Source organism: Microbulbifer mixtoriginis (SeqCode) (assembly GCF_052467705.1).
Genome location: NZ_CP174322.1, coordinates 1551572 through 1666914, shown reverse-complemented (window position 1 = coordinate 1666914; position 115343 = coordinate 1551572). Strand labels below are relative to the sequence as shown.

Sequence of the window (115343 nt, the reverse complement as noted above, 5' to 3'; positions counted from 1 at the left end):
CGAACGGGAAACCAATAACCAGGCATCCTCCAGTCCACCCGCAGCCATATTTTCGCTGGTCTCAGGCAAGTCGTTGCTGACCAGGGATTCCTCATTCACACTCAAGCCGTAACCCAAAGCAAACAGGGGATCGTAGTGCTCGTGGTATGGATTCAAAACCGTTTGATTGGTGTACATCGGCCAGCTAAAGGGCAACTTACCAGTGAAATCGTAGCGAATCACACCTTTGGCACCTCGGAATAATACATCGGCCACACCGGCACCCTCAGACCCCGGCAGCCAAGCGGCCACAAAAGCATCCGATGCATTTAATTCACTGTTCACCCAAAGCGGGCGACCGGACAGGAAAACACTGACAACTGGAATTTCCTGTTTACGCAATTTCTTCAACAGTGCCAGATCTTTCTTGTTACCGCGCTGGTATTCCAGATTTGTAATATCACCATGCCATTCCGCGTATGGTTCTTCACCATAAATGGCAATAGCCACCTGGGGTGCCTTGCCATTGGCAAAGCTGGCATCGGTAAAGCTACCATCCTCACTCAGTATGGCTTCACCACCCACGCTCTTTACGGCTGCGGCGATGCCCTCAAAGATGGAAGTAGCACCGGGAAAATCTTCACGGGTATTACCAGTGCCCTGCCAGGATATTGTCCAACCACCACTTTGTTTGGAGAGGTTGTCGGCCCCATCGCCGACGACTAGAACATTCTGCTTCGCGGTTAGCGGCAACAATTGATCATTGTTTTTCATTAACACCAAAGACTTCCGCACTGCCTCTCTGGCGATAGCGCGGTGCTCGGCATTGCCGAGAATACCAGCCTTGCCCGCTAGGGGCATATTACGCTCGAACAAGCCGGCGCGAAGTTTCACTCGCAGTATGCGGCGCACCGCATCATTCAAACGCTCAGTGGAGATTTCACCGCTCTTCGCCTGAGCCAAGGTATTGTTGTAGAGGGCCTTCCAATCCGCAGGCACCATAAACATGTCCAGACCGGCGTTAATTGCCGCGGCACAACTTTCCAGAGTGCAACCCGGTACGAAACTGTGACCATTCCAGTCCCCGACTACAAATCCATCGAAACCCAAACGCTCCTTCAAGACATCTGTCAGCAAGTATTGATGGCCATGCAGCTTCTCACCATTCCAACTATTAAAAGAAGCCATTACCGTTTGCACACCAGCGGGCAAAGCGGTCAGGTAACCTGCCGCATGTACTTCTGCCAGCTCCTTTTCAGGCACAGCGTTATCCCCGCGGTCGATTCCACGTGTAGTTCCACCGTCACCGACAAAATGCTTAGCCGTGGCGACCAGGTTTTCCCCGCGCAGAAAATCGGCTTCGTTCTTGCCACCCTGCAACCCTTTCACCATGGCTTCCGCATAGTCAGCCACTACAGCCGGATCTTCAGAATAACTTTCATAAGTGCGTCCCCAGCGGTCATCCCGCACTACCGCCACAGTGGGGGCAAAAGTCCAGTCGATACCGGTAACAGCGACCTCGCGGGCGGTCGCACGACCAATACGCTCGATCAGCTCAGCATCCTTCGCCGCCCCGAGGCCAATATTGTGGGGAAAAAGAGTTGCCCCAATAACATTATTGTGACCGTGCACCGCATCGGAGCCCCAAATCAGGGGAATAGCAACACCACCATCGGAAGTGTCCATGGAAGCCTTGAAAAAGGCATCGGAAAGCGCAAGCCAATCTTGAGGCGTGGCAAACTTATCGTTGTTTGGAAAAGCACCACCACCATTTAGCACAGAGCCCAGGTGATATTTCTTAACATCTTCAGGGGTGACGTGGCGGATCTCCGCCTGAATCATTTGCCCCACCTTCTCTTCCAAAGACATGCGCGACATAATTTCGGAAATACGCGCTTCCAATTTTTCGCTGCGCGGAAACGCGGGCTCGAGTAGCGGCCAGTTTTCCAGGCTACCGCCACTGCTTATCTGGGAGTTATCCTCTTTTGCCGGAACTTCTTCCCCCTGCGGCTGACAGCCAACAAGTGTCGAGACGCAGAGCATTAAGCTCAGTGAAAATCGTTTTTTAAATTTCAAGGATAACTCCCAAAGTTTTACCACGCTTGTCCTTCTGCCCTACCAATTCCATCGCTATCAGAATGAGTAGCACAGATATTATTATTTCAGTGTAAACCCCAAATTCCTGTCACAGCCAATAAGGCCTCGATTGGATTTCAGGTATTCCACGCAACGGTATCAACGGAGCAAATTGCAATACTTGCCGAGGAGCGCCAATAGAAATCCGATGGATTGGGCCAAATCACAGATAAGGCGGAAAACATTTTCTAGCCGGACTACTTAAAAAATAGCCTGGTGCAAAGTTTCAACTGATTTTGCCCACTACTCCATCGCAGCGCCACGCAGGGTCGGAGAAAAAGCACCGTAATAAGCGATATAGCAGTAGCACAGCAGCGGTACTAAAAAAGAAATCTGAATACCCGCTTCATCCGCGAGCATTCCCTGAAGCAATGGAATAACCGCACCGCCAACAATGGCCATGCACAGGATACCGCTGCCCTGACTGGTGTACTGACCCAAACCTCGCAGCGCCAGGCTGAATATGGTTGGAAACATAATGGAGTTGCAAATCCCCACAGCGACAATCGACCATACAGCCAGATAACCAGAGGAGAGCATCGCCACCAAGATAAGCACTACGGAACCTAGCGAACACACCGCCAGTGTTTTTCCCGCAGAGACATAGCGCAGCAATAAAGCCCCAGCAAAGCGGCCTACCATAGCGCCACCCCAGTAGTAGGAAACATACTTTGCCGCTTCAAATAACTGCATTTCAGCAACAGAGGATTCACTAAAGAAGCTAACCAGGAAACTTCCTATAGCCACCTCGGCACCTACATAGGCAAAAATACCAATTGCCCCCAGCGTCAACCTGGGAAAGCGCCAGATGGAAAAAGTCTCACTGCGGGGCGGACTTGTACTGTGTGAAAGGCAGTGTTCGGGGATCGCCGGCAGGCGAATCCAGGAGAAAAAAGCCACCATCATCAACAGCACTACCGCCAACCAGAAATAGGGCTTTTCCACCAGGGCTGCCTCCCTAGCGCGAAATTCATCGACACTAGTGGCCGTATCGGGATCGGCGCCCACTGAAATCGCGGCAAAAAAAACGGCACCACCGGCAACCGGCGCCAAGGTAGTTCCCAGAGAGTTAAATGCCTGGGTCAGGTTTAAACGACTTGGAGCCGTTTTGGCACTCCCCAAAGCGATAACGTAGGGATTTGCCGATACTTGTAATACTGTAATTCCAGAAGCCAGTACAAAAAGCCCCAATAGAAATACTTCATAGATTTGCAGGCGTGCCGCAGGAATAAAAACTAGGCAACCGGCACAAGCCACCAATAATCCAAAGACCAATCCCAACTGGTAACCAACTCTACGCAATAGCAACCCAGCTGGAACAGAAACCAGAAAATAGGCCGCAAAAAAGTAAAACTGTACCAGGACAGCGCGGGTATAGCTCAGCTCAAAAACATTTTTAAGATGTGGCACCAGGACATCATTCAGCCCGGTGATAAAACCCCACAGAAGGAAAAGAGAAGTCAACGCTGCAAGATTTAAATACCCGGGAGAGCGCCCCTCTTGGGCCTGGGCATCTGAATCACAAACAGCCATTTCGTTCGAGTGAAGACTCGACTCGGGCAACATCTGGCGCATTGGAAACCGATCCCCAAATTTCAAACTCGTTTCTCGGCGATTATACTGTTCTTCCTAAACGCTTTTGAGTCGCCAGTGGAAAATTAAGGACAAAATGTGCAAATTTTTAAAGCCCTTAATAAAAAACACTTTCACTCAATGAAAGTTGTCATATGGGTCCAGATTGCCGAAAGTAACTTGACTAATCACCCCGAAAAGCGACAAAAAGGTCCAAATAAGGGCTAAGCTGGAATCCCGGCGCACAGGCCCACTGGCGGACACCGGTAAGCCAAGGTAATATCTTCCGGATAATAATGAACGCGATGATGAGCGTCTATCCCGTCATTTTCACAAAATTAAATATACGGGACATCATGCAGTACTCTACCCGTCAATACTGGAATGCAACTGCGGAAATTCCTTCGACCCGCTGGTTTTGGAAATTACAGCTGGTCAGCTGGATTGGCATTTTGTTGGTGACATTCCTCTCCCTGACTCTCTGGCATTCACCCTCTGAGTGGCCAAGCTTCGAGCCAGCAAATACTATTTTCCAGTGTGCTGTGGCTTTTGTTCTCTCGGTATTCCTAAGACCCATTTTTGATATCGCCTGGGACTCTGAACTGGCCGTTCGCACAGTTATCTATCTACTCGCCGTTGCGGTGATTTCCGGCATCTGGACCCTGGTGCGCATGGAGGCCTATATCCGCTTGAGCGGGGAGCACTCCATCTGGTCTGAATTCGGCGGCTGGTATTATGCCTCCCTCTTTGTCTTTCTTTTTTGGAGTGCACTTTACTGTGGGGTTAAATACCACATACTGCTGCAAGGGGAACACAAAAAAATGCTTGAAGTGGCCGCGGACAACGAGCGCGAGCAACTTCGTAGACTCCAGGCAGAGGCTATCGCCAATGAGGCCCAGCTTAAAATGTTGCGCTATCAGCTCAATCCCCACTTTTTGTTCAATACACTAAATTCCATTAATGCTCTAATTCGCTTTCAACAGGCCGATGAGGCCCGCGAAATGGTTGTACGACTCAGTGATTTCCTGCGCCTCTCCCTAAAAGAGAGCCCTATGCAAAAAGTAGAACTTGAACAGGAAGTCAAAGCAGCACTCCTCTATCTGGAGATTGAAAAAACCCGCTTTGCTGACCGTTTGGCAGTAGATCTCAATGTCGATGAAACGGCCCGGCAAGCATTGGTGCCCAGTATGTTGCTACAACCACTGGTAGAGAATTCAGTAAAATATGCCATCGCCCCCAATGAAATGGGAGGCACCATCGGAATTCATGCGAAAAGTACCGGTGAGCGCCTACTGCTGGAAGTACAGGATTCAGGCTGTTCCGAAGACTGCGCCGGCGAAAGAAATTACCAAGCAAGTTCCACCGGTGTTGGACTGAAGAATGTACGGGAGCGACTTTCCAGCCTCTACCCACAAAATTACCGTATAGAGCAACAGGAAAAACCTGATTGCGGCATGTCGATACGAATCGATATACCGCTGGAAAAATCCACGCACCCCACCAATAAAACACAGGGAGAAGTCCAATGAACAAACTCACTGTCGTGCTGGTGGACGACGAACCCCTAGCCCTGCGCCTGCTGCAAAGCATGTTTGAGGAATTCCCGGATATAGAAATTGCCGCCTGCTGCCGCAATGGGCGCGAGGCGTTGCAAGCCGTATCTGAATACAGTCCAGACCTACTGGTTCTGGATGTACAAATGCCAGGCATGAACGGCTTTGATGTGGTCAGTCGTCTACAGGCCGACACCATACCATTGGTAATATTCGCCACCGCTTTCGACGAATATGCCCTCAAAGCTTTTGAGGTTCACGCTGTCGATTATGTTTTAAAGCCCCTGGATAACGCTCGCCTAGAAACCGCCCTTGATCGCGCTCGCCAGCGCTTGCAATTGGCACATGCCGGCAAAAAAGATACCCACCAGGAAGAAAAAAAACGGCTGCTGCGCTCTATTGAGGAAATGAGTACAACCAAGGAACAAGCCTCTGAGACTCGCACCCCAGTGATCAACAATCGCCTGGCGATTAAGGATCGCGGCAGTATCACTATGGTCAATCAGCAGGATATCGAGTGGATTGATGCCGCCGGTGATTATATGTGTGTGCATGTAAAAGGGGAAACCCATGTTATGCGCAGCACTATCAAAGACCTGCAAAAACAGTTGTGCCCGGATAATTTCAAGCGTATTCACCGCTCCACCCTGGTGAATCTCAACTATATCGTACACATCAAAGTACTAACTAAAGGAGAGTACTTTCTCACCTTAACGAGCGGCGCTAAAGTCAAAGTCAGCCGTAACTATCGCCTACCGATTAAGGAATTTCTCGAAGCCAACCGACGCATAGCTTCAGAAGCCTCCTAAACAGCTTGCCCTTCAACGCCACTCAATACCGGCAGGGACTCGCCGGTATACCAGCAAAATAACCAACCTAAGCAATATCTGATCCACGCCATCCAGTTAATACAGAGAGCCCCTATCTTTACAAAAAAAAGCCGGCAAAAAAATACCGGCTAAGCGAGCTCAGAAGAGAAGAAAAAAATTAAGCGCGTTTGTCTGGGCGGTGACCAATGGCACCGTAGTAAAGAATATAGAGGTAGCAGAAAATAGGCAGGACAAATGCCAACTGGATACCCACCTGGTCCGCCAATAATCCCTGCAATAACGGCACTATAGCGCCACCGACTATAGCCAAGCACAAGATACCAGAACCCTGGCTAGCCGCCTTGCCAAGTCTCGCAAGAGCCAAACTGAAAATTGTTGGGAACATAATGGAGTTACACAGCCCCACCGCCAAAACAGCATACATTGCCAGGTAGCCATCAGCCGCCACGGTAATAAGCAGAAGTAGACAGGAACCCAAGGAACAAATTGCCAGTACTTTCCCCGCGGAAATAAAGCGCATAATCAAGGCGCCGGCAAAGCGCCCAACCATGGCCCCACCCCAATAGAGTGAGATATAAAAAGCCGCCTCAGACTCCTCCAGACCTGCTATGGAGTCTTCGGCAATAAAATTCACCAGGAAACTTCCGATTGAAACTTCCGCGCCGACATAGACAAAAATCGCTACCGCTCCTAAAACGAGATGGCGATAACTCCAGGCTGAAGCTTCACCTACCTGCGATGATGTCTGTGAAGTATTACTGACAATAGATGGCAGATTCAAAAACGCAAAAACCAGGGCCAACACGGCTAGGGTAGCCGCCAGAATCAGGTAAGGCACCTCGATCACCGAGGCACTGACTGCGCCGGCGGCAACTCCCGCAGCTGGGAGAATTAATAATGCACCGAATTGTGGGGCTACAGTGGTACCTAGTGCATTAAAGCCCTGAGTCAAGGTTAGTCGGCTGGGTGCCGTTCGCTCATTTCCCAAGGCGGCAACATAGGGATTTGCCGACACCTGTAAGATAGTAATACCGGAAGCGAGAATAAACAGGGCCCCAAGGAAAAGCCCATAGACCTCCATGCGCTCCGCAGGAATAAATAGTAAGCAACCCAATACCGCGATAGTGAGGCCGGTGACGATACCTTTTTGGTAACCAATCTTACTCACCAGACTACCCGCCGGCAGGGAAACCAAAAAATAAGCCCCAAAAAAACAGAATTGCACCAGCATCGCCTGGGCATAGTTCAGCTCAAAAATCCCCTTCAGATAGGGAATCAGGATATCGTTCAAACAGGTAATAAATCCCCACATAAAAAACAGTGAGGTCAAAGCTACCAGCGCAAATTTTTGTCCCGCTTGATCACCAGCTTGCAACTGCACAGCATCCGTTGCCGTATTTCTCTGCAAAATTGCCATATTTGATTCCCAGAAACTTCTGCCGCAACTAAACCGTAAATGGCAAGCCAGCACTTAAACACTCGTTATTCTTTTTGCTTTCTACCATGGAGGCACAGATACGACGCAGCGGTTTTCGATAAGGGGGGCTAAAAATGGGGGCAGTAGGGACAGTGTAAAGTGCCTTGGGCACGCTCAACTAGCGAGGCAAACAAATAACAGAAGAGGAACAAGCAACCCAACAAATGGGGAATCGCCAAATATAGAGTAGATCTCGTAAAAAGAAACTGGACTCTAAAGAAAGAAAAAAGGGCAGCGCTATGATCGGGACTGCCCTTTTTAAGAATATTAAGAAACGATATTGCCGTAGCTCATCAGACGCTGGTAGCGCTTTTCCAGCAACTCATCAATAGGAATAGCACTCAACTGCTCCAGTTGTTCACCGAGGCGCTCCTTCAGGCTCTCAGCCATAGCATCCGGATCTCGGTGCGCACCGCCGAGGGGCTCGGGGATGGTTTCATCCACAATACCTAACTCCTCCAACACACTGGAAGTCACCCCCATAGCCTCGGCAGCCAGTGGAGCCTTCTCTACGGTTTTCCAAATAATATTGGCGCAGCCCTCCGGAGAAATCACAAAGTAGGTGGAGTACTGCAGCATATTGAGCTGATCACCAACACCTATTGCCAGAGCACCACCGGAAGAACCCTCACCAATCACGGTACAAATAATCGGCGTGCGCAAACGGGACATCACCGCTAGGTTCTGGGCAATGGCCTCACTGATGCCGCGCTCTTCACTGTCGATTCCAGGGTAAGCCCCTGGAGTATCGATCAAAGTCAGCACCGGCATTTTAAAGCGCTCGGCCATTTCCATAATGCGCAAAGCTTTGCGGTAGCCCTCCGGCTTAGGCATACCGAAGTTACGTGCAACCTTCTCGTTCACAGAGCGGCCTTTCTCTTCACCGATCACGGCTACTGGCTTGCCATTCAAGCGTGCGATCCCAGTAATAATCGCCTTGTCATCACCAAAATGACGATCGCCATGCAGCTCGTCCCAATCGGTGAATAGCCGCTCAATATAATCCTTGGAGTATGGACGCTGCGGGTGCCTGGCCACCTGGACCACTTGCCAGGGACTCAGGTCTGCGTAGATGGACTCGGTCAGAGTTCTGCTCTTATCCCGCAGCCGGGTCACTTCATCCGCGATATTCAGCTCATTGTCGTCCCCGACCAGCTGCAACTCTTTAATTTTGCTTTCCAGCTCTGCAATCGGCTGCTCAAACTCGAGAAAGTTGAAATTCATGAAATCTGCGCCTTAACTCTTTTCCATGCCTCTGGGCAATCACAGCGACATAGCTTAACTGTACAGAACCGACCAGTCGAGCCCAGTGGACTTTAACGCCGCTCAGCGTATTGAAGTGCCACCCGCTCACGCCCCAGCAACTCCCGCAGGGACTGAACCATCTGATCATTCGGCTCCACATTCCATTGTGGAGGCAGGCGGTAGAGACCTCGCGCATCGTGGCGCAACACTTCCAGACTGACCCCGCACTGGCCACCGGTATAGGGCTGCAAACACGAGGCCAGACGCTTGGCTAATCCAGGGGCCACAACACCGGTATCGACTTGCAGACGCACACCGGTCACCCGGCTCTGACGCAGCTCATCCAGGGTGGAAACCCCATTCACGGTCATTTTCAGACCGCCGCTGTAATCGTCATTGGCCACGGGGCCTTCGAGTACCAGCAGCGCATCCTTAGCCAGCTTATCGCGGTGTTCGCCAAATGCCTCGCTGAACATGGCCGCCTCAATACGGCCGCTGCGATCATCCAGGGTAACAATAGCCATGGAATCGCCACGCTTGGTCTTCATCACCCGCATGGCAACCACCAGGCCCGCCACTTTTTGCGCTTCGCGGCCAGGTTTTAAGTCGGCGATTCGCGCCTTCACCAGGTGTTGTAACTCACCGGCATATTCGTCAATGGGGTGGCCGGTGAGATACAGACCCAGGGTGTTTTTCTCACCCTCCAAGCGCTCGCGAATACTCCAGCAGCGAGTGCGACGGAAGTCCTCGTACACATCACCATCGGAAGATTGCGGCACCACCTCACCGAACAAATCCATCATGCCTGCATTGGCATTAGCCTTTTGCTGTTCCGCCGCCTTCACCGCTTCATCCAGCGCGTTAAACAGCACCGCGCGGGAATAATCCAAGCCATCACTGCCGCCAGTATCCGGCCCAATGCTGTCGAAGGCACCAGAGCGCACTAGCGCCTCTAGTGCGCGCTTATTCACCTTGCGCGGATCGACACGCGAGCAGAAATCGAACAGATCGGTAAAGGGACCGCCCTCTTCCCGCGCCGCAATAATATTTTCAATCGGCCCCTCACCCAGGCCCTTGATGGCACCGAGACCGTAAATAATGCGGTTATCGATGTCCACCGAGAACTGGAAGCTACCCAGATTCACATCCGGCGGCACCAGCACCAGCTCCATGGCGCGACACTCTTCGATAAAGGTCACCACCTTATCGGTCTTATCCATATCCGAAGACATGGTCGCCGCCATAAACTGGGCGGGATAGTGCGCTTTCAGCCAAGCGGTCTGATATGACACCAGTGCGTAAGCCGCAGAGTGCGACTTGTTAAAACCATAGCCTGCGAACTTCTCTACCAGGTCGAAGATCTTAATCGCAAGTTCGGGGTCAATTCCTTGCTCTTTTGCCCCATTTTCAAAAGTGGCCCTCTGTTTGGCCATTTCCTCCGGTTTCTTTTTACCCATCGCCCGGCGCAACAGGTCAGCGCCACCGAGGGTATAGCCCGCCAACTCCTGGGCGATCTGCATAACCTGTTCCTGGTAGACGATCACGCCGTATGTGGGCTCCAGGATCGGTTGCAGTTTCTCGTGCTGGTATTTGGCATCCGGGTAGGCCACCTGAGCGCGACCGTGCTTACGGTTAATAAAGTCATCAACCATGCCCGATTGCAGCGGACCCGGACGGAACAGAGCCACCAGGGCGATCATATCTTCCAGGTTGTCCGGCTGTAGGCGCTTGATCAGGTCCTTCATCCCCCGGGATTCCAGCTGGAATACCGCCGTGGTCTCTGCCCGCTTGAGCATCTTGAAGGTTTCATCATCGTCCAGTGGCAGCGCGGCGATATCCAGAGGTTCCAGCCCCTCGCGCGCACGGGTCTCATCCACCATGCGCTTGGCCCAGTCGATGATGGTCAGTGTCCGCAGGCCGAGAAAGTCGAACTTCACCAAGCCCGCATCTTCCACATCGTTTTTATCAAACTGGGTCACCAGGCCTGCACCGGTCTCATCACAATAGAGCGGTGCGAAGTCGGTGAGCTTGGTGGGGGCGATAACCACACCACCCGCGTGCTTGCCCACATTACGAGACACCCCTTCGAGCTGCAGGGCCATCTCCCAGATTTCCTGGCCCTCGTCATCGCTTTCGAGGAACTCGCGCAATATCTCTTCCTGGTCGAAGGCCTTCTGCAGGGTCATACCTACATCAGGGGGAATCATCTTCGACAGCTTGTCTGCGAGGCCGTAGGACTTGCCCTGCACCCGCGCCACATCTCGCACCACCGCCTTCGCGGCCATGGTTCCGAAAGTAATGATCTGGCTCACCGCTTGGCGGCCATAGTTATCCGCAACGTAGCCAATTACCCGATCGCGCTTCTCCATACAGAAGTCGATATCGAAGTCGGGCATCGACACCCGCTCCGGGTTCAGGAATCGTTCGAACAGCAGATCGTATTGCAGCGGGTCCAGATCGGTAATGTCCAGCGAGTAAGCCACCAGGGAGCCGGCACCGGAACCCCGCCCCGGGCCCACCGGTATATCGTGGTCTTTGGCCCACTGGATAAAGTCCATTACGATCAGGAAGTAACCGGGGAATCCCATCTGGATAATGATATCCAGCTCAAAGCGCAGCCGGTCTTCGTAGACCTGGCGGCGCTCGGCATAGTCCGCAGCGGATTTGTCGAGGATGGTGGCGAGGCGCCGCTCCATACCCTCGTAAGAGACCTTTTCGAAGAACTGGTCTTCGGTCATACCCTCGGGAATCGGGTATTCCGGCAGGAAGTATTTACCCAGCTGGATTGGCGCCGAACAGCGCTTGGCAATCTCCACGGTGTTTTGCAGGGCTTCGGGGATATCGCCAAACAGCTCCCACATCTCTTCCGGCGTGCGGAAATACTGTTCGGCGGAATAACGGCGCTCGCGGCGGGGGTCATCGAGGGCGCGGCCTTCGTGAATACACACGCGCACCTCATGGGCCTCGAACTCGCTCTCTTCCATAAAGCGCACATCGTTGGTGGCTACCACTGGCAAATTTAATGCCTGCGCCAAATCCACCGCCGAGTGCAGATAGTCCTCATCGCCGGCGCGACCGGTGCGCTGTAATTCCAGGTAGTAGCGGCCGGGGAATAACTCCGCCCACTCCCGTGCCAGCTCCTCTGCCTGGGCGCGGCGCCCCGCCACCAGGGCACGGCCCACATCGCCGTACTTGGCACCGGACAGCATCAGCACCCCTTCGCTGTACTCCTTAACCCATTCGCGTTTGATATAGGCGTTACCGTGGTACTGGCCTTCCATCCAGGCTCGGGAAATCAGCTCGGTAATATTGCGGTAACCATCGGCGTTCATCGCATAGAGCGTAATTAGCGTCGGCTTGCCCTCGCCGCCTTCGCTGAGCCAAAAATCCGCTGCGGTAATCGGCTTGATACCGGCGCCCAAACAGGCCCGGTAGAATTTGATCTGCCCGTAGAGGTTGCACTGGTCGGTAATCGCCAGGGCTGGCATTTCCAGCTCCTGGGCGCGGGCGATGGCCGGCTTGATTCTTACCAGGCCATCGATCAGGGAAAATTCTGAGTGAATTCTTAGGTGGACAAAGGGTTGGGTCATAGTCGCATTTAGTTCCGGGCCCTGCGAGGCCCGGCCCCGACAAAGCGCTATCGATTGTTTACCAGATTCGGCCCATTTGCCGCGCGCGCTCGGTGCAGAGCTTTAACACTGCACGGCGCTCATCGTTATCCATGGAGCCCCAGCGGCTGATTTCATTACCACTGCGAAAACAGCCCTCGCACAGGTCCTGCTCATTCAGGGCACATACGGAGATACAGGGGGATTTCACCGGGCGCTCTTTCGGCTCCACGGTTTTTACCGGTTGTTCAGACATCTTTAGCCTCAAGCGGGACCAGTTCACTGGCGAAATGTTTGCCGTTGGCCGCATAGTGATCGCTGCTGGCTTTGAGCAGCTCGTAGGTGGCGGGATCGAGAGATTTTACTACCTTGCCGGGAGAGCCCAGCACCATAGAGTAATCGGGAATTTCTGTGCCCTCGGTCACCAGCGCATTGGCGCCAATGATACAGCACTTGCCGATTTTGGCCCGGTTTAAGATCACGGCATTGATACCAATCAGGCTGTAATCTCCAATGTCACAGCCGTGCAGCATCACTTTATGGCCTACGGTGACACCGGTACCGATGGTTAATGGCACACCGACATCGGCATGCAGAACCGAGCCATCCTGTACGTTGCTGTATTCACCGATAGTAATAGGCGCACAGTCACCGCGCACCACCGCGTTAAACCATACGGAGCTGTGCGCAAACATACGCACATCTCCAATCACATGGGCACCGGGCGCAATATAGTGGCCCTCACCTTCCAGTTGTGGCTGTTTATCCCCCAATCTGTACAGCATTTGGCCTCCGGCTCGATATGATTATGAACCGCTTATTATCTCGCGCCAAAGAGGCCGTGGCTAGGGAGAGATGATTGCGCTTTTCACAATATGACCCGCTAGAGCAGCTCGCCCTGCTGGACAAAGTTGGCGCCCTCAAGGGTGAGCAAGCGCGCTTTCAAAGACAGGCCGCCGGCGTAGCCGGTAAGGCTGCCATTGGCTCCGATCACGCGGTGGCAGGGAATAACGATGGCAATCGGATTTGCACCATTGGCCCGCGCCACCGCGCGAATAGCCCGTGGCTGGCCCAACCACTGGGCTTGCTGGCTGTAACTGCGAGTTTCGCCAAAGGGAATTTGCAACAGCGCATCCCAAACCCGGCGCTGGAATTCAGTGCCTTTTGGCACCAGAGGCAGATCGAAGCTTTTGCGCTGGCCGGCGATATATTCCCGCAACTGCTGGGCGGCCAAATCCGTCAGCTCCGAGGCGCCCCGCTGCCAACCGCCCCCCAAACGCAATGGTCGTTCATCATCATAAAACTGGAGTGCAACTATACCTCTGGCGCCTCGGGAGAGCCCCTCTCCCTCCTGCTCGCAGGCCGCGATGGCAACATCCCCCAATTCCGTGGTGTAACTCTCATAGACAATCATTTTTTCTCTCCAGATTTCAGGGACTGCCACAACAAAATGGCTCCATATGCCCGCCAAGGCCGCCACTGCTCTGCCCGCTCCAGGACCTGCTTGGGTTTTGCCTTTTCACCATCACTGCCCAAGGCTTGTAGAATACCCAAATCCGACGCGGGGAAAGCGTCCGGCATCGACAGGCCACGCATAGCGATATAATGCGCCGTCCAATCGCCAATACCCGGCAGTGCTGTGGCCTGGCTGCACCAATCCTCCAGGGACTGATCGGCAAAACTCACACGGCCATCCAAAGTTGCGGCAACAAACTCCTGTAGGGTTTTCATCCGAGCCCGAGTCAAACCCAGATCCGCAAAGTCCGCCTCAGCGAGACGCTCGGCCGTTGGGAATAAAAACCGCTCTCTGCCAGCATCGTCTACAAACGACTCCCCGTAGCGGGCCACTATACGTCCGGCAATAGTGGTCGCCGCCGCGACACTGATCTGCTGACCGAGAATCGCCCGCAGTGCATATTCGAATGGGTCCCAGGCACCGGGCAAGCGCAGGCCCGGATTCTTCGCCAACTGATCTGCCAGCAATGGATCTTCGTTTAATACTGTCTGGATCTCCTCAATATCCGCATCCAGATCAAACAGCCGGCGCAGGCGCTGGTTCAGCAGATATAACCCTGCCCCACCTTCCTGACCAAAAACCTCCACTACCAGGCGATTGCGTTCCGGGTCGTGGGAGACCTCCATCACGCCACGACAAGCATCCAGTTCGAAACTGCGTGAATAGACCTCCCCCTCCACCTGCTCTACCCCCGCCAAAGCGCGAGTTCCCAAAAAAGCCAGGAGTTGCTGCCAATCTAATGGCGGGCGGTAATCCAGGTACAACCGCACCCGAGTCGCACTCGCCTTCTCCGCGCGCACTGCGTGCCCCTCCCTGCGCACCTCGGATGGAGTGCGTTGATAGATCTGTTTGAATACGCCGTTAAAGCGTCTCAAGCTGTTAAAACCTGACTCATAGGCAATTTCAGCAATAGGCAGGTCCGTATCTCGTAGTAAACGAAAAGCAAACAGTGCCCGCTCGGTTTGCCAAACCGCCAAGGGGCTTACCCCCAAGTGCTCAGAGAACAGACGGCGTAAATAGCGGCTGCTGACCCCGAGACGCTCTGCCAATCGCTCCACAGATTGAGGCTCGCGCTCACTGCGCATCAGTTTTAAAGCGCGCTGCACGGTGGTCGAAACCAATCCCCAAGCTGGACTGCCCGGCGCAGAATCGGGGCGACAGCGCAGGCAGGGCCTAAAGCCCGCATTGGCCGCCTCCGCCGCAGTTTCAAAATAAGTGACATTGCGCTCCAACGGTGGCCGAGCGGGGCAGATGGGTCGACAGAAGATACCTGTCGTCTTCACCGCCGTAAAAAAACGCCCATCAAAACGCCGATCACGGGCAAGCCGCGCACTGGAACAAATTGCCGCATCAATTTTCATTTACCCTCCCGAATCTGACCTACAGTGTATTTCCACGCTGCCTTGGAAACTAGTCAAAAACGGAACTGACCCAAAAGCCATAGACCCGATAGTCATAACAAGACTCAAGCCTTCGTTATCATGAGAAATAAATTCACATAACGAACGTTTGCCGCGGCAAGGACTATATCCGGTTACCCGATTAATTTACGCACCTGATTACTCTTTACAGCTCACAAGAAATTTTCAAAACTATCAACGTCTTTCCGCTTATTCCCCATCAAAAATACACACCGGCAACAAGTTGAAAATTTCTCAGCACAAATGTGCAGGCATTTTCACCTCCCTCACTGCCAACAAGAAAACTAAAAAATAAACTGCCATTATTTTTTCAATCATTACCTTTATTCAGAGAAATCACACATATTTATCCACATCGAAATTCGGTGGCCTATCTATTCTGATAAGAAATAAAAATCAGATATTTACTCCACCAATTACATCTATAGGGAAGCAACCTTCAAGAAGTGGGCACTTATTTTCACTTCTATTTTCTCGTAGCAAATGACAGTTCTTCCCCAACAGATAACAAAAAAGTATTTGTTTCCAGAGATTTCAAAGCATGTCAAAAATATCATTAATTGTATTTTTTCTTTCGCTACTGCTATTGAGTGCCTGCGGATCGGACAAAGGAAAAGCCCGAGCCGCCGATAACTTCCCCCCGGGCTCCAATGTGACAGACAGTGATGGAGATGGCGTTCGCAATTCCGACGATAACTGCCCCAGCATCAGTAATCCCTCCCAAGATGACCTCGACAGCGACGGTAGCGGTGATGCCTGTGACAACGATGATGACAATGATAATCACCTGGACTTAGAAGATAACTGCCCACAAATCGCCAATATCGATCAGGCAGATAGTGACGGCGATAAAGTTGGCAATGCCTGCGATGAAGATCTCGATGGTGATGAAGTAGTCAACGATTCGGATAACTGTCCTGCAAACGCCAACCATGAACAGAGTGACATGGATGGCGATGGTGTCGGTGACAGCTGCGATAACGACCTCGATGGCGATGACTTCACCAATAGCCTCGATAACTGCCCTACCGTCTCCAACCCAGACCAAACCGATCTAGACAATGACGGCATTGGCGATCTATGTGATAGCGACAGTGATACCGACAATGATGGCCTGGATGATGGTGTAGACAACTGCCCGCAAGTGCCCAACGAAGATCAAGTGGATACCGACAACGACGGCACGGGCAACGCCTGCGATAACGACGATGACGGTGATAGCATCGAAGATATCAGTGACAACTGTCCTGGCAAACCAAACCCAGCACAAGAGGATCAGGACAACGATGGATTAGGCAATGTCTGCGATCCGGACCTCGATAACGACGGCATTGATAATGAAGCTGATAATTGTCCTTCTATCGCCAATACCGACCAAAGTGATATCGACTCCGATGGAAAGGGCGATCTATGCGATAGCGATGATGATGCGGATGGCATTGAAGACCATGCCGATAATTGTCCCGTCGATGCCAATGCAGATCAAACCGACACCGATAGAGATGGCAGAGGCGACCTATGTGACTCCGACCGGGATGGCGATGGGGTAGACAACGATGCAGACAATTGCCCCCTCGTGGCCAATGAGGACCAGGTAGATACCGACGGTGACAGCTTCGGCGATGCCTGTGATAACAACTCTGATATCGACGGGGATTTAATTACTGACTATGTCGACAACTGTGTAAGCATTGCCAATACCAGCCAATTCGACCGAGACGGAGACGGTATTGGTGACGCCTGTGACAGCGATAAGGATGGTGACGGCAGTGCCAACACAGAAGATAACTGCCCTGCCATTCCCAATCGAGACCAAGCCAATAACGATAGTGACCAGATCGGCGATATCTGTGACAGCGACGATGATAACGACGGTATCATCGACCTGATCGATAACTGTCGCTTCGACCCCAATGCCCATCAAAAGGATAGCGACGCAGACTACCTCGGTGACGCCTGCGACCCCGATCTGGATAACGATGGCATCATAAATAGCAGTGACAATTGTCCCCATAACCCCAACACACTCCAGGAGGATCATGATGGGGACGGCGTCGGGGATGCCTGCGATACCAATACCGATGCAGATAACGATAGCTTCGACGATGGTGTGGACAATTGCCCCGCAGTAGCGAACCCGAATCAATCAGACCAGGACAACGATGGCCTGGGAGACATTTGTGACAATGACCGGGATGGCGATGGTACGACGAATGAACAAGATAACTGTCCCTTCGTTCCCAATGATCAAAGCGATAGTGACGGCGACGGAAGTGGTGATCATTGTGACAACGATGTCGATGGAGATAGTATCGAGGACACCTTAGACAACTGCCCGAATGTGCCAAACCCAGAGCAGGAAGACGGGGATGAAGATGGCAACGGCGACGCCTGCGATAGTGATATCGATAATGACACCCTGGATGACAGCGCAGATAACTGCCCAGCTATTTCCAATCCAACGCAAACGGATAGTGATGGAGACGGACAGGGCGACGCCTGCGACCCCGACGTAGATAACGATGGTGTGGAAAACACCTCAGATAACTGCCCTCAAACCTGGAACCCGAATGGAGAAGACTCGGATCAGGACGGCATTGGTGACGCCTGTGACTACGATACTGTCCTTTCATGCACTTCCTTCGAGGGGCTTGAAATAATGGATGGCGCTAGCACAGAGCTGGAACATGGTATCAATGCTCCCTGCGATGGCTGCTCAGTAGTTTCATTGGCCAAAGTAGGCAATGGAATACTCTCCGATGCCGCCAGAATGGAAGTTGCGAGTGGCGCTGGAGGCAGCACTTATATCCAGGTCAACCACAGTAACGTGAAAAGTGGTCGCTACCTGCTTAGCTTCCTGGTGGAAAATACGAGCTCAGTACTGGATCTTATCTACCTCAACAGCATTACCATCAGTACCTATCTGGACGGAACTGCTACAGGTGAAAGCATCAGCGGTTATAGGTTGGCTCCATTTAAGGTCAATGGTGCCCAGAATCACCGCCTGTTACTGGCAAATACTCAGGCAGACTTTAACCAGGTACGCCTGACGCTTGGCGGATTGGAGCTCACCAATAACAAGCTGGATATCTATCTCGCCTGTGCGGTTCCTTTAAGCCTGCCGTAGTAAAGCCCTTATAAAAACAATAAAGCCCCGAGTTCCGGGGCTTTATGTTTAAAAAGGTTTATTGAAACGATATTTGACCGCGCATATAGTCAACGGCTTGGCCGATAAGAATAACCTCATCACCTACAACCTCACAGGTGAGCACTCCGCGCCTCTTTGATAGCTGCATTGCATTGAGATGTGACTTACCCAAAACCTGACTCCAATAGGGTGCCAACTCGCAATGTGCAGATCCTGTTACGGGGTCTTCATTGACTCGCAGCTTGGGAAAAAAACAGCGACTGACAAAATCACAGTGATCTCCCGGTGCGGTAATCACCACCCCCCTCAAATCGAGCTCAGCTAGCAACATGAAATTAGGCTTAACGCTCTTTAGTTGAGTCTCGCTATCCAATACCACGATATAGTCAAAGGCAGCCAAAGTTTTCACAGGAACCACACTTAAAGCCTCAGCCAAACCTGAGGGACATTCCGTTGGGGCAGGGATACTGATAGGAAATCGCATTTTATAGCCGCCTTCGCAGAGCCCCACTTTTAACAAGCCACTGCGAGTTTCGAAGTTGATAACAGGCTTTGCGTACGATAAATGTTTAAACAAAACATGGGCTGCTGCCAGGGTGGCATGACCACAGAGATCCACCTCAGCTTCAGGTGTAAACCATCGCAGCCTATAACCCTCTCCCTCTGGAACAAAAAAAGCCGTTTCAGATAAGTTATTTTCTTCAGCAATATTCTGCATCTGTATATCTGTGAGCCACTCATCAAGTGGACAAACCGCGGCCGGATTACCAGAAAACATACTGGATGCAAAGGCATCTACCTGATAAATATTAATTTCCATGTTCTTCTAAACTTCCCACTTATAAAATAACAACTAGATTATTACTAGTAGCGCCTCTATTACAGGCAATATATACAACGCAGCACAAAATAAACAAATATAAAAAAGGGACAACTTAGTGCCCCTTTAAGTAGAAACCTGGCTTTAAATATTAAATTACATTTTCACCTTATCCATACCGCATACTCCAGAACTCTATCAATCCAAAGGGCAAACACTTGCCAGGGAGGTAGTAAAAGCCCGCTTCATAAACTCAAACTGCGCATTGGTTTCCATATGTGCACTCAAGGAATTCCTGGCCGAGAGAAAGCGCTTTTTCTCAAGCTCCGTCATGCCGTCATGATAGAGGTATAATTTTTCAATCGGCTTCATGGCCGACTTTTCACTTCTATAAAATTTATCCTTGGACATAGCAAGGTCAACCTTATCCCGTATTGATCCATCCGGCATTATCTGAACAGACACACTGGGCACATAGTTTGCAATTGGCCCCTTTAGATTTAACACCTCGGGGTTCAACTCACTAAGTTTCTTGGCGATATAGACTTTCAGTTTGTTATTTCTAACTTCCAACTTCACAAACGGCTTTATTATTTTGAATTTATCTTTATCTTCTTCAAACAACTGCACAGACGCCTCCAACATCACTAAACTCTGGGTGTTTAGAAAACGTTCATATTCCTCTAATTGACAAGACGCCTGTACATACTGACTAAAGAAGAAGGCAAGAACCAGGGCTGGTATTTTCATAGTTCTAATAATTATCCTTAATTTTTAGATATGGACCGCCCAATTCCACTGGGCAAATCTGACGTATATCACACCCTATTCTAGTCGTCTTTTTTTCTTGGATAATCTATAGGTTCACATTTGCGGATCTTCCCACATAAAATACGCAGCTTCCTTCATTTTTCAGGTTATATACGCCATTTGAGGACGACACAAAGAGGTAAAAGAACTAGTTCCTAAAGTACCCATTGAGTGAGGAAACCAGTAATGGAAGCCTCTCTCCTCTTTACCTTCGGTAGTCATCCAGAATTACCGGCGGCAAGCTTTTGGCTTCCGACATCCACTCTTCCACACTCTCTCTTGCCAGAAGCCTCATTACCCATTGATGAGCCCGGGGCCAATCGCACATTTCCGGGCTATGGGTATACAACCTGATAACCGTGGGCACCAGTACCAGATCTGCGAGGGAGAGATCACCACAAAGGTAAGGGCCACCACTATGGGCTAATTCTTGCTCCCAGCAGTGAAACAGTCGCTCCGCATCTGCCTGCTCAGACTGGGTCATCTGACGCTTATCCTGATAAAAAGCGCTTTCAAAAGAAAGTCGTGGACACAACCCTGAGAGACCCGCATGTTGCCAACTTAAGAAAGAACGTGCTCTAGCCTTGGCCAAAGGATCTGAGGGAAGTAAACTTCCGCCGCCAATATCGTTGGCATATTCCATAATGGCTAGGGAATCAAAAATAACACTCTGGTTTTCAACCAATACGGGTACTGAAACAGCGGGGGATATCTCACCAATCCGGCGAAGATTTTCAAAGCGCTGCGGCTTGCGAATATCAACAACCTGCTCTTCAAATTCAATACCCAGCTCCCTAAAAGGTAGCCATGCCCGAAAAGCCCAGCTGGAGGCATTTTTAGTACCAGTGTATAAAATACGTTCCATGTTTTTCCCTTAAAATTTTTAGATACGGTCTTTAAAACAGATAACAGGGTAATTAAATAGACTCAACTATAAATCCAAAATGATGATCAACCTACTTTAGTGTTTCTTCAATGTAAACCTCCTCATTTTTTGTGATTAATCACTTAGCTTTTTCTATCAACCGATAAAAGAGTCTCCGTAAAAGCAATATCTGATACTCAATATATGTTGCATCTAAACTTTCCCCTACTTTTTCCCTAAGAGTTTATTCCAGGTAAAAATAAAAAACCCGGCAAATGCCGGGTTTTTAAGATGAAAATTTGCTTAGCTTTACTTCAAGCCAAGAACTTCTTTACCCTGGATGAAAGTAACATCCACGGGTATATCCGCCTCTGCCAATCGATCCAGGTCAGCCTGCAACTCAGGACCGATAACCCCTTTTTCAGCGAGCAGAGTTTTGGCCTGCTCGTAGTTACCATCACCCTGAATAGTCAGGATCAGGCGCGACAGGTTGGTCATGGCCTGCTGCATTTTTTCGAAATCCACACTGTATTGACCGGTTTTCGGATCGCGGGTAAAGGCGCCCTGCTCTTTGAAGAAGTTAAAGCGCATCATATTGGCCTTACCGTGGGCACTGGCTGCACCGAAGCGCACGCTGCGGAAAATACCAGCGAGGAAGGTAACGTAGTTATCCATCAGCTCGCCCTCTTGGATCTCGCCTTTCTCATGCAAGCGGGTCACCATATAAAGGCCGAGAATATCGGCTTTGCCTTCTTCCAGAGAGGAAGAAGTCTCCTTCAACACCTGGCGTACATTTGCTCCGCCGGTCACAGTCTTCTTAATACCCAGGCCGTGCGCCACCTCGTGGAACATGGTATTGGCAAAGAAAGCGGGGAATGTGATGTGCTTGCGCTGATCTGGAGCAATCAATACATCGCTGATGGGCACCAGGATCTTGTCAAACTTGGCACGCATAGCGTTTTTCAGCTGCAGCCGACGAGTGCCTTTCGCCAGCTGAACTTCTTCATCGTTAGGCAGGTTAATGGCAATCGTCTTGGAACCCGCATTGCTGTGACCTGCGTAGAAAAGTACATCGTACGCATTCAGATCAGAATCGGTACCTGGCTCTTCGGCCTTGTACTTTTCTTCTACCGGCAAGCCTTCCTGTAATTCAGGCAACAGTGCAGCAAACTTGGCCAGCTTCTTACTCCACTCTTTATCTTTGAGGAGTACGTAAGACTCGTAAGCCGTGCGATAGGCGAACATTTGATCTTCGTAGTTTTCAATGGGGCCGATCACTACGTCGATATCATTTTCCTTCATGTCCATCCATGCCATATCGCTGGGACGGAAATTATCATTGAGCAGCGCGTCGGCACGCATGCCCAGATAGTTGGCGAATTCTTTACTTTCCGCCAGCGCGGCTGCCTGGCGCAGGATATCCGCTGCCTTCTTCAGGTCAGCATTGTAGGCTTTGCTGTAGGGGATCAGCTCCAGCTTACCGGCATCGTTGCGGCGCACCAGAGAGTAGAGGCCATCTTTTCCAGGTTGGTCCCAGTTCTCAAACTCTTCGCGAGTCATATCTGCCGGATAGAAGTTGGCACCCAGGGGTTTGAGACCGTAGCCAGTGATAAACGGCTTATTGTCATTGAGGCGATCCCAAGGACCGTAATTAATCTCGGCAAACTTGCGCGCGCGGTTGTCTTCGATATCAGGCAGCAGCACTTCTGCTGGGCCGTAGGACTGCAACCAGAACAGTCGATCCATAATCCGGCTGGCATCAATCAACAGGCCGATCATCTTACGCTGATTCTCGCTAAGATTACTCATATCAGCGGTAAGTTCTACCGGTACATAAATATTAAAACGCTTATCAGCGTTTTCTATGGCTTGGCCTGCGGGCGGTGTGACCGTCTCAGATTCTACAATCTGTGCCTCCGCTTCATCTTTACGGATTTCCTCGGCCTGTTTGTCTTTGCTACAGCCGCCCACCAGCGCCATGGCCAGCAGTGCGGCAGCGATCTTGGTAGTGTGAAAGGGAATGGTCATATCGCTCTGCCTATCATTTTTTTGTTTCGGCGCCACATTAGTCTGGCTAAACACAATTATCAAGACAGGCTTTTATGGCTCCGCCACCTGAGAAGCCACAGGAGTTTCCTCTCCTATTCCAGCCGTACGCTCCTGCTGCTGCATGCGCCACAGGGTCGCATAGTGCCCGCCTTCCTCCAGAAGCTGGCTGTGGGAACCCTGCTCAACGATCTGGCCTTGATCCATGACCAAAATCTTATCGGCATCCACAATTGTCGAAAGACGGTGGGCGATCACCAGTGTGGTCTGTTCGCGGGCAATTTCTTTCAGAGAGGCGACAATACTGCGTTCCGAACGACTGTCCAGAGAGGAGGTGGCTTCATCAAAAATCATAATCGGTGGTTTTTTGAGCAGCGCCCGCGCTATGGCAACCCGCTGTTTTTCACCACCGGATAGCTTAAGGCCGCGCTCACCAACCAGAGTATCCACCCCCTGGGGCAGCTGGCGGACAAAATCCGACAGGTGAGCATGATGAATTGCAGCCATCACTTCCTCATCAGTGGCATCCACCCGCCCATAACGCACATTTTCTTTGATTGATTGGTTGAATAACACCGCATCCTGGGGCACCACACCAATAGCGCGACGCAAGGATTCCTGACTGACCGTACGAATATCCTGGCCATCAATGCGAATCGACCCATCACTTACATCATAAAAGCGGAACAACAACTTAAACAGGGTCGACTTACCGGCCCCGCTGGCTCCCACAATCGCCACTTTCTGGCGTGGCAGCACGGAGAAGCTAACTTGGCGTAGAATTTCACGATTGTCTTTGTAGCCAAAGCGCACTGCATCAAATTCAATTCGCCCTTCCTGCACTTGCAAATCTGAGGCCTCGGACTGATCGGCCACCGCTGGCTTAACCCTGAGCAAAGAGAACATCTTTTCAATATTGGCCAGGGCACCTTTCATTTCCCGATAGACAAAACCGAGAAAATTCAGCGGGATAAAAATTTGCATCATAAAGGCGTTAACCAGGACAAAATCTCCGATGGTCATCTGCCCTTTGGTCACGCCTACCGCCGCCAAAACCATCGCTGCGCACATGGCAGAGGCAATAATCAGTGCCTGGCCAGTGTTCAGGCTAAATAGCGATAGGCGGTTTTTACGCCGGGCCCGCTCCCATACCGCCAGCTCACGATCGTAGTGATTCGCTTCATGCCGCTCATTGGCAAAATATTTCACCGTCTCATAGTTGAGCAAGCTGTCTACCGAACGACTGCTGGCCTGGGATTCGGCTTCATTCAGGGCGCGTACAAAACGGGTGCGCCACTCTGTGGCCACGACAGAGAAGCCGATATAAACAATAACGGCGACCAGCACTACCAGAGCAAACACGCCGCTGTAATTCCACCAGAGCAAGCCCGCTACCATGGCGATCTCAAGCAGAGTGGGTACGATATTGAACACCATAAAGCGCATCAAAAAGCCGATGCCGCTATTGCCCCTTTCAATATCCCGAGAGAGCCCCCCGGTACGCCGATCCAAGTGAAAGTCCATATCCAACTTGTGTAGGTGCCGAAATACCTCCAGGCCAACTCGACGCTGAGCCCGTTCCGTCACCCGGCCAAAGATGGTATCCCGCAACTCACCAAACAGAGTGCTGGAGAATCGCACCGCACCATAAGCCAATAACAGCCCCAGTGGCAGAGCTATGGCTTGGGCAACACCACCGGTTTTATCCAGATTGTCGACGATATGCTTGAGGATAAAGGGTAAAGTGACCCCCGCAATTTTTGCCCCAATCAGGCACAAAATTGCCAGGGCGACAGCCCGGCGAAACTCCAATAAGTAGGGGAACAGGGTTTTCAGCGCACCCCAGTGCACCTCGTCCAGAGAAACAGTGGACTTGGGTCTCGGCATAATCAGTTCCGGAAGGAAAAATAGCCGCCTATTATAAATAGACTTAAAGGGTTATATAGACGCTCAATCGCAGAAACCGATTGGATGCAGCACCCCTAAACCAAAAGTTGAGCAGCAAATCTCAAACCTTGGCTACCAAGCCTCCATCCACATTAATCGTTTCTGCCGTGATAAAGCGAGAGTCATCTGACGCCAAAAACACAGCAGCATTAGCAACATCGAGCGGGTATCCCGGCCCCTTCAGCATCTGCGCGGGCTCTAAGAAGTTAGTAAAGACATGCTTGCCCTCTGGAGAGGTAACCGCCTCGGTCAGTATCTGCCCAGGCCGCAAGCAATTGGCTCTGATATTGTGACGTGCCCCAATTCCGGCAATATAACGAGTAAAGGCTTCCACCCCTGCTTTCGAGGCATAGTAAGAAGCTGATGGCAGGAAACTAACCTGCTCCAATTGCGTATCGGTTGGCGCACTCTGCGCAGCAAGCGAAGACACATTAATAATGGCACCACCCCCTGCGCCAATCAGGTAGGGCCAAACCGCTTTACACATCAGAAAACAGCCAGTCAAGTTGACTTTAAAAACCTCCTCCCACTCCTGTAAGCTCTCGTAGGGAAACATATTCGGCGCACCCGTCCCTGCACCGTAAAACAGGATATTTATTGCCCCGTAGCAACTGATTGTCTCCATCACTGCTTGACTGACTAACTTGTTATCGGTGACATCGCAGGGGATATAAGTAGCTTCTCCGCCGGAAGAACGAATGGACTGCTCGACCTTTCGCCCCTCCAAAGCGCGGCGCGCCAAAATAGCCACCTTGGCGCCCTCCTCCGCAAAGCGATGAGTAGTCCCATCACCGATACCTTCATTACCGCCAACAACAATGGCGACTTTGTTGCTTAGTTTTCCCATAGTCGGCACTGCCAAAGTCGATAATTACTGTATTGATGAAGAGAGTACTTATAGTTAAGGAGTCTCTGGAAAATTCCTTAATACTATTGTGGCCCCCTAAAGCTGTAGAGGTTAGACAAAACTCCTGGCCAATGGCCTTTACAAGAGCTGAAACCCAGCAGTTGTAACCTTCAACATCAGCCTTCTAGCTTTCAAAGCAGCCTAAAGAATTATGAAGAAATTCCTTAATTTTAGGTTAGTTATATAAAAGCCTAGTATCACCGTGCGATATGCCAACCAACAAATCGACCAAAGAATATTTTCATGCCTCCATAAAGAGCATATGAAAGACATGCAAATATACGACCGCAAGAAAACTAAGCCTCGTTAAAAGTGTGATTTCAGGAAAATAGATTAGATGCCATCGACAGAAATCAAAAGAGAAAGCTCAATGCAAAAATTAAAGGAAAAGCCTTACCGCAACTCCGCTGATTTACAACTAGCGCTGATACGTATTTATATTGGGCTTAACTTTACTCACCATTTTGCTGAAAAGTTCGGACTTCTAGGCGCCAAGACTTACGAAGAAGTCGTTCAATATTTCACAGCTATAGGTTTTTCCAGCATCATGGTGGTTATATCTGGGCTTTGCGCATTTGCCGCATTTATTGGTTTCACTTTTGGCCTATTCACTCGTTTCGCAGCAATAGGAACGTCACTTTACTTGCTCATCGCCTTGTTTTCAGGGCGTCACTATCTCGCCGGCTTCTCCTGGGCTGACCATACTAGCGGCATTGTTATTAATGGTGTAGAGCAAACCGTTTATGGTGGATGGGAATACCCCTTATTTTGGTCATTTATCTGCCTATCGTTCGTGTTAACGGGTGGTAGAAAGTGGTCCTTAGATGCACATTTAAGAAAATCCAGCTCTGCTATTATTAGATTTTTAAGCCAGTGAGTTACTGCGAAGAAAAAATTATCGGTTTGGAAAATTACAAGCGTCTAGGCGATAGGCCTCTTTAGCAATGAACAACAAACTTAAAGGGTAAATCTATGCAATATAGCCTTCACCCACTAATTGAAACCGATGCACATGAAGGCCTCGTATGGGTCGATTGGCAAAAGAGATTATATTTCACCTCCAAACCTTCAAGTGATTATCGAACTCCATCGGCCATTCGTTATTTTGATTTTAAAGACAGGTCTATACATACGGTAATTGAGCGAAGCAATATGGCTAATGGTATGTGCCTGGCAGCTGATAAAAATCACCTGCTAGTGGCTGAGCAGGGATTCCATGATAGTCCTGGATGTATTAGCCGCATAAATTTAAATAGCTTTTGCCGAGAGATTATTGTTGATAACTTTAAAGGACTACCCTTTAACTCACCTAACAAGATTGTCCAAGCAAACTCCCACTTTTTCTTTACCGACCCCGATTATGGTTACTACCAGGGGTTTAAACCACAAAGCGAATTACCCACCGGATTATACTCCTATGATGTACAAGCATCGCAATTATTTTGCCTGGGCGATGAATTTATTGTTCCTCACGGGCTTGCACTCTCCCGCAATCAAGAAACTTTGTTTCTAGTTGATAACTGCAGTATCACAAAAGAAAAGCCTTTTTACGCCCCCAACCATGAACAAATTATATTCACCCTCCAGCTCAGCTGTGGGTCAAGCAATGTTCAAACAGAAACAATCATCAAAATACCCCCACAGGGTTTTATCGATGGAATAATTATTGAAGAGAACAAACAGCTAGTATTTACCTGCTTAAATAAGTTGATGACCTGTTCAGCACAAGGAGAAAACTTGCAGTGCCTCTACGAAAGTTCTGAGAATATTAACTTTGTAAACATAGCAATGGCAGAAGGAAGGCTATACGCCACTTCAGATAATGCCATTTACTATCTTGAAACTTAATGAAAAACATGAAAACAAACCATGAAACCCAGCAAAAGTACTACCACCTTTGGACTGACAAAAGTCATATTTCCAGGACAACAGAGCACTATTTAACTGGCTTTACATTAATCCAATATTCCAACCCCAATCCAGAATATCACTACAAAGATTTGCCAGAGGTAATAAACAGTGAGTTTGCCATCTTACCTCCCAGCTGGGAAAGTGATTTTCACCCAACCCCCAGTCCACAATGGGTCATTACCTTATCCGGCCGATGGAGAACAACAACAAAAGATGGGGTTTGTGTAACCTACCAACCAGGTGATGTGCACTTTGGTGGAGATTTACCACTGGAGGGAGTGCCGTTAAATCAACAGGGTCACAAAGCGCTTAACCCATCCTCCAAAGAATCGACAAAGGTATTGATACTTTCTGTCAACACCCCTCTTTCAATTCCTGAAAGCCAGTTCTGCCCCTAAATACCATAGCTATATAGAAAGAACATATAAATTATTATGGAGGATGAGAATATTATTTATGAGAAACTGGCAATTTTCGATTTGCTGTCAAAGTTTACTCTCACTATAGATAATCACGACGCCAAGGCCTGTGCCTCGCTATTTACCGAAAATGGTCGCTTTGAAAACGGTAGTTTGATGATTAAAGGGCGGCAAAAACTTTATGAATACCTGCTTGTCCACAGCCGTTTGGGTACCCAACATATCACGTCTTCATATCTTTATGTTGTTTCTCTCGATAGGGCGACCGCCAAGGGAAAAGCAACCACAGTGGTTATTGCAGCAAATCGCACGGGTTATTGCGTGGTAATGGCGGGCCAGTATGACGATGAACTTGTGAAGGTTAATGGTGAGCGGCTATTCCTGCGCCGAAGTGCCATCGCTTCTGGTTTACCGGAAGATCCAGAATTTTCATTACTCAATGCAGATCATCAAACTGCACATGTAATAAAACCCTTATTAGATGCATGGCAGCAACTGGGCGAACCCATCAGGCATTGATGGCACCAATTGTCGAAGCCCCTATGACAGTTACACGAGCACTAGCCATACTGCAAGAATATGGAAAATCAACAAGAAAACAATGATTCAGCACCTGACCAAAACATAAATAAGATTTGCTGTATTCTATGTTTGCCCTGTGGAGAGATAATCACTTCAATCAGTATCTATCCAGGCTTAACGCAATTGGCTCTGATATTGTAATCTGCCTAAATTCAGTGAATATAATAAATAAAGCCTCCCACTCCAGCCTCAGAGGTCTAATCATTGACTAGAAATAGGGCTTCAATTGCGCATCCGTCAGTACACTTAGTGCAGCGAGTAGAAACACATTGATGACCTGCCCCCACTCACTACGCTAAGCTGCAATGTCTCGATAACGAAATAATAGAATTAATATGCTTTAGCCCCAGCTCTGGCTATCCATGCCTTACATGCACCGCAAGGAGGCCTTCTATCCGATTTCCCTTTGTGCTTATTGGGCTGACGAGCCGCAAAAATACTATTTTTGATAGATTGACTGTTTTCTCCTGATTTACGCCGCTGACTGAATGCCCTTCTCAGGCAGTCTACCTCAGCACAGGTTCGACCAAAGATATATCGGTCTACATCCAATTCTGCCGGAATAGTGTTCCAAATCGTATTCGGGATATATCCTCGACTGGTTCCATTCCCTGTTGATCCTTCAAACCACTGTTCTAATACACTGTCGTACATAACTGCTACCATACTCGGTGTGTTCGAACCATTTCCGCCACGGTCCCTGGCTAGTGTTCTAACTTTATTGACGGCCTGATTTCCCAAATTTTGGGCAGAACCAGCCTTAGGTACCGTCTGAATATATTTAACATATTTTTGGCAGTGCAACATTGGCCGGCGCTTAGGGGCTATCCCCTTATAGATAGGACCAAACTGACTGATAACATTATGGGCATGGTAATAGGCATGTTCCATCACCGGAGGAGGCAACGGAGAACCGTTTTCAACCACAAAAATACCACACTTATTACACTGAAACTTATGATGATATTCTGGCATCTTGTATATCCTTTACGTTAACCCAATTTAATTAAAAAATTAAAAACTGCTCTTTTTATTTCTCAAAGAAATCTACACACCCTTTAATTGAAAAGGCACCGTTTAGTCGAGGGTGGATCTGTTTTTGTTACATTAAATATCTATAAAATAACTATCATTAAAACTGGCCAAAAATTCTTGGCCAGCGAGCGTTGGCGATACTGCTAGTTAGCAGCGAAAATCAGAAGTATTTATACTGTTACCTTCAGCTTGGTTCTATAGCTTCAAAGTCATCCTCGCACAGGCGCATGGTTCCATCCTCTTGCAGGACCCATAGTTCCCGAGTGATAACTCCTTGCGCATTGTTCATCTTCCACTTACTGGTAAGAACTGTTGAGGAACCATCAACTACCTCAATCTCGGTATCCTGATAAGCCACATCAGAGAATCCCTGAGCCACTAGGTTTTGCCAGAAAGCTTTTATCTGCTCCCGACCTAGAAATACACCAAACGGCCTGGCATTTATTTGAGCATTCTGTTCATACATTGAAGCGCAGCCCTCAGCATTCCCTTGATTAAAAAACGACTTCCACTGTTCGCTGGCCACAATAGTTTTCTCAATAAGTACTTTGTTCATATCCAACTCCTCTTGATAAAGGCTTGATCTTTAACTTCCATAAGCATATTGCCCTAACGCACCGCCTGTGATAAATACACATTCAATCAAATTAGTGTTTAGTGAAATTAAACTATGAAACCCAGTCTAGAGGACATGCAGATATTTTTAGCCGTAGTTGAGGCCCGCAGCTTTACTGCCGCAGCAGACAAGCTGGTACGTACCAAGTCGGCAATTAGCCAGGCAGTGACTAGATTGGAAGAAGATCTCGGTACAAGGTTGCTTTACCGGAGCACCCGCTCGCTTTCATTGACGGAGACAGGAACCCAATTCTACGCTCACTGTCGCGAGATCCGGGATATCTACAACAACGCCCTGGCCGATTTAAAAAGTAATAACAAGGAACTCTCGGGCACACTAACAATCACAGCTCCCCACGCGCTCTGCGAGCCGGTTATAGTCCCTGCAATTAGACAGCTTAACGAGCAGCATCCACAGCTGGGGGTTCGATTACTGGCGGATGATGCCCCAATGAATTTGATTGATTCCCAAGTAGACCTGGCAATTCGTGTAGGCAGCCTGGATATGCAATCCGCCAAAGTGTCAAAGCTGGGAATACTCCGGGAAAGCCTCTATGCGAGTAGAGGATATATAGAGCAACAGGGAGGAATACCTGACGATCTTACCGAATTACGCAACTGGCAACATATCATCAATGATTGGCAAGGCACCCCGGTGAAATATCAGCTGGGTAGTAAAAAAGAGATTCGAGTTATTCCCAAGATACGCTGCAACTCACTACATAACATTTTACAAATGACAACAATGAGTTTAGGGGTTGCAAGACTACCAGACATTGTTGCAGAAAAATTGGTTAGAGAAGATTCCTTAAGGCATCTAGTCACAATAGCTTCAACTCCCGTTCACTATATGCACCTTTTTTCTAAAAGGCCTCCGCCAAAGGTTCAACATTTCGTCAAGATTTTGAGAAGATTAATATCATCTTAACACTAGCCTCCGAGTTATCTTCGACTGAGGGGCTATTGAACACAGGTAGGACCTTAGCCTTAGTATCCGATAAAATTCATTATAAATGAAAAGAAAAACCCCTAAAGATAGGGTCAATTTTCAAGTGCCAGAGTTCTTTCCCGCTCCACAAAAGAGCGCTTTACAAACTCAGAAGCGCTAAGACCCAGCTCCTCTTTGAATGCCCGGGAAAACTGGCTGGTGCCGTTAAATCCACAATTGAACGCCACCTGTAAAATACTTGCATTTTTCCCGGCAGCCAATAACTGTGCGGATGCGGCCTCCACCCTGGCACGTCTCACCAAGTTAATATAAGAGGTATTATGAAAACGCAGCGCTCTATGCAAATAGGAGGTTGAGATATCCAATGACGCTGCCAGCTGTGGCGCGGACAAATCCGAGTCACAACAGTGTTTTTGAATCAGCCTGCAAGCCTGTTGAAAAATAGACTTTAAGCGACTCGGAGTTTCCGACTCCGCCTGCAAATTGCCACGACTCTCCTGGATACAGGCAATAATTAATTCGGCTATCGGATTAAAGAGAAAGCTGGAAGAAGCAAAGGTGCACCTCTGTTTGGCCTGGGGAAACAGCAAAAGATAATTGCGTAATAAGAGGCCGGGACCACTGCTACCATCTATGGTCAGAGGACAGTTATCCTTGGGACCTGAACGAAACCCCTCGAGCTTCTCACGGGGAATGCGACACAATAGCGAGCGACTTTCATGAACCAAATCATGAGTAATTGTCTGCGCCAGATCAACCAAGTAGAGTCCACCGGGATTCATCGGGGTAAAATAACTCCCACGCTGTATAGCACCACGGCCAGATAAAAGATATATCAATGTATAATTGGCATAGCCATCACTCAAGTGATTGCTTGCTCGATGGAAAGAATTCCCAGAGAAGCAGGCTCGAGCAAATGAATCTCCCGTTTCAGGATTGGAAGATACTGCAAATTCCCCATAATACGTGCTGTTATGATGAGACTTGAGCAACAATTCACAGCGGTAGGGTAGACCAGCCTCCATCAGCTCCTTCCAGCGGCGCCAGCGTTCATTAACTACAAAATCATCTGTCCTGGCCACCCAGTCAAAAAATGGAGTTTTATCGCAATCCATCGAAACATCTGTCTGCATGACATGCTTATCCTTAAGCTGCCCATTTATGGTATTAAGCAAGAATAATAGATTTTTGAAAGCCTCTTTGTACCCCAAAGTTATTTCGGCGGCATCCTAATTTTTTCTACACCAGGGTACAGGCTGGAGAAGCTGCACCTGTAAGTGATCTCCAGAAACACGGCTTAGGAGCTATTTTCATAAATAGTGAAACGAAATAATCAGTGGATAAAATGATGAGTGAACTTCAGCTATTCAGAGACCGATTCGCAATTAGCGACCTACTTGCTCGCTACACTTTAACTATCGATAATTGTGATGCCCGAGGTTGGGCGTCACTTTTTACACTTGACGGTCGCTTCGAGCATGGCAATCGAGTAATCCGAGGAAGGGAAAAACTAGAGCGCTATGCAGTCATCCACAACAAACTGGGTAGCCGGCATATTACCTGTTCGCCATTACATCATATTTCAGAAGATGGGCAATCTGCCTCAGGCAAAGCCACTACAGTATTTATTTTAGTGACTCGCTCTGGTTATCGCGTTGCCGTAGCCGCAGAATACCATGATGAATTAGTCAAGGTAGACGGCAGCTGGCTATTTCAATGCCGCCGTGGCGTTATTGCTAAGCTACCGAATGATCCTGATTTTCCCATACTTACTGCTGATCCCAATACTCGTGACCAGTTAAGTCTTTTAGAGGATGCCTGGAAAGACTTGGGTGAACTGATATTAGATTAAAGCTACCAATATAACGAGTATCAAAAAATCCGAATCCGTGAAATATTCCTCTGGAGCAGGGCTAATTCAATGTACGTAATGGCACATCATCCCTGCGCCCAATAGAAGCGCCCAGTATTCTTACCAGGAACTCGGTTAATACTCCGGCAGTAAAACCCCAGATTTCATAGTCGCCAAACTGGTAGGCGGGTAGATAAATAGCTTGATTATCGATAGTGATTCGGTCAGTGCGGATACGGGGATCGTCAAGAAAAAACGACAAAGGCACACGAAAAATTGCATCCAGCTCACCAGGGTTGGGCCTGAGATGGGTATCCGGTGAGATCACCCCCACCCAGGGAGTGACATGTACCTGCCAGCGAGTAGTGCGCGGCCACAGAGGGCCGAGCATCCGCACCTGATTCATAGGCAGGTCCACTTCCTCTTGAGCTTCGCGCAGGGCGGTATATTGCAGGGAGGGGTCAGTGGCATCCCAACGCCCGCCCGGTAGGGAAACTTCTCCGGAATGGGTAGATAGTGTATCGGCGCGCTTAGTCAGCACTACATGGGGGTCTGGCTCTTCGGTAAGTGCAATCAACACTGCGGCATGGCCATACAATTCTGGCCCTGTTGGTACGCCAGCCTCCAGCTCTTCTATTTGCTGGGAAATTTTCTTTTCGATAATCGATAACATATCCACTTATCCCGCCTCATACAACAAAGGCTCCCTAAAGTTCATCATACTGATTCCCGGTGATAACACCGAGCTGTATACCGCAATCTCCATTTGCGGCTCCCAGCCAGTTACTGCCGCTCAGCCGAAGCTGCATCCAGCTGGGACTGGGGCGTATAGCCCCCTTTGAGCTTCTCACGAAGCGCCTGCACCAACGCGTAGTACACAGGCACCAGTAAAGTGGCGAACAGGCTGGCTGCGAGCATACCGCCAAACACGACCAACCCCAGGGAAATACGGCTTACGGCACCCGCGCCTGTGGCTACCAGCAACGGTATCACTCCGAGAATAAACGACATAGCCGTCATCAATACTGCCCGGAAACGCAGGCGGGTGGCTGAAATCGCAGACTCGGCAATAGACTTGCCTTTATCCCGTTCCACACAGGCGAATTCAACAATCAAAATTGCGCTCTTCGCCGCCATACCAATTAACAATACCAAACCGATCTGGGTATAGAGATTATTGATAGATCCTGCCAGCCACACCACCAACATGGCACCGCAAATCGCAATAGGCACGCACAAGAGCACCGCAATAGGGATACTCCAGCTCTCATACTGGGCCACCAAAAACAGGTACACAAATATTATGGCCAAACTGAACAGGATGGGAGCCAGATTGCCTGAGGTAACCTCCTGTAAACTGATCCCGGTCCATTCATAGCCGTAGCCTTCCGGCAGCCTGGAGGCCAGCTCCTCCATGGCATCCATGGCCTGACCACTGGAGTAACCCGGTGCTGGAGCGCCATTAATCGTCACGCTGTTATAGAGGTTGTAGCGGGTGATAGTTTGTGGTGCCACAACCGGCTCAATAGTGGAGACCGAGGTAATCGGCACCAGACCACCACTGTTGGCGCGCACATAGAAGCCCGCCAGATTTTGTTCGTCATCGCGAAACTGCGCATCTGCCTGGGCGATCACTCGGAATACTTTGCCATATAAATTAAAGTCGTTTATGTAATATCCGCCCAGAAAAGTCTGCAGTGTCGAATAAACCTCTGGCAACGGCACACCGAGTACGTGCGCTTTTTCTTTATCGATCTTTAATTCCAACTGGGGGGTAGCCGCCTGGAAACTGGTGAAGGCCTGGGAAATTTCCGATCGCTGATTGGCCGCACCCAGCAGATCAATCATTACTTGTGATAATTCTGTAATACTGCGCCCCTGCAAATCCTCCAGCACAAATTCAAACCCTCCCACGGTACCGATACCCGGCAGGGGTGGTATGACAAAAGGCATAATCTGTGCGTTGGGTATCTGCGCCAGTTTTTTCTGTGCCCGCTGCATAATGGCGAACTGGTGATCCTCTTCACTGGTGCGGTCATCCCAGGGTTTTAACACCGCAAACATCATTGCGGTATTAGATGAGACACTGTTGGTAAGCAGGTTATAGCCGGGCACACCCACCACATGGGCCATACCGGGTTCTTCCAATAATATGTCTGTAACCTGATTCACCACCGGGCCAGTGCGCTCCAGGGAGGAACCATCCGGCAATTGCACATGTAGCATAAACGTGCCCTGATCCTCATCAGGGATAAAGCCAGTGGGGATACTACTAAACAACCAAAAGGCCAACAGGAAAATACCGATAACGGAGATAATTCCGATTAGCGGAATCTTTACGCAGGCTTTTACCATGCCCACATAAAAATTGGTGGAGCGATGCAGCCCTCGGTTGAAAAAACCAAATACCCCGGTCTCTTTCACTCCGGCAACTTCGCCTTCCTTACCCACTTTTAAAATACTGGCGCAAAGTGCCGGGCTCAGGGTAAGCGCATTAAGGGAGGAAATCGCGACCGACATAGAAATAGTAACCGCAAATTGCTGATACATTTTTCCGGTGATACCCGGCATCAACATGACCGGTACAAACACCGCAAACAACACCAGCGTAGTGGCAATGACCGGCCCAGTAACCTCACGCATAGACTGCAACGCAGCCTCCTTTGGCGTTAGGCCGTCACTCATCAGTCGCTGGGTGTTTTCCACCACAATAATCGCATCATCAACCACTATGCCAATGGCCAGAATCAGCGCAAACAAGGTGATGGTATTAATAGTCATACCAAACGCCAGCATCAATGCAAAAGTGCCCACCAGTGAAACAGGGATGGCAATAGCGGGGATCAGGGTGGAGCGCCAATCCTGTAAAAACAGGAAGACCACCGCGATCACCAAGATCAGGGCAATAAATAGTGTCTGCACCACCTCTTTGATAGAGGCCTGAACAAACAGAGTGGTGTCGTAGAGGATCTCTGCCTTTAGGCCATCTGGAAAACGCTGGGAAAGCTCTTTGACCTTGGCCTTGATGCCGTCAGCCACTTCAATGGCATTGGCTTCCGGCAACTGATAAACGCCGATCACTGCCGAAGCCTGGTTATCCAATTGCCCATAGGAGGAATAGGACTCACTGCCCAATTCCACCCGCGCCACATCTTTCACTTTTACCATGGCGCCATCGGGTTTGGCGCGAATAGTAATTTCCTCAAATTCCTTGGGATTCACCAGGCGCCCCTGCACCAGGATGTTGTATTGAAATTGCTGGTCCTTGCGAATGGGCGGCGAGCCAATCTGCCCAGCCGCTACCTGCACATTTTGTGCCCGTACCGCGCTGATAACATCCTCGGTGGTAACGTCCAGGGACGCCATCCTATTCGGGTCCAGCCACAGGCGCATGGCGTAATTGCGCGAGCCAAAAATAACTACGCTGCTCACACCCAATACGCGCGCCAGCTCATCCTTCAAATAAATTTCTGCGTAATTGGCTAGGAAAAGTTCATCGAATTTCTGCTCAGGAGAAAATAAGTTCACGACCAATAGCAAAGTGGTGCTTTGCTTGGAAACCACCACACCATCGCGCTTTACATCCTCTGGCAATTGCGGCGTGGCCTGCTCCACACGGTTCTGTACATTGACCTGAGCGATATCATCGTCATAACCAGATTTAAAAGTTACCGTGAGACTGTAAGAGCCATCGTTGCCACTGGTGGAGGACATATAATCCATGCCTTCCACGCCATTCACTTGCGATTCGATGGGCACAGCAACACTATCGCGCACAACTTCAGCACTGGCCCCGGCGTAATTGGCTGCGACGTTTATTGTGGCTGGAGTAATTTCTGGAAATTGCGCCACCGGTAATAATGGCAACGAGAGAATACCCGCAAGAGAGATCAGTATGGAGATGACAAAGGCGAAACGGGGCCGCCGTATGCAAAAGGCACTGATCATAAATTCGCTAAGCCCCCCCCATTTCAGGCGGGCTATTTATAATCATGCTCTTGTCCCTCGTATCGGTGGCGTTCGCCCTCCTCCACACCTTCAGGAAGTTCCATGTCATCGGGGAGCAGTGTCCCCTGCCCGAAGCCTATAGGCTGTTTGGTACTTTGCTTACCTACGGGAGAAGCGCCACCGCTTGCGGGCTCTGCCGGCTTTTCTGATGCGTCGTAGGGGTTCCGCGGCGTGTTTTGAGGGGTCACTGGCTTGCCCGCAACAACCCGCTGCAAACCGTTAACGATGACCGACTCCCCAGCAACCAACCCATGGTTGACCGCCCAAAGCTCCCCCTCCCGCTGCCCCAAAGTGACATAGCGTTTTTCAGCAATATTTTTCTTACCCAGCACAAAGAGGTAACGCCCCTGCATGTCCTCCAGCACTGCAGATTGCGGCACCAGCGGTTTAAGTGCCTCACTGCCGGTATACAAACGGATTGAGACCCGAGCAAATTGCCCTTGCACCAGTAGGCTGCCCGGATTGGGAAAGAGTGCGCGTACCGCTACGGAGCCGGTGTTGGGGTCTATCTGGTTATCGATAAATACAATCCGGCCCTGATAGGGGTAAAAATTACCATCCGGCAGCTCTATACGCACATCCAGCCTCGTTGGCGGCAACCCCTCCCGGCGGCGGCGCTCGGCATCCACCTGTACGGCATAGAGTTGGTTTTCAGGAACCTCAAACAACACATAGATTGGGTCCATCTTGACGATGGTAGTGAGCGGGTCCGAATCAGGTCCCACCAGGGAACCCTCAGTGAACTGGGTACGACCAATGCGGCCGGTAAGTGGCGCGTAAATCTTTGTGTAGGAGAGGTCTAGGCGAGCACTTTCCACTTTGGCCCGATCTGCATCGACCTGTGACTTGGCCTCTTCAAAAGTGCCCAGTAATTCATCCATCTGCACCTGGCTGATAGCACCTGTAGCGACCAACTTTCGACCACGTCGATAATTGCGCTCAGCGATCCGCAGAGTTGCCTCGGCGCGCTCCAAATTGGCGCTTTGGTTATCCAATTCAGCGATAAATGGGCGCGGATCTATTTCAAATAGCAGGCGCCCTTTCTTAACCGTTTCCCCCTCTCTAAAATCACGACTCTGGATATAACCTTGCACGCGGGGGCGCACCTTATACTCATCGGTGGCCTCCACCCGGCCGACAAATTCAAAGCGCGGAATCACTGGCTGTTCTCGCACCACCAGCACCTCTACAGGAGGCGGTGGCGGTGCCTTTTGCTTATCGTCTTTGCCGCCACAGGCCGCCAAGGCGATCAGCACAAGCCAAAAAAATAAAATACGCGCCATAGTAAAGCTGGCACCGCCCTATGAACTTCAACACCTTTAACAACTATAGGCGTCAAAAAGCTGGAAGCTGGCGCTGGAATCTTGCATGGGTATACTGACGCCATGAAATTTTGTAGCCAATGCGGCAGTAATGCCGTCACATTTTCCATCCCCCAAGGCGATGACCGCCCTCGCCACCTCTGTGGCAATTGCGGCACCATCCACTACATCAACCCGCGTGTGATTGTCGGTGTTTTACCCTACCTGGAAGACCGGGTCTTACTGTGTAAACGCGCCATTGAGCCACGCCTGGGACTCTGGACCCTGCCCGCCGGCTTTATGGAAAACGGTGAAACCAGTGAAGAAGGTGCTTTGCGCGAGTCCTGGGAAGAAGCACGTGCCAGCATTCGTGTGGACGAGCTTTATTCAATTTATGACATTCCGCATATCAATCAGGTTTACCTGATGTATCGCGGAGAGCTCACCGATACGAATTTTGGCCCCGGGCCGGAGTCACTAGAAGTGTCACTATTTCGCCAGGAAGAAATCCCCTGGACTGAAATTGCCTTCCCGATCATGCATAAAACTCTCAAGCACTATTTCACCGACACGGAACAGGGGCAATACCAGCTGCACCGGGGCGTTATTTCGCGGAAGCTATAGTGGTAGCTACAGCGCGAGCCAAGCTGAAGATAGTGCACTGGAAGAGGACTCTGGGTGGGAGAAGCACTCACCCACCTGAGTACATTTAAAAAGGATGTTCCAATGAAATACGCCTATATGCTTGCGGTACTGTTATTAGTGGGCGTGGGCTTACCCATGTTGATTCCCGGCCCCGATGGCAAACCGATTATGTCTCCCCAAGACTGGCTTCCCGATCAGCAGACTCTGGACACAGTTCGCCAGCAAGGCCAACGCGCCATTCAAGCGGTGAGCGACAGTACTCAGAAATCTGCCGAGCAACTGGAAACCCTGGTGGAATCCAGTGGCCTTTTGCCAGAAGAGCAACATAAACAGACCAGGGAGGTATTTAGCTGGCGGGACAGTGAGGGCAATTGGCACTTCTCTGATTCGATACCCGAGGGCCTGGATACTCATGTACGTATACATCGGATAAAACCCATCAATACCCTGCCCGCCACACCCAGCAACGATGCTCAGCCACAAGGCCCCCAGGCACAGCTATTGCAGGAGAACCGTGAGGGCGATAGCCGGATTTCACAGATTTTGAAAGAGGTTCAAGCGTTAAAAGAAAACAGTCAGCAGCGCCAGCAGGCACTGGATAACCTTTAAAACCCTCTCTCGCGAATGGCAGGATACTGTTTATTTCCTGCCACTAGCGAATTTTGCCGCCACAACGCTCATCCAGGCGCCAAAGGTCAAAGGCCGGCTCCTCGTAAGGATGTGCCTGGTAGAGGGCTTCAAGTGCTGCATCCACAGACTCATCGGCACACGCCATCTCAACCCGATATTCCTCTACCTGCTCTATCTGCCCGGACTCACCAATAAACGGCTGACTGCCCGCTAGTGGCCGGAACTGACCGGCACCCAATACCTGCCAGCAACAACTGTCGTAGTCGCCGATTCTGCCAGCTCCGGCGTTAAACAGAGCTTGCTTGACAACTTCCAGATGACTTGAGGGTATATAGATACAGAGCTTATGCATTCTACTGATTCACTATTCAACGGTGTATAAAGTAAAGGGGCCTTCAAGGCCCCTTTACAGTGCAATACGATTGAAACGTCTAGAACATCAACGTCATCAGCTTACGCTGATATTGGGTGGCGATGGGGTCGCCGGCACCCAAGCTTTTCACCATATCGAGAAATGCCTGCTTGGCCGCGCCATCGGCAAAATTCATATCCTTGCGCAGGATATCCAACAACAGCTCCAGGGCTTCCTCGTGACGATTGGCCTGACTGTACTGTACCGCCAGCTTATAGGCGGAATCATAATCCTGCGGGTTCTGCTCCAGGGCCTTCTGCAGCGCCTGAATCTCGGGGGTATCCGCCGCCTGTTGTTTTAGCTCCAACTGGGCCATCAGGCGCTGGTATTCCGCATCCTGATCCGCCAGCAGAATTTTGCTGAGCACGGTTTCTGCTTCCGCAGCACGGTTTTGATCGAGCAGCAACGCCGCCAGGTGTTTGGCAATATCCACCCGCTCGGAGGATTCAGCGTAAGCCTGGCGCAGCAACGGCAGAGCTTCATCCACCTTGTCCTCACCAATCAGCGCCTGGGCCTGCTGCAATTTGATGTCCCAGGGTTTGGGCAGATATTTATCGAGCATTTCACGAATCTGGCTTTCCGGCTGCACCCCGGCAAAGCCATCTACCGGCTGCCCCTCTTTGAGCAGCATAACTGTAGGTAAGCTGCGTACCCCCAGCTGGCCGGCGATCATCTGCTCGGTGTCGGCATTCACTTTTGCCAGGAGGAACTGGCCTGCATATTCATTCGCGAGCTTTTCCAAAACCGGCATCAGCTGTTTGCACGGCTCGCACCAATCGGCCCAGAAATCCACCAGAACCGGGCGATTCATGGATTCTTCAATGAGTACCTGCTGGGCGTTTTCTGCCGTTACATCGACAATAAAATCGTTCACAAACTCTCCTGAGTAATGTCTTGCTAATCTGCTGAGGTTCTAGCGGTAGAGGGTATCCATGCCATAAGCCAGCTCAAGGGATTGCCGCTCAATTTTACGCAGCCCCTTAACCACCAGGCCATAGGAGCGATCCGCCATCCGCTCAATTTCATAATCCGGCACTGTGCCATCGAGCAATACAGTATTCCAGTGCTTCTTGTTCATATGGTAACCCGGCAGCACGCCAGGGAAGATATCCCGCAGGGCCTGAGCTTCGTCGGGATCACACTTTAAATTGGTCGCATCTACCTCGCGATAACGGCTGAGAGTCGCGAACATACGCCCCTTAATCTTGTACACCGCAACATCGGGACCAAAGGGGAAGTCCTCAATCGCCTCTGGTCGCGCAAGTAAATAACTCCGCAGTTCCGCCTTGTGCATTGTTAGCGCCTACCAGTCTAGCGAAGAAGGTAAGCGTGGCGACGACAACAGCTTGGCGAAACGCTGCCAGCGCTCTTGTGCACTGTTTGTATCTCGCTCCACATAATCAGCTACCAGTTTTTTGCCCCAGTTGTAATTAATTACATAGGCACCGTAGGCATCGACAAAATCCTTGCGCTGCTTTGCCTTGGCCGGGCTCATCAGAGTGTATTTCTCAAACAGTACTGCAACTTGGTCTGGGGCAATTTCACCATCGATATACTGCCGAGCAATTTCATTGCCGGCAAAACTGAGCTTATCCACAAGTCCCATCACCCGCTCATACTTTTGCGCACTTTGTGGGTCCAACCCGGCGAGGGGATAAAGTACCTCCATCTCGAAGCGGTTTTTTTCCTCCCCAGGAAAGGCCAGATCGATACCGTAATTGGCACTGCCCTCGGCAATCAGAGATTGGGGACTGAACAGCGGATACACGCTGTATTCCACCCAGCCACGGTCTTCCACCAGCGTTTGCTCCAACAGCGCGTTATAGGTGTGATGGCCCGGGTAGCCTTCATGGCAGCCAAGGTCGATCGCTCGATCAATGGTAATCGGCAAGCCACTGTTCACCTGTATCAGGCTATGCGCCCCTCCCTGATACCAGTTGTAACCGCTCCAGGGTTTGTCACTGACATATTCAAGGGCAAAATTTTCATCCTGTGGCAGCGGAATATACTGCTTGGTGCGCTTGCGACACTCCGCAATGGCTGCATCAAAAACCTCTTGGAGCTTGCCCACTGGGATTTCATACTGCTGCCGAAACGCCTGCACTCGCGCACTTAGGGGCTCATTGCCGGGCAACAGCTCATCCAACTCCTGCAAGAGTGGATCGAAACTAGTGAAATTTTGCCTGGGGGGCTCGGTGTCATAAAGCTCGCGCGCTTCTTTGGCAAAGTTGCGCTCGCTTTCGCCAGCAAGGCTGCGGGCATGAGCCACCAGCGCAGCCAGTTGAGTTCGCAGGTAGTGTAGACGCAGGCCGTCAAGGGAACCATCCGCCACGCCCTCTTCGGGTAGCAGAGCGATGAGGGCGTTACCGCGTTTGGCAATATCCGCCGGGCTGGCCTGGCTCTGCTCCGCCTGCTCTCGCCACTGAGCCGGGCCATAATAGGCATCGACATAACTCTTGTCGTGATTACCCAATTCCAACACCAGGGCAACATAGTCCCTGGCCACTGTATCCATGGACATATCCCCTTTCCCTTCTATTGCAGTTTTTTGCCCTTTAACCTCTACTGCTTCTCGTAACTTATCCTCTGATCGCGCTTTACCCTCGCAGGCGACAAGAAATAGAGGTGCAGCCAGAATTGGCAACAGACCCACCGCCTTTACTACTTGTTTCATTATTATTTCTCTTGAAATTTATTTCACATCTGGAAGTTTACTCAGCCGGGAAAACCCCAAAACGGCCTGCTATGGCAGGACCAGGCCGGGAAGCCCCTCAACGTTGACGACCGGGATTTTCCTGAGCGGAACTATCTTGCTTCTCTAAGCCTTCTTGCTGAGCTTCACTGCCCCCCGCAGGCTCAGGTTCCCGGCCATCGGTCTGTACATCAAACTCTTCAGTAACCGGCGCAGTGCGCAGTACCAGGAAACCGGCGATACCGGCAATTACAGAAGCCAGTAAGATACCTGCCTTGGCCTGATTCAACAGGTTATTCTGGTAACTGAACGCCAGTTCGGCAATAAAGATCGACATAGTAAAGCCGATACCGCCGAGTAATGCCACGCCAATGATATGCTGAAAATTAGCCAACTTAGGTAAGCTGCCCAAGCCTAATTTCCAACCGATCCAAGTAGCCCCCACAATCCCAATCAGCTTTCCGAATACCAGCCCTGCGATTACCCCGAGAGTTACCGGGTTGAAAACTGCACTAGAGCTAGTAAAGCTATCGAAGGGAATGCCTGCATTAGCGAGCGCAAAGATGGGAATCACCAGAAAGCCAACCGGAGTGTGCAGGCGGGTTTCCATACGCTGCAGAGGAGACTGCGCCAGGTTAACGCCACTGCCAAGGGCCATAACCCGTGCGCGTAAGGCATCGTTGGCAATGATTTTATCGCCGGGCCGGAAACAGCGATCAAAGCTGCGGATAATATCTTTAACGAAGGTACTAAACGCCACTGGATCGTACTTGGGCTTCGCCGGCAGCGCCATTGCAGTTATGACCCCCGCAATGGTGGCGTGAACTCCGGCCAGATAAAATTCATACCACAGCAGAATGCCCACAAATACATAGGGCGGGGAGTTACGCACGCCAGCCGCCTTCAGCAACCACATAATCACAACCAGGCAACCCGCAGCGATCAGCGCGGTCATATTTACCTGCTCTGTATACCAGATAGCGATCACCAGAATGGCGCCCAAGTCATCAACAATAGCCAGGGCCACTAAGAAAGTCACAACCGCGCGAGGCACACGATTACCCAATAAGGCAATACAGCCCACGGCAAAAGCAATGTCCGTGGCCATGGGGATTCCCCAACCACGCTCCGCCTCACCGCCAGCATTGAATGCCGCATAAATCAATGCCGGCACCACCATGCCACCGATTGCCGCCATCACAGGTAGTACCGCATGGCGTAAATCGGACAGCTCCCCTACCATAAATTCCCGCTTGAGCTCCAAGCCCACTAAAAAAAAGAAGATCGTCATTAGACCTTCATTAATCCAGTGGTGTAGCGATAAAGAAAACTCCCAATTTCCCACAGTGAAACTGATGGGCATATGCAAAAGGGTTATGTAGACATCTTCCAGGGGGGAATTTGCGATAATGAGCGCCGCCAGCGCAGAAAGCATCAGTAAAATACCACTGCTGCTCTGCCGGTGGATAAACTCTTCAAAAGGTGTCACCAGGCGCCCAAAAGCCTGTTCTAAAGGCGCCTCAAAAACCTTTCCTTTGCGGATCTTGAACTTATTCAGAACGCTTTTTGCCATCGACAACCCCCTCTTTAGTAAAGAGTAGCCCGACTAGAAACGGAGCCGCACTTCTACCTATGGGAGCCAGAGGTTAGCATGGCCACACTATTCTTAACCATTTGACAGGACCCAGTAGCAAAACATGACCCGCTTGGACCAACTGCTAGTACAGAGAAAACTCGCCAATTCCCGCACCCACGCCAAAAAACTGGTTGAAGCCGGCAGGGTCACGCTGTCCGAGGGCGGCCCCATGGAGCTGGCGCGCAAAGCTGGGCAATCCGTCAGTGAAAACTGCGCCTTAGAAGTCACTGCACTACCCGAAGATCAATATGTTTCCCGCGCCGGCCTAAAACTTGCCGCAATACTCGATCACACAGGATTAAACCCTATGGGCTGGCACGCCCTGGATGTAGGCTGCTCTACGGGAGGCTTTAGTGACTGCCTGTTGCAGAGAGGCGCCACTTCCGTAGTAGGGGTAGATGTAGGGCGAGATCAGCTAGCACAAAAACTAATAGATGATCCACGTATGCACCTCTTCGAAGGAATTAATGCCCGTTATTTAGAGGCATCACAGCTTTCTCCTTTCGCAGATACTGGCTTTGATGCCATCGTCATGGATGTATCCTTTATTTCCCAAACGTTGATACTGCCGCAGCTGCCTTCTTTACTAAAACCCGAAGGCCAGCTGTTGACCCTGGTAAAGCCACAATTCGAGGTGGGACCTGAGGGCATTGGTAAAGGGGGGGTGGTGCGTGATGCAAACCTCTACCCACAAGTACGCCAGAAAATTGCATATTTATGTGATGAACTAGGACTTGAGATTAAAGAATATATTGACAGCCCAATTAAAGGTGGCGATGGCAACCGGGAATTCTTACTCTGGGCTGCACATAGAGAAGCATGAGCTAAGAGAACAAAAAAAGTTTAATATTACACCACTGAATCCACTTGAACGCTCTATCCTGACATAATTTTAATTTACGCTAGGGTCATCATATTTCGAGGGCCCTATCGATTACGTTTCAAAATAAAAATTTCCAGACAGATCTTAGATACCTACCGCTTAGAATTAAGAAACATCCTCATGTTCGTCTCTCAAAACACTCTCACCCTTTAACAAAAATTATTTATTACTATCACAATCTATAAATAAACACGTAATAAATACTCCCTATCCTGCGCGCATAAAACAACGACGCAGATAACCCCAATGAAAAGATTAATTTTGCTGTGTGCGCTCTCCACTTCATTACAAGCGGCTCCACTGACTAACTACAGGATAATAGACGGTGACACAGTTCACGGATATGTTTCTGGTGAATATGTTGAAATACGCCTTCAGTGCATTGATGCACCAGAAACCTATCCCAGCACGCAAATATATGGCCCAGAAGCTACTCAAACCCTGAATCATTTATTGTCATTTGGCACTGTGGATTTCCAATCGACAGGAAGGGATCAATACGGCAGAGAAACTGGCTATCTATTTGCAAATGGGTACAACATCAATCAAGAAATGGTTGCAAGAGGAGCCGCTTGGAATTACGCCTACTATTGCGGAGATAAATTCAAGATTGAGCAAGACTTTGCATACTACTCCAATCTAGGGTTATGGGGCGAAATGGAAGCAAAAGATCCCTACTGCTTTCGCAAGAACCTTGATCACGATTTTTGCTATTACAATCCGGAAAACAACTTCTTTTTAGATGATTAAAAACTAAATTTTCTGAACATGAATTTTACCCACTAAGCAAACAGGTCCCATAAAGCCCAAAATAAAAAATCATTAGAGCTACCAAACTGGTCTATAACTTATACCATACAGGAGTATATGGGACTGTTTGCTGATATTTTAAGAGGAGATTCCTTGGGTTTTACCTTTGCGAGGTTGGGTAAGATTCTATTGCCTGTCCACCCTTTTTATAGAGGACTCCTCCTTTCATAACCAATGAGACATTGGATAGAAGGTTAATATGCCTCAGCACATCCCCTCTTACTGCGATGATATCGGCAAATTTTCCTTTAGATACAGTCCCTGATTGGTCCGAAACCCCCATCATTACTGCGGGCCAGTAGGTAGCTGCTCGAATTGCATCCATAGCGGAAAAATTCATCTCTTCAACCAAAACGGCCAATTCGTTCCAAGTGCTTTGGCAATGAAATTTAGTTGGGATACCACTATCTGTCCCCACAAGAAACACCACACCAGCATCTTTAAGCTGGGAGATTTTCTTTTTCAAAGTTGGTTTACGTAAGGGAGTTAACTGCATGTACTGCAATTGCCCAGGGTTTCTCAATGACTGTTTAATATCGTCAATAGTGTCTGGCTTTAGTCCTTTATGCCAGCATGTATCATCCAGCCTTTCCGGGTTATCCACAGTGTTACTATAGTTCCAGAGACCTTCTACGGTTGGAGTCCAGAAAAGCGGGCCTCCAGCAACGCGGCCCTTAGCAGTGCGCTCTTTTAATAACTGGATGATATCTTCAGGGTACTCAGGTGCTGTTGTCAGCCCTGTATGTTCAAAGTTATCGACACCTATGGCCAGCCCTCTGCGGATCTCATCTGGGCGGTGCGAATGAGCTACAACTTTTAAACCATGCTTATGGGCCTCATCCACGACCGTTTGAGCAACTTCTATAGTCATCTTGTCATGGTCAATCAGCTTAATTATATCGACACCAGCTGTTGCCAGTAAGTTTACTTTCTTTTTTGCTTCTGGGGCACTAGAGACTGACCAACGAAAAGCTTCGGTGCCAGGATAAACTTCATGTTGGATAAATGGACCGGAAACAAATAGCCTTGGCCCGGCAATTTCACCAGAAATGATTTTGCGCTTTATCTCTAAAGATGCTTCTAGCGGAGCACCCAAATCACGAACACTAGTAACCCCGGCTAGCAGTAATTGTATTGCACTAGCAGGCATTATTTCATTGGTCAGGCGATGTAGGTAGTGTTTATCCCAATGCACATAGTCCGAGTGTCCACTGAGCATTAGGTGAGCATGATTTTCCCAAAGTCCAGGTAAGACATCCATCCCCTCAGTAGAAATAATTTGATACCCGTCGGGGACGGGAAGCGTTTCAACCGTGCCAACTTCCTCAATTTTGTCGCCCCGAATTAAAATCACACTGTTTGCGATTGGCCGATTACCAAAACCATCGATCAGCCGCCCCCCCACAAGCGCACTTCTCGTCTCCGCCTGAATTGACAAGCTGAACAGCAACATAATACCAAGAGATGATGCCTTAATTATTTTTTTTATCATTAAAATTTCCTTCTATTAGCTGGCGATAAATTCAAATCAACAAAACAGGATAAAAAGCCCCCCACTCAACTAAAAGCGCTTAACATGCATTATCTAAATAGACATACCCAATAGCGCTTCATAGCTTTTCAACCAACATCGAATCGCATAGCTAGTTTTGACCTATATACACCCTACTAACTTAACGAGCAACACTGCAAAGACCATAAATCAGACAATACATTCATCTCTCACATAGTCTAAACAGTTATCTTATTTCTGAGTATAAACATATTGCAGCATCGCTCACCATCAAGCCCATATTTCATAACGCATAATCAAATCCCGACATAATAGAGACAACATTAATTTTTCACGACAAACCATCATTATATATCGCACTGAACAACAAAATATACAGACCAAAATACAATCAAGAATACATAATGAGAAGATAAAAATATTCCGGTCAAAGAACTGGGGCTGTAACATTAATTTTTTATGGATTTATAACTCAGTGGCTATCCTACCCACACGCAGTCGTTCACCTCCATTAATAAAGCATTAGAAAGAATAAAAATTACACAAATCAAAAAAATAAGTATCTAGAGAACTTACCGCAGCATCTATTGAAATTCTTGCAATCTACTTAACACAATTAACAAATAAACAACTTAGAATAAAACTCCTAAGAAGGAAATGATGACTACACCTAAAGGCGACGTAATATCAACTTACCAACCCTACAACAAATTGCTCAAAACCATAAGCTCTCACGTACCTACATAAATTCCTAGCACATTGCTCAGAAACTTTTATCTTTCGGCAGAGATAGATAAGACCAACCTCACGAAACGCAAAAAAATCCCTTAAAAATTTGGAATCTACAAGCTTATCATGTATTTAATATTGGCTCTCTTGAAGCCAAGATAGACAGATATTCTTAGAAAAGACAACTAAACTACATGCTTTTAATCACCCTAAATATACGAGTTATGAAGTGATCAAAACGGCTATAAATAAAATGTCGTTGATTATAACGTTGCTCCTATTTTCCTGGCCTTCGATACTCTATGCATGCTCCCGGGTTGCCTGGAATACTGAGCAAGGTGTTTTTGCCGCCAGATCAATAGATTGGGGACATTCTTTATATAAATCCTCGAGGTATGAAGATGGTTGGTGAGGATGGTCATAACCCCGCCAAATGTACTTCAAAATATGGAAGTGTTGTACAAAGTATTATTCCTTATGCCCGCCAATATGGCTTCTCAAAAAATGACGGTGCTACCGACGGAATTAACGAGAAAGGTCTAACGGCACATATTCTATATCTTGGAGCAACCCGCTACGCCAAACCAAATAATACGCCAGGAGTATCCTATATGCGCTGGCTGCGTTTTATTCTCGATAACCATGCTACAGTTGCAGATACTGTCATTGGGATGAAAAATATACGCATATCGCCAGTGAAAGTTGGTAGCGAAGTACTTGGTGCACATATGGCAATAGAGGACCCAAGTGGTGATTCAGCTATCTTCGAAATAATCGATGGTAAATTAGTTGTACATCACGGTAAGAAATTTTCGGTCATGACAAATGACCCACCATATGGATGGCAGCTTCAAAACCTGCCTTTTTACCAAGGCTTTGGAGGGCTTAAATCTGTTCCTGGAGGGATTGATGGCGCTGACCGTTTTGTAAGATTATCTTACTATCAACACAATCTACCAAAACCTACGAATGATATTCAGGCAGTCTCTTACCTCCTAAGTGCTATCCGCACTGTGGCCGTTCCTTTTGGCGCACCTTATAGCCGTCCCAGTCAGGAAGAAGGAACTAAAGAATCAGCTACTTATCCCACTTGGTGGCTTTCGGTGATTGATTTAAACCGCCGAATTTACTATTTCAATTGGGTTAAAAATCCAAATATTGTTTGGGTAGATTTACATGGAATCGATTTTTCAAAGGGCACAGGAAAGCGGGTTGCCGACCCAAAGAACCCCAAATTGGTTGGAGATATCACGGATGTGTTTAAGCCACTAAAAAAGTGAACAGAAAGAAACACAAGGTGTACAAGTTACTCTAAAAACATCGCTGAATATAAAACACTCTGCCCGATACCCAATATGGCCTTAATTACAGGCAAGAATTTACATTCTTTGAAATAAATCTATTTCAATATGTACATCCCTTCACTTTCAGGGCTGCTTAACTTAAAACCAAACTTCTCGTACAGCTCCGGTACATCCGCCATAAGGGTAATATAAGCAGAAGGAAGCGCTTCACGATCCAAATAAGACATAATGTGTTCCATCACAACCCTTCCCAACCCTCGACCTTGAAAAGTTGGGGCGACAGCGACATCCACAATCTCAAAATTTAAGGCTCCATCACCAACCACCCGCCCCATGGCAATGGTGGTTGAACGAATTTGAATGTGAATGCCATAGAGACTATTTGGCAACCCCTTCTCTGCGGCCTCCCGACTTCTTGGGGATAGCCCACTAATCTGCCTGAGGCGAAGAAAATCCTCAACTGAAGCCACAGTTTCAATAACTTTAAACATACTGCCGTCTACATGAGTATTTATGAAACCTACTCACTTCAATGAGTAGTTATACCTCCCGAATCTCAGTAACCACTTCTGTTTTTACGGAGTTAGCAATAAAGCACTGCTTGTGGGAAAGATGGTGGATTTTTTCCAATTGCTCGCGACTAGGTTTCTTTTCGCCAGAAAAGCGGATCAAAGGTCTCAGGGTGACCTTAGTCATGGCCAACTTACCCCCCTCTATTGTATCCATCACGCCTATCGCTTCATCGCGATACTCATCAATGACGAAACCCCTTTTTGCGGCAATTGCAAGGAAAAACAACATATGACAACTAGATAGCGACGCCACGAAAGCTTCTTCTGGGTCGACATTTTCCGGGTGTGAGTAGGGGATTGGGACAATATGGGGAGATGAAGAGGCTGGAACTGACAAACCGCCATCAAACTGCCAAGTATGAGCGCGGCTGTATTGATTGTCGGTAAAAATCTGGTCGTCACGTTGCCAGACCACTGTAGAAGTATACTCAGACAAAATCTCTCTCCTTCTATCCAGGGCACACACTTTCAACTATTGATATACAGGGGCTACCGAACGACTCCGGAACCAGGAGGTATTTAGCGGAGTGAATAGAGCCGAAGGGTTCCTTCTAGGGCAACCTCAGTTTAGAAATGACGCGAGATGGCAGAAAATTGGGCGCTAGATGCGCCCTTGGGAGATGCTTAGTCTGCATCTACTTGCTGGTCGGTGCGCGCAGCCATAATAAAATCATTCTTGTGCAACCCCTTGGCCTCATGGCTCCACCAGGTCACGGTTACCTTACCCCACTCGGTAAGCAGTGCCGGGTGGTGGCCCACTTCTTCTGCGATGGCGCCTACACGGTTAGTAAACGCCAAGGCCTGCTTGAAATTCCGGAACTTGAACACGCGCTCCAGCTGCATAATGCCGTCGCGGGTCATTGGCGTCCAATCGGGAATTTGGCGCAGCAATCCTGGCAGCTCGTCATCGCTGACGAGAGGGGCATCGGCGCGGCAGGCTTCACACTGTTGTTGGGCTAGCTCAGTCATGAATAAATCCTCAAAACCTTGTTTATTATCGGTTATTTCACGTGGGGCTCACTCTAACCGGGGCTCTTCCACGACACAAGCGCAGACGTTAAAAACGCATTATCTACGGTTTTCACTCGCCAATATGGGACAGTGTGCTAAATGCTTGGATATCAATTCACGGTGTAAACAACCATTGTCAGGCTGATCAAGGGTCCTCCGGCCGATATGATAATTTTTAAGCAGATACACAAGCGTTTATAAACCCCTTTTGGCAAGGATCGCCATGAAAGCCCCTCTTAAATTGTTGATTTTGACGTCACTCACTCTTGTTTGTGCCTGTGGCCCCCAAGGTACCGATAGGAAGCGCATAGTGCCCCCTCAAGTTGAAACGATGATTGAAATGCGTGCCGAGATGGAACTGGCCTTTCAGCAGCTGAGCCAACAGTTCGTTAACGGTCTGTGGAAACTGTTTCCTTCCTGGGCAGTCCGCGAAGGCTATTATGAGGCTGCCATACATTTACAAGTGCCTGACAAGGCCTTCCGCGCCTATCTACTGGACTTCGCTCAAACTTATGAACGCAAGTTCGCCGCTCTGGATAGTGAATTACTCAGTATTTCTTCCCTTACCGATATGGCGCTTATTATGAATTTCCTACAGCGCCTGCAGTGGGAATATACCACCTTCAAATCCTACCAGTGGGACCCCTCCATATATAACGTATCCCATCCTTTTGCTCTGATTTTAAATACCGAGTACGCCCCCCTCAAGAACCGACTGCGCACTTTCAATACGCGCATGCGCTTGGTTCCCGATTACTACCAAGCCGCAAAACAGGCCATCCGTAGGCCCGCCGCGCCACAATTAATGTTGGCTATTCAACAGAACGAAGGTGCCCTGGAAGTTTTTGGGACTAGGGTAGAAAACCTGGTAGAAAGCAGCCAGATGTTTGATGATGAAAAAGAAGTATTCCGGCAGCGTCTGCACGCCTCCCGTGAAGCGATAAAAGACTATGTAAACTTTTTAAAAAATTTACAAACCCGCCTGGAAAAATCTGCAAGGTTTCGCGATTTCCGTATTGGAGAAAAACTATATGAAGAAAAATTTCGCTTTGATATTCAGATTGATACCAGCGCCAGCGCCCTCTACCTGCGTGCTTTGGAAGAAAAAAAACAGGTCCACAGTAAAATGGCGGCGCTCACCGAGCAACTTTGGCCGAAACATTTTCCCGATACCCAGTCACCATCAAATCAAATGGAAAAGATCCGGCGCCTACTCGAAAAACTATCCCTTAATCATGCCAGTAAAGATACATTCAAAGAGGTGATAGAAAAGCAAATACCACAGCTGGCAAACTTTGTCATACAGCACAATCTACTCGACCTGGACAAAGAAAAGCCACTAATAGTACGCACTACCCCCCCCTATCTACGCGGCTTTGCTGTTGCCTCTATCAATGCGCCTGGTCCCTACGATAAGGATGCCAATACCTATTACAATGTGTTGCCCATAGAAAATTACAGTGATGAGCAAGCGAATAGCCTGCTGCGGGAATATAACCATTACACTTTGCAAATACTGAACATTCACGAAGCCATCCCCGGTCACTATACCCAGTTGGTTTATGCCAACCAGTCTCCGAGTATTATTAAAACCATCTTCGGTAACAGCGCCATGATTGAAGGCTGGGCGGTCTATGCCGAACGTATGATGCTGGAGGCTGGATACGGTGATTTTTCGCCGGAACTCTGGCTGATGTACTACAAGTGGAATTTACGCGTAATTACCAACACCATTTTGGATTACGGTGTACAAGTCAAGGGCATGACAGAAGCCGAAGCAATGAATTTAATGGTTGATGGGGCTTTTCAACAACGGGCTGAGGCGGAGGGAAAGTGGCGTAGAGCAACTCTCAGCCAGGTTCAACTCACCAGCTATTTTGCCGGATTTACAGATATCCTTGCCTTGCGCGAAGAAGTAAAGAATAAGCTCGGAGATAAATTCAACTTAAAGGAATTCCATGAAAGCTTTCTAAGCTTTGGCAGTGCGCCAGTGCCGATTATTCGAGAACTAATGTTGACCCAACTGGAGAAGACGGGTTCTATTTGAACCAAGCACTCTGTAGAGCTCTAACTCTCACTCTTCTGACAAGATCCAATAGATTTCCAGTGAAAAGTGCCCAGCAAAAGATCAAACAGAGGGATGGTCAAATTAAAATTACATTTATTCATCCACTTACGTTGATGATGTATGCGATGCAATTGAGCCAACTCACGCAGAACGGGAACTCGATGAAACCAATGATCTTGAGGCTGGTGGTATCCCAAGTGCAACAATTCATAACCCAAATGATTTCCCACCATAGTCACAATCAAGAGGTAACCAGCATTCATCGAAAAAAGTATGGAGAAAAAGTATCCTATAATTGGCGCAATCACTAAAGCAAGAGTCGCAGTTAAATAAGTGGGGAAAAGTACTATTCTCCAGTCTCTGGTAGAGTCAATTGAAAATAGGGGTGGAGAAAAAAAACTATGATGATCCCCGGTATGTCTGCGATAAAACAGCCCTGCAATCCGAATCTTTTTATGACCAGCCCAACGGTGACTAGCGTATTCAGAAAAATTATATATAACAGTCCCTGCGGGGATCACTAACAACTCCCAAGTTTTTAACAAATCCAATTGAAATATGCAGTAGATACAAACTCCGGCACCAATAGCTAGAATACCCATCAGATGAAGCCATCCATGGTAACGGCCTTTCACTCGCGCCCTGTATCCAGCCCTGAAAGGGGCCGCATCGTGATTGATCGACATATTTGCTCCTTTTTATTAGCGTTGGAATTCCGTAAAACTATATAAACAATCAAAACCCGGCAGTTTGATTACATCCATCTAATAGCGATGTACAGAGTGCCCCTCATCATTTGCACTAGAAAATTTAAGAATTTGATTGACCAGAAATATAATCAGGCGGATGATTGAATTCTAATAAATAATAATTAACAGCATTATTTGTGAGATTGATAATGTCGAATCATCTCAGATCAATGGACTTGAATTTACTGCCTGTATTTGATGCCCTGATGGTCGAACGCAACCTGACTAGGGCTGCAGTAAAGCTACACATGAGCCAACCTGCAGTAAGTGCTGCCTTAAAGCGTTTGAGATCCACCTATAACGATGCACTTTTTATCCGCACCGCAAAAGGCCTACGCCCTACCGAGCGTGCGCTGGCACTACACCCTTCCATTCACACGGCTCTTGGGGCAGTGAGATCAAGCTTCCGGCAGCTCGACTTTGAACATCGCGAGGCAGAACGGGATTTTTCGATTGTTCTACCAGATGTGGTGGAAACCCTTATGATTCCAGGGCTCAGTGCCTGGCTACGAGAGCATGCACCAGGGATAAAGCTCACAATATTACCTGACGAATCAGAGATGACTTCCAGAATGGTAAGCAATGGTGAAGTCGACTTAATTATCGATTATTTACCATTAGAATCTCCCAATTACAGCAGCCTGATTATTGCCGAAGAAGAATTGGTGGTGATCGCAGGGGAGCATAATGAGAAGGTAGGAAAATCCATCTCTGAGGCGGATTTTCAATCAATACCACAAATATCATTGCTGAGAGGAAACCCCGTAGGCTCACCGATGGAGAGGCTGGCCAGACCGAATAAATTGCAGCGCAATATTTGCCTGCGTGTCCCTCACCTATCCTCCTTTCCTCATATAGCCGCCACCACCGATTTAATTGCCGTTGTACCCGCAAGGATGATGAAGTCCTCTCATTACCGAGCATTACCTGTTCGTACAATTGAACTGCCTATGGATTTCCCCAAGGTCAGCCTGCAGCTGATTTGGCATAAGTCACAAACCAACAACCCCGCCCATCGCTGGTTAAGAGAAACCATTTTGCAGCTTTACCCAGAGCTGGGGATGTAGAGGCTTTTGGAGTGGGCTGTACCAGGATGAATCTAATTGAGGCATCAGGTTAGGCTTTTACTATGCCTGTTTTACCGTGACTAGCTGAGAAGACAACCTAGTCCCGCCAAACTTAATCCCTAAAAGCTTGAAGACAAAAAAAAGCCGGGAACTTCGCGGACCCGGCTTGTTTAAATTGGGGCAACCCTTAGGCGATACCCTCCTCAATTTTTGCCTTCCAGATCAATGGTCCCGTGGTATGCACAGACTCACCTTGGCTATCGACTGCTACGGTTACTGGCATGTCCTCCACCTCAAACTCGTAGATGGCTTCCATACCCAGCTCCGGAAAGGCAATTACCTTGGAGGCTTTAATCGCCTGAGCCACCAAGTACGCAGCGCCACCCACAGCCATTAGGTACACTGCTTTATTGTCACGAATAGCTTCAATTGCCATTGGGCCACGCTCTGCCTTACCGATCATCCCTTGCAGGCCGGTCTCTTCAAGCATGGTGCGCGTAAATTTATCCATACGGGTGGCGGTAGTTGGGCCTGCGGGGCCAACTACTTCATCGCGCACAGGATCTACCGGCCCTACGTAATAGATAAAGCGGCCAGTCAGGTCCACTGGCAGCTTCTCCCCTTTCGCTAGGATATCCACCATTTTCTTGTGAGCGGCGTCGCGACCAGTAAGCATCTTGCCATTCAGCAGCAAGGTTTCACCGGGCTGCCAGCTCTGCACATCCTCTGCAGTAACGGTATCCAGGTTGACACGGCGAGTATTGCTGCCAGCTTCTCGAGTAATTTCCGGCCAGTCTTCCAGCTTCGGCGGAGTCTGGCGCGCGGGGCCAGAGCCATCAAGAGTGAAGTGGGTATGACGAGTGGCGGCGCAGTTGGGAATAATTGCTACGGCCTTATTTGCTGCATGAGTGGGATAATCCTTCACTTTCACGTCCAAGACAGTGGTCAAGCCACCCAGGCCCTGGGCACCAATACCCAGCTTGTTGACGGAATCGTATAGTTCCAGGCGCAACTCTTCGGCACGGTTGGAGGCACCGCGCTCCTGCAACTCCTGGATATCGATAGGGTCGAGCAGGGATTCTTTGGCCAGCAACATAGCTTTCTCAGCAGTACCGCCAATGCCAATACCCAGCATGCCCGGCGGACACCAGCCCGCCCCCATCTGAGGCACCATCTTCAGAACCCAATCCACTACAGAATCAGAAGGGTTGAGCATGGCAAATTTGGTTTTGGCTTCACTGCCACCACCTTTGGCTGCCACATACACTTCCACAGTTTCACCAGGAACGATTTCATAGTGAATCACTGCCGGAGTGTTATCGCCGGTATTCTTACGGGCGCCATCTGGGTCGGCAAGAATAGAAGCGCGCAACACGTTGCTGGCATTTTGATAAGCGCGGCGCACACCTTCGTTGACCATGTCGGTAACGCTCATGTCCGCTTCCCAACGCACATTCATACCCACTTTCAACTTCACGGTGACAATGCCGGTATCCTGGCAGATAGGGCGGTGGCCCTCGGCACACATCCGTGAATTGATCAGGATCTGGGCCATGGCGTCTTTGGCCGCCGGGTTGACCTCTTTCTCATAAGCCTTGTTCAGGGCCTGAATGAAGTCCTGTGGGTGGTAGTAAGAGATAAATTGCAGCGCATCAGCAACGCTGTCGATCAGATCATCCTGGCGGATAGTGGTCATGCCCAACTCCGATTAACGTCTCAAGGCCGGCGATTCTACACGAAATGTAGGGTTATTGGCCTGTTATTAAAATGGCGATAAATTTTCCACAGGCAATAAAAAAGGCGAACCCAAGGTTCGCCTTTTCTAGCCCCTGAAAAACTACATTGAGGAGGCTGTAGGCTCACTGGACTGCAGAGAGCGAATCGCATCGCGCAGTTGTACCAGATCTTTGTTCACCGAGCGACGGTAGGCATCAATAGACTCCACTGCCTCTTCATTGGCTCCGACACGCATAGTCAGATCACTGCGCACAGAGGCCAGCTGACGCTCCAGGCGTGAAATTTTGTCGGTCATCTCACGCTTGCTCTCGATACTGCCTTTACGTAATTCCGCCAGGGCAGATTCAACCGCAGCAATCTTTTTCACACTGGCATCGAGGCTACCGAGCTTGCTGTTGAGTGAAGCAACCTGTTTCTTGTTGGCTTCGTTTGCGGCCTTATTGGCTGCAATACTCTTGCGGTTGGTATCGTAAGCCACCCCCCAAAGCTTGCGGATCTCGGAGGAGTTCTCCTTGGCCTTGGCGCTCAGCACCTCAACGGAAGCTGTAGACTCCTCATCAGAGAGACTAAAGCGCTTCTCCAGCTCAGCAATCCGGTTCTCGGCATCGGCTATGCGATTCTCCGCGTTGACCAGCTGGGTACGGCTTTCCTGCCACTGCTGGTAGAGGAAACCAGAAGCAGCAAGTCCCCCCATGGCTAAGACCAAGGCACAGAGGCCTAGGAAGGAGAAGCCACCGCGGCGCTCCTCAACGATCACTTGTGGTTCCTGGGCCTGCTCGCTGCGCTCAGGAGAGCTGGGCTCCAGTGCGGGTTCGATGGCGGCGCTGCCGTCCAGTGTGGGCTCTCTACGTTGCATGTATCAATACACCCGGTAACTAATCTGGTGGGTTCGGTACTGGTCAGTTCGGGATTGTCCCGCCCGGCACCGCTAAATTCATTACTTAGAGACAATCAAGCCGGGACAGATTCGTCGAATTATGCGGCAGTTATACCAAAAATTGACGAAAAAGTAATCGGCCACAAGTAAGAATAGACGACAGCAAAACATTGGTGTCATCAAACACCACCCCTTGAGTTCGAGGAAAACGTCCCAAAATCCCCTATTCTACTGCGCCGGCTTAATTCTGGCATACGGCGCGTGTAGAATGCTCTCACCAATAACCCTAAACAAAGGAAGGAAGACACCATGGCTTTCGAATTGCCCGAACTCCCCTACGCGATGAATGCCCTGGCCCCCCATATCTCTGAAGAGACTCTGGAGTACCACTACGGTAAACACCACAAGACTTACGTTGACAAGCTGAATGGTCTGCTGGAAGGCACTGCTGACGCCGATAAATCCCTGGAAGAAGTGATCAAATCCTCTTCCGGTGGCGTATTTAACAATGCCGCACAAGTATGGAACCACACTTTCTACTGGAACTGCCTGAGCCCCAACGGCGGCGGCGAAGCCACTGGCGCTGTTGCAGAAGCTATCACCGCAGCATTCGGCAGCTTTGACAAGTTCAAGGAAGAGTTCACCACCAGCGCGGTAAACAACTTTGGCTCTGGCTGGACCTGGCTGGTGAAAAAAGCCGATGGTTCAGTAGCTATCGTCAACACTTCCAACGCAGCCACTCCGTTGACTGATGAAGGCGTTACCCCACTGCTGACCTGCGACGTATGGGAACACGCTTACTACATCGATTACCGCAACCTGCGTCCTAAGTACATGGAAGCTTTCTGGGCGCTGGTGAACTGGGAATTTGTAAACCAGAATTTCGCCTAATCGCGGAATTACCTAAAAAGCGGGCACTGCCCGCTTTTTTTATGGGAGGAAATCACTCCCGACATGGCTCCAGAATACTGCCCCTAGTCAAAGACCCATCTAGTGCGCACAATACCCTCTGGAGTGCGCTGTTCTCGCCACGTTAAGCGCGGCCAGAATTGGCTCAAAAACCTAAAGAATGCCACCCAAGTGGCACAATATAGCAATGATTATCCGAACACTGGGAATATGCTTATGAAGTTGAAACCAACCCTGATCGCAGCTGCCATTAGCGCGCTGGTTATCAGTGGCTGTGACCGCGGCGCCCCCGAAGCTACACAGCAGAATGCTGCCTCCGTCACCGCGGAAAGCAAGTCCATTCAAGACAGCACTGCCAAGGTGAGCCAAGAGGCCATCAAGCAGGTAAACCAGATGTTCGAGGACTTCTTCCAGGAGCATCTGTCTCGCAGTCCGGAGTTCAAAACCTTCCTGGGCAAAAAAGAAGATTACGATAAGTGGGATAATCTCTCCCCAGAATTCGCCAAAGAAACACTGGAAATTAACAAGCGCCAGCTCGCCGAGCTTAATAAGGTTGACCCCAATACTTTGGATGAAGCCACTCGCCTGAGCCTGCGTCTTGCCAAGCGCAATCTTGAGCAAGACATTGAAGGCTACAAGTGGCGTAACCACTACTACCCGGTTAACCAGATGTATGCCACCCATACCAGTGCGGCATCCCTGCTGATCAGCCAGCATCGTATCGATGCAGTGAGTGATGCCGAGGCTTACATCGCCCGACTGAACGGCATGCCCCAATACTTTGCCCAACTGGAAGAGAACCTGAAAGCCAACGCCAAGGCCGGTACTATTGTGCCGAAGTTTGTCTTCCCCTATGTGATCAGCGACTCACAAAACCTGATCAGCGGCGCACCTTTTGAAGGTGAGAAAGACAGTCCGCTTTTTGCTGACTTCAAAGGTAAAGTCGAAAAGCTGGAAATCAGCGCCGAACAGAAAAAAGCGCTGATCGATAAAGCCAGCACCGCCCTGCAAGAGAGCGCTGGCCCAGCGTACAAAAAACTGATCAGCTACTTACAGGAACTGGAAAAGAAAGCCACTACCGATGACGGCGCCTGGAAGCTGGCCAACGGTGATGACTTCTACAAGTTCCGCCTCGGTGTATACACCACCACCGATATGACAGCCGATGAGATCCACCAGACTGGCCTCAAGGAAGTTGCGCGGATTCACGATGAAATGCGCGAGATTATGCGCAAAGTGAAGTTTGAGGGTAACCTGCAAGAATTCTTCGAGTTCATGCGTACCGACAAGCAGTTCTACTACCCCACTTCTGAGGAAGGTAAAGCGGAATACCTGGAGAAAGCTACCGCCATTATCGACACTATGAAGGGCCGCCTGGACGAGCTGTTTATCACTAAGCCCAAAGCCGACCTGGATGTACGAGCTGTGGAACCTTTCCGCGAAAAATCCGCAGGTAAAGCTTTCTATCAGCGCCCGGCGCCGGATGGCTCGCGCCCAGGTATTTACTACGCCAACCTGTATAACATGGAAGATATGCCCACTTACCAAATGGAAGCACTGGCTTACCACGAGGGCATTCCAGGTCACCATATGCAGCTCTCTATCGCACAAGAGCTTCAGGATATCCCCAAATTCCGTAAGTACGGCGGTTACACCGCCTACACCGAAGGCTGGGGCCTCTATTCAGAGCTAGTACCGAAAGAGCTGGGCTTCTATGAAGACCCCTACTCAGACTTTGGCCGCCTGGCAATGGAGCTGTGGCGTGCCGGCCGCCTGGTAGTAGACACCGGACTTCATGCCAAAAAGTGGACTCGCGAACAGGCTATCGATTATCTGGTTGAAAATACACCAAACCCGAAAGGCGATGTGGTTAAAGCCATCGAGCGTTACATTGTGTTGCCTGGTCAGGCGACGGCTTACAAAATCGGTATGCTGAAAATTATTGAGCTGCGAGAGAAAGCCAAAGCCGAGCTGGGTGATCAATTTGATGTGCGCGGCTTCCACGACACCATTTTAGCTAACGGTGCGGTACCTCTAAATGTTCTCGAAGAACTGGTAGACGGCTGGGTTGCAAGCGTTAAAGCTAAGAGCTAACTTCACCGGGTAAATAGCACCCAATAAAAAAGGCCACTCTCAGAGTGGCCTTTTTTGCAACTATCTAAAGGAGTTAAAAACTACCTTATCCTTTTTTAATTGCAATCCAGTCATCCACTTGGCGCTCCAAGATTGCCAATGGCAAGGCCCCATTGGTCAGCACCACATTGTGGAACTGGCGAATATCAAACGCCTCGCCCAGCTCCGCCTGGGCCCGATCACGCAACTGCAGAATTTTTAACATTCCAGCCTTGTAGGCCAGTGCCTGCCCAGGCATTACCAGGTAACGCTCGATTTCTGTGGTCACTTCGGTTTCGGTCATGCCAGTTTTTTCCACCATATATTCGATGGCTTCTTCGCGACTCCAGCGCTTGTAGTGCATACCGGTATCCACCACCAAACGCACCGCACGGAACATCTCGGCCTGCAAACGGCCAAGATCATCGTAGGGGTTTTCCTGAAAGCCCGCTTCCTTGGCAACCTGCTCAGAATAAAGTGCCCACCCCTCAGCGTAAGCCGTAAACAAACCCAATTTGCGGAAAGTGGGCACACCCTCTAGCTCCTGAGCAATCGCCAACTGGAAGTGGTGGCCGGGAACCGCTTCGTGATAGGCCAGCGTGCGCATACCAAATTTCTTGGTTTCATGAACATCACGCAGGTTTGCATAGAAAACTCCCGGACGGGAGCCATCCATTGCCGGAGGGTTGTAGTAAGCCCCCGGTGCGCCCTGCTCTTTAAATTCTGGTACCCGTCGTACTTCAACCCCCATCGCCGGCTTCACATCGAAATAATCTCCTAGCCCAGAATTAATCTCATTGATCATCGCTTGGTAGTCGGCAACTATGCGCTCGCGCCCTTCATCCGAATCTTCGTATAAAAACTGGGGATCATTGTTAATCACAGAAAAGCGGGCGCTGATACTGCCGCTATCTTGCCCAATTGAAGAGAAAATACGATTCATTTCCCCCTCTATTCTTGCCACCTCTTCAATACCAACTTGGTGCAACTCCTCGGGGGACAAATTCGTTGTGGTGTGGCTACGAACCTGGTACGCGTAAAACGCCTCCCCATCAGGAAGCGCCCAAACACCATTATTTTCGAAAACCTTGGGCTGTAACTCACGATAGTAAGCAATCAGACTCTTATATGCAGGATATACCTCTGCATCAATCAAGGCCTCTCCCTGAGCGAGGATACGCACCCGCTCCCCATCGGCCAGATCTTCAACTTTATTTAGGCGTTCTTCAAGGGAGGTATAAAGAATATTCTCATGGGCCGGTACCGCTATAAACTCTTGCATCTCTTCCAGCACGCTGTCGATAACAAAGCGGGGAGGCAGGATGTTTTTTTGCTCACGGATTTTTAGACCATCAAGCACCTGTGAAAATTTGCGGTCAACCTCACTCAGGCGGGAAAGGTAATAATCCGCTTCTTTGACATTATGAATCTGGTGCACTTCCGCAAGAAACTCCGGCAGGCTGTTTTGCACTCCAAACATTTGGTTAAGCGGATAATTGTGGTGTTTCCAGCGCTCCCCCTCCACCATATTGCCAAGAAAGTAGGCAAATACATCGTAAGAGATCGCTTGCTGGCCATCCATGCCTGCACGATCGTACTCCTGCAGAACGGCAAGCTCATCCTTAATCATCTGCATCTGGCGCTGCTGTTCAGCCTCAGAAGCGTCATCAAGATGGGCATTGTGTCCATCGATTCCAAACTGCTCGAGCAATCGCAACTGGGAGAGAATTTCTGGACTGGTGCTGCCGAGCTTGAAAAAGGCCCGCTCAAAGTACACATCTATTGACCAGGGTTTAAAATAGATCGCGTTGACCGCAACAACAGAAACCGCCGCCACCCCCAATAACAAAATACCGCCAAGCCATTTGGCCAACGTTTTAATCATTTTTTATTCTCCTAATATAGATATTGCGGTTCTAACTCCTCTCCGCCCCATGACGGCCCTACCCTGAGTGAGCCATGGCCAGCTAGATCATAGAAAAAACTATACTGCCGACACACCGCATGCCCATATTAAGCGCTATATCTTGATGGGAGAAACAAAATCACTGGGCTTTAACGCAAGCAGAGAGCAACTCACCTTTTGCAGAATATTCTCGGCAGTGTTTCCCATAATAAAACCGGGTATACCCGCACGACCCACAGTACCCATGATGAGGAGATCCAGCTCCTCCTCATCGATCAGCAGGGGAATATAGCTATCTGGGTGAGCAATGACATGGTGAACTTGAATATCCCCGCCGATACCCGCAGCCCGAATAAGTACATCCAATTTTGAGCGGTGTTGAGCTCGAGCCGCTTCTGTAGCCTGGTCCAACTCCTCTTCAGAGGCGCTGATAGGGAAGTGACGACGCAAGAACTCATCAACGTCATAATCCCAGCAGGAAACAACGTGTAAAATACCGTTACAACTATCCGCCAACACCCGCGCCCAGCGTAGTAAGCGGATCGCCAGATCGTAAGTACTCCCCTCATCACACTCGGGGTCAATCGCCACGGCCACCCTTATCTCAGTGTGCACACGCTCTATGGGACGACACAGCCACACTGGGCAGGGACACTTGCGTAATAACTCCATATCAATGGCTTTGAAGCCCTTGAGCTGGCTCAGCCCCTCCACATTTTTAATTACCAGGTCGTAACCTTCGCTAAGTACGCGGCGAATAACTCTCTCTGCGGGGCGTGGACCACAGTCAGATTCGATCTCTATATTCACCTGCTCTTTCGACAGCTTCATACGCTCTCGAGCTGCGGCAATTCCTTCATTTACACGTTCCAGCATTGCCTTAACACAGAAGCTACTAAAGTCCTCAAACCCCGCCGGTACCGCTGGGCAAACCAGCAGCACCTTAATTTCTGCATGATTATTGCGGGCTATGGCAAAAGCCTGTAACAACCCACTGGACTCATCTTCAGCAGCATGGCTCACATAGAGGACTTTATGAATATTCGGCATAACAATTTTCTCTAACTGTGGGCATTGGAGGTAAAAGCAGACGGAGACCACCATGCAGCCCCTGCGGCCACCACCATTTAATATGGTCGATGAAAGCCAATTCACAGAAGAAGAATAGAAGTGCAGCTCTAGTCACCACCAGATGGAATACAAAACTGGGAACAAAAGAGGAAGCAAAGGGAGATTTTTATAGGGGGGCGGCGGCAGATGACCCAGAACTCTTTGACAGTCTCCTAGGTCAACTACTGAGTTAGGCTTAGGGGCAAATTGGATACCCTAGATATCCAGCACCTGTTTTACAAAGGGGATGGTAATTTTACGCTGTGCCATCAGGGAGGCCCTATCTAACTGCTCTAACAGCAGGAACAGTGCGCGAGTATCCCTAGGCGCGCGGTGCAAAATGTACTGTGCCACGTCTTCGGGCAGATCGAAGCCGCGCAGGCGACTGCGCCTGCGCAAGGCAGCCACTTTGTCGCGATCATTCATTGGCTGTAACTGGAATACCAGCGACCACTGCAGGCGCGACAACAAGTCAGCCAAGGAGATATCCATCCCCCGCGGAGATTTTCGCGCCCCTAATAATAACTGCCTACCGCTGTCTCTGACCCGATTGTATAAATGGAACATCGCCGTCTGCCACTCGGGCTGTCCCTCTAACAAGTGCAGGTCATCAATACACACCAGATCCAACTGCTCGAGGCCGTCGAGCAGTACAACCGGGTCCATGGCCATCAATTCAGCCATAGGAATATATTGGAAACTGCGACCATTGGCCTCGGCACTCTGACAAGCAGATTGCAGCAAGTGGCTAACACCACTTCCTGCATCCCCCCAGATGTAAATCACCGCTTCGGGATTTTGCCCACTGGCAAATGACTGCAGCAGAGCTACAACTTGGCGGTTGGGGTCCGACTCCGACAGATAAAAGTTATCGAAGGTAGCATCGTCTCGCAGGGATACTCCCAGCGGCAACTGTTGCGGAATACTCATCTCAATCCCAACGATAGCGCAACGGATTATCAGCGCTGCCCAAAGGTGCACGGTGCCCATTCAACTCAATGGCATCCTCGTCCCCATGTGCTCGCAACTTATGATTTAACGCCAGGGTATCGCGCAAATTGCGTAGTCCTACGGTGGCACTCAATGCCAAGCGCATCCGATCTCCCTCCACAGAAAGGAGATTTGCACTGCTCACCTGCGCCAGTCCCTGTAAATAGGCCGAGGCCTCTGCGTAATCGGCAAAGCTATCCACGCCAGATAACTCCACAAAAATTGAGCCCTGTTGGGCATCCTCAATACCGGGGCGCACGGCATAGCGTTGGGCAAGCAAGTTAGCCATCTGATTAACACCGCGCAGTGCAACCTCTTCCAAAGAGCCACCATTGCTATCAAAGGCATAACTGCGACCACCGTGCAGTAATAACCAATCAGCCTGCCAGCGGCGCCCCGACGCCTGAAGCAAGCGCCCCATCAAAGTGGCATCCGGCCTGTAGCGTAAACCAGCGCGCTCTGCGGCCTGTTCACTCTGAGCCCAAAGGTCACCAAGAGGCATATTGTGCTGGTCATTGAGGTCCATCACCGGGAAATCCAATGGCACACCGCGCTCCACAGCCATAGCGTCCAATACCGAAAAGAGCTCCGGGGCATCTTCTTCCCTGAGGATACTGCGCCCTTCCTTTAGGGTATCCACAGCCAGCCACACCAGAGTACCGGGGCGATTATTGGGCCACATCGGCAAACCCAACTGATGGACTTGCCTGGAAATAGCTTGGGGATCAAAAGAGAGATGAAGGTAGAGCTGGTTATCTTCGCTGGTGTAGCGGTAACCTTCTAGGAAATGCTGGGCTTTCTTCAGGATAGGCTGCAAATTTGGATTACTGCCAATTGCGGCGTCTCCGGTGACACGCACAAATATCCGCTCCAGCCCCCGGCTGCCAGCACTCGCGCGGTCAGTAGCCCCACGGCTCGGTACAGCCTCGACCACTTCATACAGGTCCGAGATAACTCGAGCCTGGACTGGCAGAATTAGGGCACCGAACAACAGGACCAAAAACTGCAACACCAATCCCTGCCGGAGCAGCTTGTGCATAGGATTCTTCTCCAAACCTCATTCCAACCCGTGAGCTTGCACGAAATCGTTGTTATTGCGCAAGACGCCAAAATCCACGGCTGGGATAAAAATTGGGGCTATTGTATCAGCGTCGGCGACTTCTCTCAGCCCCGAGTTCTCACTATTAGAGGGTTTCTAGCCGTTTAACTGAAGATAAATACCAGATTCCTTCATTGAGATGCCCACTGGGCGTGGCTACCGGACCAAGACCCGGCTAGAATACGCGCCCTTCGAAGACCCACTGCAGGAAGAATCATGAGCGATTCCAAGCCGCAATCCGCTGAAACATCCCTCTCTTATAAAGACGCCGGTGTCGATATCGACGCGGGTAACGCCCTGGTAGAGCGTATCAAGCATGTCGCCAAACGCACTTCCCGTCCGGAAGTCATGGGAGGCCTGGGCGGTTTTGGCGCTCTCTGCCAACTCCCCAGCGGCTATAAAGAGCCAGTCTTGGTTTCCGGCACCGATGGCGTGGGTACCAAATTACGCCTGGCGATGGACCTGGGCATCCACGACACCATTGGTATCGACCTGGTTGCTATGTGTGTCAATGACTTGGTGGTAGCAGGTGCCGAACCACTTTTCTTCCTCGACTACTATGCCACTGGCAAGCTGAATGTGGATATCGCCGCTGAGGTTGTCTCCGGTATTGGTAAAGGCTGTGAGTTGGCAGGCTGTGCACTGGTCGGTGGCGAAACCGCCGAAATGCCCGGCATGTATGAAGGCGACGACTACGATCTGGCCGGTTTCTGCACCGGGGTCGTGGAGAAATCCGAGATTATTGATGGCAAAAAAGTAAAGAGTGGTGATGTGCTCATTGGACTCGCTTCCAGCGGCCCCCACTCCAATGGCTACTCTTTAATCCGAAAGGTACTCGAAGTCAGTGACGCCGATTTACAACAGGAATGCGGTAGTGAAACGCTGGCCAAGGCATTGATGGCTCCCACCCGCATCTATGTTAAGAATCTGCTGCAACTGATGAAGAGCGTCCAGGTAAATGCCCTCAGCCACATCACCGGCGGCGGCCTGCTGGAAAACCTGCCCCGCGTACTCCCGGAAGGCTGTCTTGCTCGTGTAGACGTCACTAGCTGGGAGATGCCCGAAGTGTTCCGCTGGCTCCAACAGGCAGGCAACATCGACGCCCGCGAAATGTACCGCACCTTCAACTGTGGTGTCGGTATGGTAATTTGCGTACCTGCGGAACAAGCCGACCAAGCACTGCAAACCCTGAAGCAAGCAGGTGAAGACGCCTTCGTCGTGGGCAAAATCGAAGATGCTGTGGCAGGCGCAGATGCCGTAGAGCTGGCGGGCCTGTAATGTCACAGGGAGTATGCAAAGTTGCCGTGCTGATTTCCGGTAGCGGCAGCAACTTGCAGGCGCTCCTGGATGCCTCGGCAAATGCCGGGGCAGACTTTTCCGTCTGCACAGTAATCAGCAATAAGCCCGAGGCCTTCGGCCTCAAGCGCGCCACCGAGGCCGGAGTCCCCACATCAGTGGTCGACCATCGCAACTTCTCCGGCAGAGAAAGCTTCGACCAGGCGCTAATCGCAGAAATCGACAGCCATCAGCCGGATTTGGTTGTCCTGGCCGGGTTTATGCGTATCCTCACTCCCGAGTTTGTTCGCCACTACAGCGGTCGCCTGCTCAATATTCACCCCTCTTTACTGCCAAAATATCAAGGGCTCCATACCCATCAGCGTGCTCTGGAAGCCGGTGATAGTGAGCACGGTGTTACCGTTCATTTTGTCACCGAAGAGCTCGATGGCGGACCACCCATCGTTCAAGCCGCCGTACCTATAAAGGAAGGGGACACTCCCGAATCTTTGGCAAAGCGGGTTCAGGTACAGGAACACGTCATTTACCCCATGGCTGTTACCTGGTTTGCCCAGGGGCGCCTAAAAATGCTGGCAGACCGCTCGCAACTGGACGGCGAGCTTCTACCTCTTAGTGGCGCCAGAATCGATAGTTAAGCAAAGCCAAGCTGGCGGGATCAGCATTGCAATGTACTTTGCGGGTCGCGCCAGCTAGTATTCAAAGAGGTTCAGATTTTGCGAGGCTCTGTCGTGCGCATTTTTATCTCCTCTCTGTTTTTTCTCCTTCTCTCCACTCAATCACTCGCCAGCCAATTGGAGCCCTTTAAGGCGACTTATACCGCAAGGTACAACGGCATTAGTGTTACAGCCACTCGTGAGCTTACTGGGCAAGAAGGGAGTTGGCGGCTGGACTTTAATACCTTTGCGCTTTTTGCCAGTATTAAAGAATATTCCCGCTTTATCAGCCAGGACGGCAATATTACCCCCTACCACTATGAGTATCGCCGCAAAGGACTCGGCCGCGATCGCGGTACAGTTCTCAGCTTCGAACCCGACAAAGGCATGGTGTTCAACGTCTCCAACCCAGAACGGGATATGGAAAACGTATCGCCAAACATCCTGGATAAATTGAGCTACCAAATGCAGCTAACACTGGATGTCGCCGCAGGCAAAGAAAATCTCCAATATGAGGTCGCCGATGGTAAGAAGATTCGCAAGTACACTTTCGCCAAAGAGGGCACCGAAGTAGTAAAAACACCAATGGGAAAAGTAGAAGCAATAAAGGTACGCCGGGTTAGAGATGCGGACTCAGAAAGAGAGACGACCGTCTGGATTGCGCCTCAATGGAACTACGCCCTAGTGAAGCTGGTACAACGTGAGGAGAATGGCAAAAAGTACCAAATTACTTTGAAAAAGCTATCTATCAATGGCAAAAGTGTCGGTGCTGGCCAATAAATTACCATTTTTTTACAGAGGCAAAAAAAATGTTCACATTTGATGGATTTTTGCCTCCTTTCTCTTTATAAAGTGACTCCTTTCCCTTGCACAGGCAATTCCTTGTTGCCTAACCTGTTTAAAAGCGAGGGATTTGCTACGAAAACGGAAGGCATCTATATAAATCTAATGGCCTTCCTTCCATATCCCAGCATTTCCAATGCTACTTATGGTTTTCAGTAATCAGCAGACTTAGAGATGGGCTCTCATGAATAAGAAATACCTGCGACATGCAGTTTTAGCCGCAGCAATCGGCTCCGTTTCCCAAGGCGCTATGGCCGCGGGCTTCTACCTACAGGAAACCAGCGCATCCGGCCTTGGCCGTGCCTTCGCTGCCGAAAACACTATCGGTGATAATGCCTCCATCCTAGCCCGTAACCCGGCTGGTTCTGCACTATTTGATACTTATACTTTGACTGGCGGCCTCACCTACGTCGACCCCGAAATCGACGTGGCCGGAACAGTTACTAACTACGCTTTTGTCCCTGAACTTGGCAGATATGTTGCCGTTAGCTCTTCTGTGGCTGACGCTAGTGACTATGCCACCAGCGCCTTTATCCCCAATGGGTATCTGGCAGCACCAATCAATGACGATTGGTCCTGGGGCTTAGCTATGTACACAGATTTCGGTCTTGAGACTGATTTCCCCGACAGCTTCCCCGGCACCATCATCGCCAACAAAACCAACTTGTTGACCCTTAATATCCAGCCCTCTGTTGCTTACGATATTAATGACACCTTTAGTATCGGCGCATCTATTAACTTCCTCTACGCCGAAGCAGAATTATTAACCACCTTCCCCACAGATTACGATGTTGTTCCTGCTCTGGCCGATGCAACTATCTTGGATGTTAAAGGGGATGGCTGGGATGTAAGCTGGACAGTCGGCGCCCTGTGGCGCATTAGTGACAACACCCGCGCAGGTATTTCTTACCACGCAAAGTACGACCCCAAGCTAAAGGGTGATGTTAATTCGGATGTTACCCCCGCAGAAGATCCCTTTGATGATGCCAGCGGCAGCCTGACCCTGAACCTACCCGACACCCTGGAGCTGGGTCTATACCATCGTTACGATAACAACTGGGCTATCGCTGTTGGCTATATGTACACGAACTGGGATCGCTTCGAGCGCCTAGCCGCATTTGTTCCAGCGGGCGGCGCCGAGTGGGACCCTAAAGTACTTAAAGAGGAAAACTTTAAGAGCGGCTCCCGCTTCAGCCTTGCCGCCGAATACTTCTTTAATGACAATGTAACCGTACGCTTTGGTTACGCCCATGACGAAGGTGCAGCTCGTGACGGCTTCAATCGCCACGAAGAGGAAGTTATTAGAGAAGAGACAGGCTTCGATTTACCAATTACTTGGCGCACACTGTCTATCCCCGATACCGACCGTCAATGGCTGACCCTGGGCGGCACCTACACTCACAATGATCGCCTGAGTGTTGATGCTGGCTTCGCTTTCATCTGGGGTGATGATGAGCGAATCCAGGAAGTTTCAGAGCCTGGAGCTGTTTTCGCATACTACGATGGCGGCACCACCAAGACCGAGGCCTGGCTATTCAGTGCAGGTGTAAACTATAGCTTCTAAGTAGTTCGCCCTCTCGACAAACAAAAGGCTCTACCCCGGTAGGGCCTTTTTTAATTCTCCTATCGACCTCTCACCCTAGCGCCTCCAAACCCACCAACACCTCACCCCCATCAGCATCAGCATCAATACCACTTAATAGCAATATTAAGAATTAGTGGTTAGATATCTATCGAAAGTAATTTGTTATATAGCCACCTCAACAATTAAGAAAAACAACACAACATCGAAAATCGAAAATCGAAAATCGACTCATTATTGAAAATATACAAATTAATAACACTCACTTAAAAGAAAACCAAATGACTTTATCGAGAACACCAGCTTTCTAGATAATTTTTGTAACATGCCATAGTGAGTGACAACAGTGGCTCTAAAACAGAAAGGTAATCCTCTCATTAATAAGTCTGAAATGGGGTAGCAGAAAAACTAGCAGGCAGGCCCAAAACCTCAAACTTAAAAAGTCAAACCAAAAGAGTAAAACATGAAACTAACCGTGGTATTTCTCCTATTAATAGCAAGCCTTGATGTTGCAGCATTATCCATGGGAGAGGCAATTAATATAGCCGGGCGTCAACGAATGCTATCTCAAAGAATCACGCAAGCATTTATCCTAAACGGTATACAACCCGAAGCACAACGCCACCAGAAAGTATTGAAACGGTCAGTGCAGGAATTCGAGCGTAACAATCAGAAACTTAATACGTTCCCAGCTGCAGAAAAAATCAAAGATCAGCTAAAAAAAGTACAGAGCGAATGGCAACCCTTTAAGCAACTCAGTCTGCAACCGGTAACCAGGGAAGGAGCAACCGACTTATTCCTGCGCAGCAATAAACTATTAACAGAAACGCACAGCTACGTGGTTAAATTACAGCAACTTGCCAATCACAATTCTGCCGAACTAATCAACATTGCCGGTCGGCAGCGAATGCTTTCTCAAAGAATTTGCAAGAATTATGCTGCTAAACTTTGGAACATCTCACCAGCTGAAGCGGAGCAAGGGCTACAACAAGACCTTACAGAGTACTCCAGTCGCCTAACCCGCCTTCTGGAAAGCACACTCAACACCCCTGAAATCAGCAGCAACCTTCTCAAAGCCAAAGATCATCTCAGTTATGCCAGCCGAGGCTTTGAAGGGGAAATGAAACTATCTGAACAGCGTCAGATTCAAGTAATTACTGGCACTACAGACTTGATGCTGCGCGATATGGATGTCGTTACCAAGCAATATGCCAGCTTGCTGGACTCAAGAGAATAGCCATGAAAACAGATGTTGAATTTAGGCCCAGTATGGAGGAGCTTCTGGAAAAGCTGGCAACGCCAAAATTCCGAGGCCTAAATCAACAAGCTAATGACGAAACCATAAAACGTATGAAGCAGTCCGTGCCGATTTTAATCGGGATTGGCAAAGCTGGGGATCACATACCCGGCATGCGCAAAAATCTGATTTTACACGCCGGCCCACCAATCACATGGAACCAGGCCTCTGGCCCTTTAAAGGGGGCAATTATTGCCGGCCTCCTATTTGAAGGGCTCGCAAAAAACAAAGAAGCCGCCATAGAGATGATGAAAAAAGGGGAGGTGGATTTAGAGCCCTGCCATGATCACAATGCCGTTGGGCCAATGGCCGGCATTATTACCTCTTCAATGTCAGTGTATATTGTTGAGGACCAACTCTCTGGCTATAGAACTTACTCCAACCTCAGTGATGACAGAGGTGATTTTCGTGGAAGCTCCATTCGCTTTGGTGTTTACGAAAAAAGTGCTATCGATTACCTCCACTGGGTTGAGAACAATGTGGCCCCAGTTCTCAATCAAGCCATTGCCGATGTCGATGGGATTGACTTCCTGCCAATCATCGGCAGAAGCCTACTTATGGGCGATGACTGCCATGTAATGACCAATGCTGCCACTTTAATATTTTCCAGAATTCTCCTCCCTGGTGTTATCAAGGCCAGCCCTAAAAAAGAGTGGGATAGAGAAAATTGCCTCACAGATTTACCAAGATGAATCATTTTCCCTGAATGCCATCATGGCCACCTGTAAAGCGATTGCGGATGCGGGTAATGGCATACCACACAGCAGTATTATCACAACCATGGCGCGTAATGGTACCGAGTTCGGCATCAAGATATCAGGACTCGGTGAAAAATGGTTTACCGGCTTGGCCGGTGTTGGACGCGGTTTTTTGATGCCCGGAATTACGCCTGCGGATGTCAACCGCGATATGGGTGACAGCGCAATAACCGAAACCGTAGGGCTTGGTGGTACCGTGAAATCGCTATCCGGTTCAAACCTGGATACGATCGACAACACACTCAAGATGTATAGCATTGCACACTCAGAGAGTGACTCATTCCTAACTCCAGGTATTGATGATCGGGGGCCACCACTCGGGTTCGACCTATTAAAGATCGTCAAGACCAATACAACCCCAACAATCAACTCCGGCCTGGCTCACAAAAATATGAATCGCTATATGGCCGGTACTGGATCACTTCACCCTCCAATGGAGGCTTTTATTAAAGCCGCTGTAGAGTTTTCTGAAGTTGAAGTCCCCTTAACTCAAATGCAGTCCTGACATTTTTTAAACAAAAAAAGGGGAGTAACACTCCCCTTTTTTGGCCACTTCTCGCAAAGCTAGCAGATTACCAGCCGCACTGACGACCCTTGTTCTGCTCTTCCAAGTATGCCATCAAAGGCTGGAAGTAATCGATAATTGCAGATGCATCCAGATCGCGCTGGCCTGTCAAAGCTTCCATCGCATCCGGCCAAGGCTTACTAGCACCCATAGCCAACATGGTACGCAATTTCTTGCCCGCTTCATCATTTTGATAAATAGAGCAGCGATGCAGTGGCCCGGTCTCACCAGCAGCTTCACACAATGCACGGTGGAACTGGAACTGCTGAATGCGAGCAAGGAAATAGCGGGCATAAGGAGTGTTGCCGGGAATATGGTACTTGGCACCCGGATCGAAGTCCGCTTCTGTGCGCTCTACCGGGGCCTGGATACCCTGATATTCCTCGCGCAGCTTCCACCAAGCCTTATTGTAATCAGCCGGCTGAACCTCACCATTGAAAACCTGCCAGCGCCACTTATCTACCAGCAAACCAAAAGGCAGGAAAGCAATTTTATCCAGCGCCTGCTGCATCAGATAACCGATATCTTTGCTCTCATCCGGCACCTCATCCATCAGGCCAATTTCCTTCAGGTACTTAGGTGTGATAGACAGGGCAATGGTATCGCCGACAGCTTCGTGGAAACCATCGTTGGCCCCCTCTTTATAGAGGAAGGGCTGCTCCTTATAAATGCGCTGATAGAAGTTGTGCCCCAGTTCATGATGGATAGTAACCAGATCTTCTCCGGTCTTGTTAATACACATCTTGATTCGGATATCATCCTGGCCGTCCATATTCCAGGCGCTGGCGTGACAGACAACATCGCGATCACGGGGCTGCGTGAACTGAGAACGCTCCCAGAAAGTTTTGGGCAATGGTTTGAAGCCGAGAGAAGTAAAGAACTTCTCACCCGCCTTGACCATATCCTGCTCACTCATACCCGAGTCAACAACGAGCTGGGTCAGGTCATAGGGTGCCTGCATGTCATCGTCTTTGACCAGGTCATAGACATTGCCCCACTCCTGAGCCCACATATTACCAAGCAGATGTGCGGGGATTTTACCCTGAGCAGGTACTACCTCATCACCGTAGTGATCATTTAGTTTGGCGCGTACATGGCAATGCAACGCCTCATACAAAGGCTTCACTTTGCCCCACTGAGCATCCATATCGGCAGCGAAGGCATCTGGCTCCATATCGTACTTGGAGCGCCAGAAAACACTCAGGTTATCGTAACCCAGCTCCTCAGTGCCGGCATTGCCGATCTCCACTTGACGCTCATACAGAGGCTTCATTGGAGGGGAAACTTTACGCCAGCCCACCCACAAATCCTTGAGCAGCTCTGGGTCGCGGTTGGTAGCCATAACCTGACCCATCTCGGTCAGGGTGTAACACTTTTCAGCCCCTTCCTCTTCCCGACAGTACTTACCGGCACCATACATACCCTGCATTTTCGAGCCGATCTGGGCCAGCTCAGCGGTCAAAGCGGGATCTTTCGGCGCCGGGAACACCAATCCCTGCTTCAGCATGGTCAATTGGCGACGGGTATCTGGATCGAGCTCCAAGTCATTAAACTTTGCCGCTTCAGAAGCGAGCTCCACAGCCATCGTTGTATAGCGCTCGGAGGCGAGGGCTTCTACATACTGTGAATCAAGATTGATATAAGTGGATGCCAACCAAGCAGCGTGGCTCATTTCCTGAGCCATTTTCTCCAGGCGGGCCTGGGCATCATTGAGGAATGCCTTGGCATCCTCAGCAGTCAGCGGGCCATTTTTGGCCGCTGGGCTTTCTGCGGTGGCCTGAGCCACCCCCATGGATTTAGGTGACTGCTGATTGCTGTCACAGGCAGACAGCGCTACTGCAGCGGCAATGGCAAGAGCAACTTTCTTCATCTTCCCCTCAAATAATCGTTATTGGGCCTAGCTATAACTGTCGCCGTTTATAGCATAAGCAAGCTGCTAGCAGCGACGGTAAGCTTATGAGTTAGCTACAGATCGACACAAAATCTCACGTATTCGGCGGTTTCTGGGGAAAAATACGGCGTGATCGGGTACGGCTGCCAACAGACAGAGGGACGATTAGCCTCAGAGGCCATCTGGCGAAGAATCAGGGAAAGCTTTAAAAAGGAAGGCGTTTAAGGAGGCAGCCCAACCAGCAACACCCTCGGCACATGATACCACTGCTACCGTTGCTCCCTTCCGGGCCTGGCGGGGTTCGCAGCTGCTCATTGCGAGGGGACCGGAAGGGCCACCACAACGATCTTCGGTGCATCCGAAGAGGGCGCGATTATAGAGGGTTAAAGGCGCAAGTTCCAGCCCTATTAACAGGTTATAATAGGCGACTACTACTTTATCCCGTTCTGAAGAGTTAACCATGCATCTGTTTGTCGATAATTTGACCAATGTTGATTTCAGCTACCTGGACCACCAGCGTGGTTTAGTGGGCGAAACCTGGCTAGCGAATGCCGCCCTGGATGGGGCTCTCGATCACCAGGGCATGGTTTGCGATTTTGGTATCGTTAAAAAGACATTGCGCCACTGGCTAGATGATCAGCTGGATCACCGCCTCCTGGTTCCGATCCTCGCCCCTGGCCTGGCACTAGCCCATCAAGACGGCAATATCTCTCTCAAGTGGCAACTCGCAAGCGGCGAGCAGATTTCAGTATCTGGACCAGAACAGGCATTCGCCCTAGTAGAGAGTGGTAGCATCAATGCTGAAAGTGTTGCCCGCTGGAGTGTTCAGCAACTGGCTAACTCCTTCCCTGCCAGTGTTGAGCAGCTCAAGCTATCTTTTGAAGACGAGCAAATTCAGGATGCCTTTTACCACTACAGCCACGGACTGAAAAAACATCAGGGCAATTGCCAACGTATTGCCCACGGCCACCGCTCTCGCATCCAAATTTTTGTTAATGGAAAGAGAGACAAATCGCTAGAAGAAAAGTGGTCTCAACGTTGGAAAGATATTTACCTGGGTACCCGTGAAGACCTGCGTGAAGAAAATAAAGAGAATGGACATAGCCTGGTCTTCGCCTACAGAGCCCAACAGGGAGATTTCACTTTGCAGTTGCCCGCAAGCGCCTGTGAAATTTTGGATTGCGATACCACTGTTGAGCAGCTGGCTCAATATATCGCCACGACTCTTGCCGAACAGTACCCCGGCAGTGAAGTCAGAGTGCGCGCCTATGAGGGGCTCGGCAAAGGAGCCATTGCCAGTGCTAAGCTCTAGCCTCTGTAAAAGCCACTAAAACCAACAATTCTCCATAGTCTCAAGAGACTTGATTTTGAATCTGATTCTTTTGCAAGAAGCGGACTTTATCAGCCCTGATGTCGTCCGCCTCTCTGGCCGTCGGCTAGAACATATTGTCAATGTCCACCGGGCCGAGCCCGGTCAGCAACTGCGCGTAGGTCTGCTGGACGGAAATATCGGCTATGGGCAAATCACTACTCTCGCCGATCAGCAAGTAGAGCTCCGGGTGGAGCTAAGTAAAAACGCTCCACCACCTCCTCCCATCACCCTGATCCTGGCGCTGCCACGCCCCAAAATGCTGAAGCGCATTATCCAGCATGTCACCGCACTGGGAGTTAAAAAGCTGGTCTTGATCAATAGCTACCGGGTGGAAAAGTCTTATTGGCAAACCCCATGGCTAGAAGAGGAAAAGCTTTTTGAACAATGCCTGCTTGGGCTCGAGCAAGCCGTCGACACACAAATGCCAGAAATTCTATTGCGCAAACGCTTTAAACCTTTTGTGGAAGATGAGCTACCTGAGCTGTGTCAGGGCTCTCAAAAACTGGTTGCTCACCCGGTCGGTGGCACTGCTTGCCCAGTAGACATCGGAGAGGCCTGCACCCTGGCAATTGGTCCTGAAGGGGGGTTTATTGCCTACGAAGTTGAGAAGTTAAAAGAAGCGGGGTTTCACTCTGTACACCTGGGTCCACGAATTCTCCGAGTAGAAACAGCCCTACCAGTTCTGGTTAGCCGACTTTTCCCCTCCTGTTAAGTGTAAGTCTCGAATCGTGGTCACATGCCAATTTCACAGTGCATGTGACCCATACTTCTCATATTTATTTCACAAGCCATTAATATCGCTCGCCCCAAGCTTTCAAAAAGCTACGGCAATATGGTCTTGTTTACCGCAAATTGTCCTGGACTCAAATTTGAGACTTTTGCACGCTTCCTTCATGAATATTTCATCATTTTGTCACAATTAAGACATATTTTGCGGCCTCGTTTTACTTCCCTAGGCTCTGAGATCACATGTACCTTTTTCTTCAACGACTGTGCCGCTCATTAATACTATTAATACTGCTTGCTACTAACCTTCTAAGCCCTTTCGCCACCGCTGAACTTCCTCCTTTTCCTTCAGACAGCAATGGAAAGCTATTTAGCCTACACGGCTCCAATACTATTGGCGCACAACTGGCACCCAACTTGGTTCAAGACTATTTCACTGCGAAAGGGGCGAGTGACATTAGTGTCCAGCCACTAGACGCTCCCAACGAAATCCGTATTCAGGCAAAAGTTGGCAACAATTCTGTATTTGTCGATATTGCTGCACATGGTTCCAGTACGGGTTTTACTGGGTTAAAACTGGCAAAGGCCGATATCGCCATGGCTTCGCGCCCAATCAAAGACGGTGAATTCACAGAGCTGAGCACGCTGGGCGATATGCGCAGCCGCAATGCGGAGCATGTCATTGCCATAGATGGACTGGCCATAATAGTGCATCCACGCAACCCACTTCACCAACTGACCCTACAGCAAATAAGTGCTATTTTTTCTGGTCAAATTAAAGACTGGTCGGAACTCGGTAAAGGCAAAGGGCGAATTAACGTTTATGCCCGAGACGACCAATCAGGCACCTGGGATACTTTTAAGAGCCTGGTACTTGGCAAGCGTTACGCTCTCACCAGCAGGGCCAAGCGCTTCGAGTCCAACGATCAACTTTCCGACCGTGTTACCTCTGACCCCCGCGGAATCGGTTTTGTTGGGCTAGCATCCATCCGTCAGGCAAAGGCTGTAGCCGTTTCTGACCAAAATACACTGCCGCAGGCTCCAGAGCACCTAACCATTGCTACGGAAGACTACCCACTGTCCCGCCGCCTTTTCCTATACACTCCGATTTATTCCTCCAACTCTACAGCGAAAGAATTTCTGCGTTTTGTACAGAGTGAGCTGGGACAGGAACAGGTGAAATCCTCTGGATTCGTCGCGCAAACTCCCATCGGCTTTAAACCAGAGGATTCTCGAGAAGGACCAAGCGAATATTTGAAGCTTACCCGAAATGCTGAGCGACTCAGTATCAATTTCCGTTTCTCCGAGGGCAGTGCTTCCCTGGATAACAAGGCTCAGCAGGATTTTGAAAGGCTGGCAAAGTACATGGAAAAGCCACAGAACCAAAGTCGAAAACTATTACTTGTCGGGTTTGGCGATGAGAAAGTCAGCCCTGAACGTTCGGTTATCCTATCCAAACTTCGCGCAGTTACCGTACGTTCAGCTCTGCGCGATTATAAAATTAGTACCGCGCCAGTGCAGGGTTTTGGTGCTTACCTCCCAATCGCCTCGAATAACTCCAGCGCAAAAATTAAAAATCGTCGAGTTGAAGTTTGGCTACTCTAGCCATTAAAGTCCGGCCAGAATCAGGGAAGAAGAAGCGAATAAGGCTGGATAAATAGACATCTAAAGGGAGGCTACCGCGGTCTCCTGTTTTACGACACAAATCATTGTATTTGTTGAGAAATGAAAAATAGTTAAGGAGCAAAACTATTTTTTCTTAGGGGAAGCGGAGCTATCGTTCAAGGGTAACGATAAATTAGCAATAAAAAAGCCGCGTTTAAACGCGGCTACAATGGTGGCACAAGCCACCAGGTCTCACAGAGAGGAACGCCAAAGAGCGCTCCGGGGAAAATTTCCCTTCAAAACAAGCGCGTTACCGCTTTCTTGTTCAAGGTGCGGCTGACGCAGCCGCATCCCATTAAGCTACGGCGCCTTCCGCCTCAGCTACTTTTTGCAAAGCCAGCTTCGGATCTACAAACTCATATCCCAGTACATCGGCAACTGCCTTGTAAGTCACCATACCGGCGTGAACATTCAGACCTTCCAGCAGGTTGGCATCATCCAGCAACGCCTGCTTAGCGCCTTTGTTTGCCAAGGCTACAGCGTAAGGCAGGGTAGCGTTGTTCAGAGCCATAGTGGAGGTACGCGCTACACCACCGGGCATGTTGGCCACACAGTAGTGCACTACACCATCGACAACGTAAGTGGGCTCCTGATGAGTGGTCGCTTTGGAGGTTTCGAAACAGCCACCTTGGTCGATAGCTACATCCACTACCACTGCACCCTTCTTCATACGGCTGATGATATCGCGGGTCAGCAGCTTGGGAGCTGCGGCGCCAGGAATCAGCACCGCACCTACGACCAGGTCTGCTTCCAGGGCGTGCTTTTCAATCGCATCATTCGTGGAGTACTCGGTGCGTACAGCACCACCAAAAATGTCATCCAGCTGACGCAGACGTGGCAGTGAACGGTCCAAGATAGTGACGTCAGCACCCATACCCAGCGCCATCTTGGCGGCATTGGTACCAACAACACCACCACCGATAATGAGCACTTTGGCAGGTGCTACACCGGGAACACCACCCAGCAATACACCGAGGCCGCCCTGAGCTTTTTCCAGGTGATGCGCACCACATTGTACAGACATACGGCCGGCAACTTCGGACATGGGGGCCAGCAGAGGCAGGCCGCCAAAGCGGTCAGTCACAGTTTCATAGGCGATGCAGGTTGCACCAGATTTTACCAATAGCTCGGTTTGCTTGGGGTCTGGAGCAAGATGGAGATAAGTGTAGAGAACCTGCCCTGGGCGCAGCATTTCGCACTCATTGGGCTGCGGTTCTTTCACCTTGACGATCATATCGGCAGTAGCAAAGATCTCTTCCGGAGTCTCGATGATTTTGGCTCCGGCCTGCTCGTACATTTCATCAGTAAAACCGATAGCGGCACCGCCATCTTTCTGTACGATTACTTGGTGACCATGGCCGATCAGTTCGCGAACACTAGACGGCGTCAGGCCAATACGGTACTCGTGGTTTTTGATCTCTTTCGGGACGCCAATCAACATTTTCTGCTCCTTAATCTCTGCGTTTGGCGTAGTCTCCGCAAAAAGCTTGGAGCTACACCTACTTTCTGTGTTTTACCCAGTATAGGGCCACTCTAAAAGTGGATTTCTACAAGAATTTTTAACAAACTAGTGGAATCAACTGCTTACAATAGTAACAAGACTGTTTTTTGATCTGATCGCCCACAAAGGAAACAAGATATGCGCAAGCGCGCGGGAGAGCTGAATACCGTAGACCGCAATATCTTGCGGGTTCTGCAAAAAAATGGCCGTACCAGCTATGCAGAGCTAGCTCGTCAAGTGGGATTGACTGCTACGCCATGTGTCGAGCGGGTGAAACGGCTGGAAAATGATGGGGTTATTCAGGGCTATACCGCGCTGATCAATCCAGAGTTCCTCGACGCAGCCCTGGTGGTTTTTGTGCAGATTCGCCTAAACCGTTCCGCCCAGGACGCCTTCGAAGAGTTCCGCAATGCTGTAGCAGCCCTGCCGGAAGTACAGGAGTGTTACCTGGTATCAGGCAACTTCGATTACCTGATCAAGGCACGAGTTGCCGATATGAGCGCCTACCGTAAGTTTTATGGTGAAACCCTTCTGACCCTACCGGAGGTACAGGAGTGCACCAGCTATGTGGTAATGGAGGAAGTGAAAGAGACTTTAGAGGTGCCGGTCCATTACAACCGCTAGCCCCAATTTGCGGAGTTAGATCACAAGAGAGACGACTGATCCATCGCCTCTCTTGCTTGCTAACAGTAAATGAAATCAGTACTGAATTCCGAGCTTTCGATAGATGAAGCCTATCACCCAGGCGGGGCCGATAAGCAGGAATTGAATATCCTTGAAGAAGGAAGGTTTTTTCCCTTCGATATGGTGACCGATAAACTGAAAAATCCACATCAGCACAAACAGTCCCAGCGCGGTTTGCCAGACGGGTATTCCCAGCCGCTCTACCACAGACCAGGCCCACAGGCACACCAGCGTTAGTGCAGTCATCCCCAGGCCAATGGAGAATGACAGGGCGAAATAGAACAACATCACCGGCACTGTGATCACTACGGCCCAATTTAACCAGGGTATTGATGCCATAAATTGCGGCTGGGGTATGGCCCATAAGAGGCCAGCGACGGTGGCGTAAATCACTGGTACCGCAATCCAGTGAATCGATTTATTGACGGGGTTCTGATGGCTTTCACCATATTCGGCAAACCACTGTTGGGCACTGCGCATGACAATCTCCTTTTCTTATTTTTTATTGTCAGACGCTCATCTTGCTAAACAGCTGCAACGCAATCAATGGCCGAATGTATCAGGCAAAAGCGCAAAGTAATCAGCTAACGCCGTACATAGGCATCCAGTTGGGTGTGATAGAGCTCTGCCATTTCCTCGTCGAAACAACAAAAAACAATACTCACTGGCGCCCCTTCCCTCTCCTGGTGTTGCTGTACCTGCTCTACAGCAATTTCCACAGCCTGCCTGGGAGGGTAATCGTAAACACCGCAGCTAATCGCGGGGAAGGCTATAGAGTACATGCTCTCTCGCCGCGCTAAGGCCAGACACTGGCGATAGCAGCTCGATAGCAGCTCTGGCTCACCCAGGCGGCCCCCGCGCCAAACGGGTCCGACCGTGTGATAAATACGTTTAACGGGGATTGAGAAAGCGCTGGTAGCACGGACCTCGCCAACTGGACAGCCGCCGATACTTCGACAAGCTTCCAGTAGCTTAGGACCTGCGGCACGGTGAATGGCCCCGTCCACACCACCACCGCCGAGCAGGCGTGTATTGGCGGCGTTGACGATGACATCGACGTTCAATCGTGTGATATCACCGAGATGAACTTTGATCACTCAGTATCTCCAACCGCTATTTGAATAATCGCTGCGGATGGAAATCCTTTTCGCTTCACAACAGTCGCGCCCATGAGTAGGACGCGTCCTCTGCACTGCAGACAAGTGGCCGGGCCAATGCAACAGGGCCCCGCAGCCCCCGGGCTTATCCCAGCAGTTTCTTGTGTTGGGAGGCCACAGTTTCCGGGCATTTCGTCAGCGCGCTAACTATGACGATAGCAGCTGCTGAGAAAATGAAACCTGGCAGCAACTCATAGATATCGAAGATTCCCCCAGACAGCTGCTCCCAAATCACTACGGTAAGCCCACCGACAAGAACCCCCGCAATGGCTCCACTGCCCGTCATACGGGACCAGTAAAGGCTGATCAACAGTGCCGGGCCGAACGCGGCACCGAGTCCTGCCCAGGCATAGCTCACCACATCCAAAACCTTGGAATCCGGATCCATCGCGATCCACACGGCGATCAGGGAGAGCCCAACAACAGCCCAGCGCCCCACTTTAACCATGGCCTCCGGACTGGTCTTGCGACCAAACCAAACATGATAGATATCTTCCGCCAGTGCCGCAGATGACACTAACAGCTGGGAATCTGCTGTACTCATGATGGCTGAGAGAATTGCTGCCAACAGCACACCGGCAACAATCGGGTGGAACAACACCTGAACCAGCTCCATAAAGACAGTCTCGCCATCGGGAAGCCCTTGTTGCATTTGCAGGTGGGCGAAGAGACCCACCGCCATGGCACCGAGAAAACCGATCAGGGACCACACCGCGGCAACGGTTGCCGCTGCCGGCACATCATCAGGGCTGCGCACTGCCATAAAGCGCGCCAGGATATGGGGCTGACCAAAGTAACCCAGCCCCCAGGCCAAAGAGCTGAGAATCGCCACTAAGCCCAATGCCTGGCCGCTGCCATCTGTGAGCCAATGCGTTAATTGCGGTTGCTGCGCTTGCAACTGGGCCCAACTGGCGGAGAAACCACCCTGGTCAGAAATCACAACCAGTGGTACGGCAATCAGAGCAGCGCTCATTAATAAGCCCTGAAACACATCAGTCCAGGATACCGCCAGGAACCCACCAAACAGCGTGTAGGAAATGACAGCTATAGCACCAACAATTACCGCCCAGTGGTAATCCCAACCGAATACTGTTTCAAATAGCTTACCGCCGGCAATCAGACCAGAAGCCACATAGAAGAGGAAAAACAGCAGGATAAAGACCGCGCATACCGTGCGCAGGTAGGGGTGCCCCATTTTGAAGCGACGATCCAGGTAAGCGGGAACTGTGAGGGAGTCATCCAACTCATAGGTATAAATACGCAGGCGACGTCCCATGCTAACCCAACTCAACACAATTCCCGAGAACAGGCCTATAGCGATCCAGCCTGCGGAGAGACCGGCAGCATAAGCAGCTCCGGGCAAACCCAGCAGTAACCAACCGCTCATATCCGAAGCGCCAGCCGACAAGGCTGCTACAGCTGGAGGCAGCGAACGGCCACCGAGGAAATAGTCACTGGCATTTTTGGTACGCAAATAGGCGTAAATACCGATCACCAGAATCAGCGCCAGGTAGGCGATAAAAGTTAGGGCGACGAGCCACTGTGCGGACATGGGAATTCCTTCTGCTCAAAAACGGAATGGCACCGAAAGAAGGCAATGACTGCGACACTTGCTCGCTTTTTGAGCAAAATGCACTACAGAACCGGAGCCACTTCAAAAATAATTATGTTTATTGCGCGTAAATCTACTTAACGGCTGGCGCCAACTCAATCCACAAACTAAATATTCAGAACAACCACAGAAAAAAGACAATACTATGGGCATCTGTCTGGACGAACTGCGCCTCCAGGTTATCCGTCCAACCCTCAAGCACTTGAGAGCCTGGAGCCAGGGCATGGAAAACCTTTTGCTGGGCACTGCTGCACAGGAGTCACAGCTGGGCTTTCATCTCAAGCAGGGACGGCGCCACGGGTTGGGGATCTATCAAATCCAGCCACATACACACCGGGAAATCTGGGATAACTACCTGATTGATCACCCCGCACTGGCCTCAAAAATTCGAGGGCTCGCCAGCCAACGGGATTTTCTCGACCACCCCCACAGCGAACTGACCACCAACCTGCGCTATGCCACCGCTATCGCCTGGCTGGTTTACCGCTCGGCAGAAGTGCACAAAATACCCGAATCAGACACCCACGATGTGGCCAAAATGGCGCGATTGTGGCACCAGCACTTCCATCACGGACCCAGTGCCACTACGCGGGATTTTGAATGCAGCTATGCCCAGCTGGTGAGCGGTGCCGATCCTACAAATTCAGCGCCGAGATATACTGGGGCTCAACCTCCTGGGCATCGTCCGGCTCCCACGAATTCACCTGGCGCTGAATTAAATGGTCAGGGCGCTCGGCAGCCGACGGCTTAGAGCGATCCAATTCCAGACTTTCAAAATCGTAGAGATCCCTGTCCGCCAATTGCGACGGGGATATACGTGTTAATGCGGCAAAGATATTTTCACTGCGCCCTGGGAATTTATTGTCCCACTCCCGCAACATCTGCTTGATCGCCTGGCGCTGCAAGTTTTCCTGACTACCACACAAATTACAGGGAATAATGGGGAATTCCTTGAACTCCGCGTAACGGGCAATATCCTCTTCTCGGCAATAAGCCAGCGGGCGAATCACAATATTGCGCCCATCATCGGCACGCAGCTTGGGCGGCATTGCCTTCAGGCGACCACCGTAAAACATATTCAGGAACAAGGTCTCGACGATATCGTCCTTATGGTGACCAAGGGCCACTTTGGTAGCACCGATTTCCTCGGCAAAGCCGTAAAGGGTACCGCGACGCAGTCGTGAACAAAGGCTACAGGTGGTCTTGCCCTCAGGCACCACTTCCTGCACCACCGAATAGGTATCTTTCTCTACGATATGGTGTGGCACGCCAAGGGAGCGAAGATACTCCGGCAGGATATGTTCAGGGAAACCAGGCTGCTTCTGGTCCATATTCACCGCCACCAACTCAAAGTTCACCGGGGCGGTTTTTTGCAGGTTCAGCAGAATATCCAGCATGGCGTAAGAATCCTTACCACCGGATAAGCAAACCATGATTTTGTCGTCCTCTTCAATCATGTTGAAGTCGGCAATAGCGCGACCCACATGGCGGCGTAGGCGTTTCTGCAGTTTGTTGAATTCGAGTCGCTCGCGGCGATTTTCCACTTCGGACATGGTGTCTCTCTAACTATTTCGGTACCGGTGACCGGGGCTGGGGGTCACAGCCATCGCCTATCAGTGTGGAGCGAGGCTTTCATATTGCTAGGAGGCGCGATTGTACGCATTTCGATCACGGAGTACACGACTCCCCATCCGACTTATCCGCTAATAAGAACTCAACACAGGGCCAAACATGCTCCAGCAAGGCAGGCTGTGCTTTGGCGGTTGGGTGGATACCATCGGATTGCATGGCGCCGTCTTCAAGAGCGACAGTTTCCAGGAAGAAGGGCACCAACCCGACCTGTTCGGATTTGGCCACCTTGGGGTAAACGGCGGCAAAAGCATTGGTATAGGCGCGGCCGTAGTTGGGCGGGATACGCATGCCAAGCAGCAATACCTCTACACCAGAATTCTTCGCCAGTTTCACCATCTCCATCAGGTTGCGCTGTAAAGACTGGGGAGGGTATCCCCGCAGACCATCATTGCCGCCCAGCTCTACAATCAGCCAACGCGGATTGTGCTCCTGCATCAGGCGCGGCAGACGCGTCAATCCACCAGAAGTCGTCTCTCCGCTGATACTGGCATTGATCACCCGAACTTTTTTGCCCTTTTCCTGCAAACGCTCCTGCAGTAATTGCACCCACCCCTGCTCTTCATTGATACCGTAGGCCGCGCTGATACTGTCACCCAAGACCAACAAGGTATCTGCCTTACTTGCCTGGGCAGCTCCAATGGGGATAAACAGCAACAGTACCAAGCTGAATTGAGCCGCCATCTGCCGAAAAATGGCTGTCGTCATGTCATACTCTCCAAAAATTCGCGCATCCGTATAGGGAACACAGTATGTCCGCCATTCTTACGGCAGAAAACCTGTATCACAGAGTCTCCACCAGCGAAGGGCCATTGACCCTATTAAACAATATCTCCCTGCAGCTGGCGCGTGGAGAGAGTCTGGCTGTGACCGGTACCTCAGGTTCCGGCAAGTCCACCTTGCTCGGTCTATTAGCTGGATTGGACAAGCCCAGTGAGGGAAAAATCTGGCTGGCCGGCGAAGAAATTACCGCCATGGATGAAGAACAACGTGCGGCGGTACGCGCCCGCTGTGTGGGGTTTGTCTTCCAAACCTTCCAGCTACTACCCGGTCTCACCGCTCGCGAGAATGTCATGCTGCCCAGTGAGCTGCGCGGTGAACGCGGCGCCGCCAAGCGCGCGGAGGAATTCCTGGCCAAGGTCGGACTCGAACATCGCCTGGGCCATTACCCGCGCCAACTCTCCGGCGGGGAGCAGCAAAGGGTCGCCATTGCCAGGGCATTCGCCAGCTTCAGCGGCGAGGATGCTATCCTTTTTGCCGACGAACCCACCGGCAGCCTGGATGCCGGCAACGGCGCCAAGATCATCGATTTACTCTTTAAGCTCAATGCCGAATCCTGCACCACTTTGGTGTTGGTAACCCACGAGCAGCGCCTGGCTGAACGCTGCGCCACTCACTTGCGTATGTCTGCAGGTGCCGTGGAGTCTTACGAGCCCCTCGCCGGTGACGACAACTTCTCGGAGGTATCCGCCTGATGCTGCCACTCAGACTGCTGTTCAGGGACTGGCGCGGTGGCGAGTTGGCGCTAATTGCCTCAGCCCTGATTTTGGCGGTTACCTGTGTCACTGCGATCGCCCATTTCACCGACCGCCTTACCCGGGCCATGGAGCAGCAATCCCTCACCTTCCTGGCTGCAGAACGGGTGCTGCGCAGCAGTAAGCCTGTGGATAGCGCATGGCTGGAAGAGGCCAATAAAAAAGGGTTAGAACAGGGCCAGATAGTCCAGTTTTCATCCATGATCTCCGCCAACGATCAGTTCCAGTTTGTCTCGGTCAAGGCCGTCGACAAAGGCTATCCGCTGGTGGGGCAACTGGAAATCAGCAAGTCCCAGGGAGGCCCTGGAGAAATTGCACCACAAGGACCTCCCCCGGGAGAAGCCTGGGTGGAGTCCCGCCTTCTACCTTTGATGGGAATCCAGCTCGGCGATCCTATCGCCCTCGGCGACACCCAATTAAAAGTGACAGCCATACTGGAACGGGAACCCGACCGGGGCACCAGTCTGTTTGATATGGGTGCGCGACTGCTAGCCAATACCGCCGACCTGCCCGCCGCAGGTGTAATCCAGCCCGGTAGCCGAGTGCGCTACCGCTACCTGTTTGCCGGTGATGACCAAGCCCTAAAGGATTACTTTGACTGGCTCAAACCTCAACTGACTGAACACCAGCGGATCTTGGACCTGCGCGAAGGCCAGCCCCGGGTTGCCTCTGCCCTGGATAGAGCCGAGTCCTTCCTGTTTCTCGCCGCCAGCCTGGCCGTTCTCCTCGCCAGCGTCGCCGTTGGCCTGGCTGCCAGACGCTACGGACTGCGCCACGGCGCCTACGTAGCCGTAATGAAAAGTCTCGGCGCCGGGCGTAACAAAATTCTCGGTATCTACCTGGGACAGCTGGCCGCCCTCACCCTGATTGCCACCGCTATCGGGCTGGCACTGGGCACCTTTATCCAGAGCCAGGCAGTCAACCTGATGGAAGGGTTCTTCCCGGTACAACCCCCGGCTACCAGCTGGAGCCCACTGCTGATTGGACTCGCCACCGGCCTCGCTTGCGCCCTGGGCTTTGCCCTGCCGCCACTTTTCCGTTTGGCGCGTACAGACCCGATGCAAACCCTGCGGCACGACTGGAGCAATCCAGACCGACGCGAATGGCTCGGGCTGATTCTCGGCCCCAGCGCCATGCTGCTCCTGATCTGGTGGCTTTCCGGCAGCCTGCTTATGACGCTCGCCCTGTTTGTCGGCATGCTCCTGTTGGTAGCGGGCAGCGCCCTGGTTAACCGACTCCTGGTGCGCGGCAAATTGGCTTCCCTGGGGGGCGCCTGGCGCATTGCCCTGGGTAGCCTGCAACGCCGAGCCGCGTTCAACACTTTATTGATTGCCGCTTTTGGCACCGGATTATTGGCCATGCTGTCCATGGTCTTTGCCCGCACCGCCCTGGTGGACGAATGGCGGATGCAATTGCCGGAAAAAGCCCCCAATCACTTCCTCCTGAATATCGCCCCTCACGATGTTCCAACCATGGAAAATATGCTGGCAGAGGGCGAGGTAAGCAGCACCGAGTTTTACCCCATGGTGCGCGGCCGCTTGGTAGCGATTAACGGCGTCTCGATTAAAGAGAAAAAAGATCGTCCCGGTGGCGTTCGCCGGGAGTTGAACCTGAGCTACACCGATACCCTGGCGCCGGATAACCGTATTTTGGAAGGCGAGTGGTGGGACAAGGCCAGCGAAGGTGTTTCCGTAGAAGTGGAGCTGGCAGCCCAGCTGGAGCTATCACTGGGAGATCAGTTGCGCTTTTCCATCGGTGGCCTCGAAGTAGAAGCCCCGGTAGCCAGCTTCCGCTCGCTGGACTGGAACAGCATGCGCCCCAACTTCTATATGATATTTGCACCGGGCACTATCGATGATTTCCCGGCTACTTATATCACCAGTTTTTACCTCCCACCGGAGGACAAGCTGCTGGTCAACGATCTGGTTCGCGCCTTCCCCAGCGTCAGCGTGATAGAGCTGGATAAGATTATCCAGCGTATCCGCGACACCATTAACCAGGTGTCCTTCGCTATCGAATCAGTTATGGCCCTGATGCTGGTTGCCGGGGTCCTGGTATTAATTGCCGGGGTCCGCGCCAGTATCGCCGAACGATTGCAGGAAGCGGCAATTATCCGCACACTGGGAGGCCGCAGGCGCTTGTTACTGAGAAGCCTGATACTGGAATTTGGCCTACTGGGTTTTGCCGCTGGTTTGCTCGCGGCTATCGGTGCTGAAGCCACCTTGGCTGTGCTGTCTTATTGGGTCTTTGAACTGCCGGTGATATTGCACCCAGTCCTTTGGCTAACCGGACCACTCACCGGTGCAGTACTGGTTGGCACCGCCGGTACCCTGGCCTGTTACAGCTCGATCAGCCAGCCCCCGCTCAGAGTACTGCGCGAACTGGCCTAACTGATGATTGTCTGCTCTTGAGAATAAAGATGTAGTTTTTATGGACCTGGATTTCGATCGCAAACATATTTGGCATCCCTACTCCTCCCTGATCGACCCGCCCCCGGTATACCCGGTGGCACGGGCCGAAGGGGTAAGACTTTACCTTGAAGACGGGCGCGGCCTGATCGACGGTATGTCCTCCTGGTGGAGTGCCCTGCACGGATACAATGTGCCCGAGCTAAACCAGGCCATGCGCGATCAGATGGACAAAATGTCCCATGTGATGTTCGGAGGGTTAACTCACGAGCCCGCAATCGAGCTGTGCAAGAAATTAGTGGAAATCACTCCACCCGGCCTCAACCGGGTATTTCTGGCTGACTCCGGTTCAGTGTCTGTGGAAGTGGCCATCAAAATGGCTCTGCAGTTTTGGCACTCCCAGGGCAAACCGGGAAAGAGTAAATTGCTGGCCCTGCGTAATGGCTACCATGGCGATACCTTTGGGGCCATGGCCACCTGTGATCCAGTCACCGGAATGCATCATTTGTTCTCCGAGCATCTGAACCAGCACCAGTTTGCCCCCGCCCCACAAACCCCTTTCGGCGAAACCTGCCCGGATGAAGATATCCGTGAACTGGAACAACTGATTGCGCAAAACAGCGAGCAACTGGCTGCGGTAATTCTCGAACCCATAGTGCAGGGTGCCGGCGGTATGCGCTTTTATTCCGCAGATTACCTGCGCCGGGTACGAGCACTCTGTGACGAATACAACCTGCTGCTGATTGCCGATGAAATCGCCACCGGCTTTGGCCGCAGTGGCAAGATGTTCGCCTGCGACCACGCCGGTATCAGCCCGGATATTCTTACCCTCGGCAAGGCCCTCACCGGCGGCACCATGACTTTAGCGGCTGCGCTTTGTAGCGACCGAATTGCCGAAGGTATTTGCAATGGCGAGGCCGGAGTCTTTATGCACGGCCCCACTTTTATGGGTAACCCCCTGGCTTGTGCCGTCGCCGATGCCAGTATTCAACTGCTACTCAGCGGACCCTGGCAGGAGCGAGTAACCGCAATCGAACAGCAGCTGACCGAACAGCTAGCCCCATTAAAATCCGCACCGGGTGTCGCCGATGTTCGAGCCCTTGGAGCGATTGGCGTGGTGGAAATGCGCGAGCCGGTCAATACGGCCAAAGTGCAGGAAGCCCTAATCGAACGCGGAGTTTGGCTGCGCCCCTTCGGCAAGCTGGTCTATGCCATGCCGCCCTATGTGATATCTAAAGAAGACCTCAGCCAATTAACTTCGGCGATGGTTAATGTACTGGGAGAGATTTCCTAGCTTCCGAACCAGGTAATTTGTGAAGCCGGTCTCAATAATACCGGGTTAACCGGCTCCTCCTGAAAATAACCCTCTCTCTGTTACCGCGAAGAGAGGGTTAATAGATCAAATTCCATAAAACGTGGCGCCTCTTCCTGGCTAAAAACCTCCGTTGACCCCTCCCGTACTCGCCGTTCTCAGATTCCATTTTCTTGACCTGTACAAGCATCGATCAGCCAGAACGCAATTTCTGTCAGAAATGTTTTGAGCCCCTAAAAATTCCTGTATCATAAATCTTAATGATAGTTATCCTCATTTACGATAGCGATCAAAATGATTACTGTTAAATGTTAGGCATTCACCTCGCCCGATCAATGCCTACCAACCCTTAAAGTTTGGGCGTCAGAGAGGAAAGATGAGAATTTTAATTGCACTACTTTTTGCGGTTACTTTTGCTACCACAGCGCAAGCTAGCGATACTTCTGGAGAAAAGCCCATTCAGCACCTTAAAGTAGCGGATGTTACTTCGATGAAGGATGCCAAGAAGATTTTCGTTGAGAAAACCGCAGAAATTAAGAGCAAGCAAAAGCTTGATGCTGCTGAGCTTCACCAGATACATGTCATCACCTACACGCTTGAGAAAAGTGTTGAGTTTTTCGCAGAGAACCTAAAGGGTGACAAGCAAGAGTTGGCAAAAGAAATTGCCGTTGTTGTGGAGAATATCCATCTTAACTCCGAGAACAACCGCACAGAAAAGACCCGTAAGGACCTTAAGGAATACTTTAAATTAGCAGACAAATTTGCCGCTGGGTTTAAGCATCACTAATAAAGCTTAATCCTGAGCTTAAACAGCAGCTCTAGTCGCAGCGCTAGACTCGTCTGGTTCGATTGAAAATTGAAGGGCTAACAATCATTAGTTAGCCCTTCAATGGCAACACAACCCATTCATCGCTACACGCCACCATCTCGATCAAATTCTCAGCGATTCCCATTGTCCATATTTCCTCCTCTTTTGATCCGCCTATAAATCTCCTCACGGTGTACGGGCAAGGATTTTGGAGCAAGTATGCCTATCTTTACCTGATTACCCTTAACGCCTAATACTGTGATTGAGACATTCGCTCCAATCCGTAAGTTTTCGCCTGTACGGCGCTTTAAGATCAACATATTTATTTCCTACTGATACTCAAGCCATAGATAGACCTTCCCCGCTGAGGAAGCTTGGATAGTAACGTTTTGAGGAAATACGGGGTGGTGCGCGAGAACGGTAGGCGTAGAAAAAGAAAAGGCAGACGCAACGCCCCCAAGGCTTAGAGAATCTCTCCAAGCCGCTGATTGTGCTCCACTTTATTGAAGACGAGCGGGCTTCTAGCGTACTATGCATATAGCCATCTTGATACTGTCTTTATCAATTTGGTTAGCTGGCCCCAGGTGTTCCAGCACCTTGGGTCAGCGCCTTTTACTTATTCTTACTTCACGCGACCGTTCTCCTTTAAGGGGGTGATTTTTAAGAGAAATCTTGGTTTCTTGATTCTCTCGGCTCTCTTGAATCGAGCTGCTTTGATTATTGGCTTCAGATGGATTCTTAATCGCGGCCAAAATATCAATAAATATCTACCGATTTTACGTGGCTCTGACACTAAAACAATCCTAATAAAATCTAATAAGATTATTTTTGTGCCTATATTTTTTGTTACTCACTCATTAAAAATTTCGGTTGCATATAAAAATGGCCGTTTAGATTAATATACCCACCGCTCCCACGCTGGAGTTCAGACAACATTAGATCATCAATGCTTCGACTTAATACGTACTCCACATATCTACAGAAAAAATCTCTCCATAGACCAAAGTAACTTGCAGACTTTTAGAATATTACTGCGAGACTTAAGAGCCTCTGAATAACCCAGTGATGCCTCTACTTACAGAGTGGTTTCAATAAAAGCGCAGTTCCACAGGAATGACTAGACCTTAGAAGAAGTCTCAACATGGTGCATAAATCGCTATGAAAGCCCCTCAGGCCGACCCTTGAAGACCACATCTGCTGCTTTGCAACGCTTGCAAAGGGCTACGTCCATTCGCGGCGAACTGCACCTAACATCTTTAGCCTTCAAGATCCGCAGAGATATTACAGAGTGATTCAGAGGAACCCTGGATACCTTAACCACTCCCCAACTAATACCAGCCTGTAAAAGTTGGCGAGTGCTAGCTTAGGGATTTGCGATCATATTGACCGTGATATTGGAGAACAAGAAGATAAACCCAAAAAAAAATCATGAAATCAATGGGTTACGGGCTAACGTTAAAATTAGGATAGTAGTCAAAGTGATCGTTTTTCCAGTTTGTACGGATGTATCAGGATACTTTAAGTCTATGGTCTTAAATAAAAATTTAGGCCTTAGCGTAGAAATTGATTCTGAGATAACAATCAGGATAATAGTGGTCAGAATGATTACTATATAGCTGTTAGCCTCATACAATAAGGATTGAGTGCAATGGATGAAAGTTCATCAATGATTTTAAGAGAGATACTAGCAGTACTGTGTTTCGTGGCAGCTGTTGTCTTTGCTCTTATATCAATGAAAAAAGATGGTCGAGAACACTTCTTGAGAGTTTGTGCGCTATTTCTTGTTGGGGTCGTGACGCTTTTTGCTAATAGCCCTTATACGTATTTTGCATCCGTATTTATTATTGCTACCGCAGTTACCCAGTTGGAATTTCTTCAAAACCTTGCAGCAATTATTCGTGGCAGCAAAGAATACTTTGATTATCAGAAAGAGACACAGTCACGCAGCGATGTGAAAAGGAAAATTGATCAAGAACTCATCGAAGAAGAAGTTGCAGCTGCTGAATCCGATGAGGATGACACTGACGTGGCCGAGGATAATAGAGTTCAAGCAACAGCTGAGAATGTAATGCTAAATCTCTCCGCAAAGCAAATGGACTATAGAACCTTTGCAATGGTAGCTTATGAATATGCGTTCAATACACTTGAGGACAAACTCGGAAATTCAATTGATAAGTATCCTAGGTACATCAGCGAGAAAGGGAGACCAATTGAGTTTGATGGCGTAATGGAAACGAACTCCAGAATTATTGTATTCGAGTTAAAAACCACGTTAAGGCTTGTTATGCCGGCAAGACAGCTCATAAAGCCGATATCAAGAGTTGTCGAAGAAGCCTTGGAGCTCGGTAGACACAAGAAAAAGCCGGTAGAAGTTAGGTTGATTTATGTTGCATTTGAACAATACCTATTTAAGAACAAAGAAAGGCTACAGTCACTCGAGCAGGATTTACGTTCTGAATTCGGAAGCAAACATTTCAGTGCTGACGTAATGTCGTACAGTGATATTGGGTTGGGAGCTTTCGCGAATGAAATGCGATCTGCCAAGCAGGCTAACAAGCTAATGCAGCTGACCGCTGAAGCGGCAGCTGATTAGGGCGTTAGGAGTACCAATGAAATTTATTTCAATGCTAGTAATTCTTCTAGTCTGGCCATGTTTCTTGATTGCCGAAGAGGATATGTCACCTGAAGAGTACTTCATTAACGGTACAAATTTATTAAAGCCAAGCTCAGGATCGTTCAACCCTGAAAAGGGTTTGCGATATATGTTATTGGCCGCAGATGGGAAATATGAGCATGCACCATTTGGTTTGTGTGTAGCACTTTCTATTGAGAGGGCAATCCTCGACTTGGAACATGCGTATGCCTGGTGTTATGTTGCAGGAAAAATTGGCAACAAATACTCTGACCAAGCAAATAGGCGCTTGATCAAGGTAGGTGAGAATATTAAACAAAGTGGTGGTGCAGAGGCCTTGGAAAAAGCTAGAAAACGAGCTTTAGCAACCTATGGCGTATAGCCCACTCCTAACAAGTGACTATGGTCCTTTGTCAAGTATTTAAGCCATTTTCTCATCCCAGTAAGTGTTGTTTTTTACCATCGTATTTAGAATGGTAAGTTGCTTCCTCATACATGCGATAAGGGCTACTTTCTTTGGTTTACCAGCAGCGACCAGGCGCTCATACATTGGCTTTAATTTAGGGTGGCATTGTATTGCCGACATCATAGAAACAAACAAAACCGTGCGTACACGATGTCGCCCACCTCGAATATAGCGCTTACCCTGGAAGCTGCCGCTATCACGATTCATCGGGGCGATACCCACAAGTGCCGCAATCTCTTTGCGGTTCAGCTTGCCCAGCTCAGGAAGCTCGCTCATTAGCGTGTAAGCCAGTACATTGCCGACTCCTTTAGCGCTTAATAAGAGATCGCGTTTTTGTCGCCACTCGGCAACGCTGTTAACAAGTTTATCAAGTTGCTTATCGACTCCTTCTAGCTCTTTTTTGATGGCCTTTAAGATAGCCTGAATGGGCTTGTGAACAGACTTAGGCATTCTCTTGAGGCGATTCTTTTGCATTGTGCTCATCTCTAAGCACTGGTTCCTGACCGTCAGCAAATCACTGATGTTTCTTAGTTTTTCTGGTTTGATCGATGACAATCTTGGTTTCATTGCTTCACCAAAATGTGCGATATCAATTGCATCCAGCTTATCTGTTTTTGCGAGCCGCCCCGCTGACTTTGCAAAGTTTCTTACTTGTGAAGGATTGCAAACAACTATCGGCAGTCCCGCTTTATGAGCAGCACAGACAAATTCTAATTCTAGCCTTCCTGTGGACTCGATCAATACTCTTTCAGGTTTAAGAGGTTGTAGTTGTTTAATGGCATCCTTAATACCATTTTTATCATTGGTAACACTAAAGAATTGGCCAGTAGGTCTCACATAAATATCGAGTTGTTTACTGCTGGTATCGATACCGACATTGATCTTTTGAGGTTCCATAAGATAAGCTATCTCCGCCTTGCTATTCGGGCTCGAGGCCCACATGACTATTCGAGTTATGCCTAGTGAGTGTCTGTCACGTTCATACTTGTTATCGGTCTTTTACGAGCCGGCCAGGCAGCGAACTGTGATAAACAAGGCCTTCGGTGGCCGCCGAAGGTGGGTCTCAATTTACCCGTTAGCGAAAAGGATTTTCAACATCAGAATCGGGCAAGAACAACCATACAAGTAAAGGCACTGGACGCAGCAAAGCTGCGCCCGTGCTTTAGGCGTTAGCATTCAGTAAATATGAAATTTTTATATAGAATACTGCGTTGGCTGTTTCTTGGAACTATTGGAGTTTCAGCAATCCTTATATTCTTAACTATAGGATTTGTCTGGTTGTGGGATATAAACTCTATTAACTCAATCGGCGAGGCTAAAGAACTTCTGAGCAAACATGGCAGTATCGAGCACGAGCTAATAATTAATGAGTGCTCGAAGTTAATAAAGGATGGAGAAGAGCGCACTTTAATGCATGAGGATATCCCAGAAGTGCTAAAGTCGTTGTCGCCACAATATGTCCGAGCTTCAGAGTACTCATGTGAGGTAAACCTTTACAAACAGCCAGGCAAAGGAATTGGCTACTTTGTAAAAAAAGCTCCCAGTGGCTCTTTCATCCTTAGTTGGTTTAACCACTTTGAAAGTTGGGAAAGTCATGATATTGAAGTCAAATAGTGAACATGCTAACAATCACAGGCAGTTAGCGTCGGCCCCTATAGGGGCCTCTGCGGGACGGCCTACGCTTCTCTTCAGCCGCCCCTGCTGTGGGCGTTATAACGCACACTCACTATGAGAGATAAATTCGGCGGCGCAACCCTAGCTTTAGCAGGCTTCTTGCTAAGCATGCTAACTATTATCGATTCAATTGATGGTAGCTTTACTTACGCAAGTAAGATGAACGGTATCATCGAAATAACACTCGCCCATGGTGCTATGGATTTCTTTTTTAGCCTTTTTGGCCAGGTATTCATTGGTTTGGCTGTGGCCATACTCGGCTTAGGCATCTACTTTAAGCCCAAATTTTAGCCTCATAACAAAGCCATCAACCACCGCCCGCACACGAGCTGGACGCTCACTGCGTTGCTTCAGTTGTGCTTTATCGCTACGCTTGCACAACTAAACCAACTCCGTTCCCGCCGGTTATGGCGGCGTTTATGTTTCTGAGGATGACTAGTGCATAAAAATCAAGTTCGAAGATTTTATGAGGTTCTTTGGGATGCACACGATAAGAAAGCAATGCCATCGATCCTGCATGAGAGCTTCTTCTTCAGAGGATCATTGGGGCAGGAAAAGCGAGGTCACAAAGGTTTCGCTGAATATGTCGATATGGTTCACAAAGCGCTGGGTGATTACAGATGCATTATTGAAGATCTCGTAGAAGAGGGAGACAAGGTTTTTGCAAAGATGTCCTTTACCGGATTTCATAGAGATGAGTTTATGGGCTTTTTACCATCACATAAACGCGTAACTTGGAATGGGTGTGCTTTGTTTACCTTTGAAGGTGATCGAATCTCTGATGTATGGGTACTGGGTGATTTAAAGAGCCTTGAAAACCAGCTCAAGAAAAACGAAATATAACAGTCGCAGTCAGCAGGACCGTCGCTACGTGCCGACCTCTGCTGCAAGGCGTTAGTTTTCATCGGGCTTCGATCAATGAAAGTTATATATCTAACCTTATTAATCATCCTTTATTCTCAGCGAGCCATTTCGTTTGAATATGATCATAAGAATTTAAGCGTTGATTTGAATAATGCCACTGACATTGTTATTGCCAAGAAAATCTCAGGCCGAATTCCGTACGCAGATCTGACATATGAAATTAGCTCATATAACTCAAAGCCCATTGAGTGGCGTGACTCTCCAGCGTGGGAGAGATTGCAAGATCTGAATCGAGGTATCGACTCAACTTTCTTGGTATTGAATTCAATCAAGAGTACTTTTGAAATAGGGGATCGATTTACATTTAATGACTCATGGATACCTGTTGAATTGGGTTCAGTTCAACTGTATTTTCTATATCGAAAAAACGATCAAATCCAGTCTAATCCGTGTCATCGAATACCAATCGGCGATAACAAACAATCAATCGTCGAGCTTTCTTCAGATCCTAATGGGATTATTGGTTTGGTTTTACGCAATAAGCTATCATTTTGCGATTCAAAAAACTGACAAAGCAATGTACTTGACCTCCACTGCGCCGCTTTATTTTGTGCTTTAATAGCACAAAATCAACCAACTACGTTCCGGCCAGTGCTTTGGGCGTTATATTTTCCACTGTTAAGGAGGTAATACAATGTCAAAGGAAAGAACTAAGAGCTTAGTCGATTTATTTTCGTCTAGGCTAACGACTCTTGGTCATATTCTTGAAATTTCTGAACAGCACTTCCATCAGGAGTCAGAATCCATATTGGATTTTCGACTAATTGAAGACATGCTTCCTTTTGGCACACAGATCGCCTACGCATGTAATCAGCCTTACAATTTCTCGCTTTGGTGCAAAAATCAGGAATCCGATAATCTATCTCCTAAAATTGAGTCCTTAACTGTAGCTAAGAACCTAATTGAGCGAACTAAATCTCAACTTCAAGATTCGGAGCTAAGAGATTCAAAATTGTCAGAACTAAAGCGAATAAACCTTGGTGGAAATCAATATCTTGAGTTAGAGGGGAAGGATTACATTCAAGAATTTCTAATCCCCAATTTTTATTTTCATATGGTTTCTGCTTACAACATCATGCGGATGAAAGGGGTTCCTTTGGGAAAGGTAAACTATATGGCACATGTAGCTCCCTTGGTTAAGGTGGCATAACAAGTGACTATGGTCCTTAGTCAATTATTTAAGCCATCTTTTTTGGTTTACCAGCAGCGACTAGGCGCTCATACATTGGTTTTAATTTAGGGTGCATTGTATTGCCGACATCATAGAAAAATTAAGACTGTACGCACACGATGTCGTCCGCCTCGAATATAGGGCTAACCCTGGAAGCTGCCACTATTACGGTTCATCGGGGTGATACCGCCAAGTGCAGCGATTTCTTTACCTCGGGAAGCTCACTCATCAACGTATAAGCTAATACATTTCCGACTCCTTCTGTGCTCAACAATAGGTCGTGCCTTTGCCGCCCCTCAGAAACACTGTTAACGAGCTTATCCAGTTGCTTGTCGATACCTTGTAGCTCTTTCTTTATGGTGTTTAGAATGGTCTGGATAGGTTTGTGCACTGACTTAGGCATCCTCTGAATTCGATTCTTTTGCATTGTGCTCATCTCTAAGCACTGGCTTATTACAGTCAGTAAATCACTGATATCCCTAAGTTTTTCTGGTTTTAGCATCTACAGCCTTGGATTCATGGCCTCTCCAGAATGTGCAATATCAATTGCATCTAGCCCGTCGGTTTAGCGAGGCGTCCTTCGGATTTAGCGAAGCTTCTTATCTGAGACGGATGGCAAACGACAATAGGTAATCCTGCTTTATCTGCGGCGCAAACAAACACTAATTCGCGTCTTTCAATAGACTCTATTAATACGCTCTGAGGTTTAAGAGGTTGTAGTTGTTTAATGGCATCTTTAATGCCATTTTTAGCATTGTTAACACTAAAGAATTGACCAGTAGATCTCACATAAATATCGAGTTGTGTACTACTGGAATAAATACCGACATTGATCTCTTTAGCTTCCAGTAAGATAAGCCATCTCCACCTTGCTATTCGGGCTCAAAGCCCACATGACTATTCGAGTTATGCCAAGTGAGTGCTTTTCACGTTCATACTTGTTATCGGTCTTTTACGAACCGGCCAGGCAGCGAGCTGTGATAAACAAGGCCTTCGGTGGCCGCTGAAGGTGGGTCTCAATTTACTCGTTAGCGAAAAGGATTTTCAACATCAGAATCGGGCAAGAACAACCATACAAGTCAATTAACTTCGCGTCTGCGGCGCCGGACAGCTTGTATTGCGCTTCGCTCCGAGCCTGCTGCCGGTTATTGAGGCGTTTAGGTGACTTAAGTGCTCCCCCGCTTCGACCACCAGCTGGAGGCGTCCGATGGATAACGAGCACGATGTAGTAGTGATTGGAGCCGGATTCGCCGGACTTTCTTGTGCCGCCCGGCTAAAGAGCGCAGGTCTCACCAACTTGGCCATCGTAGAGAAGGGGGAAGGATGCGGAGGGTTCTGGCGTGGGAACTATGACCGGATCCGCCTTCACACGCCGTTTCACGAATTGCCCGATGACGGTGGGATTCGCCGCGACTACCCTGAGTTCCTTCCGAGAGACGACCTCATCGAATATTTCGAACGATACGCAGCACGCCACAACTTGCTCGGCAATATCGTGGCAGACACGGAGGTTTCGTCAATTGCTCTGGACGCCGGGCGCTGGTCGATAAGGAGCTCTAAGTCGGAATTCCGATCACGGTTTTTGGTAGTTGCCACGGCGTCCAATCGGAAACCAATTTGGCCGAAGCTTAATGGCTTAAGCGAATACGGGGGAACGGCGATACATAGTCGACAGTATCACAATGCGACCCCCTTCAAAGGCAAGCGAACCCTTGTAATCGGAAGTGGAAACTCTGCCGCAGAAATCGCTTTGGATCTCGCTGAGGGTGGCGCCCGCGAAGTCAAGATGCTCATCCGAGGTCCGCGCCATGTGTTGTCATTGAGAGGCCTGGGAATCGCTGCCCGTGTTGCGCGGTTCCTCAAGACCGGGTTCACTTCAAAGCACATTGAAGAGTCGCACGCCTATACGCGCTCTCACCCAGCGTTTCGGGAGAAACTCGCAAAGAAGGACAAGTTCCTCTCTACCTTCTCAATCGATATGAGCGAGTATGGAATCCATCCGCCGGATTCGGGCCCGGCGACCCAAATCTCATTGCACGGCCGAGTAGCGTGGATGGATCAAGGCACCGTAAAGGCGATAAAGCAGGGACGGATCAAAGTAATTGATGCGAAAGAGAATCCCCTGCAACGATTGAGCAAGAGGGGCGCCGTTTTCCAAAATGGCCACGAAGATTTTGATTTGGTTGTATTTGCTACTGGAATGGAGCCGGGGTTAGATGACTTGTTCGAGGAACCAGCAAGATTCCTAGAATGGAATGACGAGATGTCCCGCCTAATGCCTCGGACCGATGGCCGTAGCCGTAGCATCGTTGAGCCCACCCTATTCTTCCCTGGGTTCGACCTTTCGGTAAATGGGGGGCTGAGCCTTGGCCTATGGGGATTCGAGTGTGCAGATGCTATCCTGCGCCAAATGGCTTCCGTTACTGCTGCCACCTAGCAAGCCGTTGGAGGCGAACGCGTCACCGGGCGCTTTTCTTCCGCCGCGCAGCATGGTCGCTACCGAGAAGTGCCCTATTAACACGCCGATCAACTCGGGGTTAACCGCTGTACACACTATGAGACTATTTACTGATTTTTATACAAAGGTTGCACTTAAGCTTTATCCATTTAGGTGGTTATTAGTTGTGTCCTTTTTTCTTCCTTTTATAGGTTGGTCTCCTGCCTCCACGGCAATGCTGGTAATGCTATGGGTGTGGACCAATTTAGGACTATTTATTGTTTTAACTTATGGACCTATCAACCATTTAGAGGGCTCTATTATATGGAGTGACGGGTGGCGGCCTATAGCTTGGGTTTTCCTAATTCCAATCTTACTGGGAGCCTTGGCTGCAACAGTCCTAATTCCTTATGCTCTTATACAAAGTAATTAACAAACCGCAGCAGACGTTCCCTTTGATCGCCGGACTCGCACAAGCGCGAGCCGTTTAACCGGGCGTTAACCAAAAACTAATGTCAAAGAAGCGTAAAATGAGATACAGAGAGTACGTAGATCATCCACGATATGGTTCCAAGCCAATATACTCCGGAAGCAAGATGACGGCTGAAATGGCTGCGTCTGCTCATTGGAGCCTTGATAAAGATAGTGTTTTCCCCGAAACGGCTATCCCGGCAAATATTGATAGGCAGAACTATTCAATATTTCCGCGTAAGTTTTACGTAGATATAGAACGCTGTTGTATTCAATGCAGGCGATGGTTTATTTTTTTTGCTAACGAGCAGAAGCACTGGTTTGAAGGGCTGGGGTTTTATGTTGATGCCGATTGTACCAAATGCGTCGACTGCAGACAAAATGATCAGAACATCAAGCTGATGCAAAAGAGATACCAGATCCTTAGTGTGAAAAAAGATCGTAATGCAAAAGAGATATCTGAGCTTAAAAGAATTGCCTTAGAGCTATTTCAGTTGGGATATATCAAAGATCAAACTAAAGTGGATAGAATTGGCTAACAAACGCAAACAAACCGGCCTATCGGCCTCGACTCACAACGCTCACGTTTCTTGCAGACGTTAGATTGCCATGGTCAAGTCATTATCAACCGTTGTTTTAGTAATCTTGATATTGCTTGCTATGAAGCAGTGGATGCTTTCTAAAGATAAGCAAGAAAAACTTGCCAGACTCAATGCAATTGAAACAGCAGAACAGTGCCTCGCGGTTGGTGGGGAGCTTCGTCCTGTATGTATGTCCGGTACTAGAATGTGCATCATTAACTATTCAGATGCCGGAAAATCCTGTCTAAGTAGCTCACAATGCCAGGGTGAATGTAGGGTTTCGGAGAGTAAGGCTGGCAACGTTTTTGCCATGGGTCAGTGCTCTACCTCCAATAATCCTTGTGGTTGCTGGGCAAATGTCGAGCTAGGTATGGTAAACCATGCTATTTGCTTCGACTAAATCTAACAAACGCAAGCAGGATGCTACGGCCCAGCAGGCCTCCGCGGACGTTAAGGCACTATGAAACTACTACCAATATTTTTGTTTCTTTGTTCCAGCACCTGCTACAGCTGGGAATGTGCCGAGCGTGATCCGCCAGTTTGCATAGAGGAATTCTAGAATCAGCGCCCCAGAGTTATTGTTGCCCAAGTGGTTTCAGGAAAGTACGATCTGAAAGCAAAAGATGAGTATGAATACCAACTTTCGGTCAAGCATTGGCTTAAAGGAAATTTGGGAAGAAACTTAAATATATAGAGCCGTGATTCTTTACAACTTCCAATTGGCGAGAAATACATTTTTTCAATTAAAAATAGTACGGTTGATTTTTGTGAATTGATTTTGCCGTTTTCGTATAGCTGGCTAGAGCGTTTTGATATTCCAGTGGAGCAGGCTCGTGTAGAAAAAATTGTGGAGCTTTCAGGTTACAAACCTTAACGATACACAATGCAGTCAATGTTAGAGAAACTATGAATAACGAATACAGAGCAAGGGATTGGATTAACTTCATTTTAGAGAGATGTCAGTTCCCTGATACACAAGCGCTAAAGAATCATCTCGACAAAGCCGTGTTTTCTGAGTTCTGTCAGTGCGGATGTAATAGCTTCAAAGTTCTGGTCCCGGATTTCACCAAGGCCATTGCAGTTCCAGGTAAATATGGTGTAATTTTTGAAGCAAACTTTAATCTTGCAGAAGCAGGTAAAACGTTAGAGATCCTAATATTCTCTGGAAAATCAGGAATGGTTGAATACATAGAAATAGACTGTAGTGGTAACAACTTTCCTATCCCAGAAATAGTTGAGGTTGTTGGAGAACCGTTTCATGTCAGTGCCAGTAGTGCGCTTGCTCTCTAACGAAAGCCGGCACAAGCAGGGACTCCGTGTGCTGAACTCTCAACAAGTTACTCCCCTGTACGGCGGGCGTTATGAAACAACATAAAGTCTCATTACCTGTATTCTGACAACTTAGCAACTTGTTTCTACTGATTTCACCTTCATTTCACCTCTGCTTCTTTAAAGTGCTGCTCAACCAGTTCTTTAAAGGAGCTAGCCATGTCTAGCAGTATTCACTTAAAGCAAATTGACCATCATTTTACCTTGGCCAAACAACAGGTCAGCCTGTTTGAGGATTTAAATATTGAACTGCACAGTGGTCAGTCTTACGCCATTGTGGGGCCCTCTGGAGTAGGTAAATCAAGCTTATTACTGTTAATGGCGGGTCTTGAACCTCCCGTTTCTGGCAAAGTGCAATTCCAGAAAAACGGTAAGCCGCAGCTATTAAAGAGCCTGCGTCAAAGCTCAGGTTTTATTTTTCAGCAGTTTCATTTGTTACCCGAACTTGATGCCTTAAACAATATCGCGCTGCCTTTAAAACTAAAAGGCGATAAACGTGCATTAACCACAGCCAAATTATGGCTCGACAAAGTGGGGCTAGATGAGCGAATGTATCATAAACCACAGCAGCTCAGTGGTGGTGAGCAACAACGGGTGGCCATTGCCCGTGCTTTTGCCATACAGCCGCAATTTATTTTTGCCGATGAACCTACGGGTAACCTAGATGAGAAAACCGCGCAACATATTGCGCAATTGATGTTTGATTGCTGTCAGCAAAGCGGCGCGGGGCTGGTACTCGTCACTCACTCGATGGAATTAGCGCAGCAGGCCGATACTTTGCTGCAATTGGGTCAAGGCAAATTAACGGTCATGGCGCGCAACCAAGCTGCGTCTAGGGTGGGCGCATTATGCTGATTTTATTAGTGTGGCAATTATTCCGCCAGCAATACCATCAAGGGGATACGCGCTTAATTCGCTGGACCCAAGCAAGTTTGATGTTCTTCATTTTAACGCTCAGTTTGACCAGCAGTTCCATTCAGGCTTATTTGGCCAATAATTTGCAACAAATGCTTGGCAGCGATTTGGTAATTTCTCAGCATCAAGCCCTAACCGATGCGCAACTAAACAAGTTGCACCAGCATGCACAGCAGTTGAGCGTGAGCCAGCTGGTGAACGTAACCTTGACCCATGATCACCATTGGCAAGCGGTGCAGTTAAAAGCAGTGGATGATCATTATCCAGTACAAGGCACCGTGCAAGTGGCGTTTGAGACGGATGGACAAGGACAATCCCTGAGCCATGGGCCTAAACCCGGTGATATCTGGGTCGATAACCGATTATTTGCTTCGCTGCAGCTCGCCCTTGGCCAATCCTTAGATATGGGGCATGGACAATTAAAGCTCACAGGTTTGGTACAACATGAACCCGACCGCCTGCTCGAAGGCCATTCGGTGGCGATGCGGGCATTGGTGCATCTGGATGACCTTTCACTGATACAAGCCAACAATGCCCACTTTCGCTATTTACTTGCGGGGGATGAAAGCGAACTGAACACCCTAAAACAATGGGCCACTACTGAGCTAGTAACTGCACAGCTTTATGACAAAAACAGTGGCCATCCACTGGCAATGTTTTGGAAACGGGTTGAGAATTTTGTGGGCTTAGCATCGGTACTGTTGTTTTTGATGGCGGCCATTGCCATCGACCAAGCCGGTCGACGTCAGTTGTTATCCCAGCAGCGTTTTGCGGCGGTGTGTTTGGCCATGGGCAGCGATAAACCCCGAGTGTTTGCTTTATCATTTGGTCAATGGCTATTAACAGTCATTGCAGGGCTAATTCCGGCAACCGCCTTGGCATGCGGGGCGGAATACCTAATTTTGCAGCAAATGCAGACACAGTTTGCTGACCTAACCACCACCTGGGTATGGACAGATTTACTCAGCAGTTACGCGCTTTTGTTGGCTCTATTGGCAATTTTCCAAATTCCCAATTGGTTAGTGATGGCCAAAGTAACCCCGGCACAGTTGATTCGCCAAATGTCGAGTCCGAATCACTTATTGCCTCGCTATGGATTTGCGTTAATTAGTGTAGCTACGGTGGCTTTTGTTTACTCCGACAACGGTCTGCTAACGGCCATGACGCTATCCGCTATGGCAGCCACCTTGATGCTGATGATGGTATTGACTTGGTTCGTGCTGAGTTTGGGCCATACGGTGACGAGCCGTGCAATGGGTATGATGGCTTTTGGTTTTTATATGATGAAACAGCGCTTACTCAGCAAATCCATTCAAATTTTAGGCGTTGGAATGTGTGCCACCTTGTTGCTGTTCACCTTGAGTTTGATGAAAGACATTGGCCAAACCATGGAAGGCTATACCCGCGAGCACGATGGTAATCTGATCATCACCCAGGCTAATGAACAACAGGTGCAAGACATTCGCCAATGGAGTGCACAAACTGGCAGTGACATTCGCCAATTAAAGCCGTTTTGGTACGGGCAGTTAAGCCATATCAATGGCCAGACGTTGACGGAATTTGCCACCAGCCCCAGCGAAAGTTTGGCTAGTTTACAAAAGCCTGTCCGCTTGCATTTCAGTATTCAGCAAGCAACCAACAACCAAACGGTGACAGGCCAACGCTGGCAAGATCGAGATGCCGACTGGCAACAAGTGTCGGTAGAGCAAGAAGTCATGACTGATATGGGGTTGAAACTCGGCGACCAATTACAGTTTGAAGTTGCGGGGCAATCTTTGAACTTTGAAATCAAAGCCAGTCATAAATACATGCCTGGCAAAGGTTCCATCACCTTTTGGTTTAATGTGCCACAAAGTACCAAGAACCAACTTCAAACACCGCCACTTTATATGGGTAGCCTTGAGCTTGCGGACACTGCTTGGAGTCAGCTGGCAGAGCTTTGGCAGCGTCACCCATCATTGCGGTTAATCTCGGTGCGCGAATTGACGCAACGCTTTGATGATACTTTGTCGATGGTGATTAAGCTGGTATCTGGATTTAGTTTGATGATTATTTTACTGGCACTGCTGGTGATCAGTGCGTCGGTCAAAGGCTATGAAGCTGATGAGCGTAAAAAGAACGCTTTACTGATCAGCTTTGGCCAATCACGTCTTGCTTGCGGTAAACTAAGCCTGTTTGAGTGGTTGCTGACTTCTTTAATTGCTAGCGTGGGGGCCATTTTAGGTACTAACCTTACGGCTCAATTGATCTATCAGTCTCAATTTGGCATCAATTACAAGCCAGATTGGTTATGGATCATGGCTACTTTACTTGTCAGTGCATTGGTGGTTTGCAGCGCTGGCATGATAGCCAATCGCAGCAGTTTAAAGTTTTCCGTTGGGGCCCTATTAAGGAACGGAGGCTGAATACAAGTTCAATTTTGTTCGTGGAAGATCAGCAGGATTTGGCCAATAACGTCATCGAATATTTTGAGCCCAAAGGGCTGTCGGTGGATGACGTAAGTAGGTCTCAATATACCCGTTAGCGAAAAGGATTTTCAACATCAGAATCGGACAAAAACAACTATACAAGCACAGGCAGTTTGTTCCAGCCCTTCTGGCCTCTGCTGACGATAAGACGGCCATGTATAACGATATTGATAACAATTGTATTGTTGCTTTCAGCCTGTACAAGTACCAAAGAGCAGAGAAAGCCGGAGCCAAAGTTTCAGGTTCAAATTGAATCTTCGGGAGTGGAGTATTCAGTTGCAAGAACTATTGCATTGCAATATCTCTCCTATGTGTCACGGTACAACTATGATGGTGAAAGTATTTAAGTTAGCAAATGTGACGGCACAGAGACCAATGAGTGCCATTATTATGTGAGCCATATAGGAAATGGTTGTGGCTGGGGCTCACATGTCATTGAGCAATGCATATCAGATAAATGTACTTTCAGTTTTACTCCATACAATGCCGGGACCGTAATTTGTGAATAACCTTAACAAAGGGATTCAATCAACGCCCAAAGCTATACACCTTCTTGTGCAAGGACCTGCATCCCTATTATGCTACAAACAACGTCCCACTTCGGCTACCTGTGCTGGCAACGTTAGGTCTGAATAAATTATCTGAGATCTTCAAGAAGATGGAAGTTGATAAAAGCGACGCTCGAAAAAGAGCCAATCAAATTAAGCCTTATCGCTGTAAAAATCTAATATGTGTTCTTGAATACCCGATGGATATGAAGAACATAGGGACAGTCATTCGAAACGTCAATGCTTTAGGCGTCGAAAAAACCTATATTATTGATCCACGCAACTCATTGCCTGATGAATGGCAGGAAATGAGAGAAAGGAAATCACTCTCAAAACCGTCTGTCTCAGCAATCAAATGGAGCTTTGTAAAGCGATTTGATAGTACCAAAGAATGCCTGGATCATTTGGCGAACAACAGATTTACCTCGATTGTTACCTCTCCTCATACAAAAGGAAAAGACAACTTTATATTGCATGAGGCCGATTACACTCAGCCTAGATTAGCAGTATGGTTTGGTAACGAATCTAGAGGTATCAGTGATCTTGCAGTCAAAAATAGCGATTTCTGCGTATCTATTCCAATGTTTGGAATGATAGAAAGCTTAAACCTTGGAACAACTTCTGGGATTGTATTGTATGAAGTTACCAAGCAGCGCCGCGAGTTCCAGGAAAAGTATAAGCGAGCCAACCGCCGCACCTGACAGAGTAATTCAGCTGACATCTTGCTTTGTGCATTCTGATTTAGTTTTCACTGGAAAGTAAGCTATTTTTTCGTAAAATAATCATACAAAAATTTAGATTTTTTTCTACACCCTCGTTAAGCGCTAAGGTGATCACTTGCTAGTAACCGTTGCTAGATTCTCATTTCCATATGAAGCCCAGATTGCAAAAGCAAGACTTGAGTCTGAAGGAATAAGCGCTTTCATTGCAGATGAGCACACAGTCAATATGCAGTGGCTATATTCTAATGCTATGGGTGGAGTAAGGCTTCAAGTGTCGGAAAGCGACCTTGATAAAGCCCATGAAATCCTTAAGCAAGACCGCTCCAATCTTGTAGACCAAGAATTAGGGTGTGAAGGGGAAAGGAAATGTGAGTCCTGCTCTTCACGAAATGTTGAGCCATTTACCAAGGGAAAAAAGCCCGCATTTTTGGTCTTCTTACTCTTGGGTATGCCTCTATTTTTCTACCAACATGGTATTAAGTGCAAGGATTGTGGCCATTTCCAAAAACTTAATAATCACAAGTAATAAGGCATCTGCCCTTCGAGCCTCCGTCGGGCTATCTAGGTGAGGGTATTCTTTACCCTCTGGTCGTTCGAGTATGGTCAATAATCCGGACAAACAGTGACTCAAATAGCTGTAAGTGTTCACCGTGACCTCAACATCCGAAATGAGCCTAAAATTCGCGATTATATCAGTGTGATAAGGACGTCCAAGTTTATGAGGGTGATAACATTTGACCGCCAGTTCTTATTTACCGCAGATGGGCTTAACCGTGACATCCACGCCTAAACCCAAGGTGCCGTTAATAGGGGAAAATAGTTCACAGCAGCCAACTTTCAGCGGATTTTCCTGTCTGCTTGGGCAAGGTGCAGTTGACTGAGCCATCGCCAACCAACTTAGTCATACTCAATAACTTCGTTGTCACAAGATTATTGGTGATCCCCAATTAATGCGCGCAAAGTGAATGACCAGAGAGTACCAATAAGAAAAATACTCCTAACACAATAAATGTTTGTGGGAGCATTATTACTTCAATGTGTAAAAGGCAACTCCCGACGCAAGGGTCAGAACGGTGGCCAACGTTAATAACAGAATAAAACACTGCAACCGACTTAGCGGCATCAAACTGGCTTGCCCCCAGTCGACATAGACTCTACCTGCACAAGCATAGAATTTCATAGATAAACTCGATGCCCCCTTGATGGTGTTTTAGATTTCATCTACAGAGTGAAATGAAGTCGTTGAGATTGGCCCCACCCTTCCAGATAAATTAATAAGCATAGTACAAAGCAGATGACTTCAACCTATTTTTTTAGGTAAAGCTATAGTTATATAATTCATCAAGCGTTAAGACTCTGGCTTAAATGACAATATTTTACATACAGAGAAAACCATTATGTGTTTTTCAGCCACAGCATCATTCGGATCAGCAGCTGTTCTTCTTGTTGGTGGTGCTTTGTGTACAAGACACGCTATAAAAAACGATAAAACCTATTTATTGCTCGCGATTACCCCTATCCTTTTCGCGTTACAACAAGCGAGTGAAGGTGTGGTATGGATTGGATACAACGGAAATTTAACATCACTGACAACCGCAGCCTCCATTTTCTATTTGTTTTTTGCTCTGCTTTTTTGGCTTGCCTGGATACCAACCGTAGCCTTTAGCCTTGAAACAAAAAAGTGGAAAAGGATTTTTTTTATCACATTAATCATCATAGGTTTTGTTTTTGGCTTATATCTTTGGACACCCGTCCTATTAGAAACAGGACCAAGACATTTAGTAAAAACCAGCGTATGTGGGCATAGCTTATGTTACATACTGTCCGATGGCAGTTTGTTTTCCATTACAGCAGGACATATTATTTATTCTTCACTAGGTTTTTTATTTTTATTATCAAGCAACCGAGTTTTTAGGAAATTTTGGGCACTTGTCATGCTGTTCGGCGTTATCATCTACTTTACACAGCGTGAAACGTGGGTATCAACCTGGTGTTTCTTTGCTGCATTATCTACCTTATGGATTTATTTTCTATTAATGAATGATTATAAAGCAAAGATGAAAAAACAGGCATGATAATTGTAGTGGCAAAGCTAATTTGGCCACGGCGTAAAGGGAAAGACCTGCAAGGAGTTTTTTAAGGATCTAAGGAAGCGATGCTTTTGACCTAATGCTTGCTTTCAACATCACCAAACGAGTTACTGCATCAAACTATGGTATAGTGCTAACAACACTATACAAGCCAACACCGGCCATTAAAATATTATGGATCTCAAATTTTTTTCGCCCAGCATGAAAAGATTGTTTTTCACTCTGTCAGTTATATTTATTTCCGGATGTGTTTCTACCGCTAACATATATGAGAGAAATGCGAAAGCCAATGAGCTAGAAGCACAGGCTGAGGACGCCAGAGTAAACAATAATTATTCCATGGCCACACAACTGGACAGAAAGGCAGAGAAGCTACGAGAAAAAGACTCTATCAACAAAGAGGATATCGTTGCAGGTATTTTTTCCGAGCTTTTTAAGCAGTTGTTCGGAGGAAGCTCTAAAAATGATCAATATGGTTGGCAGTAAAGCGAAGCACTAAAGTAAACCTTTACCAACAAGCATTAGGCGGTTCAAGATATCTATACCGAGGCTGATGGTACAATCTGATTTGGACCGGCTTATTTTACAATTAGATATCGATACTATTTAACTGGTCACTGTGATTCTGGGATAGACGAGATCTTATTATCCATGCGAAAGGATACATTAGCCTATCGAGTTTAGGGTGGGTGTTTAAATAACCCACCTGCTTAAAAAACACCCAACTCTTTTCCAATCAGAAGAAGCCCCCGCTGGGCTGCTAATAGTATGCTTCACACGGGACTGGTTGCCGGATAGCTTAGTGATAACTATGATCAGCAACTACACCCGAACGCTGCCCGATGTGTTTAAAAGCCAAACTACCGGAAAACCCGTGCACCCCATACTCTCCATAGAAAACCTGCAGTGCCGCTACGGCGAGCAGGTGGTTATCGAATCAGTTTCCTTTGCTTTACAGGCCGGGGAGATTGCCTGCTTATTGGGCCCCAGCGGCTGCGGCAAAACAACCCTGCTGCACGCCATCGCTGGATTTCAGCCAGTCGTTGCAGGGAATATTCAACTGTCTGGAGAAGTAATCTCTTCTCCCAAAGTAAAGGTTCCAGCGGAGCAGCGGAAAATTGGGGTGGTATTTCAGGACTATGCCCTCTTCCCACACCTCACCGTTGAGCAAAATATTGCCTTCGGTATCCAGTCAATGCCGAAAGGCCAACGGCAATCTCGTACTCAGTCGTTGCTACAGCTAGTACGCCTGAAAGGTTTTGGACAACAGTATCCGCACCAACTATCCGGCGGTCAGCAGCAGCGTGTCGCTCTGGCTCGAGCACTGGCACCGCGCCCCAAGTTGTTGCTGCTGGATGAACCCTTCTCTAATCTGGATACCGAGCTGCGCCGCAGTCTCGCCGCCGAAGTCCGCCATATACTGCGCGAAGAGAAGATCCCTGCGATTATTGTTACCCACGACCGCCACGAGGCCTTTATTGCTGGAGACAAGCTGGGAGTACTCAGCCAGGGTCAATTACAGCAGTGGGACAGCCCACAGGATACTTATCAGAAGCCAAAGAATTTGGCGGTTGCGAGAATCGTCAGTGAAGGGAACATTATCTCCGGCACTGTCCTGGGCAATGACCTGATCAGTACCCCATTAGGGGAAGTAAATATGCCGACAGCTGCATACGAAAATGGAGATAGGCTCGAACTGTTTGTGCGCAGTGAGGATATTGCCGCAGGCGAACATCCCGGTGCGGTTATGGCTCAGGTTGTGGAAAAGAATTTTCTCGGCAATCAGGTGAGCTATCGCTTCCAGTTAGCCGCAGGGGAAACTGTCGAGGCCGCTTTGAATGCCAATGTTCAAGCCGCTCCCGGTGATAAACTTCCCCTACGTCTCTCCTCTGCGCTGGTGTTTGACCAGGCCCGATAGCAGCTATCAAGACAGGGCGGGCGCTTCAGAACTCGCCAGGGCTGTGCGCTCCTCACCTCTGCGCCACCCAATGGAACGACTCAGCAAAATCACCGGGATTAATCCCACCAGGACAATCAATAAAGCCCCCAGAGCTGACCGTTCCAGCATCTCATCAGAAGCAAACTGGTAAACATAAGTCGCCAGGGTGTCAAAGCCGAAGGGGCGCAGTAGCAACGTCGCCGGCAGTTCTTTCATACAATCCACAAAGACCACCAAGCCACCCGTTAGCAGCCCTGTACGCACCAAGGGGAGGTGCACGGCCCACAGGGTTTGCCAGCTATTGCGCCCCAGAGAGCGGGCAGCCCTGTCCATTGATGGGGTTACCTTCTCCAGACTGGATTCTATGGCCCCCGTGGATACCGCCAGGAAGCGCACCGTGTAGGCAAAAATAATGGCAAAAATACTACCGCTTAACAGTAGCCCTATGGAGATATCGAAGTGCTCACGTAAAAAAGCGTCGACGGCATTATCAAATGCGGCCAGTGGAATCAGGACTCCAATCGCCAATACCGCCCCGGGCATTGCATAACCCAGCTTGGAAAAGCCGACCAAGAGCCGTACGGACCTTTTGGGTTGCAGTCGCTTACCGTAAGCCAACAGCAAGCCCAGCAGTACGGAGACCAGTGCTGCTGCAATAGACAGTAACAAGCTATTGCTGGCGATCTGTATAAAATCTTCGCTCCAATAGCTGGAAAAGTTACTAAGTGCGTATCCACCCAGAACCAGCAGGGGAATAATAAAACCGGCCACCAACAGTAACCCACAGAACAACAGGGCTACACCAGCCCGCCAACCGCACAATACATAACGTTCACGCTGGGAATTTGGCGACTGTACAAAGTGCTTCTGCCTCGCCCGCCCCATTCGCTCCAGCGTAATTAACAGAACAACAAAAATCAGGGTGCTACAGGCAATTTGTGCCGCCCCCCCTAAATTACCGCGGCTCAGCCAGGTATCGTAAATCCCAACACTCAAGGTGCGCACCGCAAAGAAGTCGACAGTGCCGAAGTCATTCAGGGTCTCCATCAGCACCAGTGACAAGCCCACCGCAATTGCCGGGCGTGCCATTGGCAGGGATACGCGCAAGAAGCTCTGCCAGGGCGTGCAGCCCAATGACCGGCTCGCGGCCCGTATACTGCCGCACTGTTCGATAAAGGCCGCGCGCGAGAGCATATACACATAGGGGAAGAGCACCAGTGACAGCATGGCAATCGCCCCACCCATACTGCGGATCTCAGGGAACCAGTAATCCCTGGCCGTCTGCCAACCAAACCAAGTCCGCAAGGACTTTTGCACTGGGCCCGCGTACTCCAGCAAATCTGTATAGACGTAGGCAATCACATAGGCGGGAACTGCAAACGGCAGTAGCAACGCCCACTCGAACAACCGGCGCCCGGGGAACTGGCACATGCTCACCAGCCAAGCGCTGCCAACGCCTGCTATCAACGTTACTAAACCGACACCACCAGCCAGAATCAATGTGGAGGACACATAGTGAAACAGCACCGTGTCTAACAGGTGCGGCCAGATATTTTCTTCAGGGAAAAATGCCAACCAAAAGATAGATAGCACTGGCAGGGCTACCAGTAGGGAAATAGTAGCTACCAGTAGCAGCCAGCGGGACGCTGATAAATTCGCTCGGTTTAGCATGAATTAAGAAATCAAAAGCTCATTATAAAAGAACGGCCCTGGTCTCTCGACAGGGCCGTTCGAATAAGGCTGAGATAGTGCTGCCAATAGGCTGGGCAGCAACTCCCATTCAGTTAATCATTCTAAAAGTCAAAGCGTACTTCATCAACCATACGGGAAGCCGCCGGAACGTAGGAACCGATTTCCGTGAGGCTCAGATCGTCTTCTTTAAACTCACCCATATATTCCTTGATCAACTCAGAGCGAGCAGTACCGGGGCGTACAGGGAACTCAAAATTTTTCTCAGCGTAAGCGTATTGAGCATCGGCACCACTGAGGAATTCCAGCAGCTTAACGGCGTTTTCACGGTTGGGGGCATGCTTGGTCAGCGCCGCGCCGGAAATAAACATATGGGTACCGCGATCCTTCTGGTTAGGGAAGACCAGGTTTACAGACTTGGCCCAATCCACCTGCTCCGGCTGCTCCTTATTGGTAATCATTTTACCGAAGTAGTAGCTGTTACCCAGGGAAAGGTCGCAGACACCTTCGCTAATGGCTTTCACCTGTGCACGGTCATTGCCCTGCGGCTTACGCGCCAGATTCGCTTTCACGCCTTGCAACCACTCTTTGGTTTCTGCTTCACCGTGGTGGGCGATCATGGAGGCGATCAGGGACAGGGTGTAGGGGTGCTTGCCGCTGCGGGTACAGATTCGCCCCTTCCACTTAGGCTCTACCAGCTCTTCGTAGCGAGTGATCTCACCGGGCTTAACGCGGTCTTTGGAGGCGTAAATTAAACGCGCTCGGGTTGTCAGGCCGAACCAGTTACCGGCCTTATCACGGAATTGCGCCGGGATATTGTCTTCCAGGATTTCACTGCTTACCGGTTGGGTCAGCTGCTTATTAAGCAGGTCCATCAGACTACTGGTATTGGAAGTCAGAACCAGATCGGCAGGGCTGTTGCGCCCTTCCCTTTGCAGCCGCTCGTTCAAGCCTTTGCTGGCGTAGACCACTTTGGTCTCAATACCGGTTTTCTCGGTGAACTCCTGCAAGATCGGCTCAATCAGGAAAGGTTGTCGGTAGGAGTAAATATTTACTTGCTCAGCGGCATTGGCCCCAATGGCACCAATCAAACCAACAGTTGCAATCGCTTTTTGAAATAGAGATCTGGTAAACATGGGAGTCCTATCACCCTGGGGTTAATTTGAGAAGCATTCTCATTTGGAAAGGTATTAATGTCAACCTGGAACTTCTCTACCCAGCAAAGTCGCAAAATCCCTCCTATGCTTATGCTTAGATTCAAGCCAGTCACCTGCAGAGGCTCTATGCATTACCTTATTCTGCCACTCGCTCTGGTTTTTGCCTTATCCGGCTGTGACCGCAAGGGTGAGCCACATAAGGCCCAATCATCGGGTAGTGAAGTAACCGCTGGTCAAACAGCCAGCGAGGCAATGAAACAGCCGATTAAGCGAAACGCGAGCAGCACGGCGGAAGACCCCACCAATCAGCTACAGGCTACCGCCTCGGGTAGTGAAACCATTTGTACACCGGGCTGGTTTACCTGGGTACAGCGGCAAGTGATGGCCCAACAAGATGGCGACCTGAAAAAAATGTACCCATCAGGTCTACCCCCCATTGGCAGTGCAGAGTGGTTTGATGCAATCACCAAGCTGACGGGCGGCAACCTGGCCGATGTAAAGCCCGGCAGCCCGGAGTGGTGTCTAGCAGTTCAGAAACGTCTCAGTCACCCCGGTGACCAGGGCCTGTAAGGCAATCAAAAGGCCAAGTATCTTGCTGAGTAAAAGCGAGATGTAAACCTTCTATTACCCGGTCAATTTTTCAACCGGGTCCGCAAGCGAGGTAGTGAAAAATGAAGTTCTTCAGCAGAATGTTGCTGGCACTAATCGCCGCAACCACGCTACAAGTCGCCATCGCCGACGAGAAACCCCCTCCCGGGGCTATGGCACTCTCTATGGTGCTCACAAAGTTAGAGCAACAGGGTTACACCCCTATTGTGGAGGT

102 protein-coding genes and 1 other RNA gene (2 of these 103 running past the window's edge) are annotated in these 115343 nt (G+C 49.3%); 53 read left to right on the top strand and 50 right to left on the bottom strand.

Annotation, left to right across the window (positions count from 1 at the left end; all coding sequences use genetic code 11):
• On the bottom strand, positions 1-2055 hold the 5' portion of the coding sequence (locus tag ACJJIB_RS07340) for a glycoside hydrolase family 3 protein (RefSeq protein WP_444888389.1). The gene continues 525 nt to the left of window position 1, outside the view; 2055 of the gene's 2580 nt are visible here — the first part of the coding sequence; the start codon lies at positions 2053-2055; the stop codon falls past the left edge of the window.
• Positions 2056-2358: 303 nt separating this feature from the next.
• The gene (locus ACJJIB_RS07335) at positions 2359-3690 is read right to left on the bottom strand and encodes a sugar MFS transporter (RefSeq protein ID WP_444888388.1); all 1332 of its coding nucleotides are present in this window, start codon (positions 3688-3690) and stop codon (positions 2359-2361) included.
• 353 nt (positions 3691-4043) lie between these two features.
• Here ACJJIB_RS07335 and ACJJIB_RS07330 point away from each other — a divergent pair, with 353 nt between their 5' ends.
• Together ACJJIB_RS07330 and ACJJIB_RS07325 are read left to right on the top strand one after the other, a co-directional pair.
• The gene (locus ACJJIB_RS07330; protein WP_444888387.1) at positions 4044-5216 is read left to right on the top strand and encodes a sensor histidine kinase; all 1173 of its coding nucleotides are present in this window, start codon (positions 4044-4046) and stop codon (positions 5214-5216) included.
• The gene (locus ACJJIB_RS07325) at positions 5213-6049 is read left to right on the top strand and encodes a LytR/AlgR family response regulator transcription factor (protein ID WP_444888386.1); all 837 of its coding nucleotides are present in this window, start codon (positions 5213-5215) and stop codon (positions 6047-6049) included. Before ACJJIB_RS07330 ends, ACJJIB_RS07325 begins: the two co-directional genes overlap by 4 nt.
• A 178-nt stretch (positions 6050-6227) precedes the next feature.
• On the opposite strand, the gene ACJJIB_RS07320 is transcribed toward ACJJIB_RS07325, so the two are convergent.
• From ACJJIB_RS07320 to ACJJIB_RS07290, 7 genes are all read right to left on the bottom strand, one after another.
• Positions 6228-7487 (bottom strand): sugar MFS transporter, encoded by a 1260-nt coding sequence (locus tag ACJJIB_RS07320; protein WP_444888385.1) that lies wholly within the window; start codon positions 7485-7487, stop codon positions 6228-6230.
• A gap of 327 nt (positions 7488-7814) precedes the next feature.
• Positions 7815-8771: an acetyl-CoA carboxylase carboxyltransferase subunit alpha gene (locus ACJJIB_RS07315; protein ID WP_252085077.1), complete on the bottom strand. Its 957-nt coding sequence runs from the start codon at positions 8769-8771 to the stop codon at positions 7815-7817.
• 92 nt (positions 8772-8863) lie between these two features.
• Positions 8864-12382: a DNA polymerase III subunit alpha gene (gene dnaE, locus ACJJIB_RS07310; RefSeq protein WP_444888384.1), complete on the bottom strand. Its 3519-nt coding sequence runs from the start codon at positions 12380-12382 to the stop codon at positions 8864-8866.
• Between the two features lie 58 nt (positions 12383-12440).
• Complete coding sequence (locus tag ACJJIB_RS07305; protein WP_444888383.1) at positions 12441-12656, bottom strand: DUF1289 domain-containing protein; 216 nt, start codon at positions 12654-12656, stop codon at positions 12441-12443.
• On the bottom strand, positions 12649-13185 hold the full coding sequence (locus tag ACJJIB_RS07300) for a gamma carbonic anhydrase family protein (protein ID WP_444888382.1): 537 nt from the start codon (positions 13183-13185) through the stop codon (positions 12649-12651). Before ACJJIB_RS07300 ends, ACJJIB_RS07305 begins: the two co-directional genes overlap by 8 nt.
• Positions 13186-13283: 98 nt before the next feature.
• Complete coding sequence (locus ACJJIB_RS07295) at positions 13284-13814, bottom strand: methylated-DNA--[protein]-cysteine S-methyltransferase (RefSeq protein WP_444888381.1); 531 nt, start codon at positions 13812-13814, stop codon at positions 13284-13286.
• Positions 13811-15277, bottom strand: coding sequence for an AlkA N-terminal domain-containing protein (locus ACJJIB_RS07290; RefSeq protein ID WP_444888380.1), 1467 nt, complete (start codon positions 15275-15277; stop codon positions 13811-13813). The genes ACJJIB_RS07295 and ACJJIB_RS07290 overlap by 4 nt, the downstream gene beginning before the upstream one ends.
• 601 nt (positions 15278-15878) lie before the next feature.
• Here ACJJIB_RS07290 and ACJJIB_RS07285 point away from each other — a divergent pair.
• Positions 15879-18464: a thrombospondin type 3 repeat-containing protein gene (locus ACJJIB_RS07285; protein ID WP_444888379.1), complete on the top strand. Its 2586-nt coding sequence runs from the start codon at positions 15879-15881 to the stop codon at positions 18462-18464.
• 58 nt (positions 18465-18522) lie between these two features.
• Here the strand turns inward: ACJJIB_RS07285 and ACJJIB_RS07280 are convergent, their stop codons facing one another.
• The 6 genes from ACJJIB_RS07280 to ACJJIB_RS07255 form a co-directional block, all read right to left on the bottom strand.
• The gene (locus tag ACJJIB_RS07280; RefSeq protein WP_444888378.1) at positions 18523-19305 is read right to left on the bottom strand and encodes a PhzF family protein; all 783 of its coding nucleotides are present in this window, start codon (positions 19303-19305) and stop codon (positions 18523-18525) included.
• Positions 19306-19503: 198 nt separating this feature from the next.
• Positions 19504-20055, bottom strand: a complete 552-nt coding sequence (locus ACJJIB_RS07275) for a hypothetical protein (RefSeq protein ID WP_444888377.1) — start codon at positions 20053-20055, stop codon at positions 19504-19506.
• A 265-nt stretch (positions 20056-20320) separates the two neighbouring features.
• Positions 20321-20980, bottom strand: a complete 660-nt coding sequence (locus tag ACJJIB_RS07270) for a glutathione S-transferase family protein (RefSeq protein ID WP_444888376.1) — start codon at positions 20978-20980, stop codon at positions 20321-20323.
• Between the two features lie 309 nt (positions 20981-21289).
• Entirely contained in the window at positions 21290-23008 is a 1719-nt protein-coding gene (locus ACJJIB_RS07265; RefSeq protein WP_444888375.1) for a DUF8614 domain-containing protein, read from the bottom strand.
• 72 nt (positions 23009-23080) lie between these two features.
• The gene (locus ACJJIB_RS07260; RefSeq protein WP_444888374.1) at positions 23081-24913 is read right to left on the bottom strand and encodes an ABCB family ABC transporter ATP-binding protein/permease; all 1833 of its coding nucleotides are present in this window, start codon (positions 24911-24913) and stop codon (positions 23081-23083) included.
• Between the two features lie 121 nt (positions 24914-25034).
• Entirely contained in the window at positions 25035-25820 is a 786-nt protein-coding gene (locus tag ACJJIB_RS07255; protein WP_444888373.1) for an SDR family NAD(P)-dependent oxidoreductase, read from the bottom strand.
• A 397-nt stretch (positions 25821-26217) separates the two neighbouring features.
• Between ACJJIB_RS07255 and ACJJIB_RS07250 the strand changes: the two genes are divergently transcribed.
• The 4 genes from ACJJIB_RS07250 to ACJJIB_RS07235 all read left to right on the top strand — a co-directional run bounded on the left by ACJJIB_RS07250 (position 26218) and on the right by ACJJIB_RS07235 (position 28729).
• A complete protein-coding gene (locus tag ACJJIB_RS07250; RefSeq protein ID WP_444888372.1) occupies positions 26218-26757 on the top strand; it encodes a DoxX family protein in 540 nt (179 codons plus the stop codon).
• 95 nt (positions 26758-26852) lie between these two features.
• Entirely contained in the window at positions 26853-27728 is an 876-nt protein-coding gene (locus ACJJIB_RS07245; protein ID WP_444888371.1) for an SMP-30/gluconolactonase/LRE family protein, read from the top strand.
• On the top strand, positions 27728-28189 hold the full coding sequence (locus ACJJIB_RS07240) for a cupin domain-containing protein (protein ID WP_444888370.1): 462 nt from the start codon (positions 27728-27730) through the stop codon (positions 28187-28189). Before ACJJIB_RS07245 ends, ACJJIB_RS07240 begins: the two co-directional genes overlap by 1 nt.
• 36 nt (positions 28190-28225) lie before the next feature.
• A complete protein-coding gene (locus ACJJIB_RS07235) occupies positions 28226-28729 on the top strand; it encodes a nuclear transport factor 2 family protein (protein WP_444888369.1) in 504 nt (167 codons plus the stop codon).
• Positions 28730-29122: 393 nt separating this feature from the next.
• Here the strand turns inward: ACJJIB_RS07235 and ACJJIB_RS07230 are convergent, their stop codons facing one another.
• Positions 29123-29767, bottom strand: coding sequence for a hypothetical protein (locus tag ACJJIB_RS07230; RefSeq protein WP_252085059.1), 645 nt, complete (start codon positions 29765-29767; stop codon positions 29123-29125).
• 244 nt (positions 29768-30011) lie between these two features.
• Positions 30012-30383, bottom strand: coding sequence for a nuclear transport factor 2 family protein (locus ACJJIB_RS07225; protein WP_444888368.1), 372 nt, complete (start codon positions 30381-30383; stop codon positions 30012-30014).
• A 114-nt stretch (positions 30384-30497) separates the two neighbouring features.
• On the opposite strand from ACJJIB_RS07225, the gene ACJJIB_RS07220 reads away from it, so the two are divergent.
• Positions 30498-31370, top strand: a complete 873-nt coding sequence (locus tag ACJJIB_RS07220; RefSeq protein WP_444888367.1) for a LysR family transcriptional regulator — start codon at positions 30498-30500, stop codon at positions 31368-31370.
• 113 nt (positions 31371-31483) lie between these two features.
• Here ACJJIB_RS07220 and ACJJIB_RS07215 read toward each other — a convergent pair whose 3' ends face one another.
• Complete coding sequence (locus tag ACJJIB_RS07215) at positions 31484-32524, bottom strand: helix-turn-helix transcriptional regulator (protein ID WP_444888366.1); 1041 nt, start codon at positions 32522-32524, stop codon at positions 31484-31486.
• Positions 32525-32739: 215 nt separating this feature from the next.
• Here ACJJIB_RS07215 and ACJJIB_RS07210 point away from each other — a divergent pair, with 215 nt between their 5' ends.
• A complete protein-coding gene (locus tag ACJJIB_RS07210; protein ID WP_444888365.1) occupies positions 32740-33243 on the top strand; it encodes a nuclear transport factor 2 family protein in 504 nt (167 codons plus the stop codon).
• 61 nt (positions 33244-33304) lie between these two features.
• On the opposite strand, the gene ACJJIB_RS07205 is transcribed toward ACJJIB_RS07210, so the two are convergent.
• The 3 genes from ACJJIB_RS07205 to ACJJIB_RS07195 form a co-directional block, all read right to left on the bottom strand.
• Positions 33305-33916, bottom strand: coding sequence for an NUDIX hydrolase (locus tag ACJJIB_RS07205; protein ID WP_252085055.1), 612 nt, complete (start codon positions 33914-33916; stop codon positions 33305-33307).
• Positions 33917-34026: 110 nt separating this feature from the next.
• Complete coding sequence (locus ACJJIB_RS07200; protein WP_444885689.1) at positions 34027-37191, bottom strand: efflux RND transporter permease subunit; 3165 nt, start codon at positions 37189-37191, stop codon at positions 34027-34029.
• A gap of 32 nt (positions 37192-37223) precedes the next feature.
• A complete protein-coding gene (locus ACJJIB_RS07195) occupies positions 37224-38534 on the bottom strand; it encodes an efflux RND transporter periplasmic adaptor subunit (protein ID WP_444885690.1) in 1311 nt (436 codons plus the stop codon).
• A 102-nt stretch (positions 38535-38636) separates the two neighbouring features.
• Between ACJJIB_RS07195 and ACJJIB_RS07190 the strand changes: the two genes are divergently transcribed.
• On the top strand, positions 38637-39176 hold the full coding sequence (locus ACJJIB_RS07190; protein WP_444888364.1) for an NUDIX hydrolase: 540 nt from the start codon (positions 38637-38639) through the stop codon (positions 39174-39176).
• A gap of 102 nt (positions 39177-39278) precedes the next feature.
• Positions 39279-39806, top strand: coding sequence for a hypothetical protein (locus ACJJIB_RS07185; protein WP_444888363.1), 528 nt, complete (start codon positions 39279-39281; stop codon positions 39804-39806).
• Positions 39807-39849: 43 nt separating this feature from the next.
• Here ACJJIB_RS07185 and ACJJIB_RS07180 read toward each other — a convergent pair whose 3' ends face one another.
• The 5 genes from ACJJIB_RS07180 to nhaA form a co-directional block, all read right to left on the bottom strand.
• Positions 39850-40179: a YqfO family protein gene (locus ACJJIB_RS07180; protein WP_444885692.1), complete on the bottom strand. Its 330-nt coding sequence runs from the start codon at positions 40177-40179 to the stop codon at positions 39850-39852.
• Positions 40180-40258: 79 nt separating this feature from the next.
• Positions 40259-41113 (bottom strand): thioredoxin, encoded by an 855-nt coding sequence (gene trxA, locus ACJJIB_RS07175; protein ID WP_444885693.1) that lies wholly within the window; start codon positions 41111-41113, stop codon positions 40259-40261.
• A gap of 39 nt (positions 41114-41152) precedes the next feature.
• The gene (locus ACJJIB_RS07170; RefSeq protein WP_444888362.1) at positions 41153-41533 is read right to left on the bottom strand and encodes an MmcQ/YjbR family DNA-binding protein; all 381 of its coding nucleotides are present in this window, start codon (positions 41531-41533) and stop codon (positions 41153-41155) included.
• A 9-nt stretch (positions 41534-41542) separates the two neighbouring features.
• Complete coding sequence (locus ACJJIB_RS07165; RefSeq protein WP_444888361.1) at positions 41543-42913, bottom strand: hypothetical protein; 1371 nt, start codon at positions 42911-42913, stop codon at positions 41543-41545.
• 97 nt (positions 42914-43010) lie between these two features.
• The gene (nhaA, locus tag ACJJIB_RS07160) at positions 43011-44504 is read right to left on the bottom strand and encodes a Na+/H+ antiporter NhaA (protein ID WP_444888360.1); all 1494 of its coding nucleotides are present in this window, start codon (positions 44502-44504) and stop codon (positions 43011-43013) included.
• Positions 44505-44628: 124 nt separating this feature from the next.
• Here nhaA and ACJJIB_RS07155 point away from each other — a divergent pair, with 124 nt between their 5' ends.
• Positions 44629-45390: a TlyA family RNA methyltransferase gene (locus tag ACJJIB_RS07155; protein ID WP_444888359.1), complete on the top strand. Its 762-nt coding sequence runs from the start codon at positions 44629-44631 to the stop codon at positions 45388-45390.
• A gap of 306 nt (positions 45391-45696) precedes the next feature.
• On the top strand, positions 45697-46200 hold the full coding sequence (locus tag ACJJIB_RS07150) for a thermonuclease family protein (RefSeq protein ID WP_444888358.1): 504 nt from the start codon (positions 45697-45699) through the stop codon (positions 46198-46200).
• 160 nt (positions 46201-46360) lie between these two features.
• Here ACJJIB_RS07150 and ACJJIB_RS07145 read toward each other — a convergent pair whose 3' ends face one another.
• Entirely contained in the window at positions 46361-47752 is a 1392-nt protein-coding gene (locus tag ACJJIB_RS07145) for an amidohydrolase family protein (protein ID WP_444888357.1), read from the bottom strand.
• A 1151-nt stretch (positions 47753-48903) separates the two neighbouring features.
• On the opposite strand from ACJJIB_RS07145, the gene ACJJIB_RS07140 reads away from it, so the two are divergent.
• The gene (locus ACJJIB_RS07140) at positions 48904-49782 is read left to right on the top strand and encodes a bile salt hydrolase (protein WP_444888356.1); all 879 of its coding nucleotides are present in this window, start codon (positions 48904-48906) and stop codon (positions 49780-49782) included.
• A 119-nt stretch (positions 49783-49901) separates the two neighbouring features.
• Here the strand turns inward: ACJJIB_RS07140 and ACJJIB_RS07135 are convergent, their stop codons facing one another.
• The 3 genes from ACJJIB_RS07135 to ACJJIB_RS07125 form a co-directional block, all read right to left on the bottom strand.
• Complete coding sequence (locus ACJJIB_RS07135; RefSeq protein WP_444888355.1) at positions 49902-50297, bottom strand: GNAT family N-acetyltransferase; 396 nt, start codon at positions 50295-50297, stop codon at positions 49902-49904.
• 49 nt (positions 50298-50346) lie between these two features.
• The gene (locus ACJJIB_RS07130) at positions 50347-50814 is read right to left on the bottom strand and encodes an OsmC family protein (RefSeq protein WP_444888354.1); all 468 of its coding nucleotides are present in this window, start codon (positions 50812-50814) and stop codon (positions 50347-50349) included.
• Positions 50815-51002: 188 nt separating this feature from the next.
• On the bottom strand, positions 51003-51347 hold the full coding sequence (locus ACJJIB_RS07125; protein WP_252085039.1) for a 4a-hydroxytetrahydrobiopterin dehydratase: 345 nt from the start codon (positions 51345-51347) through the stop codon (positions 51003-51005).
• A gap of 265 nt (positions 51348-51612) precedes the next feature.
• Between ACJJIB_RS07125 and ACJJIB_RS07120 the strand changes: the two genes are divergently transcribed.
• A complete protein-coding gene (locus tag ACJJIB_RS07120; RefSeq protein WP_444888353.1) occupies positions 51613-53436 on the top strand; it encodes a DUF885 domain-containing protein in 1824 nt (607 codons plus the stop codon).
• A gap of 20 nt (positions 53437-53456) precedes the next feature.
• Here ACJJIB_RS07120 and ACJJIB_RS07115 read toward each other — a convergent pair whose 3' ends face one another.
• Positions 53457-54143, bottom strand: a complete 687-nt coding sequence (locus ACJJIB_RS07115) for a sterol desaturase family protein (protein WP_444888352.1) — start codon at positions 54141-54143, stop codon at positions 53457-53459.
• A 212-nt stretch (positions 54144-54355) separates the two neighbouring features.
• Here ACJJIB_RS07115 and ACJJIB_RS07110 point away from each other — a divergent pair, with 212 nt between their 5' ends.
• Entirely contained in the window at positions 54356-55273 is a 918-nt protein-coding gene (locus tag ACJJIB_RS07110) for a LysR substrate-binding domain-containing protein (RefSeq protein ID WP_444888351.1), read from the top strand.
• A 187-nt stretch (positions 55274-55460) separates the two neighbouring features.
• Here the strand turns inward: ACJJIB_RS07110 and ACJJIB_RS07105 are convergent, their stop codons facing one another.
• Together ACJJIB_RS07105 and ACJJIB_RS07100 are read right to left on the bottom strand one after the other, a co-directional pair.
• Positions 55461-56969, bottom strand: a complete 1509-nt coding sequence (locus ACJJIB_RS07105) for a fumarate hydratase (protein ID WP_444888350.1) — start codon at positions 56967-56969, stop codon at positions 55461-55463.
• A 141-nt stretch (positions 56970-57110) separates the two neighbouring features.
• Positions 57111-57866: a Clp protease/crotonase-like domain-containing protein gene (locus tag ACJJIB_RS07100; protein WP_444888349.1), complete on the bottom strand. Its 756-nt coding sequence runs from the start codon at positions 57864-57866 to the stop codon at positions 57111-57113.
• A 330-nt stretch (positions 57867-58196) separates the two neighbouring features.
• Between ACJJIB_RS07100 and sodB the strand changes: the two genes are divergently transcribed.
• Positions 58197-58778, top strand: coding sequence for a superoxide dismutase [Fe] (gene sodB / locus ACJJIB_RS07095; RefSeq protein WP_252085033.1), 582 nt, complete (start codon positions 58197-58199; stop codon positions 58776-58778).
• Between the two features lie 234 nt (positions 58779-59012).
• Positions 59013-60890 carry a DUF885 domain-containing protein gene (locus tag ACJJIB_RS07090; protein ID WP_444888348.1) on the top strand — a complete coding sequence of 626 codons (1878 nt, stop codon included), beginning with the start codon at positions 59013-59015 and terminating at the stop codon, positions 60888-60890.
• Between the two features lie 85 nt (positions 60891-60975).
• On the opposite strand, the gene ACJJIB_RS07085 is transcribed toward ACJJIB_RS07090, so the two are convergent.
• From ACJJIB_RS07085 to ACJJIB_RS07070, 4 genes are all read right to left on the bottom strand, one after another.
• The gene (locus ACJJIB_RS07085) at positions 60976-62793 is read right to left on the bottom strand and encodes a DUF885 domain-containing protein (protein WP_444888347.1); all 1818 of its coding nucleotides are present in this window, start codon (positions 62791-62793) and stop codon (positions 60976-60978) included.
• 135 nt (positions 62794-62928) lie between these two features.
• Complete coding sequence (locus tag ACJJIB_RS07080) at positions 62929-63864, bottom strand: universal stress protein (protein ID WP_444888346.1); 936 nt, start codon at positions 63862-63864, stop codon at positions 62929-62931.
• 276 nt (positions 63865-64140) lie between these two features.
• Entirely contained in the window at positions 64141-64854 is a 714-nt protein-coding gene (gene hda / locus ACJJIB_RS07075; RefSeq protein ID WP_252085029.1) for a DnaA regulatory inactivator Hda, read from the bottom strand.
• 1 nt (position 64855) lies between these two features.
• Positions 64856-65953 carry a DUF2066 domain-containing protein gene (locus ACJJIB_RS07070; protein WP_444885711.1) on the bottom strand — a complete coding sequence of 366 codons (1098 nt, stop codon included), beginning with the start codon at positions 65951-65953 and terminating at the stop codon, positions 64856-64858.
• A 276-nt stretch (positions 65954-66229) separates the two neighbouring features.
• Between ACJJIB_RS07070 and purM the strand changes: the two genes are divergently transcribed.
• The 7 genes from purM to ACJJIB_RS07035 all read left to right on the top strand — a co-directional run bounded on the left by purM (position 66230) and on the right by ACJJIB_RS07035 (position 72947).
• A complete protein-coding gene (gene purM / locus ACJJIB_RS07065) occupies positions 66230-67291 on the top strand; it encodes a phosphoribosylformylglycinamidine cyclo-ligase (RefSeq protein ID WP_444888345.1) in 1062 nt (353 codons plus the stop codon).
• The gene (gene purN, locus ACJJIB_RS07060; protein WP_444885713.1) at positions 67291-67944 is read left to right on the top strand and encodes a phosphoribosylglycinamide formyltransferase; all 654 of its coding nucleotides are present in this window, start codon (positions 67291-67293) and stop codon (positions 67942-67944) included. The genes purM and purN overlap by 1 nt, the downstream gene beginning before the upstream one ends.
• A gap of 78 nt (positions 67945-68022) precedes the next feature.
• Positions 68023-68742, top strand: coding sequence for a DUF3108 domain-containing protein (locus tag ACJJIB_RS07055; protein ID WP_444888344.1), 720 nt, complete (start codon positions 68023-68025; stop codon positions 68740-68742).
• Between the two features lie 247 nt (positions 68743-68989).
• Complete coding sequence (locus tag ACJJIB_RS07050; protein ID WP_444888343.1) at positions 68990-70369, top strand: OmpP1/FadL family transporter; 1380 nt, start codon at positions 68990-68992, stop codon at positions 70367-70369.
• A 481-nt stretch (positions 70370-70850) separates the two neighbouring features.
• Complete coding sequence (locus ACJJIB_RS07045) at positions 70851-71624, top strand: type IV pili methyl-accepting chemotaxis transducer N-terminal domain-containing protein (RefSeq protein ID WP_444888342.1); 774 nt, start codon at positions 70851-70853, stop codon at positions 71622-71624.
• A gap of 2 nt (positions 71625-71626) precedes the next feature.
• On the top strand, positions 71627-72376 hold the full coding sequence (locus ACJJIB_RS07040) for an oxamate carbamoyltransferase subunit AllG family protein (RefSeq protein WP_444888341.1): 750 nt from the start codon (positions 71627-71629) through the stop codon (positions 72374-72376).
• 22 nt (positions 72377-72398) lie between these two features.
• The gene (locus ACJJIB_RS07035) at positions 72399-72947 is read left to right on the top strand and encodes an oxamate carbamoyltransferase subunit AllG family protein (RefSeq protein ID WP_444888340.1); all 549 of its coding nucleotides are present in this window, start codon (positions 72399-72401) and stop codon (positions 72945-72947) included.
• 67 nt (positions 72948-73014) lie between these two features.
• Here ACJJIB_RS07035 and ACJJIB_RS07030 read toward each other — a convergent pair whose 3' ends face one another.
• Both ACJJIB_RS07030 and ffs read right to left on the bottom strand, forming a co-directional pair.
• Positions 73015-74877: a M2 family metallopeptidase gene (locus ACJJIB_RS07030; protein WP_444888339.1), complete on the bottom strand. Its 1863-nt coding sequence runs from the start codon at positions 74875-74877 to the stop codon at positions 73015-73017.
• 254 nt (positions 74878-75131) lie between these two features.
• Positions 75132-75229, bottom strand: an RNA gene (ffs, locus tag ACJJIB_RS07025) — signal recognition particle sRNA small type.
• Between the two features lie 129 nt (positions 75230-75358).
• On the opposite strand from ffs, the gene ACJJIB_RS07020 reads away from it, so the two are divergent.
• The 3 genes from ACJJIB_RS07020 (at position 75359) to ACJJIB_RS07010 (ending at position 78601) form a co-directional block, all read left to right on the top strand.
• Positions 75359-76210: a 6-carboxytetrahydropterin synthase gene (locus ACJJIB_RS07020; RefSeq protein ID WP_444888338.1), complete on the top strand. Its 852-nt coding sequence runs from the start codon at positions 75359-75361 to the stop codon at positions 76208-76210.
• 55 nt (positions 76211-76265) lie between these two features.
• Complete coding sequence (locus ACJJIB_RS07015) at positions 76266-76982, top strand: 16S rRNA (uracil(1498)-N(3))-methyltransferase (RefSeq protein ID WP_444888337.1); 717 nt, start codon at positions 76266-76268, stop codon at positions 76980-76982.
• Positions 76983-77239: 257 nt separating this feature from the next.
• Positions 77240-78601 (top strand): substrate-binding domain-containing protein, encoded by a 1362-nt coding sequence (locus ACJJIB_RS07010; RefSeq protein ID WP_444888336.1) that lies wholly within the window; start codon positions 77240-77242, stop codon positions 78599-78601.
• Positions 78602-78956: 355 nt separating this feature from the next.
• On the opposite strand, the gene ald is transcribed toward ACJJIB_RS07010, so the two are convergent.
• A complete protein-coding gene (ald, locus tag ACJJIB_RS07005; protein ID WP_252085017.1) occupies positions 78957-80102 on the bottom strand; it encodes an alanine dehydrogenase in 1146 nt (381 codons plus the stop codon).
• Between the two features lie 198 nt (positions 80103-80300).
• Here ald and ACJJIB_RS07000 point away from each other — a divergent pair, with 198 nt between their 5' ends.
• A complete protein-coding gene (locus ACJJIB_RS07000) occupies positions 80301-80786 on the top strand; it encodes an Lrp/AsnC ligand binding domain-containing protein (RefSeq protein WP_152452263.1) in 486 nt (161 codons plus the stop codon).
• 75 nt (positions 80787-80861) lie between these two features.
• On the opposite strand, the gene ACJJIB_RS06995 is transcribed toward ACJJIB_RS07000, so the two are convergent.
• From ACJJIB_RS06995 to putP, 3 genes are all read right to left on the bottom strand, one after another.
• The gene (locus ACJJIB_RS06995; protein ID WP_252085016.1) at positions 80862-81326 is read right to left on the bottom strand and encodes an Mpo1 family 2-hydroxy fatty acid dioxygenase; all 465 of its coding nucleotides are present in this window, start codon (positions 81324-81326) and stop codon (positions 80862-80864) included.
• 104 nt (positions 81327-81430) lie between these two features.
• Positions 81431-81943: an O-acetyl-ADP-ribose deacetylase gene (locus ACJJIB_RS06990; RefSeq protein WP_252085015.1), complete on the bottom strand. Its 513-nt coding sequence runs from the start codon at positions 81941-81943 to the stop codon at positions 81431-81433.
• Between the two features lie 145 nt (positions 81944-82088).
• Complete coding sequence (gene putP, locus ACJJIB_RS06985; RefSeq protein ID WP_444888335.1) at positions 82089-83555, bottom strand: sodium/proline symporter PutP; 1467 nt, start codon at positions 83553-83555, stop codon at positions 82089-82091.
• Positions 83556-83760: 205 nt separating this feature from the next.
• On the opposite strand from putP, the gene ACJJIB_RS06980 reads away from it, so the two are divergent.
• Positions 83761-84366: a hypothetical protein gene (locus ACJJIB_RS06980; protein WP_252085013.1), complete on the top strand. Its 606-nt coding sequence runs from the start codon at positions 83761-83763 to the stop codon at positions 84364-84366.
• On the opposite strand, the gene ttcA is transcribed toward ACJJIB_RS06980, so the two are convergent.
• Both ttcA and ACJJIB_RS06970 read right to left on the bottom strand, forming a co-directional pair.
• Positions 84251-85168 (bottom strand): tRNA 2-thiocytidine(32) synthetase TtcA, encoded by a 918-nt coding sequence (gene ttcA / locus ACJJIB_RS06975; RefSeq protein WP_444888334.1) that lies wholly within the window; start codon positions 85166-85168, stop codon positions 84251-84253. The genes ACJJIB_RS06980 and ttcA overlap by 116 nt on opposite strands.
• A 115-nt stretch (positions 85169-85283) precedes the next feature.
• On the bottom strand, positions 85284-85952 hold the full coding sequence (locus tag ACJJIB_RS06970; RefSeq protein ID WP_252085011.1) for an arylesterase: 669 nt from the start codon (positions 85950-85952) through the stop codon (positions 85284-85286).
• A gap of 44 nt (positions 85953-85996) precedes the next feature.
• On the opposite strand from ACJJIB_RS06970, the gene ACJJIB_RS06965 reads away from it, so the two are divergent.
• The 4 genes from ACJJIB_RS06965 to ACJJIB_RS06950 all read left to right on the top strand — a co-directional run bounded on the left by ACJJIB_RS06965 (position 85997) and on the right by ACJJIB_RS06950 (position 91286).
• Positions 85997-86719 carry an ABC transporter ATP-binding protein gene (locus ACJJIB_RS06965; protein ID WP_444888333.1) on the top strand — a complete coding sequence of 241 codons (723 nt, stop codon included), beginning with the start codon at positions 85997-85999 and terminating at the stop codon, positions 86717-86719.
• Positions 86719-89169: an ABC transporter permease gene (locus ACJJIB_RS06960; RefSeq protein ID WP_444888332.1), complete on the top strand. Its 2451-nt coding sequence runs from the start codon at positions 86719-86721 to the stop codon at positions 89167-89169. Before ACJJIB_RS06965 ends, ACJJIB_RS06960 begins: the two co-directional genes overlap by 1 nt.
• Before the next feature lie 40 nt (positions 89170-89209).
• Positions 89210-90481 carry an adenosylmethionine--8-amino-7-oxononanoate transaminase gene (bioA, locus tag ACJJIB_RS06955; protein ID WP_444888331.1) on the top strand — a complete coding sequence of 424 codons (1272 nt, stop codon included), beginning with the start codon at positions 89210-89212 and terminating at the stop codon, positions 90479-90481.
• 394 nt (positions 90482-90875) lie between these two features.
• Positions 90876-91286 (top strand): DUF6746 family protein, encoded by a 411-nt coding sequence (locus tag ACJJIB_RS06950; protein ID WP_444888330.1) that lies wholly within the window; start codon positions 90876-90878, stop codon positions 91284-91286.
• 152 nt (positions 91287-91438) lie between these two features.
• Here ACJJIB_RS06950 and csrA read toward each other — a convergent pair whose 3' ends face one another.
• Entirely contained in the window at positions 91439-91627 is a 189-nt protein-coding gene (gene csrA / locus ACJJIB_RS06945; RefSeq protein ID WP_444888329.1) for a carbon storage regulator CsrA, read from the bottom strand.
• A 1328-nt stretch (positions 91628-92955) separates the two neighbouring features.
• Between csrA and ACJJIB_RS06940 the strand changes: the two genes are divergently transcribed.
• Together ACJJIB_RS06940 and ACJJIB_RS06935 are read left to right on the top strand one after the other, a co-directional pair.
• Positions 92956-93900: a hypothetical protein gene (locus tag ACJJIB_RS06940; protein ID WP_444888328.1), complete on the top strand. Its 945-nt coding sequence runs from the start codon at positions 92956-92958 to the stop codon at positions 93898-93900.
• A gap of 16 nt (positions 93901-93916) precedes the next feature.
• On the top strand, positions 93917-94321 hold the full coding sequence (locus ACJJIB_RS06935; RefSeq protein ID WP_444888327.1) for a hypothetical protein: 405 nt from the start codon (positions 93917-93919) through the stop codon (positions 94319-94321).
• 39 nt (positions 94322-94360) lie between these two features.
• On the opposite strand, the gene ACJJIB_RS06930 is transcribed toward ACJJIB_RS06935, so the two are convergent.
• Positions 94361-95302 (bottom strand): IS110 family RNA-guided transposase, encoded by a 942-nt coding sequence (locus ACJJIB_RS06930; protein ID WP_444888326.1) that lies wholly within the window; start codon positions 95300-95302, stop codon positions 94361-94363.
• Positions 95303-95590: 288 nt separating this feature from the next.
• Here ACJJIB_RS06930 and ACJJIB_RS06925 point away from each other — a divergent pair, with 288 nt between their 5' ends.
• The 5 genes from ACJJIB_RS06925 (at position 95591) to ACJJIB_RS06905 (ending at position 98153) form a co-directional block, all read left to right on the top strand.
• Positions 95591-96019 (top strand): hypothetical protein, encoded by a 429-nt coding sequence (locus ACJJIB_RS06925; protein ID WP_444888325.1) that lies wholly within the window; start codon positions 95591-95593, stop codon positions 96017-96019.
• Positions 96020-96133: 114 nt separating this feature from the next.
• Positions 96134-96370 (top strand): hypothetical protein, encoded by a 237-nt coding sequence (locus ACJJIB_RS06920; protein WP_444888324.1) that lies wholly within the window; start codon positions 96134-96136, stop codon positions 96368-96370.
• A gap of 147 nt (positions 96371-96517) precedes the next feature.
• A complete protein-coding gene (locus ACJJIB_RS06915; RefSeq protein ID WP_444888323.1) occupies positions 96518-96922 on the top strand; it encodes an ester cyclase in 405 nt (134 codons plus the stop codon).
• Between the two features lie 75 nt (positions 96923-96997).
• Entirely contained in the window at positions 96998-97513 is a 516-nt protein-coding gene (locus tag ACJJIB_RS06910; protein ID WP_444888322.1) for a hypothetical protein, read from the top strand.
• A gap of 124 nt (positions 97514-97637) precedes the next feature.
• Positions 97638-98153: a DUF1993 domain-containing protein gene (locus tag ACJJIB_RS06905; RefSeq protein WP_444888321.1), complete on the top strand. Its 516-nt coding sequence runs from the start codon at positions 97638-97640 to the stop codon at positions 98151-98153.
• Between the two features lie 193 nt (positions 98154-98346).
• Here ACJJIB_RS06905 and ACJJIB_RS06900 read toward each other — a convergent pair whose 3' ends face one another.
• Complete coding sequence (locus ACJJIB_RS06900) at positions 98347-98565, bottom strand: hypothetical protein (RefSeq protein WP_444888320.1); 219 nt, start codon at positions 98563-98565, stop codon at positions 98347-98349.
• An 816-nt stretch (positions 98566-99381) separates the two neighbouring features.
• Here ACJJIB_RS06900 and ACJJIB_RS06895 point away from each other — a divergent pair.
• From ACJJIB_RS06895 to ACJJIB_RS06850, 10 genes are all read left to right on the top strand, one after another.
• Positions 99382-100611: a flavin-containing monooxygenase gene (locus ACJJIB_RS06895; protein WP_444888319.1), complete on the top strand. Its 1230-nt coding sequence runs from the start codon at positions 99382-99384 to the stop codon at positions 100609-100611.
• Between the two features lie 596 nt (positions 100612-101207).
• The gene (locus tag ACJJIB_RS06890) at positions 101208-101621 is read left to right on the top strand and encodes a zinc-ribbon domain containing protein (protein ID WP_444888318.1); all 414 of its coding nucleotides are present in this window, start codon (positions 101208-101210) and stop codon (positions 101619-101621) included.
• Positions 101622-102569: 948 nt separating this feature from the next.
• Positions 102570-102953 carry a hypothetical protein gene (locus ACJJIB_RS06885; protein ID WP_444888317.1) on the top strand — a complete coding sequence of 128 codons (384 nt, stop codon included), beginning with the start codon at positions 102570-102572 and terminating at the stop codon, positions 102951-102953.
• Between the two features lie 198 nt (positions 102954-103151).
• Positions 103152-103847, top strand: coding sequence for an ABC transporter ATP-binding protein (locus ACJJIB_RS06880; protein ID WP_444888316.1), 696 nt, complete (start codon positions 103152-103154; stop codon positions 103845-103847).
• Positions 103841-106312, top strand: coding sequence for an ABC transporter permease (locus tag ACJJIB_RS06875; RefSeq protein WP_444888315.1), 2472 nt, complete (start codon positions 103841-103843; stop codon positions 106310-106312). Before ACJJIB_RS06880 ends, ACJJIB_RS06875 begins: the two co-directional genes overlap by 7 nt.
• A 721-nt stretch (positions 106313-107033) precedes the next feature.
• Entirely contained in the window at positions 107034-107624 is a 591-nt protein-coding gene (locus ACJJIB_RS06870) for a TrmH family RNA methyltransferase (protein ID WP_444888314.1), read from the top strand.
• Between the two features lie 136 nt (positions 107625-107760).
• Positions 107761-108171, top strand: a complete 411-nt coding sequence (locus tag ACJJIB_RS06865; protein ID WP_444885747.1) for a putative signal transducing protein — start codon at positions 107761-107763, stop codon at positions 108169-108171.
• A gap of 871 nt (positions 108172-109042) precedes the next feature.
• Positions 109043-109720, top strand: a complete 678-nt coding sequence (locus ACJJIB_RS06860; RefSeq protein WP_444888313.1) for a DUF6629 family protein — start codon at positions 109043-109045, stop codon at positions 109718-109720.
• Between the two features lie 189 nt (positions 109721-109909).
• Positions 109910-110221 carry a hypothetical protein gene (locus ACJJIB_RS06855; RefSeq protein ID WP_444888312.1) on the top strand — a complete coding sequence of 104 codons (312 nt, stop codon included), beginning with the start codon at positions 109910-109912 and terminating at the stop codon, positions 110219-110221.
• Between the two features lie 325 nt (positions 110222-110546).
• Positions 110547-111653, top strand: coding sequence for an ABC transporter ATP-binding protein (locus tag ACJJIB_RS06850; RefSeq protein ID WP_444888916.1), 1107 nt, complete (start codon positions 110547-110549; stop codon positions 111651-111653).
• A gap of 6 nt (positions 111654-111659) precedes the next feature.
• On the opposite strand, the gene ACJJIB_RS06845 is transcribed toward ACJJIB_RS06850, so the two are convergent.
• Together ACJJIB_RS06845 and ACJJIB_RS06840 are read right to left on the bottom strand one after the other, a co-directional pair.
• Complete coding sequence (locus ACJJIB_RS06845) at positions 111660-113345, bottom strand: ABC transporter permease (protein ID WP_444888311.1); 1686 nt, start codon at positions 113343-113345, stop codon at positions 111660-111662.
• 122 nt (positions 113346-113467) lie between these two features.
• A complete protein-coding gene (locus ACJJIB_RS06840; RefSeq protein WP_444888310.1) occupies positions 113468-114499 on the bottom strand; it encodes a Fe(3+) ABC transporter substrate-binding protein in 1032 nt (343 codons plus the stop codon).
• 147 nt (positions 114500-114646) lie between these two features.
• On the opposite strand from ACJJIB_RS06840, the gene ACJJIB_RS06835 reads away from it, so the two are divergent.
• Together ACJJIB_RS06835 and ACJJIB_RS06830 are read left to right on the top strand one after the other, a co-directional pair.
• The gene (locus tag ACJJIB_RS06835; RefSeq protein WP_444888309.1) at positions 114647-115090 is read left to right on the top strand and encodes a hypothetical protein; all 444 of its coding nucleotides are present in this window, start codon (positions 114647-114649) and stop codon (positions 115088-115090) included.
• 101 nt (positions 115091-115191) lie between these two features.
• Positions 115192-115343, top strand: the 5' portion of a protein-coding gene (locus ACJJIB_RS06830; RefSeq protein WP_252084977.1) for a PepSY domain-containing protein. 115 nt of this gene lie beyond the right edge of the window; 152 of the gene's 267 nt are visible here — the first part of the coding sequence; the start codon lies at positions 115192-115194; its stop codon lies beyond the right edge, outside the window.

Bases quoted from the DNA above. Each gene is read 5' to 3' on its own strand.
- ACJJIB_RS07335 (WP_444888388.1), bottom strand. From the start codon at position 3,690: ATGCGCCAGATGTTGCCCGAGTCGAGTCTTCACTCGAACGAAATGGCT.
- ACJJIB_RS07330 (WP_444888387.1), top strand. From the start codon at position 4,044: ATGCAGTACTCTACCCGTCAATACTGGAATGCAACTGCGGAAATTCCT.
- ACJJIB_RS07325 (WP_444888386.1), top strand. From the start codon at position 5,213: ATGAACAAACTCACTGTCGTGCTGGTGGACGACGAACCCCTAGCCCTG.
- ACJJIB_RS07320 (WP_444888385.1), bottom strand. From the start codon at position 7,487: ATGGCAATTTTGCAGAGAAATACGGCAACGGATGCTGTGCAGTTGCAA.
- ACJJIB_RS07315 (WP_252085077.1), bottom strand. From the start codon at position 8,771: ATGAATTTCAACTTTCTCGAGTTTGAGCAGCCGATTGCAGAGCTGGAA.
- dnaE (WP_444888384.1), bottom strand. From the start codon at position 12,382: ATGACCCAACCCTTTGTCCACCTAAGAATTCACTCAGAATTTTCCCTG.
- ACJJIB_RS07305 (WP_444888383.1), bottom strand. From the start codon at position 12,656: ATGTCTGAACAACCGGTAAAAACCGTGGAGCCGAAAGAGCGCCCGGTG.
- ACJJIB_RS07300 (WP_444888382.1), bottom strand. From the start codon at position 13,185: ATGCTGTACAGATTGGGGGATAAACAGCCACAACTGGAAGGTGAGGGC.
- ACJJIB_RS07295 (WP_444888381.1), bottom strand. From the start codon at position 13,814: ATGATTGTCTATGAGAGTTACACCACGGAATTGGGGGATGTTGCCATC.
- ACJJIB_RS07290 (WP_444888380.1), bottom strand. From the start codon at position 15,277: ATGAAAATTGATGCGGCAATTTGTTCCAGTGCGCGGCTTGCCCGTGAT.
- ACJJIB_RS07285 (WP_444888379.1), top strand. From the start codon at position 15,879: ATGTCAAAAATATCATTAATTGTATTTTTTCTTTCGCTACTGCTATTG.
- ACJJIB_RS07280 (WP_444888378.1), bottom strand. From the start codon at position 19,305: ATGGAAATTAATATTTATCAGGTAGATGCCTTTGCATCCAGTATGTTT.
- ACJJIB_RS07275 (WP_444888377.1), bottom strand. From the start codon at position 20,055: ATGAAAATACCAGCCCTGGTTCTTGCCTTCTTCTTTAGTCAGTATGTA.
- ACJJIB_RS07270 (WP_444888376.1), bottom strand. From the start codon at position 20,980: ATGGAACGTATTTTATACACTGGTACTAAAAATGCCTCCAGCTGGGCT.
- ACJJIB_RS07265 (WP_444888375.1), bottom strand. From the start codon at position 23,008: ATGACCATTCCCTTTCACACTACCAAGATCGCTGCCGCACTGCTGGCC.
- ACJJIB_RS07260 (WP_444888374.1), bottom strand. From the start codon at position 24,913: ATGCCGAGACCCAAGTCCACTGTTTCTCTGGACGAGGTGCACTGGGGT.
- ACJJIB_RS07255 (WP_444888373.1), bottom strand. From the start codon at position 25,820: ATGGGAAAACTAAGCAACAAAGTCGCCATTGTTGTTGGCGGTAATGAA.
- ACJJIB_RS07250 (WP_444888372.1), top strand. From the start codon at position 26,218: ATGCCATCGACAGAAATCAAAAGAGAAAGCTCAATGCAAAAATTAAAG.
- ACJJIB_RS07245 (WP_444888371.1), top strand. From the start codon at position 26,853: ATGCAATATAGCCTTCACCCACTAATTGAAACCGATGCACATGAAGGC.
- ACJJIB_RS07240 (WP_444888370.1), top strand. From the start codon at position 27,728: ATGAAAAACATGAAAACAAACCATGAAACCCAGCAAAAGTACTACCAC.
- ACJJIB_RS07235 (WP_444888369.1), top strand. From the start codon at position 28,226: ATGGAGGATGAGAATATTATTTATGAGAAACTGGCAATTTTCGATTTG.
- ACJJIB_RS07230 (WP_252085059.1), bottom strand. From the start codon at position 29,767: ATGCCAGAATATCATCATAAGTTTCAGTGTAATAAGTGTGGTATTTTT.
- ACJJIB_RS07225 (WP_444888368.1), bottom strand. From the start codon at position 30,383: ATGAACAAAGTACTTATTGAGAAAACTATTGTGGCCAGCGAACAGTGG.
- ACJJIB_RS07220 (WP_444888367.1), top strand. From the start codon at position 30,498: ATGAAACCCAGTCTAGAGGACATGCAGATATTTTTAGCCGTAGTTGAG.
- ACJJIB_RS07215 (WP_444888366.1), bottom strand. From the start codon at position 32,524: ATGCAGACAGATGTTTCGATGGATTGCGATAAAACTCCATTTTTTGAC.
- ACJJIB_RS07210 (WP_444888365.1), top strand. From the start codon at position 32,740: ATGAGTGAACTTCAGCTATTCAGAGACCGATTCGCAATTAGCGACCTA.
- ACJJIB_RS07205 (WP_252085055.1), bottom strand. From the start codon at position 33,916: ATGTTATCGATTATCGAAAAGAAAATTTCCCAGCAAATAGAAGAGCTG.
- ACJJIB_RS07200 (WP_444885689.1), bottom strand. From the start codon at position 37,191: ATGATCAGTGCCTTTTGCATACGGCGGCCCCGTTTCGCCTTTGTCATC.
- ACJJIB_RS07195 (WP_444885690.1), bottom strand. From the start codon at position 38,534: ATGGCGCGTATTTTATTTTTTTGGCTTGTGCTGATCGCCTTGGCGGCC.
- ACJJIB_RS07190 (WP_444888364.1), top strand. From the start codon at position 38,637: ATGAAATTTTGTAGCCAATGCGGCAGTAATGCCGTCACATTTTCCATC.
- ACJJIB_RS07185 (WP_444888363.1), top strand. From the start codon at position 39,279: ATGAAATACGCCTATATGCTTGCGGTACTGTTATTAGTGGGCGTGGGC.
- ACJJIB_RS07180 (WP_444885692.1), bottom strand. From the start codon at position 40,179: ATGCATAAGCTCTGTATCTATATACCCTCAAGTCATCTGGAAGTTGTC.
- ACJJIB_RS07170 (WP_444888362.1), bottom strand. From the start codon at position 41,533: ATGCACAAGGCGGAACTGCGGAGTTATTTACTTGCGCGACCAGAGGCG.
- ACJJIB_RS07165 (WP_444888361.1), bottom strand. From the start codon at position 42,913: ATGAAACAAGTAGTAAAGGCGGTGGGTCTGTTGCCAATTCTGGCTGCA.
- nhaA (WP_444888360.1), bottom strand. From the start codon at position 44,504: ATGGCAAAAAGCGTTCTGAATAAGTTCAAGATCCGCAAAGGAAAGGTT.
- ACJJIB_RS07155 (WP_444888359.1), top strand. From the start codon at position 44,629: ATGACCCGCTTGGACCAACTGCTAGTACAGAGAAAACTCGCCAATTCC.
- ACJJIB_RS07150 (WP_444888358.1), top strand. From the start codon at position 45,697: ATGAAAAGATTAATTTTGCTGTGTGCGCTCTCCACTTCATTACAAGCG.
- ACJJIB_RS07145 (WP_444888357.1), bottom strand. From the start codon at position 47,752: ATGATAAAAAAAATAATTAAGGCATCATCTCTTGGTATTATGTTGCTG.
- ACJJIB_RS07140 (WP_444888356.1), top strand. From the start codon at position 48,904: ATGGTTGGTGAGGATGGTCATAACCCCGCCAAATGTACTTCAAAATAT.
- ACJJIB_RS07135 (WP_444888355.1), bottom strand. From the start codon at position 50,297: ATGTTTAAAGTTATTGAAACTGTGGCTTCAGTTGAGGATTTTCTTCGC.
- ACJJIB_RS07125 (WP_252085039.1), bottom strand. From the start codon at position 51,347: ATGACTGAGCTAGCCCAACAACAGTGTGAAGCCTGCCGCGCCGATGCC.
- ACJJIB_RS07120 (WP_444888353.1), top strand. From the start codon at position 51,613: ATGAAAGCCCCTCTTAAATTGTTGATTTTGACGTCACTCACTCTTGTT.
- ACJJIB_RS07115 (WP_444888352.1), bottom strand. From the start codon at position 54,143: ATGTCGATCAATCACGATGCGGCCCCTTTCAGGGCTGGATACAGGGCG.
- ACJJIB_RS07110 (WP_444888351.1), top strand. From the start codon at position 54,356: ATGTCGAATCATCTCAGATCAATGGACTTGAATTTACTGCCTGTATTT.
- ACJJIB_RS07105 (WP_444888350.1), bottom strand. From the start codon at position 56,969: ATGACCACTATCCGCCAGGATGATCTGATCGACAGCGTTGCTGATGCG.
- ACJJIB_RS07100 (WP_444888349.1), bottom strand. From the start codon at position 57,866: ATGCAACGTAGAGAGCCCACACTGGACGGCAGCGCCGCCATCGAACCC.
- sodB (WP_252085033.1), top strand. From the start codon at position 58,197: ATGGCTTTCGAATTGCCCGAACTCCCCTACGCGATGAATGCCCTGGCC.
- ACJJIB_RS07090 (WP_444888348.1), top strand. From the start codon at position 59,013: ATGAAGTTGAAACCAACCCTGATCGCAGCTGCCATTAGCGCGCTGGTT.
- ACJJIB_RS07085 (WP_444888347.1), bottom strand. From the start codon at position 62,793: ATGATTAAAACGTTGGCCAAATGGCTTGGCGGTATTTTGTTATTGGGG.
- ACJJIB_RS07080 (WP_444888346.1), bottom strand. From the start codon at position 63,864: ATGCCGAATATTCATAAAGTCCTCTATGTGAGCCATGCTGCTGAAGAT.
- hda (WP_252085029.1), bottom strand. From the start codon at position 64,854: ATGAGTATTCCGCAACAGTTGCCGCTGGGAGTATCCCTGCGAGACGAT.
- ACJJIB_RS07070 (WP_444885711.1), bottom strand. From the start codon at position 65,953: ATGCACAAGCTGCTCCGGCAGGGATTGGTGTTGCAGTTTTTGGTCCTG.
- purM (WP_444888345.1), top strand. From the start codon at position 66,230: ATGAGCGATTCCAAGCCGCAATCCGCTGAAACATCCCTCTCTTATAAA.
- purN (WP_444885713.1), top strand. From the start codon at position 67,291: ATGTCACAGGGAGTATGCAAAGTTGCCGTGCTGATTTCCGGTAGCGGC.
- ACJJIB_RS07050 (WP_444888343.1), top strand. From the start codon at position 68,990: ATGAATAAGAAATACCTGCGACATGCAGTTTTAGCCGCAGCAATCGGC.
- ACJJIB_RS07045 (WP_444888342.1), top strand. From the start codon at position 70,851: ATGAAACTAACCGTGGTATTTCTCCTATTAATAGCAAGCCTTGATGTT.
- ACJJIB_RS07040 (WP_444888341.1), top strand. From the start codon at position 71,627: ATGAAAACAGATGTTGAATTTAGGCCCAGTATGGAGGAGCTTCTGGAA.
- ACJJIB_RS07035 (WP_444888340.1), top strand. From the start codon at position 72,399: ATGGCCACCTGTAAAGCGATTGCGGATGCGGGTAATGGCATACCACAC.
- ACJJIB_RS07030 (WP_444888339.1), bottom strand. From the start codon at position 74,877: ATGAAGAAAGTTGCTCTTGCCATTGCCGCTGCAGTAGCGCTGTCTGCC.
- ACJJIB_RS07020 (WP_444888338.1), top strand. From the start codon at position 75,359: ATGCATCTGTTTGTCGATAATTTGACCAATGTTGATTTCAGCTACCTG.
- ACJJIB_RS07010 (WP_444888336.1), top strand. From the start codon at position 77,240: ATGTACCTTTTTCTTCAACGACTGTGCCGCTCATTAATACTATTAATA.
- ald (WP_252085017.1), bottom strand. From the start codon at position 80,102: ATGTTGATTGGCGTCCCGAAAGAGATCAAAAACCACGAGTACCGTATT.
- ACJJIB_RS07000 (WP_152452263.1), top strand. From the start codon at position 80,301: ATGCGCAAGCGCGCGGGAGAGCTGAATACCGTAGACCGCAATATCTTG.
- ACJJIB_RS06995 (WP_252085016.1), bottom strand. From the start codon at position 81,326: ATGCGCAGTGCCCAACAGTGGTTTGCCGAATATGGTGAAAGCCATCAG.
- putP (WP_444888335.1), bottom strand. From the start codon at position 83,555: ATGTCCGCACAGTGGCTCGTCGCCCTAACTTTTATCGCCTACCTGGCG.
- ACJJIB_RS06980 (WP_252085013.1), top strand. From the start codon at position 83,761: ATGGGCATCTGTCTGGACGAACTGCGCCTCCAGGTTATCCGTCCAACC.
- ttcA (WP_444888334.1), bottom strand. From the start codon at position 85,168: ATGTCCGAAGTGGAAAATCGCCGCGAGCGACTCGAATTCAACAAACTG.
- ACJJIB_RS06970 (WP_252085011.1), bottom strand. From the start codon at position 85,952: ATGACGACAGCCATTTTTCGGCAGATGGCGGCTCAATTCAGCTTGGTA.
- ACJJIB_RS06965 (WP_444888333.1), top strand. From the start codon at position 85,997: ATGTCCGCCATTCTTACGGCAGAAAACCTGTATCACAGAGTCTCCACC.
- ACJJIB_RS06960 (WP_444888332.1), top strand. From the start codon at position 86,719: ATGCTGCCACTCAGACTGCTGTTCAGGGACTGGCGCGGTGGCGAGTTG.
- bioA (WP_444888331.1), top strand. From the start codon at position 89,210: ATGGACCTGGATTTCGATCGCAAACATATTTGGCATCCCTACTCCTCC.
- ACJJIB_RS06950 (WP_444888330.1), top strand. From the start codon at position 90,876: ATGAGAATTTTAATTGCACTACTTTTTGCGGTTACTTTTGCTACCACA.
- csrA (WP_444888329.1), bottom strand. From the start codon at position 91,627: ATGTTGATCTTAAAGCGCCGTACAGGCGAAAACTTACGGATTGGAGCG.
- ACJJIB_RS06940 (WP_444888328.1), top strand. From the start codon at position 92,956: ATGGATGAAAGTTCATCAATGATTTTAAGAGAGATACTAGCAGTACTG.
- ACJJIB_RS06935 (WP_444888327.1), top strand. From the start codon at position 93,917: ATGAAATTTATTTCAATGCTAGTAATTCTTCTAGTCTGGCCATGTTTC.
- ACJJIB_RS06930 (WP_444888326.1), bottom strand. From the start codon at position 95,302: ATGGAACCTCAAAAGATCAATGTCGGTATCGATACCAGCAGTAAACAA.
- ACJJIB_RS06925 (WP_444888325.1), top strand. From the start codon at position 95,591: ATGAAATTTTTATATAGAATACTGCGTTGGCTGTTTCTTGGAACTATT.
- ACJJIB_RS06920 (WP_444888324.1), top strand. From the start codon at position 96,134: ATGAGAGATAAATTCGGCGGCGCAACCCTAGCTTTAGCAGGCTTCTTG.
- ACJJIB_RS06910 (WP_444888322.1), top strand. From the start codon at position 96,998: ATGAAAGTTATATATCTAACCTTATTAATCATCCTTTATTCTCAGCGA.
- ACJJIB_RS06905 (WP_444888321.1), top strand. From the start codon at position 97,638: ATGTCAAAGGAAAGAACTAAGAGCTTAGTCGATTTATTTTCGTCTAGG.
- ACJJIB_RS06895 (WP_444888319.1), top strand. From the start codon at position 99,382: ATGGATAACGAGCACGATGTAGTAGTGATTGGAGCCGGATTCGCCGGA.
- ACJJIB_RS06890 (WP_444888318.1), top strand. From the start codon at position 101,208: ATGACGGCTGAAATGGCTGCGTCTGCTCATTGGAGCCTTGATAAAGAT.
- ACJJIB_RS06885 (WP_444888317.1), top strand. From the start codon at position 102,570: ATGAATAACGAATACAGAGCAAGGGATTGGATTAACTTCATTTTAGAG.
- ACJJIB_RS06880 (WP_444888316.1), top strand. From the start codon at position 103,152: ATGTCTAGCAGTATTCACTTAAAGCAAATTGACCATCATTTTACCTTG.
- ACJJIB_RS06875 (WP_444888315.1), top strand. From the start codon at position 103,841: ATGCTGATTTTATTAGTGTGGCAATTATTCCGCCAGCAATACCATCAA.
- ACJJIB_RS06870 (WP_444888314.1), top strand. From the start codon at position 107,034: ATGGAAGTTGATAAAAGCGACGCTCGAAAAAGAGCCAATCAAATTAAG.
- ACJJIB_RS06860 (WP_444888313.1), top strand. From the start codon at position 109,043: ATGTGTTTTTCAGCCACAGCATCATTCGGATCAGCAGCTGTTCTTCTT.
- ACJJIB_RS06855 (WP_444888312.1), top strand. From the start codon at position 109,910: ATGGATCTCAAATTTTTTTCGCCCAGCATGAAAAGATTGTTTTTCACT.
- ACJJIB_RS06850 (WP_444888916.1), top strand. From the start codon at position 110,547: ATGATCAGCAACTACACCCGAACGCTGCCCGATGTGTTTAAAAGCCAA.
- ACJJIB_RS06845 (WP_444888311.1), bottom strand. From the start codon at position 113,345: ATGCTAAACCGAGCGAATTTATCAGCGTCCCGCTGGCTGCTACTGGTA.
- ACJJIB_RS06840 (WP_444888310.1), bottom strand. From the start codon at position 114,499: ATGTTTACCAGATCTCTATTTCAAAAAGCGATTGCAACTGTTGGTTTG.
- ACJJIB_RS06835 (WP_444888309.1), top strand. From the start codon at position 114,647: ATGCATTACCTTATTCTGCCACTCGCTCTGGTTTTTGCCTTATCCGGC.